114 protein-coding genes, 1 tRNA gene, 1 pseudogene and 1 riboswitch (2 of these 117 only partly in view) are annotated in these 114,377 nt (G+C 49.4%); of the genes and pseudogenes, 70 read left to right on the top strand and 46 right to left on the bottom strand.

Going from position 1 to position 114,377, the window contains the following annotated elements; translation table 11 throughout:
• From GL2_RS06345 to GL2_RS06255, 19 genes are all read left to right on the top strand, one after another.
• A protein-coding gene (locus GL2_RS06345) for a beta-ketoacyl synthase chain length factor (RefSeq protein ID WP_143729868.1) crosses the window boundary here: on the top strand, nucleotides 1-740 show its 3' portion. Its footprint begins 1 nt before the window's first position; only the last 740 of its 741 coding nucleotides appear in the window; the start codon is cut by the window's left edge — 2 of its three bases fall inside, at nucleotides 1-2; the stop codon is at nucleotides 738-740.
• A gap of 130 nt (nucleotides 741-870) precedes the next feature.
• The gene (locus tag GL2_RS06340; protein ID WP_172621075.1) at nucleotides 871-1,515 is read left to right on the top strand and encodes a 1-acyl-sn-glycerol-3-phosphate acyltransferase; all 645 of its coding nucleotides are present in this window, start codon (nucleotides 871-873) and stop codon (nucleotides 1,513-1,515) included.
• Nucleotides 1,512-1,769: a phosphopantetheine-binding protein gene (locus GL2_RS06335; RefSeq protein WP_143729866.1), complete on the top strand. Its 258-nt coding sequence runs from the start codon at nucleotides 1,512-1,514 to the stop codon at nucleotides 1,767-1,769. Before GL2_RS06340 ends, GL2_RS06335 begins: the two co-directional genes overlap by 4 nt.
• A gap of 11 nt (nucleotides 1,770-1,780) precedes the next feature.
• Entirely contained in the window at nucleotides 1,781-2,035 is a 255-nt protein-coding gene (locus tag GL2_RS06330; RefSeq protein ID WP_197736528.1) for an acyl carrier protein, read from the top strand.
• A 20-nt stretch (nucleotides 2,036-2,055) separates the two neighbouring features.
• Nucleotides 2,056-2,583, top strand: a complete 528-nt coding sequence (locus GL2_RS06325; protein WP_172621074.1) for a hypothetical protein — start codon at nucleotides 2,056-2,058, stop codon at nucleotides 2,581-2,583.
• Between the two features lie 9 nt (nucleotides 2,584-2,592).
• Nucleotides 2,593-4,299, top strand: a complete 1,707-nt coding sequence (locus GL2_RS06320; RefSeq protein ID WP_143729864.1) for an AMP-binding protein — start codon at nucleotides 2,593-2,595, stop codon at nucleotides 4,297-4,299.
• Nucleotides 4,292-5,032: a glycosyltransferase family 2 protein gene (locus GL2_RS06315; protein WP_143729863.1), complete on the top strand. Its 741-nt coding sequence runs from the start codon at nucleotides 4,292-4,294 to the stop codon at nucleotides 5,030-5,032. Before GL2_RS06320 ends, GL2_RS06315 begins: the two co-directional genes overlap by 8 nt.
• Complete coding sequence (locus GL2_RS06310; RefSeq protein ID WP_157953838.1) at nucleotides 5,029-5,952, top strand: hypothetical protein; 924 nt, start codon at nucleotides 5,029-5,031, stop codon at nucleotides 5,950-5,952. Before GL2_RS06315 ends, GL2_RS06310 begins: the two co-directional genes overlap by 4 nt.
• Nucleotides 5,949-7,508 (top strand): histidine ammonia-lyase, encoded by a 1,560-nt coding sequence (hutH, locus tag GL2_RS06305; RefSeq protein WP_143729862.1) that lies wholly within the window; start codon nucleotides 5,949-5,951, stop codon nucleotides 7,506-7,508. The genes GL2_RS06310 and hutH overlap by 4 nt, the downstream gene beginning before the upstream one ends.
• Nucleotides 7,498-7,932, top strand: a complete 435-nt coding sequence (locus GL2_RS06300) for a thioesterase family protein (protein WP_232053776.1) — start codon at nucleotides 7,498-7,500, stop codon at nucleotides 7,930-7,932. Before hutH ends, GL2_RS06300 begins: the two co-directional genes overlap by 11 nt.
• A 2-nt stretch (nucleotides 7,933-7,934) precedes the next feature.
• Nucleotides 7,935-8,549, top strand: a complete 615-nt coding sequence (locus GL2_RS06295) for an outer membrane lipoprotein carrier protein LolA (RefSeq protein ID WP_143729861.1) — start codon at nucleotides 7,935-7,937, stop codon at nucleotides 8,547-8,549.
• A gap of 4 nt (nucleotides 8,550-8,553) precedes the next feature.
• Complete coding sequence (locus GL2_RS06290) at nucleotides 8,554-10,818, top strand: MMPL family transporter (protein WP_143729860.1); 2,265 nt, start codon at nucleotides 8,554-8,556, stop codon at nucleotides 10,816-10,818.
• A 3-nt stretch (nucleotides 10,819-10,821) separates the two neighbouring features.
• Nucleotides 10,822-12,051 (top strand): NAD(P)/FAD-dependent oxidoreductase, encoded by a 1,230-nt coding sequence (locus tag GL2_RS06285; RefSeq protein ID WP_143729859.1) that lies wholly within the window; start codon nucleotides 10,822-10,824, stop codon nucleotides 12,049-12,051.
• Between the two features lie 35 nt (nucleotides 12,052-12,086).
• Nucleotides 12,087-12,587: a DUF3261 domain-containing protein gene (locus GL2_RS06280; protein WP_172621073.1), complete on the top strand. Its 501-nt coding sequence runs from the start codon at nucleotides 12,087-12,089 to the stop codon at nucleotides 12,585-12,587.
• A gap of 2 nt (nucleotides 12,588-12,589) precedes the next feature.
• Nucleotides 12,590-13,750, top strand: coding sequence for a beta-ketoacyl-ACP synthase (locus tag GL2_RS06275; protein ID WP_143729857.1), 1,161 nt, complete (start codon nucleotides 12,590-12,592; stop codon nucleotides 13,748-13,750).
• 5 nt (nucleotides 13,751-13,755) lie between these two features.
• Nucleotides 13,756-14,202, top strand: coding sequence for a hotdog family protein (locus GL2_RS06270; RefSeq protein ID WP_143729856.1), 447 nt, complete (start codon nucleotides 13,756-13,758; stop codon nucleotides 14,200-14,202).
• Complete coding sequence (gene fabG / locus GL2_RS06265; RefSeq protein WP_143729855.1) at nucleotides 14,203-14,931, top strand: 3-oxoacyl-ACP reductase FabG; 729 nt, start codon at nucleotides 14,203-14,205, stop codon at nucleotides 14,929-14,931.
• On the top strand, nucleotides 14,931-16,157 hold the full coding sequence (locus GL2_RS06260) for a beta-ketoacyl-ACP synthase (RefSeq protein WP_143729853.1): 1,227 nt from the start codon (nucleotides 14,931-14,933) through the stop codon (nucleotides 16,155-16,157). The genes fabG and GL2_RS06260 overlap by 1 nt, the downstream gene beginning before the upstream one ends.
• A gap of 36 nt (nucleotides 16,158-16,193) precedes the next feature.
• Nucleotides 16,194-16,727, top strand: a complete 534-nt coding sequence (locus tag GL2_RS06255) for an acyloxyacyl hydrolase (protein WP_143729851.1) — start codon at nucleotides 16,194-16,196, stop codon at nucleotides 16,725-16,727.
• Between the two features lie 54 nt (nucleotides 16,728-16,781).
• Here GL2_RS06255 and GL2_RS06250 read toward each other — a convergent pair whose 3' ends face one another.
• The 3 genes from GL2_RS06250 to GL2_RS06240 all read right to left on the bottom strand — a co-directional run bounded on the left by GL2_RS06250 (nucleotide 16,782) and on the right by GL2_RS06240 (nucleotide 18,841).
• On the bottom strand, nucleotides 16,782-17,180 hold the full coding sequence (locus GL2_RS06250; protein WP_143729849.1) for a hypothetical protein: 399 nt from the start codon (nucleotides 17,178-17,180) through the stop codon (nucleotides 16,782-16,784).
• A gap of 23 nt (nucleotides 17,181-17,203) precedes the next feature.
• Nucleotides 17,204-17,695, bottom strand: coding sequence for a hypothetical protein (locus GL2_RS06245; protein WP_143729847.1), 492 nt, complete (start codon nucleotides 17,693-17,695; stop codon nucleotides 17,204-17,206).
• A gap of 264 nt (nucleotides 17,696-17,959) precedes the next feature.
• Nucleotides 17,960-18,841, bottom strand: a complete 882-nt coding sequence (locus tag GL2_RS06240) for a LysR family transcriptional regulator (RefSeq protein WP_143729846.1) — start codon at nucleotides 18,839-18,841, stop codon at nucleotides 17,960-17,962.
• Between the two features lie 124 nt (nucleotides 18,842-18,965).
• Here GL2_RS06240 and GL2_RS06235 point away from each other — a divergent pair, with 124 nt between their 5' ends.
• Entirely contained in the window at nucleotides 18,966-19,742 is a 777-nt protein-coding gene (locus tag GL2_RS06235; RefSeq protein WP_143729845.1) for a ferredoxin--NADP reductase, read from the top strand.
• Nucleotides 19,743-19,882: 140 nt separating this feature from the next.
• Nucleotides 19,883-20,443: a lipocalin family protein gene (locus tag GL2_RS06230; RefSeq protein WP_143729844.1), complete on the top strand. Its 561-nt coding sequence runs from the start codon at nucleotides 19,883-19,885 to the stop codon at nucleotides 20,441-20,443.
• On the opposite strand, the gene GL2_RS06225 is transcribed toward GL2_RS06230, so the two are convergent.
• The 10 genes from GL2_RS06225 to GL2_RS06180 all read right to left on the bottom strand — a co-directional run bounded on the left by GL2_RS06225 (nucleotide 20,435) and on the right by GL2_RS06180 (nucleotide 34,662).
• Nucleotides 20,435-22,126, bottom strand: coding sequence for a hypothetical protein (locus GL2_RS06225; RefSeq protein ID WP_143729843.1), 1,692 nt, complete (start codon nucleotides 22,124-22,126; stop codon nucleotides 20,435-20,437). The genes GL2_RS06230 and GL2_RS06225 overlap by 9 nt on opposite strands.
• Complete coding sequence (locus tag GL2_RS06220) at nucleotides 22,123-24,339, bottom strand: hypothetical protein (RefSeq protein WP_143729842.1); 2,217 nt, start codon at nucleotides 24,337-24,339, stop codon at nucleotides 22,123-22,125. Before GL2_RS06220 ends, GL2_RS06225 begins: the two co-directional genes overlap by 4 nt.
• Complete coding sequence (locus tag GL2_RS06215; RefSeq protein WP_143729840.1) at nucleotides 24,332-25,558, bottom strand: BatA domain-containing protein; 1,227 nt, start codon at nucleotides 25,556-25,558, stop codon at nucleotides 24,332-24,334. Before GL2_RS06215 ends, GL2_RS06220 begins: the two co-directional genes overlap by 8 nt.
• Nucleotide 25,559: 1 nt before the next feature.
• Nucleotides 25,560-26,462: a DUF58 domain-containing protein gene (locus GL2_RS06210; RefSeq protein ID WP_143729838.1), complete on the bottom strand. Its 903-nt coding sequence runs from the start codon at nucleotides 26,460-26,462 to the stop codon at nucleotides 25,560-25,562.
• A 5-nt stretch (nucleotides 26,463-26,467) separates the two neighbouring features.
• Entirely contained in the window at nucleotides 26,468-27,466 is a 999-nt protein-coding gene (locus tag GL2_RS06205) for a MoxR family ATPase (protein ID WP_143729837.1), read from the bottom strand.
• A 2-nt stretch (nucleotides 27,467-27,468) separates the two neighbouring features.
• A complete protein-coding gene (locus GL2_RS06200) occupies nucleotides 27,469-28,194 on the bottom strand; it encodes a DUF4159 domain-containing protein (protein WP_143729836.1) in 726 nt (241 codons plus the stop codon).
• A 215-nt stretch (nucleotides 28,195-28,409) separates the two neighbouring features.
• A complete protein-coding gene (locus GL2_RS06195) occupies nucleotides 28,410-30,041 on the bottom strand; it encodes a TldD/PmbA family protein (protein WP_143729834.1) in 1,632 nt (543 codons plus the stop codon).
• Between the two features lie 25 nt (nucleotides 30,042-30,066).
• Nucleotides 30,067-31,398 (bottom strand): TldD/PmbA family protein, encoded by a 1,332-nt coding sequence (locus GL2_RS06190; RefSeq protein WP_143729832.1) that lies wholly within the window; start codon nucleotides 31,396-31,398, stop codon nucleotides 30,067-30,069.
• A gap of 38 nt (nucleotides 31,399-31,436) precedes the next feature.
• Complete coding sequence (locus GL2_RS06185) at nucleotides 31,437-33,068, bottom strand: TldD/PmbA family protein (protein ID WP_143729831.1); 1,632 nt, start codon at nucleotides 33,066-33,068, stop codon at nucleotides 31,437-31,439.
• Between the two features lie 211 nt (nucleotides 33,069-33,279).
• Entirely contained in the window at nucleotides 33,280-34,662 is a 1,383-nt protein-coding gene (locus tag GL2_RS06180; RefSeq protein ID WP_143729829.1) for a nicotinate phosphoribosyltransferase, read from the bottom strand.
• Between the two features lie 302 nt (nucleotides 34,663-34,964).
• Between GL2_RS06180 and GL2_RS06175 the strand changes: the two genes are divergently transcribed.
• From GL2_RS06175 to GL2_RS06140, 8 genes are all read left to right on the top strand, one after another.
• The gene (locus GL2_RS06175; protein ID WP_143729827.1) at nucleotides 34,965-35,420 is read left to right on the top strand and encodes a hypothetical protein; all 456 of its coding nucleotides are present in this window, start codon (nucleotides 34,965-34,967) and stop codon (nucleotides 35,418-35,420) included.
• 175 nt (nucleotides 35,421-35,595) lie between these two features.
• Nucleotides 35,596-36,258 (top strand): PspA/IM30 family protein, encoded by a 663-nt coding sequence (locus tag GL2_RS06170; RefSeq protein WP_143729825.1) that lies wholly within the window; start codon nucleotides 35,596-35,598, stop codon nucleotides 36,256-36,258.
• Entirely contained in the window at nucleotides 36,258-36,899 is a 642-nt protein-coding gene (locus tag GL2_RS06165) for a YqiJ family protein (protein ID WP_143729823.1), read from the top strand. The genes GL2_RS06170 and GL2_RS06165 overlap by 1 nt, the downstream gene beginning before the upstream one ends.
• A complete protein-coding gene (locus tag GL2_RS06160; RefSeq protein ID WP_232053775.1) occupies nucleotides 36,900-38,609 on the top strand; it encodes a flotillin family protein in 1,710 nt (569 codons plus the stop codon).
• Nucleotides 38,610-38,743: 134 nt separating this feature from the next.
• Nucleotides 38,744-39,307 carry a zf-TFIIB domain-containing protein gene (locus GL2_RS06155; protein ID WP_143729821.1) on the top strand — a complete coding sequence of 188 codons (564 nt, stop codon included), beginning with the start codon at nucleotides 38,744-38,746 and terminating at the stop codon, nucleotides 39,305-39,307.
• 486 nt (nucleotides 39,308-39,793) lie between these two features.
• Nucleotides 39,794-40,162, top strand: a complete 369-nt coding sequence (locus GL2_RS06150; protein ID WP_197736527.1) for a hypothetical protein — start codon at nucleotides 39,794-39,796, stop codon at nucleotides 40,160-40,162.
• A gap of 147 nt (nucleotides 40,163-40,309) precedes the next feature.
• Nucleotides 40,310-41,263: a DnaJ C-terminal domain-containing protein gene (locus tag GL2_RS06145; RefSeq protein ID WP_143729819.1), complete on the top strand. Its 954-nt coding sequence runs from the start codon at nucleotides 40,310-40,312 to the stop codon at nucleotides 41,261-41,263.
• 2 nt (nucleotides 41,264-41,265) lie between these two features.
• Nucleotides 41,266-41,589, top strand: a complete 324-nt coding sequence (locus GL2_RS06140) for a chaperone modulator CbpM (protein ID WP_143729818.1) — start codon at nucleotides 41,266-41,268, stop codon at nucleotides 41,587-41,589.
• Between the two features lie 6 nt (nucleotides 41,590-41,595).
• On the opposite strand, the gene GL2_RS06135 is transcribed toward GL2_RS06140, so the two are convergent.
• Together GL2_RS06135 and GL2_RS06130 are read right to left on the bottom strand one after the other, a co-directional pair.
• Entirely contained in the window at nucleotides 41,596-42,582 is a 987-nt protein-coding gene (locus GL2_RS06135; RefSeq protein WP_143729816.1) for a glycerophosphodiester phosphodiesterase family protein, read from the bottom strand.
• Nucleotides 42,583-42,722: 140 nt separating this feature from the next.
• On the bottom strand, nucleotides 42,723-43,703 hold the full coding sequence (locus tag GL2_RS06130; RefSeq protein ID WP_143729814.1) for a calcium/sodium antiporter: 981 nt from the start codon (nucleotides 43,701-43,703) through the stop codon (nucleotides 42,723-42,725).
• A gap of 348 nt (nucleotides 43,704-44,051) precedes the next feature.
• Here GL2_RS06130 and GL2_RS06125 point away from each other — a divergent pair, with 348 nt between their 5' ends.
• The 6 genes from GL2_RS06125 to GL2_RS06100 all read left to right on the top strand — a co-directional run bounded on the left by GL2_RS06125 (nucleotide 44,052) and on the right by GL2_RS06100 (nucleotide 50,572).
• Entirely contained in the window at nucleotides 44,052-44,306 is a 255-nt protein-coding gene (locus GL2_RS06125; protein ID WP_143729812.1) for a hypothetical protein, read from the top strand.
• A 286-nt stretch (nucleotides 44,307-44,592) separates the two neighbouring features.
• Nucleotides 44,593-45,672: a 4-hydroxyphenylpyruvate dioxygenase gene (gene hppD / locus GL2_RS06120; protein ID WP_143729810.1), complete on the top strand. Its 1,080-nt coding sequence runs from the start codon at nucleotides 44,593-44,595 to the stop codon at nucleotides 45,670-45,672.
• A gap of 16 nt (nucleotides 45,673-45,688) precedes the next feature.
• Nucleotides 45,689-46,249, top strand: coding sequence for a VOC family protein (locus GL2_RS06115; RefSeq protein ID WP_143729809.1), 561 nt, complete (start codon nucleotides 45,689-45,691; stop codon nucleotides 46,247-46,249).
• Nucleotides 46,246-47,253, top strand: a complete 1,008-nt coding sequence (locus GL2_RS06110; RefSeq protein WP_143729807.1) for a fumarylacetoacetate hydrolase family protein — start codon at nucleotides 46,246-46,248, stop codon at nucleotides 47,251-47,253. Before GL2_RS06115 ends, GL2_RS06110 begins: the two co-directional genes overlap by 4 nt.
• Before the next feature lie 585 nt (nucleotides 47,254-47,838).
• On the top strand, nucleotides 47,839-48,576 hold the full coding sequence (locus tag GL2_RS06105; RefSeq protein WP_172621072.1) for a YopT-type cysteine protease domain-containing protein: 738 nt from the start codon (nucleotides 47,839-47,841) through the stop codon (nucleotides 48,574-48,576).
• A 211-nt stretch (nucleotides 48,577-48,787) separates the two neighbouring features.
• Complete coding sequence (locus GL2_RS06100; RefSeq protein WP_143729803.1) at nucleotides 48,788-50,572, top strand: DUF885 family protein; 1,785 nt, start codon at nucleotides 48,788-48,790, stop codon at nucleotides 50,570-50,572.
• 106 nt (nucleotides 50,573-50,678) lie between these two features.
• On the opposite strand, the gene GL2_RS06095 is transcribed toward GL2_RS06100, so the two are convergent.
• From GL2_RS06095 to rtcR, 3 genes are read right to left on the bottom strand one after another with little or no spacing between them, the layout of a single operon-like run.
• Nucleotides 50,679-51,527, bottom strand: coding sequence for a TSUP family transporter (locus GL2_RS06095; RefSeq protein WP_143729801.1), 849 nt, complete (start codon nucleotides 51,525-51,527; stop codon nucleotides 50,679-50,681).
• Entirely contained in the window at nucleotides 51,497-52,987 is a 1,491-nt protein-coding gene (locus tag GL2_RS06090) for a C13 family peptidase (RefSeq protein WP_232053774.1), read from the bottom strand. The genes GL2_RS06095 and GL2_RS06090 overlap by 31 nt, the downstream gene beginning before the upstream one ends.
• Before the next feature lie 58 nt (nucleotides 52,988-53,045).
• Nucleotides 53,046-54,644, bottom strand: a complete 1,599-nt coding sequence (rtcR, locus tag GL2_RS06085) for an RNA repair transcriptional activator RtcR (protein ID WP_143729797.1) — start codon at nucleotides 54,642-54,644, stop codon at nucleotides 53,046-53,048.
• Between the two features lie 227 nt (nucleotides 54,645-54,871).
• Between rtcR and GL2_RS06080 the strand changes: the two genes are divergently transcribed.
• The 3 genes from GL2_RS06080 to GL2_RS22110 all read left to right on the top strand — a co-directional run bounded on the left by GL2_RS06080 (nucleotide 54,872) and on the right by GL2_RS22110 (nucleotide 57,582).
• Nucleotides 54,872-56,104 carry an RtcB family protein gene (locus GL2_RS06080; RefSeq protein ID WP_143729795.1) on the top strand — a complete coding sequence of 411 codons (1,233 nt, stop codon included), beginning with the start codon at nucleotides 54,872-54,874 and terminating at the stop codon, nucleotides 56,102-56,104.
• A gap of 143 nt (nucleotides 56,105-56,247) precedes the next feature.
• Nucleotides 56,248-57,408, top strand: a complete 1,161-nt coding sequence (locus tag GL2_RS06075) for a slipin family protein (protein ID WP_143729794.1) — start codon at nucleotides 56,248-56,250, stop codon at nucleotides 57,406-57,408.
• A gap of 48 nt (nucleotides 57,409-57,456) precedes the next feature.
• Nucleotides 57,457-57,582, top strand: coding sequence for a hypothetical protein (locus tag GL2_RS22110; protein ID WP_255505849.1), 126 nt, complete (start codon nucleotides 57,457-57,459; stop codon nucleotides 57,580-57,582).
• Nucleotides 57,583-57,776: 194 nt separating this feature from the next.
• On the opposite strand, the gene GL2_RS06070 is transcribed toward GL2_RS22110, so the two are convergent.
• Nucleotides 57,777-58,082, bottom strand: coding sequence for a helix-turn-helix transcriptional regulator (locus GL2_RS06070; RefSeq protein ID WP_143729792.1), 306 nt, complete (start codon nucleotides 58,080-58,082; stop codon nucleotides 57,777-57,779).
• 109 nt (nucleotides 58,083-58,191) lie between these two features.
• Here GL2_RS06070 and GL2_RS06065 point away from each other — a divergent pair, with 109 nt between their 5' ends.
• Entirely contained in the window at nucleotides 58,192-59,229 is a 1,038-nt protein-coding gene (locus GL2_RS06065; protein ID WP_143729790.1) for a permease, read from the top strand.
• Nucleotides 59,230-59,256: 27 nt separating this feature from the next.
• Entirely contained in the window at nucleotides 59,257-60,462 is a 1,206-nt protein-coding gene (locus tag GL2_RS06060; RefSeq protein WP_143732804.1) for a MalY/PatB family protein, read from the top strand.
• Between the two features lie 56 nt (nucleotides 60,463-60,518).
• Here the strand turns inward: GL2_RS06060 and GL2_RS06055 are convergent, their stop codons facing one another.
• From GL2_RS06055 to GL2_RS06045, 3 genes are all read right to left on the bottom strand, one after another.
• A complete protein-coding gene (locus tag GL2_RS06055; RefSeq protein ID WP_143729788.1) occupies nucleotides 60,519-60,962 on the bottom strand; it encodes an SRPBCC domain-containing protein in 444 nt (147 codons plus the stop codon).
• Nucleotides 60,963-61,015: 53 nt separating this feature from the next.
• Entirely contained in the window at nucleotides 61,016-61,690 is a 675-nt protein-coding gene (locus GL2_RS06050; RefSeq protein WP_143729786.1) for a CHRD domain-containing protein, read from the bottom strand.
• A 392-nt stretch (nucleotides 61,691-62,082) separates the two neighbouring features.
• Nucleotides 62,083-64,110 (bottom strand): histidine kinase, encoded by a 2,028-nt coding sequence (locus GL2_RS06045; protein ID WP_143729784.1) that lies wholly within the window; start codon nucleotides 64,108-64,110, stop codon nucleotides 62,083-62,085.
• Between the two features lie 143 nt (nucleotides 64,111-64,253).
• Between GL2_RS06045 and GL2_RS06040 the strand changes: the two genes are divergently transcribed.
• The 6 genes from GL2_RS06040 to can are packed head-to-tail and all read left to right on the top strand — an operon-like array spanning nucleotide 64,254 to nucleotide 72,523.
• Nucleotides 64,254-68,006 carry a nitrate reductase subunit alpha gene (locus GL2_RS06040; protein ID WP_143729782.1) on the top strand — a complete coding sequence of 1,251 codons (3,753 nt, stop codon included), beginning with the start codon at nucleotides 64,254-64,256 and terminating at the stop codon, nucleotides 68,004-68,006.
• Between the two features lie 2 nt (nucleotides 68,007-68,008).
• Nucleotides 68,009-69,556: a nitrate reductase subunit beta gene (narH, locus tag GL2_RS06035; RefSeq protein ID WP_143729780.1), complete on the top strand. Its 1,548-nt coding sequence runs from the start codon at nucleotides 68,009-68,011 to the stop codon at nucleotides 69,554-69,556.
• Nucleotides 69,557-69,575: 19 nt separating this feature from the next.
• The gene (gene narJ / locus GL2_RS06030; RefSeq protein ID WP_143729779.1) at nucleotides 69,576-70,301 is read left to right on the top strand and encodes a nitrate reductase molybdenum cofactor assembly chaperone; all 726 of its coding nucleotides are present in this window, start codon (nucleotides 69,576-69,578) and stop codon (nucleotides 70,299-70,301) included.
• Nucleotides 70,302-70,305: 4 nt separating this feature from the next.
• Nucleotides 70,306-70,995, top strand: coding sequence for a respiratory nitrate reductase subunit gamma (gene narI, locus GL2_RS06025; RefSeq protein WP_143729777.1), 690 nt, complete (start codon nucleotides 70,306-70,308; stop codon nucleotides 70,993-70,995).
• Between the two features lie 54 nt (nucleotides 70,996-71,049).
• Complete coding sequence (locus GL2_RS06020) at nucleotides 71,050-71,874, top strand: peptidylprolyl isomerase (RefSeq protein WP_143729775.1); 825 nt, start codon at nucleotides 71,050-71,052, stop codon at nucleotides 71,872-71,874.
• 1 nt (nucleotide 71,875) lies between these two features.
• On the top strand, nucleotides 71,876-72,523 hold the full coding sequence (can, locus tag GL2_RS06015; RefSeq protein WP_143729773.1) for a carbonate dehydratase: 648 nt from the start codon (nucleotides 71,876-71,878) through the stop codon (nucleotides 72,521-72,523).
• 345 nt (nucleotides 72,524-72,868) lie between these two features.
• Here can and GL2_RS06010 read toward each other — a convergent pair whose 3' ends face one another.
• The 8 genes from GL2_RS06010 to GL2_RS05975 all read right to left on the bottom strand — a co-directional run bounded on the left by GL2_RS06010 (nucleotide 72,869) and on the right by GL2_RS05975 (nucleotide 79,831).
• Nucleotides 72,869-73,549 carry a porin gene (locus GL2_RS06010; RefSeq protein WP_143729771.1) on the bottom strand — a complete coding sequence of 227 codons (681 nt, stop codon included), beginning with the start codon at nucleotides 73,547-73,549 and terminating at the stop codon, nucleotides 72,869-72,871.
• 445 nt (nucleotides 73,550-73,994) lie between these two features.
• Nucleotides 73,995-74,255, bottom strand: coding sequence for an HD domain-containing protein (locus GL2_RS06005; RefSeq protein ID WP_143729769.1), 261 nt, complete (start codon nucleotides 74,253-74,255; stop codon nucleotides 73,995-73,997).
• Between the two features lie 293 nt (nucleotides 74,256-74,548).
• A complete protein-coding gene (locus GL2_RS06000) occupies nucleotides 74,549-75,727 on the bottom strand; it encodes an alpha/beta hydrolase (protein ID WP_143729767.1) in 1,179 nt (392 codons plus the stop codon).
• Between the two features lie 31 nt (nucleotides 75,728-75,758).
• Nucleotides 75,759-76,550: an MBL fold metallo-hydrolase gene (locus GL2_RS05995; protein ID WP_143729765.1), complete on the bottom strand. Its 792-nt coding sequence runs from the start codon at nucleotides 76,548-76,550 to the stop codon at nucleotides 75,759-75,761.
• A gap of 361 nt (nucleotides 76,551-76,911) precedes the next feature.
• The gene (locus GL2_RS05990; RefSeq protein ID WP_143729763.1) at nucleotides 76,912-77,301 is read right to left on the bottom strand and encodes a VOC family protein; all 390 of its coding nucleotides are present in this window, start codon (nucleotides 77,299-77,301) and stop codon (nucleotides 76,912-76,914) included.
• 153 nt (nucleotides 77,302-77,454) lie between these two features.
• Complete coding sequence (locus GL2_RS05985; RefSeq protein WP_143729761.1) at nucleotides 77,455-78,087, bottom strand: class I SAM-dependent methyltransferase; 633 nt, start codon at nucleotides 78,085-78,087, stop codon at nucleotides 77,455-77,457.
• Nucleotides 78,088-78,198: 111 nt separating this feature from the next.
• Nucleotides 78,199-78,462 carry a hypothetical protein gene (locus GL2_RS05980; RefSeq protein WP_143729759.1) on the bottom strand — a complete coding sequence of 88 codons (264 nt, stop codon included), beginning with the start codon at nucleotides 78,460-78,462 and terminating at the stop codon, nucleotides 78,199-78,201.
• A gap of 970 nt (nucleotides 78,463-79,432) precedes the next feature.
• Nucleotides 79,433-79,831 carry a GFA family protein gene (locus GL2_RS05975; RefSeq protein ID WP_143729757.1) on the bottom strand — a complete coding sequence of 133 codons (399 nt, stop codon included), beginning with the start codon at nucleotides 79,829-79,831 and terminating at the stop codon, nucleotides 79,433-79,435.
• A 135-nt stretch (nucleotides 79,832-79,966) separates the two neighbouring features.
• On the opposite strand from GL2_RS05975, the gene GL2_RS05970 reads away from it, so the two are divergent.
• Nucleotides 79,967-80,542: a TetR/AcrR family transcriptional regulator gene (locus GL2_RS05970; RefSeq protein ID WP_143729755.1), complete on the top strand. Its 576-nt coding sequence runs from the start codon at nucleotides 79,967-79,969 to the stop codon at nucleotides 80,540-80,542.
• Between the two features lie 95 nt (nucleotides 80,543-80,637).
• Here the strand turns inward: GL2_RS05970 and GL2_RS05965 are convergent, their stop codons facing one another.
• Both GL2_RS05965 and GL2_RS05955 read right to left on the bottom strand, forming a co-directional pair.
• Nucleotides 80,638-80,928 carry a DUF1330 domain-containing protein gene (locus GL2_RS05965; RefSeq protein WP_143732803.1) on the bottom strand — a complete coding sequence of 97 codons (291 nt, stop codon included), beginning with the start codon at nucleotides 80,926-80,928 and terminating at the stop codon, nucleotides 80,638-80,640.
• 594 nt (nucleotides 80,929-81,522) lie between these two features.
• On the bottom strand, nucleotides 81,523-81,915 hold the full coding sequence (locus tag GL2_RS05955) for an SMI1/KNR4 family protein (RefSeq protein WP_143729752.1): 393 nt from the start codon (nucleotides 81,913-81,915) through the stop codon (nucleotides 81,523-81,525).
• A 284-nt stretch (nucleotides 81,916-82,199) separates the two neighbouring features.
• Between GL2_RS05955 and GL2_RS05950 the strand changes: the two genes are divergently transcribed.
• Together GL2_RS05950 and GL2_RS21840 are read left to right on the top strand one after the other, a co-directional pair.
• Nucleotides 82,200-82,451, top strand: a complete 252-nt coding sequence (locus GL2_RS05950) for a hypothetical protein (protein WP_143729750.1) — start codon at nucleotides 82,200-82,202, stop codon at nucleotides 82,449-82,451.
• Nucleotides 82,452-82,465: 14 nt separating this feature from the next.
• Nucleotides 82,466-82,567, top strand: a pseudogene (locus GL2_RS21840) (IS110 family transposase); the annotation flags it as partial.
• Between the two features lie 267 nt (nucleotides 82,568-82,834).
• Here the strand turns inward: GL2_RS21840 and GL2_RS05945 are convergent.
• From GL2_RS05945 to GL2_RS05920, 6 genes are all read right to left on the bottom strand, one after another.
• Entirely contained in the window at nucleotides 82,835-83,233 is a 399-nt protein-coding gene (locus GL2_RS05945) for a nuclear transport factor 2 family protein (RefSeq protein ID WP_172621071.1), read from the bottom strand.
• 857 nt (nucleotides 83,234-84,090) lie between these two features.
• Nucleotides 84,091-84,654 (bottom strand): hypothetical protein, encoded by a 564-nt coding sequence (locus GL2_RS05940; protein WP_143729746.1) that lies wholly within the window; start codon nucleotides 84,652-84,654, stop codon nucleotides 84,091-84,093.
• 250 nt (nucleotides 84,655-84,904) lie between these two features.
• Complete coding sequence (locus GL2_RS05935) at nucleotides 84,905-85,279, bottom strand: hypothetical protein (protein ID WP_143729745.1); 375 nt, start codon at nucleotides 85,277-85,279, stop codon at nucleotides 84,905-84,907.
• A gap of 59 nt (nucleotides 85,280-85,338) precedes the next feature.
• Entirely contained in the window at nucleotides 85,339-85,755 is a 417-nt protein-coding gene (locus GL2_RS05930) for a hypothetical protein (RefSeq protein ID WP_143729743.1), read from the bottom strand.
• Between the two features lie 12 nt (nucleotides 85,756-85,767).
• A complete protein-coding gene (locus GL2_RS05925; RefSeq protein WP_143729741.1) occupies nucleotides 85,768-86,280 on the bottom strand; it encodes a hypothetical protein in 513 nt (170 codons plus the stop codon).
• A 420-nt stretch (nucleotides 86,281-86,700) separates the two neighbouring features.
• The gene (locus tag GL2_RS05920; RefSeq protein WP_143729739.1) at nucleotides 86,701-87,300 is read right to left on the bottom strand and encodes a hypothetical protein; all 600 of its coding nucleotides are present in this window, start codon (nucleotides 87,298-87,300) and stop codon (nucleotides 86,701-86,703) included.
• Between the two features lie 729 nt (nucleotides 87,301-88,029).
• Here GL2_RS05920 and csrA point away from each other — a divergent pair.
• Nucleotides 88,030-88,218, top strand: coding sequence for a carbon storage regulator CsrA (gene csrA, locus GL2_RS05915; RefSeq protein ID WP_143729737.1), 189 nt, complete (start codon nucleotides 88,030-88,032; stop codon nucleotides 88,216-88,218).
• A 99-nt stretch (nucleotides 88,219-88,317) separates the two neighbouring features.
• Here csrA and GL2_RS05910 read toward each other — a convergent pair whose 3' ends face one another.
• The 4 genes from GL2_RS05910 to GL2_RS05895 form a co-directional block, all read right to left on the bottom strand.
• Nucleotides 88,318-88,803: a hypothetical protein gene (locus GL2_RS05910; RefSeq protein ID WP_143729736.1), complete on the bottom strand. Its 486-nt coding sequence runs from the start codon at nucleotides 88,801-88,803 to the stop codon at nucleotides 88,318-88,320.
• A 500-nt stretch (nucleotides 88,804-89,303) separates the two neighbouring features.
• Entirely contained in the window at nucleotides 89,304-89,885 is a 582-nt protein-coding gene (locus GL2_RS05905; protein ID WP_143729734.1) for a hypothetical protein, read from the bottom strand.
• A 421-nt stretch (nucleotides 89,886-90,306) separates the two neighbouring features.
• Nucleotides 90,307-92,079, bottom strand: a complete 1,773-nt coding sequence (locus tag GL2_RS05900) for a bifunctional protein-serine/threonine kinase/phosphatase (protein ID WP_143729733.1) — start codon at nucleotides 92,077-92,079, stop codon at nucleotides 90,307-90,309.
• Nucleotides 92,080-92,175: 96 nt separating this feature from the next.
• Entirely contained in the window at nucleotides 92,176-93,651 is a 1,476-nt protein-coding gene (locus GL2_RS05895) for a NarK family nitrate/nitrite MFS transporter (protein WP_143729731.1), read from the bottom strand.
• Between the two features lie 420 nt (nucleotides 93,652-94,071).
• On the opposite strand from GL2_RS05895, the gene GL2_RS05890 reads away from it, so the two are divergent.
• From GL2_RS05890 to GL2_RS05840, 11 genes are all read left to right on the top strand, one after another.
• A complete protein-coding gene (locus GL2_RS05890) occupies nucleotides 94,072-95,373 on the top strand; it encodes a nitrate/nitrite transporter (RefSeq protein WP_143729729.1) in 1,302 nt (433 codons plus the stop codon).
• A 142-nt stretch (nucleotides 95,374-95,515) separates the two neighbouring features.
• Complete coding sequence (locus tag GL2_RS05885) at nucleotides 95,516-96,739, top strand: alginate export family protein (protein WP_143729727.1); 1,224 nt, start codon at nucleotides 95,516-95,518, stop codon at nucleotides 96,737-96,739.
• A gap of 217 nt (nucleotides 96,740-96,956) precedes the next feature.
• A riboswitch (molybdenum cofactor riboswitch) is annotated at nucleotides 96,957-97,107 on the top strand.
• Nucleotides 97,096-98,073, top strand: a complete 978-nt coding sequence (gene moaA, locus GL2_RS05880) for a GTP 3',8-cyclase MoaA (protein ID WP_143729726.1) — start codon at nucleotides 97,096-97,098, stop codon at nucleotides 98,071-98,073. (Overlaps the previous riboswitch by 12 nt.)
• 4 nt (nucleotides 98,074-98,077) lie before the next feature.
• A complete protein-coding gene (locus tag GL2_RS05875) occupies nucleotides 98,078-98,677 on the top strand; it encodes a molybdenum cofactor guanylyltransferase (RefSeq protein ID WP_143729725.1) in 600 nt (199 codons plus the stop codon).
• Between the two features lie 2 nt (nucleotides 98,678-98,679).
• Nucleotides 98,680-99,222 (top strand): molybdenum cofactor biosynthesis protein B, encoded by a 543-nt coding sequence (moaB, locus tag GL2_RS05870; RefSeq protein ID WP_143729724.1) that lies wholly within the window; start codon nucleotides 98,680-98,682, stop codon nucleotides 99,220-99,222.
• Nucleotides 99,223-99,225: 3 nt separating this feature from the next.
• Nucleotides 99,226-99,717 (top strand): cyclic pyranopterin monophosphate synthase MoaC, encoded by a 492-nt coding sequence (moaC, locus tag GL2_RS05865; RefSeq protein ID WP_143729723.1) that lies wholly within the window; start codon nucleotides 99,226-99,228, stop codon nucleotides 99,715-99,717.
• Nucleotides 99,718-99,738: 21 nt separating this feature from the next.
• Nucleotides 99,739-99,984, top strand: a complete 246-nt coding sequence (gene moaD / locus GL2_RS05860) for a molybdopterin converting factor subunit 1 (RefSeq protein WP_143729722.1) — start codon at nucleotides 99,739-99,741, stop codon at nucleotides 99,982-99,984.
• Nucleotides 99,985-99,994: 10 nt separating this feature from the next.
• Entirely contained in the window at nucleotides 99,995-100,474 is a 480-nt protein-coding gene (gene moaE / locus GL2_RS05855) for a molybdopterin synthase catalytic subunit MoaE (RefSeq protein ID WP_143729721.1), read from the top strand.
• Nucleotides 100,459-101,241 (top strand): molybdate ABC transporter substrate-binding protein, encoded by a 783-nt coding sequence (modA, locus tag GL2_RS05850; protein ID WP_143729720.1) that lies wholly within the window; start codon nucleotides 100,459-100,461, stop codon nucleotides 101,239-101,241. Before moaE ends, modA begins: the two co-directional genes overlap by 16 nt.
• A complete protein-coding gene (gene modB, locus GL2_RS05845) occupies nucleotides 101,238-101,960 on the top strand; it encodes a molybdate ABC transporter permease subunit (protein WP_143729719.1) in 723 nt (240 codons plus the stop codon). The genes modA and modB overlap by 4 nt, the downstream gene beginning before the upstream one ends.
• On the top strand, nucleotides 101,960-103,078 hold the full coding sequence (locus tag GL2_RS05840; RefSeq protein WP_143729718.1) for an ATP-binding cassette domain-containing protein: 1,119 nt from the start codon (nucleotides 101,960-101,962) through the stop codon (nucleotides 103,076-103,078). The genes modB and GL2_RS05840 overlap by 1 nt, the downstream gene beginning before the upstream one ends.
• Nucleotides 103,079-103,337: 259 nt before the next feature.
• Here the strand turns inward: GL2_RS05840 and GL2_RS05835 are convergent, their stop codons facing one another.
• Nucleotides 103,338-104,951, bottom strand: a complete 1,614-nt coding sequence (locus GL2_RS05835) for an MFS transporter (protein ID WP_143729717.1) — start codon at nucleotides 104,949-104,951, stop codon at nucleotides 103,338-103,340.
• 198 nt (nucleotides 104,952-105,149) lie between these two features.
• Here GL2_RS05835 and narL point away from each other — a divergent pair, with 198 nt between their 5' ends.
• Nucleotides 105,150-105,815: a two-component system response regulator NarL gene (gene narL / locus GL2_RS05830; RefSeq protein ID WP_143729716.1), complete on the top strand. Its 666-nt coding sequence runs from the start codon at nucleotides 105,150-105,152 to the stop codon at nucleotides 105,813-105,815.
• Between the two features lie 46 nt (nucleotides 105,816-105,861).
• Nucleotides 105,862-107,103, top strand: coding sequence for a gephyrin-like molybdotransferase Glp (gene glp, locus GL2_RS05825; RefSeq protein WP_143729715.1), 1,242 nt, complete (start codon nucleotides 105,862-105,864; stop codon nucleotides 107,101-107,103).
• A 216-nt stretch (nucleotides 107,104-107,319) separates the two neighbouring features.
• On the opposite strand, the gene GL2_RS05820 is transcribed toward glp, so the two are convergent.
• Nucleotides 107,320-107,396: transfer RNA gene (locus tag GL2_RS05820), tRNA-Arg, on the bottom strand.
• A gap of 189 nt (nucleotides 107,397-107,585) precedes the next feature.
• Between GL2_RS05820 and GL2_RS05815 the strand changes: the two genes are divergently transcribed.
• Nucleotides 107,586-108,005: a cytochrome c5 family protein gene (locus tag GL2_RS05815; RefSeq protein ID WP_143729714.1), complete on the top strand. Its 420-nt coding sequence runs from the start codon at nucleotides 107,586-107,588 to the stop codon at nucleotides 108,003-108,005.
• Between the two features lie 78 nt (nucleotides 108,006-108,083).
• On the opposite strand, the gene rep is transcribed toward GL2_RS05815, so the two are convergent.
• Nucleotides 108,084-110,117, bottom strand: a complete 2,034-nt coding sequence (gene rep / locus GL2_RS05810) for a DNA helicase Rep (RefSeq protein WP_143729713.1) — start codon at nucleotides 110,115-110,117, stop codon at nucleotides 108,084-108,086.
• Between the two features lie 153 nt (nucleotides 110,118-110,270).
• Here rep and GL2_RS05805 point away from each other — a divergent pair, with 153 nt between their 5' ends.
• From GL2_RS05805 to bla, 6 genes are all read left to right on the top strand, one after another.
• The gene (locus GL2_RS05805) at nucleotides 110,271-110,495 is read left to right on the top strand and encodes a DUF3565 domain-containing protein (protein ID WP_143729712.1); all 225 of its coding nucleotides are present in this window, start codon (nucleotides 110,271-110,273) and stop codon (nucleotides 110,493-110,495) included.
• Nucleotides 110,492-110,944, top strand: coding sequence for a YaiI/YqxD family protein (locus GL2_RS05800; RefSeq protein WP_143729711.1), 453 nt, complete (start codon nucleotides 110,492-110,494; stop codon nucleotides 110,942-110,944). Before GL2_RS05805 ends, GL2_RS05800 begins: the two co-directional genes overlap by 4 nt.
• A 15-nt stretch (nucleotides 110,945-110,959) precedes the next feature.
• A complete protein-coding gene (locus GL2_RS05795; protein ID WP_143729710.1) occupies nucleotides 110,960-111,466 on the top strand; it encodes a GNAT family N-acetyltransferase in 507 nt (168 codons plus the stop codon).
• A gap of 7 nt (nucleotides 111,467-111,473) precedes the next feature.
• Nucleotides 111,474-112,031: a GNAT family N-acetyltransferase gene (locus tag GL2_RS05790; RefSeq protein WP_143729709.1), complete on the top strand. Its 558-nt coding sequence runs from the start codon at nucleotides 111,474-111,476 to the stop codon at nucleotides 112,029-112,031.
• Between the two features lie 141 nt (nucleotides 112,032-112,172).
• Nucleotides 112,173-113,132: a S9 family peptidase gene (locus GL2_RS05785; protein WP_143729708.1), complete on the top strand. Its 960-nt coding sequence runs from the start codon at nucleotides 112,173-112,175 to the stop codon at nucleotides 113,130-113,132.
• A 9-nt stretch (nucleotides 113,133-113,141) separates the two neighbouring features.
• Nucleotides 113,142-114,014, top strand: a complete 873-nt coding sequence (gene bla, locus GL2_RS05780) for a subclass B3 metallo-beta-lactamase (protein WP_143729707.1) — start codon at nucleotides 113,142-113,144, stop codon at nucleotides 114,012-114,014.
• Between the two features lie 229 nt (nucleotides 114,015-114,243).
• On the opposite strand, the gene GL2_RS05775 is transcribed toward bla, so the two are convergent.
• Nucleotides 114,244-114,377, bottom strand: the end of a protein-coding gene (locus GL2_RS05775) for a MarR family winged helix-turn-helix transcriptional regulator (RefSeq protein ID WP_143729706.1). Its footprint extends 307 nt past the window's final position; 134 of the gene's 441 nt are visible here — the last part of the coding sequence; its start codon lies off the right edge, out of view; the stop codon is at nucleotides 114,244-114,246.

The raw sequence follows: 114,377 nt of genomic DNA, 5'->3' as shown, positions 1-114,377 counted from the left end.
TGAGTGGTTTGTCTATTGAATTCATAGTTTCCGAGTGGCAAGCGTGGTATTCGGGGATCTCGAAGCTGGCGGACTGGCAGAGTTGGCGCGATGGTGAGAAAAAACCGGATGGAGATGCCCTGGCCGATGTCTCCTTTCTTCCTGCGATGCAGCGCCGTCGCCTAGGTCCATTGTCTAAAGCTGTATTTAATACTGCGTATCCGCTTCTTTCAAAGCGAGATATTCCCATGCTGTGTTGTTCCGTACATGGAGAGGCGAAGAGGACATACTCTCTATTGCAAGGTGTTGCAACGGATGAGGATTTATCGCCGACCGCATTTGGACTTTCCGTTCATAACGCAGTTATTGGTCAGTTATCAATAGCTGCAAAAGTACGATCTCCTACCCTGGCTTTGGCTGGAGGTGACTATCCATTACAGGCAGGTTTTACTGAAGCAGCAGGTATATTGCATGAAGGTGTAAAAGAACTGCTTTTATTGTTTTGTGAAGAGCCATTACCTGAATTGTATAATTCTAGTGCAAAAAGCCCATCCGGTATTTGTGCTACTGCCTTGCTTCTTAAACAGCCGGATGAAGAAAGCAGTGGGACGAAAGTCGCACTGGTACCTTCAATAGGAGCTGAAGTTCAATCGGCATTTATGTCTCCTGACTATCAATTACCTATAGTTTCCGCGTTGTTAGATAAATCGGGAACAATCTCCGTGGCACCAGGTTGGGAATTACTTATCCATGCTAACTAAATTTATAACAACGGGTCGCAGAAACCACTATTGCCTAAGATTGTTGGCGACCGCAACAGCATTTAGTCTATTTGGTCTGGGAGGATTGATATTAAGATTTATCTTGTTTCCTCCTCTTAGAGTAATATATTTGGATGCGGAAATTCGTAAGTGTAAAGCAAGATTGATAATACATCATGCTTTTCGTTTATTTATTGGTTTTATGTATAAAACTGGGATTTACACATACAAATTTAGCGATGAAGCTAAACTGATGAAACCTGGCCAGCTTATTTTAGCCAATCACCCATCGCTAATTGATGTCGTATTCCTGATATCCAGGATTCCCAACGCAAATTGTATCGTAAAGGCTAGTTTATTTCGAAATCCATTTATGCGTGGAGCAGTCGTGACTGCGGGCTACATACCCAATGATGACCCTGAAAGGATTATAGAACTTGCCTCTGAGTCTTTAGAAAACGGTGAGTCGGTAGTTTTATTTCCTGAGGGAACTCGCTCCGTACCTGGTAAGCCTTTCAAGTTTCAGCGTGGAGCGGCTTATATGGCGCTTCGCTCTGGTGTAAGCCCAACACTTGTAACCATACGCTGTAATCCACCCATGTTAATGAAGAATATACCATGGTATCGCATCCCTCATTCGAGGCCCCACTTTGAATTTGATATTTCCGAATCCAAGGACTTTCTCGAGGTAAAAGAAAAAGTTGAGAGCCCATTAGTTGCAAGGCAAGTAACACAAAAATTAAAAACATTTTTTATTGAGGAGTGCGCTGCGTGAAAGAGTTAGTTGAAGAACTTAAAATTCTGATTATTGATGTATTAAATCTGGAAGATATTACTCCTGAAGAAATCGTAGCAGATGAGCCCCTTTTTGGAGAGGGCCTGGGGCTGGATTCTATTGATGCACTTGAGTTAGGTCTTGCTCTGCAAAAAAAATACAACATATCAATAGATGCAGAAAGTGAAGATACAAAATCGCATTTTGCTAATGTGAATAGCCTGGCAAATTTTGTCAGCAGCAGCCGTGCATAATAGAGGTATTTATGTTGAATAGCAGAGAAGAAATTTTACTAAAACTGACCGAAATTTTGGTTGAAATGTTTGAGGTCGATGAGGCGGATATAACAGAAGAAGCCCACCTCTCTGATGATCTTGATATAGATAGTATTGATGCTGTGGACCTAATTGTTCGCTTGAAAGAAGTAACAGGAAAGAAAATTGCACCTGAAGAGTTCAAAAGTGTAAGAACTGTTGGAGATGTAGTTGGTGCAATTGAAAAGGTAATGGCAGAGAAGTGAGTCGATTCGCGCAGCTAATATTGGTCATTATTCTGACACTGTACCCTATGGCAATTTACTTTGGCATAGAATACTTGTCTTTAAGTAGTATTCTGTTACTGCTGTTGATAGTTGCGGTTTTAAGGGTATTGTTTGGCGGCGCGAATAAGTCGATTGGCACCAAGTTAATGGCCGTGGCCTTGGCTTTTGTTGTTGGGGTTTCCTGGTTAAGGGGCGATTCAAACGGACTTCTTTGGTATCCAGTACTTTGTAACCTGATTCTATTTTCACTGTTTTTATACAGTTTGAGTCAACCGCAAACATTAGTAGAACGGCTTGCTCGCCTTACGACTCCAGATTTACCACCTGAAGGTATTCTATATACACGAAAGGTTACCAAGGCATGGTGTCTATTCTTTTTAATTAATGGAAGCCTCGCACTGGCAACTATTTTAAACGGCGATATGAAAGTCTGGACTCTTTACAATGGCCTTGTTTCATATGTGTTAATGGGAATTATGATGGGTGGTGAATGGCTACTGCGTCGTCGCGTCCAAAATAAGGTGTGAGTTAAGGCCGTGGACAAAGTACAGTTTGAACAGGTGTTTGGTTACTCGAATGACCAAGCAGTAGTTAGCTATTCAAGTCGTGGGGAAATTTCATTCGCACAATTTAAGCGTGAATTGGCATTTGTTGAGCGAAAGCTTAAAAAATCCCTAAACGAAGCTGGGGTCAAAAGAGCTGCCATTTTCTGTGAAGATAGTTACGAGTTTAGTTTACTCTTTTTTGCCGCTATGTCCTGTTGTGAAATCGTTGTTATTCCGGCAAATAACAAACGATTTACTCAGCAAAAACTTGGTGAGCAAACCCTATTACTGGGCAGCTGGGAAGATAGCTCGACATTTAGTATAAATATTCTGGATCGATATAGCGAAGAGCTTTCTGTTCCCAGTTATTTTGATGCTGGTATTCAATTATTCACATCAGGAACCAGTGGTGAACCACAAACCGTTGATAAAACCTTATATCAATTGCTCAATGAGATTAAGGCCCATAATCTGAAGTGGTCATCCCGGATGGTTAATACAACTACTTTGGCAACAGTAAGCCACCAGCATATATATGGCTTACTGTTTAAATTACTGTGGCCACTAGTCAGCGGGCGTCGATTTGTTAGTAAGACTTATGTAGATATAGTGGGATTACTCCAAGACGCCCGGAAATGGGGGCCTGCCGTGTGGGTTGCAAGCCCTGCACAGTTAAGCCGCCGTATTTCTTCCTGGCCATGGGAGTTAGGAAAGTCCTTAGTGGATATCTTTTCTTCTGGGGGGCCTTTACTGGAAGGAGATGCAAAGGCGATTGATCAGTTGTGTGGAATCCAGCCCATAGAGGTCTATGGAAGCACTGAAACCGGGGGGATTGCCTGGCGTAATCAATTGCGTCAGAAAAGTTGGAGTCCACTAAAAGGAGTGAACATTGCAAAAAACAGCGATGGGTTACTCAAAGTCTCTTCTCCGTGGTTGCCCAAGGAGTTTATTTGTCAGGACAAAGTACAAATAAGTACAAACGGTATGTTCGAACTTAAGGGGCGGGCTGATCGCATTGTTAAGATTGAAGAAAAAAGAATTTCTCTTACACAAGTTGAGTCCCTACTAGTTGGTAGCTCATATATTGTAAAAGCCAATGCACTTGTCCTGGAGCGTAAAAGAAAAATAGTTGCCGCTGTTGCCACACTAACGGAATCCGGGAAAGAACTATTGCAAAAGAAAGGAAAGGCTTCTCTTGTTCGTAAACTTAGAGAAACCCTGGCCAAGGATCTAGATGGCGTGGCTGTACCACGTTCTTGGCGTTTTGTTGATGAAATCCCCACTAACTTACAGGGAAAAATAACGAGAGACCTGCTAATGCAACTTTTTGATGAAATTCCGGAAGCAATGGTGCCACAGATTATTAGCAGCGAAATATTAAATAATACTCGTGAAATTAATTTTACGGTTAATGGCGATCTGTCTTGCTTGGATGGTCATTTTGAAGGCTCACCGGTAGTGCCAGGGGTTGTACAGCTGGATTGGGCTATGCATTTTGGCCGCCCACTTGTAAAAGCCGGCAGTACGTTTACCCAAATGGAAGTGATTAAATTTAAGCAATTAATGATGCCTGGTGATGCTGTCACTTTATCTTTGGAGTTCAGCCAGGAAAAGAACAAATTAAATTATTCTTTTCGGAACACTCAAGATGGCAATATAGAATATAGCAGTGGTAGGTTGTGCTTCAGCCATGTCTAACTTTTGTTTTGTAATACCCGTTTATAATCATGAGGGGGCGATCGCAGAGACGCTGGCATCTCTGGATGACTTTAACCTGCCATACATTCTGGTAGATGATGGCTGTGATGAACCCTGTAGAATTGAACTACAACGCTTAGAACAGAGCTATGGTCCCCGGGTTCACTTGGTTGTTCGCCAGGCTAATGGAGGAAAAGGTGCCGCGGTAAAAAGTGGTCTGCGAGCTGCGAAAGAGATTGGATATAGTCATGGAATTCAAGTCGATGCCGATGGTCAACACAGCCCCGCTGATATACCTCAATTCTTTGAGAAAAGCAGAAAGTGCCCTAACTCACTGATTTGTGGCTATCCGCAATACGATAAATCAGTGCCTAAAGTTCGTTTGTGGGGACGTTATCTAACTCATGTATGGATCTGGATTAATACTCTTTCTCTGGAGATTAAGGATTCCATGTGTGGGTTGCGTTGTTATCCCTTATCTCGGACTGTAGATTTGTTAGATAACGAGTATACCGGTGATCGAATGGATTTTGATCCAGAGATCTTGGTACGGTGGTATTGGAGCAAAGGTGGTCTCTGCCAGGTACCTGTTAATGTGAGCTACCCGATAGATGGCGTTTCCCATTTCCGGGGATTTGAGGATAACTTCCTTATATCGGCAATGCACACCCGTCTATTTTTTGGCATGTTGGCCAGAACTCTGCGTATTTCGACAGCAGGGCGAAGAGCGTGAGTAATTTACACTGGTCAAAATACCGGGAACAAGGCTTTTTCCTGGGTATCAAGTTCTTATTCTGGTTGCATCACTGGTTGGGTCCGATTGCCTTTAAAGTTGCGGTATACCCGGTAGTTTTATGCTATTACCTAAAAAATCAGAGTGGCCGCAATTCGATCCGTGAGTACTTGGAATTATTCGCCAAACGCTACCCATCTAGTGGTATAGAACCGAATTGGAAAACCGGATTTAGAATTTTTCTTAATTTTGCTAACAGCGCTAGAGAAAAGCTTGAAGCCTGGTTTGTGGGTATCCCGGATAGTCAGGTAAATTTCCCAAAAAGAGCGGGTCTTCACCAGTTGGCGGCTAGTGGCCAGGGTGGATTAATAATTGGCTCTCATCTCGGGAATCTGGAGGTTTGCAGAGCGCTTGGCAGCCTGACAAAGGTACGGGTAAATGTGTTGGTGCATACAAAGCATGCGGTGAAATTTAATCGCATGATGAAGATGCTCAATCCCCTGAGTCAAGTACGGCTTATCCAGGTAACAGAAGTAACTCCCGCTTTAGCGATGCGACTCTCCGAGGCTGTTGAGGCTGGGGAGCTGGTTGTTATTGTCGGTGATAGAACACCTATTAACTCTATGGGGCGCACCTGCGAGGCAGAATTCCTAGGGCGAAAAGCGCCTTTTCCCCAGGGGCCTTATATTCTTGCTGCGCTGCTCAAATGCCCGGTGTACACACTTTTCTGTCTGCGCAGTACTTCCGGATACGATATTTATATGGAAAAACTCTGCGATCGCGTTGTGATGAAACGCGGTGACAGAGAGGGACATATTCGCTCTCTTGTCGAGGAGTTTGCGCGACGGTTGGAACGCTATTGTCATATAGCACCTTTGCAATGGTATAACTTTTACCCGTTCTGGGATCAGCAAAAATGAATTCAGCAGTACTACAACGAACCCAAATAGTCTTTGATGGCACAGATCTATCTATTGATCAGGTAAACACCATTGCAGCTGGCCGTGGGGATATTTCTCTATCTGATGAAGAGGACTTTGTCGCAAGGATAAATCGCGGTGCCGAGTTCCTAGATAGCCTTTGGCAGAAGGAAGGTGTGATCTACGGAGTAACCACTGGATATGGTGATTCCTGTACCGAAAGTATTCCTGCAGACCTGGTGGAAGAGTTACCTCATCGATTATTTACCTTCCATGGTTGTGGAATGGGGGAAGTCTTTACTCTTGAGCAGAGTAGAGCGATTGTTGCTGCCCGGATTGCCAGCCTCGCAAAGGGCAGTTCAGGGGTCCGATATCGGCTGTTGCAGCAATTGGTTCTGTTACTTCAGAAAGACATTATTCCGGTAATTCCCCAAGAGGGTTCTGTGGGAGCCAGTGGCGACTTGACCCCACTGTCTTATGTTGCTGCGGTTTTGTGCGGGGAGCGCAAAGTTTGGTACCGAGGCCACCAGAGAGATACTGCTGAGGTATTCGATGAATTACAGATTGAGCCATTGAAGCTATACCCAAAAGAGGGTTTGGCGATAATGAATGGCACCGCCGCAATGACTGGCTTGGCGTGCTTAGCCTACAAACGGGCAGAGTATCTAGCACAGCTGAGTGCTCGTATTACCTCCATGATGAGCGTTGCGTTGGATGGCAATGCCTATCATTTCGATAGCGCGCTTTTTGCAGTGAAGCCTCACCCCGGTCAAAACCAGATTGCAAAGTGGATTCATGACGATCTCAATGTTGGTGCCGCTCCAAGACAAAATAGCCGATTGCAGGATCGCTATTCACTTCGGTGCGCTCCCCATGTAGTGGGTGTATTACAGGACTCTCTGCCCTGGCTCCAGCAGTTTATTCATAACGAACTAAACAGTGCCAATGATAACCCGATCATTGATGGTGAAAACGAGAGGGTGCTTCATGGTGGGCACTTCTATGGTGGGCATATAGCCTTCGCTATGGATAGCCTGAAGAATGCGGTAGCAAACCTCTCTGATTTACTGGATCGACAAATAGCCCAACTGGTAGACGTTAAGTTCAATAATGGGCTCCCGGCAAACCTATCAGGTGTAACCGGGCCTCGAAGATCGATTAACCATGGCTTTAAGGCTGTTCAAATTGGTGCGAGTGCCTGGACTGCTGAAGCACTAAAGCAGACCATGCCAGCAAGTGTTTTTTCCAGATCAACGGAGTGTCATAACCAGGATAAGGTTAGTATGGGCACCATTGCTGCCAGGGACTGTATCAGGGTATTACAGTTAACGGAGCAAACAACCGCAGCGGCACTGATGGTTGCTTGGCAGGGCATTCAGCTTCGAGTTCGTAGTGGGGGAGTGGATTTGGAAAAATTGTCTACCGCTCTTAATACCACAATCAGGCAGATAGGAGATGAATTTTCTTTTCTGGAGGAAGATAGAGAGCTTGAGCAGCCATTGAGAAAATTCGTTTCATTAATTCAGCAAAGACATTGGCGCTTATATGAAAACTAATAAACCTATGCGCCCTGAAAAATGGATGGCGCAAGTTGAATTACAAATTCCTTTCCACGATGTGGATATGATGGAAATAGCCTGGCATGGGCATTATGTAAAGTACTTTGAAATCGCCCGCTGTACATTGTTTGACCAGCTGGAATATAACTACCAACAGATGAAGGAATCAGGTTTTGCCTGGCCGGTCATAGATTTGCGCGTACGATATGCAAAGCCTTTGCGATTTCAGCAGTGGATCGTTGTTCGAGCTGAGGTTTCTGAATATGAAAATCGGTTTAAGATCAATTATACGATAACAGATAGAGATACCGGTGTACGCTTAACAAAAGGACATACCGTACAGGTAGCTGTCGAAATAAGCAGTGCCGAAATGCTGTTTGCATCGCCTCCAATTTTGCTGGAAAAATTGGGGGTAAATTAGTGATGACTGCCAAGCGTTTGGTTTTATTTTTTATTTGTTTTCTATTTTCCACAGTAACTTCTGCTTTGACTTCGGAGCAGCAGGCGGTTTTACGGGAGATAGAGAAAAATATTGTGTCATCTCCACAGATGCTTGGCACTTTTTCCCAGACAAAGAGGCTGCCCCAGTTGCCCAGGCCTCTGGTTTCTTCAGGCGTCCTGGCTATTTCTGAAGAGTTAGGATTAAGCTGGCGAATAGAGAATCCAATAGAATCCCATCGAATATTTAAACTAGATGATGCTGATTCCGGAAAACGGGTCAATAGCAATATTGTAGGAAGTCATGTGGCTGATCCTCTATTAAAGATTATCAGTGGTGATTTTAGTGAGCTGGATCAGACTTTTACGGTGGGACCACAGATCGCAGAAGAGCAATGGCGACTTAACTTAATTCCCAAGCAAGAGGCTTTTAGAAAGGTTATTGAATCGATAGAAGTCGTGGGAGACAAAAAGATTCGGAAAATAGTACTAGCTGAAGCCAACATGGCAATTACTGAAATAGATATTATGAATTTACATTCAGTTGAAGCTAATAACAGTCAACTGCTGAGTGAATTCTCAGAAGATAACCAGAAATAATCTCATGTCACGTCGAGTTGTTATTTGGATTTCCTTTGTTAGTGTAATTCTTGGGATAACTGTATTACGCTATCAATCTAGCTGGCTGCAAACAGATATTTTGTTATTAGCTGATAATAACTCCGACTCGCTAAGTAGTGCTGGCATCCAGAAAAAAGTCAGTCAGCAATTACAGGGAAGTTTAATTTGGGTTTTAGTTTCTGAGGGAAAAGAAGAACAACGTCTGGCCAGGCATACCCAAGAATTGGCGCAGAAACTAAATGCCAGTAAATCTTTAGAGTCTGTTGAATATCGTTGGGCTGATTCTGAAAGCTATAAAGAGGAGTGGGAGCTGCTCTTTCCTATGCGCCAACAGCTACTCAGCTCTGAAGATAGGACGTTATTAGATGCTAAGCCAGAGGAACTTATACAGCGTCAATTGAGTAAGTTATACGGGCCTGACGGTGCTGGAATTGATTTGGAGAAAGATACTTTCTCAACTTTTCGCAATTACTTTACCGCTGATATTGGAGTTACTCCACAAGTCTTTGATGGAATCCCGGTACATACAGAGGGACATAAAGTTTTTACCCTACTTTATACGCTGGCCGCACCAGTTGATTTGACTGGAGAGAGCGATATATCACTTCTTTCTTTACAGTCAGAATTAAAGCAATGGGCTCAAAAAAATGGTTATTCGCTGCTGGTAGCTGGAGCCCCCCTGCATACAGAGTATGCTGCTGCTATGGCACAGGATGAAATACGCCTGATTGGCTCCCTTTCGATCCTTGCTATTTGCTGTCTATGTATTGTTGTCTTTCGCTCATTAAAACCTCTACTAGCCTGTACATTCGCAATTCTATGTGGCGTGGCCAGTGGTATATCTGGTGTTATTATCATTTTAGGCCAAATTCATATACTGGCTTTTGTATTTGGTACAACGGTTTCTGGATTGGCAATCGATTACGCATTTCACTTTATTTGTAATAGATTGAGGCTGGGCAAGCCAAAAGATAAGGATATATTGCCTGGGCTATTGCTGGGCTTAATATCAAGCTGCTTGGCATTTTTCTCTCTTGCATTAACACCTTTTCCGCTTTTACAACAAATAGGGGTTTTTGTCGGCTGTGGATTAATAGGGGCTTGGTTAACTGTAATCTTGCTATTCCCAGGCTGGATTAATATTAAGCATAGGTCTTTATCATTTTCCAGCCAGTTTCCTAAACTCAATATTAGGTACTACCTGTTTCCGTTGGTTGGGCTATTGATTTTTGGAGCTGCGACACTTCAGAAAATACAATTCAATGATGAGCTGAAATTGTTTTACCAGCCTCCAGAATTTCTTACACAAGATGAAATAGATCTAAATTTTCTGATTAAATCCCGGCCAGACTCCCGTTACTTTTTGGTTTTTGGTGAAGATGAACAACAAGTATTAACTCGAGAATGGGAACTTAGAAATCAACTGGGCTATTTAGTAGAAAAGGAAATTATTAGTGGTTTTCAGGGGGTAACTAACCGGATACCTCCAAAAGAAGTTCAAGAAGCTGATTGGAAGTTATTGTCGAAGTTCTACAGTGGGGATGCTGTCAGATCTTTCTATCAGCAGTTAGGTTATTCTGCACAAGATATTAACCAGCAATTAAGTTCTAAAGTACAGCCATTCAATACCTTTAACTTCTCTGAATGGTTGCCAGTTGTAGGTCGGCAATATAAAGGACTATGGTTGGGTTGTGAAAATAATCACTGTTATTCTGTGGTTCGTATTTATGGCTTAAAAGAAGATTTGTCATCTTTAGAGTTACTGCCTGGAGTAACCTATGTCGATACTACCAGAAGTATCTCTAATGTTATGTCACAACAGCGTGATCTGTTGCTGCAATTACTGCCATTAATATTCATTGTTGTATTTCTGGTAACTGCAACTAAAACAGGAATAAAGCAAGCCTTAAGTATAGTTGCACTTCCATCCAGCGCAGTACTAGGTACCCTGGCGATAGTGATTTTACAGGGATCACCAATTAATTTATTTCATGTTGCGGCTTTATTACTTGTCTTTGGTATTGGGATAGATTACGCAATATTTAGCCATACAAGCAGAAAGGCAGAGCAGCATTATACCCTGATGGCGATAGCCATGGCTGGGTTAACAACTTTTTTAGGGTTTGGTTTGTTAGCATTGTCTGGCACACCGGCGATAGCAAATTTTGGGTTAGTCCTGGCTGTGGGCACAGTATTAACTTTGTTGTTGGCATTTTTATTTTTTTGTACACGGGGTAAGGGATATTAGCCAATGAAAGAAATTAAGTCTGACGTTGTTATTATTGGTGCCGGTCCTGCCGGAGCTATCGCAGGTGCGTTATTGGCTAAAAAAGGTTGGCAAGTTTCGATAATTGAGCGGGAAGAATTTCCTCGCTTTTCTATTGGCGAAAGCCTACTGGCTCAATGTATTGAGTATCTAGAAAAAGCAGATATGTTAGAAGCTGTGAAATCAGCGGGCTTTCAATATAAAAATGGTGCTGCTTTTGAGTGGGATGGTGCTCGTACATCATTTGATTTCCGGGAGAAGTTCTCCCCTGGGCATGGCACCACCTTCCAGGTACAGCGAGCTAAGTTTGATAAAATCCTGGCTGATGAAGCGCAGCGCCAAGGTGTTAAGGTCTATTATCGCCATTCTGTAGTGTCAGTTGATATTGCCGAGAATAACGCAAAGTTAATCGCCGAGAATGATGGAGAAAACCTGGCTTTCCAGGCGCGCTTTGTATTGGACGCCAGTGGCTTTGGCAGAGTTTTACCGCGATTACTTGATCTCGATCGTCCGTCAGAATTTCCTGTTCGAGAATCCGTGTTTACACATGTTGAAGATAATATTGATGATAGCCATTTTGACCGGGATAAAATCTTAATCACTGTGCATCCCAGTGAGCGGGATATTTGGTATTGGTTGATTCCCTTTGCAGATGGAAGAGCTTCTATTGGAGTTGTAGGTGAGAAAGAAAAGATTTCGACCTGGGGGCAGGATCCGGAACAGATATTGAAAGGGGCTATTGCCTCCGCCCCCGAGTTGGCAAAAACTCTGCGCAATGCCAAATTCGATACGGAAATACAACGTATTCGCGGATATTCCAGTGATGTGACCAAACTGGCCGGTCCTGGTTTTGCGCTTTTGGGGAATGCCGGAGAGTTTCTAGACCCGGTATTTTCATCCGGTGTTACCATTGCAATGAAATCCTCAGAGTTAGCAGTTGAGTGCCTGCATCGCCAGCTCTCAGGGGAAGCGGTTGATTGGGATGAAGAGTTTGTTGAACCCCTGAAGCATGGTGTGGAAGTTTTTAAAACCTATGTCAAAGCATGGTATGACGGTCGTTTTCAGGATGTAATTTTTTATCAAACCGATCAAAAAGAAATAAAAGGCATGATTTCCTCAATCTTGGCTGGTTATGCATGGGATAAAAAAAATCCGTTTGTTGCCGCTGCTGAGCGTCGATTGAATACACTGGTAGAAATATGTTCCGCCAAGTAATACTGTTTTTGAGTTTTCTTACTCTGGTGGGATGTATGTCCACAGGGGGGAGGAAAGAAGAGCTGCAAAGTTGGTCTTTGGCCCCGCTATTGAGCGAGGGACCGCGCCAGCTCAACCAACATTTACGCATTGCTTTTCAAGGCGATGAGTATGAATTGATGGCAGCTACTTTCCACTCTGCGGAGAGTTTAAAGATATCTCTTCTTAGCCCCGAAGGAATAAGCCTGCTGGATGTTACATACGATGGTAATGAGGTCAGTACCCATTACCACATGAGTAGAGCAGAGAGAGTGCCACCAGAGAAATTGCTGGCAGATATCCAGTTTGTATACTGGCCAATTGCCCAGCTTCGTGAAGTATTGCCCGTAGGCTGGAATTTGGACGAGGCTATTGTCGAGGGAATTTACACGCGAAAACTCTCACGCAATGGTGAAGTGAATTCAGTGGCTCACTATAGCAGTAAAGATATTTGGATGGCCCAAATTGAGCTGGAGCACAAACTACTGGGTTATAGGTTAAGCATTAGGAATTTCTAAGTATGAAAAATTTCTATCTTAATCATATGGGGATCATCTGCACCCTGGGAAATACTGCTGAGGCAGTAGCTAATTCCTTGTTCGGTGATGAGAGTTCTCATATGCAGGTCGATGAAACCTATTTGCCACAATACAGAGGGAATCTGGGTATTGTGCAGGGGAAGCTGCCTGATTTACCGAGTTCGTTGCAAGATTACAACTGCCGCAATAACCAGCTGGCTATGGCTGTGCTGACTCAAATTGAAAGTGCAGTCGCTGTACTAATAGAAAAACATGGTGCGGGCCGAGTTGGCGTTGTGATGGGAACCTCAACCTCGGGAATAGACTCAGGTGAGGCCTACTTAAGTGGTGAGAAAGAGACCGGATATAATTATCGGCTTCAACAGCAAATGGCTGGTTTGAGTACCTTTGTTGCGAAGTACCTGGGAATCCAAGGCGTTCAGCTCACCGTCTCCACAGCTTGCTCGTCCAGTGCCAATGCTTTTGCCAGTGCCCGACGCCTTATCTCAACTGATACTTGTGATGCCGTTGTTGTTGGCGGTGTGGACTCCCTCTGTGGCATGACAGTTCGGGGGTTTCATAGCCTGGGGGCACTTAGTGCCGGCCAGACCAATCCTTTCAGCGTTAATCGGGATGGTATTAACCTCGGGGAAGCTGGAGCAATGTTTGTGATGAGCAAAGAGCCAGGTCCTGTGGTTCTATCTGGTGTTGCTGCCACGTCTGATGCCCACCATATGTCGGCCCCAGATCCAGAAGGACGTGGTGCGGAAGCCTGTATGCGCGGGGCTCTGGAGAATGCTGGCTTGGATACTGCCGACATTGATTACCTGAATCTTCATGGTACGGGAACGCCACATAACGACTCTATGGAGGCTCTAGCCGTTGAAAGAGTGTTTGGAAGCCAGCTACCGTGTTCTTCCACAAAACCTTACACCGGGCACACACTAGGTGCTGCAGGCGCTCTTGAAGCGGCTTTTTGTTGGCTTGCCTTACAATATGATCAACTTCCCCGCCATCAGTATGATGGCCACTATGATCCGGAGATAGTGCGACTGAACCTGTATCAAGGCCACGAGGCTCCTGGAAAATTGCGCTATGTAATGAGTAACTCTTTTGCCTTTGGTGGGAGTAATTGCTCGGTAATCTTGGGCAGTCAGAGGTAAAATAGATGCACAAATATACTGCTGAAGAACTGGTTCCACACAGTGGAAATATGTCACTTCTCGATGAAGTGATCTCTGTAGGCGAGGAGCAGCTACAGGCAAAGTTGCGAGTTCGTGATGATGGAATATTTTCCCGCAACGGTCGTGTTCCCGCTTACGTGGGCATTGAATATATGGCCCAATCCATCGCAGCTTTCTCCGGATATCATGCAAAAGAGCAGGGTAAAGACGTTCGCCTGGGTTTTTTACTGGGTACTCGCAAGTTCCTGTCAAATATCGAGAGTTATTGCTGCGGTGAAGAATTAACAATTGATGTCCAGCGCATTCTCCAGGCTGAAAATGGCATGGCGACATTTGAGTGTGTGATAACCGGCTCATCTATCGAGCAGAGCGCGCGGCTTAATGTTTATCAGCCGGATAACGTAGAACAGTATTTGAAGGAAAGAAACTAAATGTCAGAGTGGGTTTTAGTTACCGGTTCCAGTCGTGGTATTGGTCGGGCGATTGCACTTCAGTTAGCTGAAGATGGCTACGATATTGTTTTACATTGCCGCAGCCGCCATGATCAAGCAGAGGAAACTGCAGAAGAGATCGCTAAGTTAGGTCAAAAAAGCAGAATTTTGCAGTTTGATATTGCCGACCGGGAGCAAGCACGAGATGTCTTATTGGAAGATGTCGAGAGTAATGGCTGTTACTACGGCATTGTGTGTAATGCTGGTGTTACTGCCGACAATGCTTTTCCTGCGATGCCTGCTGAAGATTGGGATTCTGTTGTGCACACCAATCTGGATGGTTTCTACAATGTTTTACACCCCTTAACCATGCCAATGGTCAGGCGCCGAGCGCCCGGCCGTATTATTGTGATGACTTCTGTATCCGGCATTGCTGGAAATCGCGGTCAGGTAAATTACTCCGCATCCAAAGCGGGTTTGATCGGTGCGAGTAAGGCATTGGCGTTGGAGTTAGCCAAGCGAAAAATTACTGTGAATTGTGTTGCTCCGGGCCTCATTGACACCGATATGTTGGATGAGGACTTGCCCGTTGAAGAAATTTTAAAAATGGTGCCTGCTCGCAGAATGGGTAAACCAGAAGAAGTGGCGGCAACTGTAGCGTTCCTGATGCATGAACGTGCTGCTTACATCACCCGTCAAGTTATTTCAGTAAATGGTGGTCTCTGCTAATGAAGCGCGTGGTTGTTACAGGAATGGCCGGAATATCTCCTATCGGCCAGGGTTGGGACTCGGTTAGTCAGGCTTTACAGAGCGGTCTTTCAGGCATTTCCTACATGGAAGATTGGGATAAGTATGAGGGGCTTGAAACCCGACTGGGCGCGCCGGTAAAGGGCTTCGAAAAACCGGCACACTACAACCGTAAACGTGTGCGCAGTATGGGGCGCGTCTCATTAATGGCGGTTCGTGCCAGTGAGATTGCGCTTGAGGATGCGGGATTGTTGGATGACCCCATTCTCAAAAGTGGTGCTGTTGGTGTCGCTTATGGATCATCTGCGGGAACTCCAGCTGCAATAGCCGATTTTGGCAATATGCTTCTAAATCACCGCACCGACGGCCTAAATGCGACCAGTTATATAAAAATGATGTCGCATACGGCGGCGGTTAATATCGGGGTATTTTTCGGTTTGTGTGGACGGGTTTATACCACCAGTTCTGCTTGTACCTCTGGAAGCCAGGGGATTGGGTATGCCTATGAGGCGATTCGCAATGGTAGCCAAACCATTATGGTGGCCGGTGGTGCAGAGGAGTTGTGTGCAACCGAGGCTGCGGTGTTTGACACCTTATATGCGACTTCAACAAAGAACGATACCCCTGAATTGTCTCCACGTCCCTTCGACCGCAACCGGGATGGATTAGTTATCGGCGAAGGCGCCGGCACACTTATCTTGGAAGAGTATGAGCACGCGATTGCCCGTGGAGCCAGGATTTATGCAGAGGTCGTAGGGTTTGGAACCAACTCTGATGGCAGCCACGTCACCCAACCTCAATCGGCAACTATGCAGGTGGCATTGCAACAGGCACTAGCACAGGCTGGGGTAGAGACTAGCGAAATAGGTTATGTCAGTGCGCATGGCACAGCTACGGAACGAGGCGATATTGCGGAAAGCCACGCAACCCGTAATGCATTTGGGCGTGCAGTACCCATAAGCTCTCTTAAGAGCTATACCGGTCATACGCTGGGTGCTTGTGGCGCACTGGAGGCTTGGGCAAGCATTCAGATGATGCGTAACGGTTGGTTCCATCCCACGATTAATTTGGCTGAGATTGATTCTGACTGTGCGGAATTGGATTATATCCAGGGCAGTGGAAAGGACATCGATACTGAGTATGTGATGAGTAATAATTTTGCCTTTGGCGGAATCAATACTTCTTTAATATTTAAAAGACGTATTTAATTTTCGTCTCAGAGAGCTTTAACCTAGGGATAGCATATGAAGTGGGTACTGGCTGTAGTTTCGACAATTCTTTTGGCTCAGCCAGTTATTGCTGATGAACTCTTAGTGAGTTTTGGCGGTGGCCCGCAGCCTGATTCAAGTCAGAATAATAAAACCTACGGGATAGATTACTCCTTTAAAACATTTGAAAAGAGTTACCGTCAGCATATTGATATAGGTGTTAGCTATACTGAGCTAACTACTGATGCCGATGAAAATAAACGTATAAGAGCGTTTTCCATCTACCCTCAATTAAATCTATATCCCAGGCAAAGAAGTTGGGGGCAACCTTATTTCTTTGTTAGAGCGTTGGGTCCTAGCTATATTTCCAGAAACCAATTGGGAAACCGTCGTCAGGATAATAACTTTTCTTTCCAGGCACAGGTTGGATATGCTGCGCGAATTAACTGGAGAGGGAAAGAAGATCTGGTGTTAATGGTTTCCTGGAAACACTTCTCCAACGCCAACTTGTTTAGTGATAATGATGGAATAGATGTTCCATTTGTTATTAATTTGGGTATGAAAATCTGATTTCAAGTTAAGATAGTTCCCCAGTAGTCACAGCTACCGGGGATATAAAAGCTATCAAATGGATAGTTCTTTTATAATCGCGTCATTTAAGTTTCTAACCCAGCGATTGTAGTTTCTGTGAATGGTGTAATATTTTTCACTGTAATCAAGCATACCGCTGTCTTTATAGGTGATACTATAATTATTAAGGTTATATATAATATCTGCTTCAGCATGATGCTTGCGAACGTTAATAGTGGCTAATATTTTCCCTGGAGCAACTTGTTGGCAAGTCCAGTTTCTCGCGATACACCCTGCAATAATTGATGTTTTAATTGAATCTTGAGTTTGAGCTGACCCGTCAAGACGATCGGGAATTAGTCTACTTTCGATATTCATGATCGGATTGCTTGTACAGCCAGATACTATTAATGCAAAGGCTGCAATAGATATAGATTTAATAATATAATTCATGAAGTTTCCTTATTGGAGTGAAGCTAAATTTTATGGTTTCTAGAGATCCACTTGGCTACGTCATTGCCAAGGGTGTGAACACAACGTTCAAGAACGCTGCAGGAGCTTTTGAATTTATAAAATAAGCCTCCACTTGAATTTCTGGTGGTCTTGAGGCTATCTATCAAGTCGCCGTTTTTGTAGAGTTCAGCCTCAATAGAGACTGATTTTTTATGTGCACCTGAAATATATCTTGCACTATGCGCATTGAGAATTGTCAATTTAAGACTGTATCCCTCTGGTTGAATATCCAGCTCTGGGTCTAGTGAACTGGCAAATCCATGCTTTCCAAGAAATTTTTTGGTTGACCTAGAAAATTGATAACCAAGGTTATTACACTCTTTAACTATATTGGATGCAATTAATTCTTCATCATGATATTCGGCTTTTTTATTGATGGAAATCAGGCCATTTCCGTAAGCGGATAGTGAGAGGCTGAAAACAGCACCAAACAATAAAATTCCTTTAATCTTCATATAACCTCTTTGTAAGTAAGGAGCAGACCACTTAAATAACCATAGATAAAACTATAAGTTGGGAAGGTTGCCTAATTTACCAAAATAAGTAGGTGGGTAGTAGATCTCGGATTGATGATAGAGGTGGATGAGAATTCATCATATGCAAAACTCAGGGTTAGCCCATACGGCTTATAGGCTGGATTGGTGTAATTTTACTGATTTTAAGCAAACTAGATAACTCTATGATTTAAATACAAATTTTCTCAAATAATTAATCTTTTTTTATCCTGCTGAGTCACATAATTCCATCCATCGCTTAATTCCGGCGCTTCTGTATTTTTGTCGATGCAGGACAAAATAGAACTCTCGATGAAAGTCTCTATGTGGTACGGGTAGTTCAATAAGTGAGCCGCGCTTTAAAGCATCAGTTAATGAAACACGGGAAAGGCAGCTGATTCCCAGCCCCGCTTCTACGGCTCGCTTGATCGCTTCTGTATGTTGCAATTCCAATAGGATATGTAGTTGTGGCAATAGCCCTGCCATGGCTCTCTCAAAAGTCTGTCGCGTTCCAGAGCCCGATTCCCGGGTGATCCAGGTCGCACCGATCAGGTCTTTATCGGCGAGGCGCTTGCGGCTTGCCAGAGGGTGGTTGGGTGCACAGAAAACAACCAGCTCATCATGGCGCCAGGGAATGATTTCCAAATCCGGGTGATTGATCTCTCCTTCAATTAATCCCAGGTCCAATTCAAAATTGCGTACCCTCTCGGCAATTGCTGCGGTATTGGCAACTTCCAGCTGAACCTGAGTACCGGGCTGCTCTTCCATATAACGAGCCATCACGCTGGCTGCCAGGTAGTTGCCAATGGTAAGGGTGGCTCCAATCTTCAGGCTTCCTAACTCCCGGTGAGTGGCCAGTGTCTGCTCAAGTTCCTGGGCCCGTTCAAGGAGTTCTTCCGCCCTTGGCCACAACTGCCGTCCCAGCTCATTGAGGCGCAGCCGCTTACCGGTGCGCTCGAACAGGCGCAACTCAAACTGCTGTTCAAACTCTTTCAGCGCTGTGGAGGCGGCGGACTGGGACATACTCAGGCTCTCCGCAGCACGACTGACATTCTCGTGATGGGCACAGGCAAGGAACACCTCTAACTGGCGGAGCGTGTAGCGCAAAGGGATATCTCCAGTTGATCGTTAAAATAGATAAGGAATATCGAAATATCCCACTTTGCCAATAGATCTTCTAGGGCTAAAATTCAATTATCAAGAGACTCGTGGAATAACCGGTTTTAAGTTTATGTCCAAATTGAATATAGAGAAGGTGTTGGAAGTCCATCACTGGAACGACACACTGTTTAGCTTCAAGACCACCCGGGATTCGGGTTTTCGCTTTGAGAACGGACATTTCACGATGATCGGTTTGCAGCAGGACAATGGCCGTCCGCTGCTGCGCGCCTACTCTATTGCCAGTGCCAACTACGAAGATGAGCTGGAGTTCTTCAGTATCAAGGTGCCGGATGGTCCTCTGACTTCCCGTTTGCAAAAGATCAAGCCGGGGGATGAAATCTATGTGAGCCAAAAGCCCACGGGGACTTTAGTGGCGGATCATTTGCTGCCGGGCAAGCGCCTGTGGCTGCTCTCCACCGGTACCGGCTTGGCGCCGTTCATGAGCATTATCAAAGATCCCACCGTATATGAACGCTTTGACCAGGTAATCCTCACCCACGGTGTTCGCTATGTTTCTGAGCTGGCTTACCAGGAGCAGATCGAGAACGAATTGCCAGAGCACGAGTACTTTGGCGAGATGGTGCGCGAGCAACTACTTTACTACCCAACCGTGACCCGTGAGCCCTATCGCAATACCGGCCGCCTGACTGATCTCATGTTGTCCGGAAAGCTTTTTACCGATCTGGATGTGCCCAAGCCGAGTGTTGAGGAAGATCGCTTTATGCTGTGCGGCAGCCCGGCAATGCTGAAGGATCTCACCAATATCCTCGATGACTGGGGATTCAAGGAGACCCGCGCAGGTGTGCCTCACGAGTATGTGATAGAGCGGGCTTTCGTCGAAAAATAAGTTGGCCAGTCCACCCATAAAAAAACCACCCTCGCGGTGGTTTTTTTATGGGTGAAATACAGATTCCCGAAACTATCCTGATCTTGTGAAACCCCTGCCTTCTATTCTGACTTGAGGGGGAGCTTGCTGGGAGTGGCGAGATGAAGCTGTTTTCACTGGGTGTATTACTGCTTTCCTTTTTCTGGTTGGGTGCCTGTACACGGGTGCCGGAGGGGGTTGAGCCTGTCCAGAACTTCCAACTACAGCGATATTTAGGTCACTGGTATGAGATAGCTCGATTGGATCACTCTTTTGAGAGGGGGCTGACACTCGTAACTGCAGATTACACGCTCAATCCGGATGGGTCTGTTGCGGTGGTTAATACCGGCTATTCGAAATCGCGGGATGCCTGGCAGCTGGCAGAGGGACGGGCTGAGTTTGTCGGCCCCAGAGATGTAGGCCACCTGAAAGTTTCTTTCCTTGGTCCCTTTTACTCTTCCTATATCGTGATTGCCCTGGCAGATGATTATAAATATGCGATGGTGTCTGGATATGACAAATCCTATTTGTGGATATTGTCCCGCACCCCAACTATGCCAAAGGATGTACTGGAGCAGTTTATACAGAAAGCCAAGGTGATGGGTTATCCCGTCGATCAGCTGATATTCCCCAAGCAGGAAGCGCAGCCGGGCGATAAGCCCTCGGCACAGTTTTCAAGATAATAGTCTGTTCAAGGTTCTGCGCTCCCTCCACCAGCTTGTGCATACCAATATCAGCAAAATCAGAGCCGGCCATTGGCGCCCCAGCAGTACTCTGTTTGCGTGATTATTTGCTTCTGGCCCCAAACGTGCGGCAGCCATTAGTTGGGTTTCCCTGGCATTCAGGGACTGCTGCCATAGGGGCCAGTCCTCTTTGGCAAAGATATAGAAGTCTAGTACCGACTCCCCTTCCAATTCAGTCCAAAGCTGGTGCCAACCTGAATTTTGGGGCCAGAAGCTGTAGCACTGACCCTGGGAACTATTGCTTGTGGCGATTCCTCTGGTAGAGCGGGAGTTATCGTGAAATTCTGATAAGAATGGACTCTGATCAGAAAAAAGTGGGCTGCATAGGGTGATGCGTTCCTGAGTACGCGGTAACTGATCGGAGAGGGTTACTGGCTGCTGACTTCCCAAGTGTTTGAGTTGGTAATCAATAATCGACTTCCACAGGCTAGCGAATTCAGTAGCAAACCCACTGGTCAGCCAGCGGTGGCTGTCGCTAAATAGGATCAAACCCAGGTGTTGTCTCTGGGATGAACGCCCCCAAAAAAGCGGGGTTTCTTCATTACCCAGTAAGTAGTCTCTGGAGCCGGGCTGCAAGGCTATAAGGCCAGGATTGCGAAGTGGGGGAATTTCCGCATTGTCCGCTTTTTGGTAGCCAAAGCCAGAGTGTAAATGGGGTGCTTCTCCCCTTTGCAGAGGCATGGAATGGCTAGCAGCGTATTGGAGAAACTCTTCAGAGCTATCGTCACTGACTAACCATAATAGTGACTTTGTAGTGGCCAGCTCGTTGAGCTGACGCTTTTGCAGAACGGAAAATTGTGGCCACAAACTGCTGTCGAGTATCACTAAATCGAAGGGACTTTCATTCGTGAATAAATCCGCAGACTCGGTAAGTGGAAGGCCGTTGAAAGTTTCTTTTCTTATGATTTCAGGTGCCAACTGGGTCATCACTTGTGCTGTTACACCGGATTGGCGCAGCCAGCGAGAGAGGGCGGCTGTCTCAAAAGAGGGGCGTGCCAGCCACATTAATAACTTGGGTTGGAGCGGTTCTCGCACCAGTATGGGTAAGGGATCTGTATGGGTTTCGCCGGCTTCGCTTTCCGTCCGTACTCGGTATAGCTGGGGGCCTGCGAGTTTTGGAGTGGCAGTGAGTTGTGCCTGAATTACTTCTCCCACTTTCAGCTCAAGACTGTCTTCAATATGGCCATAGGGATTGAGCAGACTAATTCGTAGGTTTTCAGTCAGTGGCTGGTTGTTGTGAACCTTTAACTTTAAAGAATCACCCAGGGTAATTTGCCGCTGCCAGTCGAATTCCCAGCGGCTATCAGATTCCTGGATCTTCGATAACTCCAGACGCACTGGTGCCAGGTCCCGCAGTTTGTCGCGGCCGAGTGGCTCCCCATTGAGGGAGATATTTTCCACACCATTGAGATTTATTGGATTTGAGCTCGCCAGCTGTTTGCTGTCGATAGAGATATTGCGCTCGGCGGGAATGATTGCTGGCGGCTGCCAGAGCATCCAGGCACTTAACCAAATCGCCAGTTGCAGGCCATAGTCGAACGGCTTGGCGCCTCGGCGGCGCAACAGTACCAATGATGCTAAGCAAGCCAACAGGCACAGGCCGGGTATCAAGAAATCAATCACAATGATTTCTCCCCTTGCTGGTGTAGCCAACGGCTGAAATGGCTGTCGGCCTCAGCTTGCAAAGGCAGTGAAGGCGCAGACTTCGGTGCTGGCAGTAGCTGATAGAGCAGCTGGTTCAGGGAGTTTGTGCAATCAACACAGTTCGGTTGTTGGTGGCGCTGCTGGTATAAACGCAGCTGTTTGGACAGCTCCAGGCCGAGATCTAGTGATTGCTCTGCGGCTAGCTTATTTATCTGCACCAGTAGATCGGTATCGAGTTCGGCACCTGCGTCTACCTGGGCCATTAGGGTGAGTACCTGTGCTCTTTGTTTTTGTTCAAAGGCACTGTCGACAGTTTCGGGCGCTACATCTTCCCGTTCACCGCTAAGCCGGCGGCTTTCGTCTATGGGGGGCGCCTCGAAGCCGACTCTTTGTAAGTAAATACGCGAAGCCTGCTGTACTTCCTTGATAAAGCGCAGAGCCCGGTGCTGGTGGGGCAGGGAGGCTTGGGGCTCTATAACCGACAGGTCGCGCCAGGAACTCCACATGGCATTCAGCGCGTTGCGCAGTAGCTCCTTGGTTTGGAGGTCGAACAGGGTGGCATGCTCTGAGCTGTCATGCCGGTGTCCGGCAGAGGCAGCTATGCGCTCTGCCTGTTGGAAATGGGAGTCTCGCTGTGAAAAGGGAGTGGCATTTTCTTCGCCATGTGCCTGGTGCTCACCTTGTTCTGTATGATCGTGGCTATGGCCGTGTTCGGACTCCTCTTTATCATCGTGCTCCTCGCTCTCTGCGCTAGAATGCTCCACTTCCGAATCCTCTTCGCCGAGAAAGCGGCCGTAGCGCATGCGCAGCAAATTCTGTTCATAGGCTAAACCCTCGGCGCGTTTGCGAAACGCCTGCGGATGCAGCTGCTCTTGCTCGGCTAATAGGGCCTCGGTGTCAATAATCAGCTGGCGTTGACTGCGGAAGTACTCCGGTAATATCTTAATCGCCATCCCCTCGCTGTCACTCAGCCCGAAAATCTCTTCTTGCGGCCAGCGCAAGATAAAGTGTTGGCTCTTGGCAACGTTGGCGCTGGGCTCGCGGTTATCCCTGGCCTCCAGATACCAGTAGAGTTCATCTCCCGCTTCCATGGAAAACTGGTGGATGGGCAGGGTGAAATCGTAGCGAGCTGCTTTCTTATCTTCCGAGGGGCTTGTTGATAAAGCAGTGGATTGCAAACTGGTGAGTGGAATACGCTCTTCGCGAAAGCGTAAATTTTCTCCGGTGCCGCTGGCGAGGGTGACCAATAAATCCGCAGAACTCACCTGGTAATCATCATTAATCGTCACTTTCACGGGAATACCCTCGGTGCTCCCTTGAATGGTATCGACGCGCAAGCTGGGTGCCTCAAAGGTAAACTCCGGGGCACTGTCTTTTTGCACCCGAATATTATGAATTTCAGGCAATAGCATTTCGCTCTCCGCGAGTTGCACTGAGAGCTGGTAAAAGTCTGCCTTAGCGATAGTCCGTTGTAATTGCCATTTTTTACTGGGTAGATTACCTAGCGGAGAAAAGGCGAAGCGCTCAGCTTCGGCCAACATTTCCAGCCCTTGCACCGGCTGATTCAATTCAAGATGCCACTCGACTGCAGACTGCTCCGGCACATCGACTTGTAGGGATTGGCTGTCAGCTGCGATCCCAGTGTAGGCGGGCGGCTGGATATGGGTTGCCGCGCGCGTTATGGCGAGTTTTTTGGCAACGGGAATAGCTGTATTTTGTTGCGTGGTCTCAGTTTTATCCCCGGTGAAGTGAGAATCGCTAAGTACAAATAACAATAGCCCCAGGCAGGCACCAAAAGCATTTGTCAGGGCACTGCGGAGTTTTTTTGGACCGAAAGACGACTTCAGCAGTTGCTGCAGTTTTGTTTCGATACGCGCGCGCTGTAATTGCTGCAATGGACTTAGGTTGGTTTTCTGTTGGCTAAGCAACTGGCTGCTGTCTTGCAGCTGTGGATATTGTCCATCCAACTGTCGACATAGGCTCTCGGGGCTGGGGCGCCAGCTGCGATCCAATAGAATTGCTACAACAATAATTCCAAGCCAGGCGAGCAATAGCCACTGTGGCCAGCCGAATACAAAAATACCCAAGCCAGCCAGAAGGCTGAGGCCAGTGGCAAGCCAGAGATAGGGCCGCAGGGCTGTCAGCTGCCAGCGCCTGCGCACAGCGTTAAGGGTTAACTGGTGCTTATCCATAGTCGGCCTCCCCATCCCGATTACTATCGGTCGCCATGATGGCTGGAGGTTGCGATAGGGCAATTAGGCGTTCAAAGATCAGAAGTAACAGTAGGGCGATAATTAACCAGGGTTGCAGTTGTTCAATACGACGGTTTTCCACCTCGCTGTCTTCTACAGGAAGGCCTGCCCCAGCTATGTCTGCCACTACTTTATTGGCAGACCAGTAGCCACGATTTTGGTGTTGCAGATCCCAGTCTTGCCCAGACCACTGCTGCCATAAGCGTTCAGGTAAATCCGCACGGCGATAAAAGGCCTCGCTATACCAGTCAGTTTCGTAGCGCAGCCAACTTCCCCGTCCCACTGAGGTCGCCTGAGCTGACTGGCTGTTATCCACAGCAACGAAGTTGAGATTATCGGCAGGGGGGATACTGTTGTCGGTGATTAACAGGCCCCCATCTGTAACAAACTCCAGCACGGCTTGTGGCAGGGGTGCGAGGCCTGTGTAGATAAGCCAATCTGTCTTTTCGGCGCTAGGCGTCTCTTCTCGCTTCAGAGTTTGCACCGATAGTCCCGGCATATTGCTGTGCCAGTCTTCTAGCACTGGCGCCCACCAGCTGGGCGCCTTGCCCATTAAAGCGATACTCGGTAATGCCTGGCTCGGAGCTGTGGATGTTTTGTCGAGGCCGTGCCACTGCCAATGGGGACTGACTCTTAGTGCCTGGTGGGATGCTGGAGCCCCGTTGTTTATCAACAGGATATGAGCCCTGCGCAAATCCGCCCGGCGTGATAGTACTGATAGAGTTTTCCACAGGTCCACATTTTGTGGTGGGGGTGAGATTGCGGAAGGTGTTTCTGGGGATAACCACAGCACTTCATAACCTTCCCCTGCAAGCTGCGGCAGCGAATTGTGGATAAATGCATTCGCTTCGCTCGCCCCAATTCTGGGATCCACCAATATCACGCCCTCTTGGGGATAAATTTCCCGTTTAATCAGCGGCTGTGTCAATAAACTTGCCAGCAGGGCAACGATTAGCAGGCGCAATAGCAGCAACCACTTGTTATCCACAATAGGGCGGCGCGCGCGACTCTGTGAATATCTTTGTACCCATTGCAGCGCAGCAAAGGAAATCTGCTGTGGATTACTTCGGCGCAGCAAATGAATGGCGATAGGGATAATCAGCGCTGTGAATAGCCATAGCCACTGTGGGGATTGAAATAAGTTATTTATCCACAACATCTCAGCACAACCTGCCGTGCAGCTGAATAAATTGCCGCAGTGACTTTTCCACAGGCTGCTCGATAAGGTCGGTCTGTAGTGAACACTCCTGTGCGGCAAAGCGTGCTTTTAACTCGCTCTGTGCTTGAGCAAAAGCATCCAAGTAAGACTGGCGTTGCCGCTCGGCGTCCACTTCTAAAGTTGCGGGAGTACTGGCGCTTACTTCTGGATTGAGCAGCTTTAACTCTCCGCCAAAAGGGAAAGTCTGCTCGGCTTCAACTAACAACTGCAGTGGCAGGCAGGGGCGGCCGGCGGCATGCAGGCGTGCGGCAAAATCACCGATCTCATTGCCCTGTTGAAAAAAATCACTCAGCAACACCACCTGACAAGGGCGTTCAAAGTATTTCCACAGCGGCGCCAGTTGAGCGCGATCTGGCCAGTGGTCGCTGGCGTCGAGTTGTTGTAGCTGAAGGGCGATTTGGCGCTGGTGGCTCTCACCCTGGCCTTCGGGCATATAAATCGTCCGGTTGCTGTTAAACGCCAATAGGGAAAAGCTGTCTCCCTGGGCGTTGAGCAGCCAGCAGAGGCTGGCAATCCAACACTTGGCGTAATGCAGTTTATTCAGGCTGGGCTCGACAAAGCTTGCCTGGCCCAGGGAGGCGCTGGTATCGAGCACAAAGCACACGTGCATACGGCTCTCCTGCTCTGTCTCGCGCACATAGTAGCGATCGCTGCGGGCAAACAGTTTCCAGTTGATATGGCGGATGGAATCACCCGCTTGATAGCCTCGGTATTGATGAAATTCCAGACCGGTGCCACGGCGCTGGCTGTGTTGCACACCGAGCATTACGCCCTCGGCGATATGCCGCGACAGCCACACCAGATTGCGACAACTGGCCAGGGTTTTAGGGGGCTGGTATTTCACGCTGATCAGTCCCGGCCCGGTTCCGGCACCGCCGTCAGTAATTCATCAATCAGCTGTGGCATCTGCACGCCATCGGCCTGGGCCTGGAAGCTGAGCAGCACCCGGTGGCGCAGCACTGGCAGTAACAGGCTGCGGATGTCCTCGCGAGTGACGGCGAGGCGTCGTTGCAACAGGGCCCGCGCCTTGGCGGCGAGAATCAGAGCCTGCCCCGCGCGGGGGCCGGCTCCCCACTTGATCCACTGTTGCAGGGTATCGCTGCCGCTGGTTTCCATACGGGTAGCGCGCACTAGTGCCGCCACGTAGCGATACAGATCGTCGCTGACATGAATTTCCCGCACCAGTTGCTGCATTTCGCGCAATTGCTCCGCATCCAGGCTGGGGCTGGGTTTGACCTTGCTGGCACCAGTAGTGGAGCGCAGGATTTCAACTTCATCCCGCTCATCGGGATAGTCGATATGAATATTTAACAGGAAGCGGTCCAGCTGAGCTTCCGGCAGTGGATAGGTGCCAGCCTGCTCGATGGGGTTTTGTGTGGCCAGTACGAAATAAGGATCGGGCAACTTCAATGTTTTACCGCCCACGGTTACCGAGCCTTCCTGCATAGACTCCAATAGGGCTGCCTGGGTTTTCGGCGGTGTGCGGTTAATTTCATCGGCGAGCAGGATATTGGTGAAAACCGGGCCCTGCTGGAATTTAAAAAAGCGCTTGCCGGTGCTGTGATCCTCTTCGAGGATCTCACTGCCGAGAATATCTCCGGGCATTAAATCCGGGGTGAACTGTACCCGCTTAAAATCCAGCGCACTGGCATCGGCGAGGGTTTTTACCAGCAGAGTCTTGCCCAGCCCAGGTACCCCTTCGAGTAGGGCGTGGCCGCCGGCCAACAGGCAGATCAGCATCTGCTCCACCACGGGTTTCTGGCCGACAATCACCCGTGCAATCTCCTGCTGAAGATTGTCGAGGCTGTGCAGTTGTTGTTCGATACTATTTTCCAGGGTGGTCAGCATAATCAGCTCGTCAGTGCGTAAATAACAATGTTCACCGCAAATTTTGTGTTATCGATGGCGAGCCAGCGCTTGTTGCGGTAGTCGTAGTCCCATTCGCAGCCGAAATCCTTGTTGCTGTAGAGCACGGCGATACGGCCGTTTATAACAATGGCTTTCAGGTAGTCGTGTACCAGATCATCACCCCAGCCATTTAATTCAAAGCTGGTTACCGGCAGTTCATCGAATTGAAAGAAACAGCGGTAGAGGTCGTGATCGTCCGGGAGCTTTTGCAGGCAGTCTTCGCCAAACAGCTCGGCCATTTGCGCTTCGAAGGATTTGGCAAAGAGGCCGTCGATATCGTGGTTGCAGTCGTCGACAAATACAAAGCCGCCGCGATTGACGTAGTCGCGAAAATTCTTTGCCTCTTCCGTGGTGAACTGCACCAGCTTGTGTCCGGCCAGGTAGCAGAAAGGCGCCAGCAGCATTTTTTTATCGGCCAGCGGCACTATGTGCTCTTTGGGATCAACCCTCAGATTGGTGTACTCCACCAGTGAATTGAGCAGGTTGGAGGGCATGCGCTGATCCACATCCCAGTCACCGGACTCGTACATCAAGCGGGTGAAATAAAAATCGTAGTGCTCCTGCGCACTACCCGATGCGGTATTTTGTGCGCGTGTGCTCAGCGGCAGCGCTGCGGCGCAGCTACCCAGGATCAGGCGCTGAAGAAAAGCCTTGCGGGTGAGGGACACGGGATAACTCTGTTACTGCGTTGGTTTTTATTGTTGAGAGCAAAGGAAAGAAGGTGCTCCATTCGAGACACGCTGTAAATACATCCCTGTACGCTCGTAATCGGCATCCATGCCTCATACGGTCTCGAACGGAACACCTTCTTTCCTTCTACTTATTTTATTTCCAATGCTGGGAGCTGACTGGTGTGCTAGCCAGCTCCCGTGTGGATCAATGGCTAGCCCAGTTTGCGCTTGGTATTGATCACATTGATACCGTCGAAGCGTGCAGTGGAACTACCGTGGGACACCGCACTGGTTTGCATAGGCTGGCCCTTACCGTCAAAGAAGGAGCCACCCAGGCGGTAATCATCTTTGTCGCAGACCTGCGAACAGGCATTCCAGAATTCCTGGGTGTTGGACTGGTAAGCGACGTCCTCCACCATGCCGGTAATCTTGCCGTCTTCAATCTCGTAGAACAGCTGTCCACCGAACTGGAAGTTGTAGCGCTGCTGGTCGATGGAGAAGGAACCGGCACCCACAATATAAATGCCTTTTTCCACATCTTTGATCATATCGTCAACACTCAGCTCCTCCTTGCCGGGTAACAGCGAAACGTTGGACATGCGCTGGAATTGCACGCTGGACCAACTGTCGGCGTAGCAGCAGCCGTGGGATTTCTTTTGCCCCAGCATATGTACCTGGTCGCGGGTGGCCTGGTAGTTCACCAGCACACCGTCTTTTACCAGATCCCAGTTACGGGTCTTCACGCCTTCATCGTCGTAGCCGACGGCACCGAGTGAACCGGGCTGTACCTTATCGGCAAACAGATTGACCTTGTCGCTGCCGTATTGGAATTTACCACTGCGCCATTTATCGATAGTGGCGAAAGAGGTACCGGCAAAATTGGCCTCGTAGCCGAGCACGCGATCCAGTTCCAGCGGGTGGCCGACGGATTCATGGATAGTGAGCCAAAGGTGGCTGGGGTCCAGGACCAGGTCGTACTTGCCCGGTTTGACCGATTTAGCAGTAAGCTTTTCCTTAGCTTGTTCCGCCGCCAGGCGTGCGTCTTCGGCCATATCGTAGGAATCGCGGTAGAGCACCGTCTGCGCTTGGATCTTGTCTTCGGGGCGGCCATCCAGGTATTCAAAGCCGCGTCCTACCGGCTGGCTGAGGCCCTGACGGGTGCGGAAGCCGCCGGTTTTCTTGTCCACTGCGGTTACCGAGAAGGGCGCCCACAAACGGTGAACATCCTGGTCGATATAGGAGCCGTCGGTAGAGGCAAAATACTTTTGCTCATTCACCAGGTACAACATGGAGTTGATATAGCTGGCGCCGGCATCCAGGGCGGACTTGTTCACATCCATCAACAGATCCACCTTGTCGGCCAGAGCGATCTGCATAGCGTTTTTCTGGATCGGTGTCTGCCAGCTGACTTCGCCGTGGCCTTTTACCGGGGCCAGCTGCACCGGTTCCTGCTGGTATTTGGAGTTGGCCTTGGCGGTGGCGACTGCCTGGCGGGTAGCGCGGGCGACGCCATCGGGTGTCAGGTCGTTGGTGGCAGCAAAACCCCAGGTACCATTAGCGATTACACGAATCCCCATACCGATGGATTCGGTATTCACCACATCCTGAACCTTCATTTCGCGGGTGACCACGTATTGATTCAGGTAGCGGCCAATGCGTACATCGGCATAACTGGCGCCAAGCTTGCTGGCAGTATTCAGGGCTACATCGGCAAACTCTTTTTTAACAGCGAGATCGATGCCACTTTGAGTGAGTTTGCTTTCGGCCACCAGGTTGCCGGATAGCGGCAACATGGACACACCTAAGCCGGCACCGCTGAGCTGGAGAAATTTTCTTCTGTCCATTTCATCATCCTCAATAGGGCGGCTGTTATACGGCGTCGGAAAGACTGCTGAAGGTAAAGTCGCGCACTTTCAGCGCAGGCACCATGGCAGACATGCCCCACATACCAACGCGCTGGGGAATGCCCATATCCTCGATATTGTTGAGCATGATTACCGGGCTCTCGTTGAAGCGGAAGTTCTTCACCGGGTATTTGATCTTGCCGTTTTCGATATAGAAGGTGCCGTCGCGGGTGAGGCCGGTGAGCAGCATGGACTGTGGATCGACCATGCGGATATACCAGGTTCGGCTTACCAGAATGCCGCGGCGGGTGTTCTTAATCAGTTCCTCGGTAGATTTATCGCCGCCGACCATAATTAGATTTTTGGGTTCAGCGACTACCTCACCTTTGCTTTGCTCGGCCCAGTAGCGGCTGCGAACCAGGTTTTTCACTACACCGTCTTTAACCCAGTCGGTGCGTTCCAGCTGCATAAAATCGTTGTCGGCCCAAGGCTGTGCGGGAACATTGAGGTCGGCGGGGTCGGAGTAGAAGTGCACGCGCTTGTCGAACATCTTCTCGTTGATTCGGTTACCGCCGCCCTTTTTACTCATAAAGCTACGACCCTCGTCGGCATTGCGCGCGTCGAAGCCACTCATCATATAACCTACAAGGCCGGAGACCGCATTGGGTTCCAGGATGACGGTGTACTTGCCCGGCTCCAGGGCGCGGGCCTCCTGGGACAGTACCGCCTTGTCGATGGCCACTGAGGATGTACTACCGGTATTCATAGCGCCAAAGTCAGTAACATCGCTTTCGGCCCAACCGGAACCCAGGCCGTTCTCAGTGCGCATGGTAACGGTGAAGTTGGCGGAGGTGGAAGCGTGATAGCCGAACAGTCCTTTGCTGGTGGCGACTGCGGCAAAGGCGCGCTCGTCTTCCAGGTAACCGGCGGCAACCACTTTTTTTTCCTTGGCTGCAATGATGGAATCGGCAGCCGCCTTGGCGCGTTGGTCCGGAGTGATATCGGCAGTAGACTTGGCAAAGCCGTCCACACTCACATACTTTTGTGCGCCCAGCATGGGCATGGCTTCCGGGTTTTCGGGGGACAGTTTGGCCAGCTCTTCCGCACGGCGCATCACCTTTTCCAGGGACGCATCACTGAATTCGTTGATGGTAGCTACACCGGATTTCTTGCCGAAACGGGCCTCCACAGCCAACTCGATATCGTTGACGATGCCGCTGGTGGAAACACTGTTGCGCGCGTAGCGAATGTTGCCGGTTTCACTGCCGGCCAGCTGTGCGCTAGCTTCATCGGCGCGGCTGTATTTTAAAACCTTATCGAGAATACGCTTCGCTTCACTTCTACTCAGAATTGCCATTGCCTTTTCTCCAATTACTTATTCTTTTGCGCTGCCGGTCAGGAAATCTTGCGCTTGGTATTGATTACGTTGATTTTGTCGAAACGGGTGGTGGAACAACCATGGGATACCGCACTGACCTGGCTGGGTTGGCCCTTGCCGTCAAAGAAGGTACCGCCCAGGCGGTAGTCGCTGCTGTCACAAATAGCGGAGCAGGAGTTCCAGAATTCCTGGGTGTTGGACTGGTAGGCGACGTCCTCAACCTGGCCGACGATTTCGCCGTTTTTGATCTCGTAAAACAGCTGCCCACCGAACTGGAAGTTGTAGCGCTGTTGGTCGATGGAGTAGGAGCCACGCCCGACGATATAAATCCCTTTTTCCACATTGCGGATCATATCTTTGGCGGAGTACTTCTCCTCGCCCGGTGCCAGGGAGACATTGGGCATACGCTGGAATTGCACACTGGACCAGCTATCTCCATAGCTGCAACCGTGGGATTCTTTTTGGTCGATCATATGTACCTGGTCGCGGGTGGCTTGGTAGTTCACCAGTACGCCGTCTTTTACAAGATCCCAGCGCTTGGTTTTTACTCCTTCATCGTCATAGGCGACGGCACCGAGGGAGCCTGGCTGTACCTTGTCGGCAAACAGAGTGACTTTGTCGCTGCCGTACTGGAACTTGCCGCTGCGCCATTTATCCAGGGTGGCAAAGGAAGTTCCGGCGTAGTTCGCCTCGTAGCCGAGGACACGGTCCAGTTCCAACGGGTGACCAACGGACTCATGAATAGTCAGGCACAGGTGGGAGGGCTCCAGAACCAGGTCGTACTTGCCCGGATCAATAGATTTGGCGGATAGCTTGGCCTGAGCCTGATCTGCTGCTAAAGCTGCGTCTTCGGCCATGTCGTAGGAAGCTTTGTAGAGCGTGGTCTGACCGCGGATTTTGTCTTTGTCGTAGCCGGCCAGATACTCATAACCTCTGCCTACCGGATCGCTGAGACCGTTGCGGGTTTTAAATACACCGCTTTTCTTATCCACTGCAGTGACTTGCATTGGTGCCCACAGGCGGTGGATATCCTGGTCGATATAGGAGCCGTCGCTGGAGGCGAAGTATTTTTGTTCATTGACCAAATATAAGGAAGAGCGGATATAGCTGGCTCCAGCCTTAAGTGCGCCGTTATTGACCTCCATGAGGAAGTCAACCTTTTCACTAATCGGCACTTCGAGGGCATTTTTTTGAATGGGTGTCTGCCAGGAGACCTCGCCAACCCCTTTTACTGGCGCCAAGCGCACGGGTTCGGTCTGGTACTTGGCATTAGCCTTGGCAACAGCGACGGCCTGGCGTGCGGCGCGGGCAACACCATCGGCAGTCAAGTCATTGGTGGCGGAAAAGCCCCATGTGCCGTTGGCTATGACACGGATACCGGCGCCGAGGGACTCTGTATTGACGATATCCTCAACATTAGTTTCGCGGGTCATTACGTACTGGTTTAGATAGCGACCGATACGTACATCGGTGTAGCTGGCACCGGCTTTACGTGCCGTATTCAGGACTACGTCAGCCAGCTTTCGCTTATGTGAACTGTGCATGCCCTCGTTGAGCAGCTGCTCGGCGCTGACTTGAATGCCCTGCAGAGGTAACAAAATACCACTGGAGCCGACGCCGGCGATTTTGAGGAATTTTCTTCTTTCCATTGGCTACCTTTTCCCACCAGGCGACAGCACGCTTTGAGGTGAGTTTATTGTTATTGTGCCCGGTACAAATAAGGCCAGGTCGGGCCCTTGCTCCAGACTTTGGGTATGCACAACTAACAGGAGCAGCCCACTGTTGTAAAGTATTCGTTCGGTGAAGTGAGGTTTGTTAAAGGCAAATGGTTGGGCAGCGGACGAGGCCAGGGGATATTGTCTAAATAGCCGCGTTTTTGCGTACTTCGTCAAAGTTTGTGTCTATAAGCAGTTTACCGTTTCGGAACACTGGTCTCAGCAGATTTTTGTGTTGACCAAGTTCTTCCAGGCGAATGGTTATAAGTTCACCATTGTCTAGTTGAACCAGGGCCAGGTGTCCGCGCTTAGACTTTTTCTCCGGGCCTGTAATTGGGTCCTTATAGATATCCCGCCAGGTGCCATTGATGCGAATAGCACTGGCTTTCATTGCGAAGCTCATGAGGTCCCGGTCAACCTTTTGCAAAAGCTCTCCCCCCATACCAAAGGCAACATTTTCAGCACTTTGTCGCTGTTCCTTCATGGCTTGCAGTATTTGAGGGATGGTAATTCGCGATACACTGTCCCCCTGGATAACCCGGATATAGTTGGGTAATACGCGATAGCCTTTAGCATTGGTGTGAGCGCCAAAAATCCGTATCAATCGCTCTATACATTCGACAACAATCTGCACTGGATTGCCTGAATCCGGGCGAATAACCAGGGTGCCGCCGCTATTTTTGACGGTGTTTTTTAATGGGCCGCCCCAGATTTTTTCCACTGCATGCCACAGGTCATAGCTGTCACTGACCACGGCAACGGTTTTGTTTTCACCGGAAAAATGCTTCAAGATATTCTGGTAGGCTGCTGCCTCTCCATCGCGTCCCCAAGCGGTGATGGTGCTATGTTCCGCCGCAGGAATCGAAAATCCAGGCATATCCGCATTGTAGAATTTTCTTGCACCTAATATTCCTGAGAGGGTATCTGTTCCTTGGAAATTCACCAAGTGGGCCATGCCGCCCAGCATGGCGCTCTCAAGGCTGCTGGCACCGCGCGCACCAAAGTCGTGTAGTTGAAAAGGTAAGCTCTTTTTAGATACTGCTGTTTCTTGCAAGAATCGGGCAATAGTTTTCTTTATTTCCCGGCTTTGTGTGGCAACAGTAGACGGATACCAGATAGCGCGTACTAATGCTGTTTCCAGGTAACTGGTTAACCAAAAACAGGCGGGACAGGTATTAGTGACTTGCACTGTTACATTGTGCAGTGGAATCACCGCACCCTCGTCCACTGCGCTGATTTCCAAAGGAAGCAAACCCTGATGTCTCTGTACTATATGTTCCCAGCCAGCGCGAAAAAATGGCAAGCCGTGGGCATGCAGTAGCTGCTCGGCCTCGTCAATATTGGCAGCGGTAATGGCATTCTGCAGATATTGTTTTATAAAGGCCTGCAGGCCAAAAAATACAGTCTGTTCAAATTCCCCTCCCCGGCACTCGATATAGCTACTGACATACTCTGCACCTGATGGATACTGCAAGTAATGGCTCGCCTTATAACTGTCGGCATTGAGAATCAGATTTTGTATCGACATTTAATACGTCTACTGGTATTGGAAGTGACCGGGTGGTTTGTCACCAAAAGCCCGCCACATGCTTGGTCCGGATGACTTTTTTATGGCGGGATTAATTGCTGTAAGGGTGTGTAATTAAAAAATGAATGCTGGATGTTAAACCACCGTTCACAGAAAACTCCCTGAATTATAGATAGCACAGCAGCCGAGTGAATATTTTCCAATGCCGTCTGGTTCTACCATGCTAGTCAGCCATATGGATTTTTATTGACCCTGCGAATACAGGTGTGTACTTTTGTATACATGGCAAGTAAGGGATCAACATGCTCAATAAATCTCAATCCATATCGGCGCGCCTGTCGGCGGAAGACTATGCGTACCTGATGTCGATCGATCGCAATGGTGCGATTACTCAAAGTGAAAAAGTGCGTGAAGTTATTGCAATGGCGAGGGAGTCTACTGGCGGACACAGCCTAGCCCGTAGCTATCTCTCCTCAGCCGAAGCCATGCTGTCCCTGAAAGCCCGTTATTTGGAGGAAAACCAACGAAGCCTGCTCATAGAGGCTGTTATGGAGTTGCTCTCAGAGAGTGCCGCGATATTCCAAAATGGTTCTAACACTGAGCCAATGGCACCATCGCTGGAGAAAGACTTGTTGCCAACTGTGGAAGCTTTCCTGGAAAAAATGCTGTTGTTGTCCCAGCAAAGTAGCCCTCGCAGTATTCACAAGGAGTCGGCTATGAAAATTCGAGAGCGGCTTGAAAGTGAAAATATAGAATAATCATCCAAATACATAAAATAAAATTTTAATTGTGATACAGGAAAGTATTACAGCTGACGTAAAAATCAAAAAACGCACAACTCTTTTTAGCAAATTGCCTCGTGAAGAGTTATCGGACTGTGAAGGATCTTGTCTGGCGTTGGTGGGAATTGAAACAGTAAAAGGAAGGAAAATTATGAGAGAAGGATTAATTAAACGTATCTCACGGCTGATCTCAGCATCTGCCAATGCTGTAGTGGATTCGGTGGAAAGTGCTACACCTCAGTTGGTAATGGAACAGGCTATTCGTGAAATTGACGATGCCGTTGCCGATGTGCGCGAGCAGTTGGGTAAGGTGGAAGCGGCCAAGTACCTTAACAGTAAGGCATTGAATGAGGAAAATAATCGACATAGTGCTCTGGCCGGGCAAATTGAGGTCGCGGTAAAAGAGAGCCGTGATGACCTGGCGGAGGCTGCGATTGCCAAGCAGATGGATATTGAAGCTCAGCTACCGGTTCTGGAAAAGGCTATAGCTGAGAATGATAGCGAAATGCAGGAGCTGAATGCTTATATCAGTGCATTGCAGGGCAAAAAAAGGGAAATGCGTGAGCAACTCAAGGAATTCGTTAAGGCCAACGAGCATATTACCAATGGTGTAACTGACAATGGGCATGGCTCCAGCCGTAAAACGGAAACTCAGGTGGAGCAGGCTACAGATGCCTTTGATCGAGTACTGGAACGAGCGGGAGTGCATACTTCCAAGTCCAGTGCGGATGCAAGCAAGTTGGCAGAACTTGAGGAACTTGCACGCAACAATCGTATTAAAGAGCGATTGGCCAAACTTAAGTCGGAGGCCTGATGGCATTCCTGCTACAAGACCAGAACCTGATATTTACCGGTGCGCTGGTATTGATGCTAATGATCGCGGTTCTTGAGGGCGTGATGACATTAATCGGCATCGGTATTTCGGATTTACTCGATAATATGTTGCCGGAATTTGATGTAGATGCGCCGGATGGGGGCTTAACAAAGGTCCTGGGCTGGTTGCGTTTTGGTGAGGTGCCAGCATTAATCTTACTGGTGGTTTTTCTGGTAGCTTTCGGTGTTACCGGTCTGCTGATCCAGATGTTTGTCGAGTCCAATTTTGGTCTCTTATTACCCGAAGGCCTGTTGGCATTGGGCGTATTTTTCCTGACTTTGCCGCAAGTGCGTTTTGTCGGCAACTTATTACGCCGTTTCGCTATTGGTGATGAAACTGAGGCGGTAGGACGAGACTCCTTTATTGGCTGCGTGGCAGTGATTACTATCGGTAAGGCCGAAGCCGGATCACCCGCCGAAGCCCGCTTTAGTGATGAATATGGTACTAGCCACTATGTGATGGTGGAGCCTGATGAGAGTGAAACTTTTAAACAGGGGGAGAAGGTGTTACTGGTGGAGGAATTGGGAGCGCATTTTCGTGTAACCCGTCCTACCAGCCAGCACCTGATGGAAAATAATTAAATGGAGAATCTAGCAGTGATAGGAAACTTTTCCGAAATTATATTTATAGCCGGTACCATTCTGGTCGCCCTAATTGTAATCGGTACCATTTTCGCAAGACTGTATACACGCGCTTCAAAGGAGCGATCTTTTGTTCGAACTGGTATGGGCGGGCAGAAAGTAATTATGAATGGCGGTGCTTTGGTGTTGCCGGTTTTGCATGAAATTATTCCGGTAAACATGAATACCCTGCGTCTTGCCGTATCGCGCAAGGAACACCAGGCTCTGATCACCAAAGATCGTATGCGTGTTGATGTACTCGCTGAATTTTATTTACGTGTAAAACCGGATGTGGATGCCATCGGTAATGCTGCGCAGACCCTGGGGTTACGCACCCTCGATCCGGAAGCACTGAAGGAGATGATTGAGGGTAAATTTGTCGATGCATTACGCTCTGTAGCTGCAGAAATGGAAATGGCTGAATTACATGAGCAGCGCAGCCAGTTTGTGCAAAAAGTGCAGCAGGTAGTATCTGAAGATCTCCTGAAAAATGGGTTGGAGCTGGAAGCAGTATCGCTAACAGGTTTGGATCAGACTCATAAAGAGTTCTTTAACCAAGACAATGTGTTTGATGCTGAGGGCCTAGCCAGTATGACCCGCTCTATTGAGGCGCGTCGCAAGGAGGTCAATGACGTTGAACAGGAAACTATGGTGCAGATCGAGAAGAAAAATCTCGAAGCTGAGCGGCAGAAGCTGGAGATCGATAAAGAAAAACGCTATGCGTATCTAGAACAACAGCGTGAGCTGGAGAATCGTGAAGCTGCACAGAAGGCTGATATTGCTCGAGAGCTGGCAGAACAGGAGCGTGCAGCGCGTAAGGCTGAAATTGAAGCCCAGCGTGAGGTTAGTCAATCCCAGATCGCTGCCGAGCAGGCCACCAAGCTACTTGAGATTGAAAAGGAACGCCGACTTCAGGAACAGGAAATCGAACGTGCGCGAATTCTAGACGAGCAGCGTATTTCCAAAGAGAAGTCAGTGGAAATTGCCGAGCAGGAGCGTGCTATTGCTGTTGCGGAAAAATCCAAGGAACAATCCTTGGCAGACCAGCAGGCCAATGTTGCACTTGCAGACGCAGTAAAAGCAGAGGAGCAGGTACGCACAGCCAAGGATGTGGAAGTGGCTGAGCGTGATAAGCGCATTGAAATTATTGAAGCGCAGAAAGTTGCTGAGCGCCAGGCTACCGGTATCAAGGTCATGGCCGAAGCGGAAAAAGCGGCTGCAGAAGACAAGGCCGAGGCTTTACGTTTGCAAGCTTCTGCTGAGGCTGAAGCGATTCGTATCAAAGTTGAAGCAGACCGCGAGAAATATGCGGTAGATGCCGAAGGTCAGCGTTTGATGAATGAGGCCTACAACAGTCTTAATGAAGCTCAGATTGCACTTAAGAAAGTTCTCAGTCTGCATGAGAGTCTACCTAATATTATCCGTGAGAGCGTTAAGCCGATGGAGAGTATCGATGGTATGAAGATTATTTCTGTTGAGGGATTGAACGGTATCGATGGTCGTGCATCCACAGGTATTCTTGATAGTGATGCTGAAGGTAAAGGTCAGAGCCTGCCGGAAGCCCTGGTGGGCAGTGCCTTAAAGCACCGTGCGATGGCCCCCTTGGTAGATTCCCTACTGAAAGAGGCTGGAGTTGGAAGCCTGAATAAGGTAGAAGAAATAGAGGTTTAATTTTTCGGTCAATTATGCTGGCATGGACTTGCCAGGGCTTGATCAATACTAAATTACCAGATTAATAAAACGAAAATATTTAACCCGGGCCTGTTTTAACAGCCCCGGGTTGTTTTTTTTGAGAGTAGGAACATATGAAACGCTGTACCAGCTGTAAAGAGGGGCTACTTGAGCTAGGTTTTATTGAAGAGTTATTTCGTGCGCATATCTGCTCATCATGTGGGGGTAGTTGGATCCTGGTCGAGGACTATTTGAGCTGGAAAAGACAGAACCCTGAGTATCAATTTCCTGATGAGCTAAAGGCTACTAGCAACGTGGTTGGCGAGGATTCCAAACGAGCCATTTTGTGCCCGGCATCAGGTGCCATTATGCAAAAACTCAGTATTATGGCTGGTAGTGAGCACCGTCTTGACTATAGTCCTGCCGTTGGAGGAATTTGGTTGGATAAAGGCGAATGGGAACTACTGAAGTCTGAGGGACTTGCCGGCTCCTTAAATTTCCTGGTGACCCATGAATGGCAGAAGAAAATTAGGGAAAATAGAGCTCAGGAGACTTTTTCTGAAGTATATCGAGGCAAATTTGGCGATGAACTGTATAGCAAGGTCAAAGAAATCCGTGAGTGGTTGTATTCACAGGAAAAGAAAGTGGAAATACTCGCTTATTTGACTGCGGAAGATCCTTATTCTGCTGAGCGCTAACTGACCATTATTTACCTTGATTTGTTTGAGAATAACTGTACATGTACAAATTTTCTCAAACAAAAACTCCTGTTGAAATAATATGGTTCATCTCTGAAAGTATATTCAATAAAATTTATATAATATATTTCATCATCTAGCACTAAAGATGGAGGTATAAAATTTCATTCATAGCTTTTCTGCCGGATTAACATATCTATACTTTTGGATATTAAATGAGCATGTGATTTCAAAGAAGTATATGCATTGCTCGCGAAATTTATTCGACCTTTATGTTCTTGAGTTTAATTAACTATTATTGTGTGCTTTTTGTGCTGCACGTTCTTAATGATGAAATTGTTACTTTTGAGATGGAAACTTATACATAGCCGTATTTCTAAAGATTCTTTACGTGTCTAGGAAGCACTGTTATTTGATGGTAACCTCGATTGGTTTGTTGTTTTAGTTGCGATAATAATGAAATTAAAAAGACTAAAAGGTTAAAAAATGATTTCCAAAAAAATTTTATTAGCGGCTTCTTTGTTAATTAGCTCATCGATAGCACTGCCTGCTTTTTCTGCAGATCTTGTATGTAATCTTAATGTAAAAAATGGGGGCAGCGTATTTGGTAATGGTACGAACCGGTGTGGTGGCCTGGATTTCAGTTTTGGGAATTCAACTTCGGGAAGTTGGGAAATAACCAATATTACAAAATCTATTGATCGGATTAATTGGATAAAAGGTTGTAGTTCAGGATTATACTGCTCTGTAACGGTAAGGGCTTATTCTGCTAATCAGGCTGAAGCCTATATACATTATGTTGATGGAAGCATTGAGTACTTGGAGGGCTCAATGTTTTACGAAACAGGTCATTAAACTCGCCAAATGGCGCCGATTTTTCTGTCGGCGCCTCAATTTAAATACAAACCCTAACATTTGAAATTTTAACTGGATAATCTCTGTCTCAGTTTTCTGACCTTAAATATATGGCGGATGCCAGCATCATCGGCTTTTATTAAAGCCATGGAATACAAGGACTACTACAAGATTCTCGGTCTGGAGCGGAATGCTGATCAGGCGGAGGTAAAGCGCGCCTATCGTAAATTGGCGCGTAAATACCACCCCGACGTTAGTAGTGAAGAGGGCGCGGAAGAGAGTTTTAAGGAGGTCAATGAGGCCTATGAGGTGCTCAAGGACCCCGAAAAGCGCGCGGCCTATGACCAATTGGGGGCCAGCTATCAGTCTGGACAGGACTTCCATCCGCCGCCTAATTGGGATCAGGGTTTCGAGTTTCATGGCGGCGGCTATACCAACGCGGACCCAGAGGCTTTCAGTGATTTTTTTGAAAGTCTTTTTGGCCGGGGCGGGTTTAGCCAGGGGTTTGGGACTAGGCAGCGGCGCCAGTATAGTGCTCAAGGTGAAAATTCCTACGCTCGCATCACTATAGACCTGGAAGATAGTTATCGCGGCGGTACCCGCCAGATTACTCTCAAACATTCGGTATTGGGGGCGGACGGGCGCCCACACCTGCAAGAGCGTACCCTCAATGTAAAAATTCCCAAGGGAATTACCGAAGGCCAGCAAATTCGCCTGGCGGGGCAGGGGGAGCCGGGTATAGGTGAGGGCAAGCCCGGCGATCTCTATTTGGAAATCACTTTCAACCCCCACACGTTGTACCGTACTGAAACGAAAACAGTCTACTTGGAATTGCCCCTGGCGCCCTGGGAGATGGCATTAGGTGCCAAGGTTCAGGTACCCACACCTGATGGCCCGGTAATGTTGACGATTCCAGCCAACAGTGAAAATGGCAAGAGGCTACGTCTCAAGGGGCGGGGTATTCCCGCCAAGCAGCCGGGAGATATGTATGTTGTATTGCAGACAGTAACGCCACCAGCTAACACCGATACCCAGCGCGATGCCTACCGGCAATTCAGCGAGGAGTTTGAATTCAACCCGCGCAAGTCGATGGGGGGCTGAAAATGAAAATTAAACAACACGAACGGGTCACCGGTATTCTCCTGGATGAAGAGAGCGAACTGAGCCTCAGCGAATTATGTCGCGCCTGCGGGGTCCCGGCGGAGCGGATTATTGCTCTGGTTGAAGAGGGAGTTATTGAGCCCCGCCATCGGCAACCACAATGGCGGTTTAGTGGTATTTGTGTGCGCCGGGTTCGCCGGGCCTATACCCTGGAGAGGGATCTTGGCATCAATCTGGCCGGTGCAGCCTTGGCCATTGAGCTGCTCGAAGAGATTGAGCGACTGCAGGCGCACCTGGCTCGAGTGGAGCAGCGGCGCAAACGATAGCCATATTTATCGGCCGGCTTGTAAATGCGGGCCAATGACCTCGATTTTCTCAACCCAGATAACACCGTTGTAATTTTCGGGTAGGTAATTTAAATCTTCTGGTTGGTAGATGGCGGTAAGGCCATTCTTGTCGCCACGATAATCCAGCACTATGACAAAACTGCCGCTGCGGGATATCCGGTCGATAAAGCGGTTTGGCCAGCCCCAGAATGCCCAATGCCAGGTATTGGGAGCCATAACAATACTGTTGCGACAGGCCTGGGGGGTATAGCCGCTCCATCCAACCAGCAGATACCCCAATGCACATCTTTTGGCGCTTTCTCTGCTGAATGCCAGTGCATCGGGTCGCAGTTCCCGTAACCTGTCGATAGGTCGGTCACCACCGTAAACCATCAGGCGGGAATCGATAGGTAACTGATGCTGACGCAGGTAGGAATCCAGTTTTTCTGCTTCAGTGGGGTCATTGCTTTTAATGTTGATTAAAAATTGTTTGCCAGGAAAGCGCTTCAGGACTTCTTGCAAGCTGGGTAACAGGCCGATGCCCTGGCCGCGGAACGGGAAAGTGATGCCACCGTCAAAGGTGTAGCCGTAGCCAATATCTAACTTTTTCAAGTCTGCCAAAGAGTGCTCGCGGGTGACGCCTGCGCCCTCTGTGCGACAGTCCAGGGTCCAATCGTGGAATACTGCGAACTCACCATCGGTAGTGGGGTGGATGTCGATCTCGACGATATCCGCCCCATGGGCAAAAGCCGCTTCCATTGAGATGATGGTATTTTCCAGATAGGTGTGTTGCGGACGGTAGATACGTGTTGCAGTACATTCTTCCGGCGACAGATTGTCTCTGTTGTATGTCTGGTACACGCCCCGGTGAGAAATCAAAGTGGGCTTTCCCTCGGGTTTCGGGGCCAGCCAGGAAGCGTTGAACAGGTAGATTACCCCAACGCCAAACAGTAGCGCCAGGGTACTGATTTTTAAAATTGAATTCCGCTTCATATAAGGTGTTTCGCCACTGATGAGTTGTAACATGCGGCCAATAATAGCTGGCTTTGCCCTGTGAAAATGGGCTAGGGGATGGCGAATCAGGGCGAATTCTGGCGAGAGGCTGGGGTGGCCAGGAGCGACCCCAAATTAAATCAAAGCGCAGCCTTGGTAATTGTTACAATCAGGTAGCCTGTATAGACAAGGTAGGCTGTCAATAGCGCAGCGCCCTCCCAGCGGTTGATACGCCCCTGGCCGCGGAAGCCGTAGGCAAAAATGAACAGGGCGATTGTCAGGCCGATGACCATGGGCCAGTCCCTGGACAGGACTTCTGGCGGTACGCTCGGCATGGGGGCGATTGTGCCGGCTATGCCCACTACCGCGAGCAGGTTAAACATATTGGAGCCGACCACATTACCGATAGCGATATCGTGCTCACCCTTGCGGGCGGCGACAATGGTGGCAGCCAGCTCCGGTAGCGAGGTACCCAGGGCGACGATGGTAAGGCCAATAATCAGGTCGCTGACGCCCAGTGATTCGGCAATCGTCACAGCGCCCCAAACCAGTAAACGTGAGCTGATAACCAACAGTATCAAGCCGGTCACTACCCAGAAGATCGCCCCGCGCAGAGGCATCGAGTGCTCCTCCAGCTCACCAGCCATTTCTCCTTCCAACTGATCGCCCTTGCCCCGCAGGGCAGAGAAAATGCTCCAGCCTATAAGGGCGAAGAAGCCCAGCAGCAGGATGATGCCCTCCCAGCGTTCCAGCTTGTCATTCCACAGGAAAGCGCCGCTCAACAGGGTGATTGCCAACAACAGTGGCAGTTCCTTGCGCACAATCTTTGAGTGCACCGTGAGGGGGATAAGGAGCGCACTAAGACCGAGGATCAGGCCGGTGTTGGCAATATTGGAACCGTAGGCATTACCCAAGGCCAGGCCGGGGCTGCCGTCCAGTGCGGCGATAGCGGACACTACCATCTCCGGAGCGGATGTGCCGAAGCCAACAATCACCATGCCGATCAGCAGAGTGGGCATACCGGCGTGTTTGGCGGTGGCTGCGGCGCCCTCAACGAAGCGGTCAGCACTCCAGACCAGCACAATAAAGCCAGCGATAATGGCGAGAGCGGCAAGAAGCATAGGCGATCCTCAATAGATACATTCGGATTGGGGCATTGCCCGACAAACGGGAGGCGATTGTACCGGCTCTCCGCGATACAAACAGGGTATTGCAGCGGTGAACGGCGCGATAAGTGAAAATAAACGAAAGTGTCCCGCCAGTCAGACGGTTCTGCTGCCAGTGTGAACTACAGTCAATGCATGGCCCGGTAAATCTGCGGGATGACCTATGGGCAGCGCACTTTGGCGCAGCACCTCGTTCAGCTGGTGGAAATGTCGGGTAAATCTACGCGGGTCGCACACAGCAATGCGCGGCAGATTCCGCGATTTCCATGTTACCGGCCACTGCCGGGTATCTAGGAGGCCTATATGCAACTCAAAGCTTCAATTGGAATACTGGCCGCGGCGCTGGTGCTGACCCTGTCCGCCTGTGAGGGTCGAAAAAAGGAAGAGTCGATGGACAAAAAAGGGATGGCAACGATGGAAACCGGCTGTTGCCAGCACGCAGAGAGTGCCTGCGCCGGTGATGTCACAAAGTCCCAATGCGAGCAGATGAGCGGCAAGTTTCACAAAGATCATATGTGCCGTACTGATAACGGTAAATGTGCCCGTAAAGAGCGCTAATCATATCGGGTGTGGCCGGAAATCTGCGTCACACCCGATTTTCCCCGGCCTTCTTAGCCTTTTCGCCCTACCCCTTTTGCACTCGACTGACAACTGTGTCGCGCTCTTTGCATTGCCTCAGTAGCGCAGATATTTGTGACTGAAAATAGCCTTCTGGTAACTGTGGGTTGACTAATGGCGAGCCCTCTTGACATTAGTTACATCTGCAACTAACTTCGTCTGCGCTTTAAATCCACAATCCGCAGCCCCGGCTAACGGCCTGCGATGATAAAAAACGGAGGACTGCATGGCCGACTTATTTGAAAACCCGATGGGTCTAAACGGCTTCGAATTCGTAGAATTTACCGCGCCAGAAAAAGGCATTCTCGAGACCGTTTTTACGGCTATGGGCTTTGAGAGAGTCGCCCGTCACCGCTCCAAAGAGGTAGAGTTGTGGCGCCAGGGTGATATTAACTTTATCACCAACTACGAGCCCAACAGCCACGCCTATTACTATGCCCAGGAGCACGGCCCCTCCGCCTGTGGCCTGGCCTTCCGTGTGAAGGATGCCAAGTTCGCTTATGAAGAGGCCCTGCGTAAAGGAGCTCAGCCGGTAGATGTTCAGACCGGCCCAATGGAGCTGCACCTGCCGGCGATTAAAGGTATTGGTGGCGCCACCCTGTATATGATCGACCGCTATAAAGATGGCGAGTCCATTTACGATATCGACTTTATCTGGGAGGAGGGGGTAGAGCGCCGTCCTGAAGGCTGTGGTTTCCATACCCTGGATCACCTTACCCACAACGTATACCGCGGTCGTATGGATTACTGGGCCAAATACTACGAAGATCTGTTCAACTTCCGCGAGATACGCTATTTCGATATCAAGGGCGAGTACACAGGGCTGCTGTCAAAGGCCATGACTGCACCGGATGGCAAGATCCGCATTCCGCTGAACGAAGAAGCGGCTGGTGGCGGCGGTCAGATCGAAGAGTTCCTGATGAAATATAATGGCGAGGGCATCCAGCATATCGCCTTTGCTTGTGATGACCTGATTTCCTGTTGGGATCGTCTGAAAGAGCGTGGTATGGAGTTTATGACCCCGCCACCGGAGACCTACTACGAAATGCTGGAAGAGCGTCTGCCGGGCCACGGTGAGCCAACCGAGGAATTCCAGAGCCGCGGAATCCTGCTTGATGGCACCACTGAGGGCGGTCAACCGCGCCTGCTGCTGCAGATTTTCTCTGCAAATATGCTCGGCCCGGTTTTCTTTGAGTTTATCCAGCGCAAGGAAGATGAAGGATTTGGTGAGGGTAACTTCAAGGCCCTGTTCGAATCGATTGAGCGCGACCAGCTTAAGCGTGGCGTAATTAAAGAAAAGGAATAAAAAACCGGAGGCTTCAATGGGCATTAAGCGCATTCACCACGTGGCGTATCGCTGCAGGGACGCCAAGGAGACCGTAGAATTCTATCGCGATCTTCTCGGCATGGACTTTCAGTTGGCCATTGCCGAAAACGAGGTACCCTCAACCGGTGAGCCGGATCCTTACATGCATGTATTTATGGATGCAGGTATGGGGAATGTGCTTGCCTTCTTCGAAATCCCCAACTCGCCGGAGATGGGGCGCGATGAAAATACGCCCAAGTGGGTGCAGCATATCGCTTTCGAAGTGGAGTCTATGGAGGAAATGCTCGCGACCAAAGAGCGACTGGAAGCGGCTGGGGTCGATGTACTGGGCCCCACTAATCACACTATTTTCCAGTCGATCTATTTCTTCGACCCCAATGGCCACCGCATTGAGTTGGCCGCCAACACCGCTAAGCCCGGTATGCACAAGGAGCTGAAGCGGGTGGCAGAAGATATGCTGGATGAGTGGTCGCGTACGAAAAAAGCCCCAAGGCATGCTGCCTGGATGCACGGGGAAGAAGAATTTGTGGAAAAAACTGAAGGGGAGGCACAGTGAAGTTAGCCAGCCTTAAATCCGGCCGCGATGGCCAACTGGTTGTTGTCAGCGATGATCTAACCCGCATGGTAGCAGCCGGCGATATCGCGCCCACCATGCAGAGTGCACTGGACAACTGGGCAGTAGTGAGCGGCGAGCTGGAGAAACTGCACGAACGCCTGCAAAACCGCGAAATCCAGGGCGAAGCCTTCGACCAGACCCAGTGTGCATCGCCTCTGCCGCGCGCATATCATTGGGCCGATGGCAGCGCTTACGTGAATCATGTAGAGCTGGTACGTAAAGCCCGAGGTGCCGAGGTGCCGGAGAGCTTCTACAGTGACCCGCTGATGTATCAGGGCGGCTCCGATACCTTCCTGGCTCCGCGCGAACCTGTGAAGATGCCGCAGAGCAATGGTTTTGGCATCGACTTCGAAGCGGAAATTGCCGTGATTACCGACGATGTGCCTATGGGGGTGTCCGCCGAGGATGCGCTGTCCCACATCAAACTGGTAATGCTGGTAAACGACGTTTCCCTGCGTGGTTTGATTCCTGCGGAGTTGGCTAAGGGTTTTGGCTTTTACCAGTCCAAACCATCCAGCGCCTTCTCGCCGGTATGCGTGACTCCCGAGCAACTGGGTGAAAAGTGGCGCGAGGGTAAATTGCACCTGCCGCTTGTTTCCCATTTGAATGGAGAGAAGTTTGGTGAGCCCAATGCCGGTGTGGATATGACTTTCCATTTCGGCCAACTGGTTGCCCACGCGGCCAGAACCCGCCCACTTTGTGCGGGCACCATTATTGGTTCTGGTACCGTATCCAATAAACTGGATGGGGGAGCCGGCAAGCCCGTTGCAGAGGGTGGTGTTGGTTACAGCTGCATCGCCGAGATCCGCATGATTGAGACTATCCAGAACGGCTCACCGAGCACACCGTTTATGGATTTTGGTAATACCATCGCTATTGAAATGCTTGATCCCCAAGGCCAGTCAATTTTCGGTCGTATTGAGCAGACTGTAGAGCAGGCTTAATCCCGTAAATTGTAAAAAGTCCGACTGAATTGAACCCATAGCAATTATGTGACTATGGGGTTTAATTTGGTCGGGCTTTTTTAATTACGGGCGAGCAGTTTGTTGACGCTCAAAAATATAAAGTTTCTCACGCTTATTTATAGAGTCCGTTTATCGACTTATTATTTTCGATAAGCTGTTTTTTTGAGCAATTAAAAACTGATTGGTTTTGTATGTTTCTTTAACGCCTATGGTAGTTTTTATAGCTGAAACTCATGACTAGAATGCCCCATATTGGTCAAGTCAAATAAGATTTAAATATCAATAATGTGAATTATTTTTGAAAATAAGGTTAAAAATCATTTGTTGGTCGATTTTAGTTGGTCAAATACCTTCCAGTCTTCCTGAGTTTGCCAGTATCGATGCCGCATTTAAAAATAGTGCCAGAGTCGATTAAAAAAGCATTCTATTTGCCTGTCTACCATGAAATTTTTCTGCTTCAATGCCGCCCATAAACCAATCAGTGGCGTCCAAAAAATTCTGTGATAGTTGTTTAAAAGGATTTTCGAAACGCCTTTCTTGCCTTGAAAAAGTGAGGGAATAGAAGTGCCAGTGTGGGTTGATAAAACAATTCTAAACCTGACCGGAACGCGTGTGGGGCCGGTTCAGCAGTCTGTGCTCAATAGTAACGGAGTTATCGTCAAGCGGTTCAGCCAGTGCTTTGACCCAGTAAAAGCGCAGATCACCATTCACGAGGATACTGCCGGAGGTGTTTGTGAATCCCTGTCGGCATTTTGGATGAAATACCACTCCGAGGACGGCACTTTGTGGAGTTGGTTATGCCCCAATGACAACCTGAGTGAACAGCACCTCTTTCATGTGATGACATTACAGCAGGCGGGTGTACAGGGTAATCAGGATATGATTACTGAAGCCTGGTTGGGAGAGCAAAATTTGTATCCAGTCAGTCAGAATGTATCCGGCGGTGCCTTCCCTGATGGCCGCGGAGGAAGGATGATTCACGCAGTTCACAATCCACGCAGGGTGAATGGCCAGAGCGGTATGTTCTCGCCCAGTGCTTTGGCTCGAGAGATTATTCGCGACCTGACCGGCGGAGCCGGTTGTTATAAAAAGATAGGCCTGAGCGGTACTTTTGCCGGCCATACCATGTCCGCATGGGTAGCCCAGGATATCTCCTTCTTCGATCCAAATTTTGGTGAATTCTGGTTCGAGTCCCGTGCCGCATTCTTTAATTGGTTTACCCAGTCATTCTGGTATAAATCCATGTATGCCGCGGGACTGAGCGGTGGATACTCCATCCGCTCCTATGCTCGCAGAGGCTAGCCTGCCCTAAGATTCCGGGGGCACCTATCCATGGGGCTCCCGGATTATCCTGAATGTTTCCCTTCCCAGCGGCGCTGTTCTTTTTCTCTATTACGCAATCGTAAATCATGGCCGGGCCCACGGTCACAGAAAACGGCTTTGTGCCCAGCCACTCGTGTTAAGGTGGCTCGATAAATTAAGCAATAATTCGAGTATATCGACGGAGAGCACTGTGAAACCCGGTAAGGCCCTGGCTAAACACTTTAAACACGCATCTGGTTTTGTTTTGGTCACTTTGATTTTAGCCCCAGCATCCTGGGCTGCGACGACAACAGAACAGCTGAAGGGGGTGATTGAAGATCACTGGCAATACAGCCTGCGTGAGGACCCGATTACAGCTGGTCGTATGGGGGTGTCGGATTACAATAGCAAGTTGCCGGGAGTGACGGCTAAAGATAGAGCGCGTCGCCTGAAGACTGAGGAGGAGCTGCTTCAGCGTCTTGATGCTCTGGATCTCAGCGAACTGGACGATTCAGACCGGGTCAACCGGGAATTACTCGCTTGGGTTCTGGAGAGCTCTATCGAAGCCAATGAGCTGTTCCTGGAGCGTGTGCCTCTTAATACCTTCTATAGTTTTTACAGCTCGGCACTGGATGCCAATAGTGGCCTGGCTATGACCCGTGCTGGCGATTATGAGGACTATATCGCCCGTATCCGGGACTTCGGCCGATACTTTGATGAGAATATTGCCAATATGCGCGATGGCATTCGCACTGGCTTTGTGCTGCCGAAAATAGTGGTGCAGGGCATAGCACCCACGGTGCGCGCCCAAGTGTATAAAGACCCAACCAAGAGCAGTTTGTACAAACCCTTTGCCGAGATGCCTGCATCGATCCCCGTCGCGGAACAGCAGCGCCTGCGTGATAATGGTAAAGAGGCAATTGCACAGGTTGCCATTCCAGCCTTTGCCCGCGTGGCGGACTTCCTTGAAGGCGATTACCTCAAAGCCGCCAGTGAAACCATTGGTGCCGAGGAGATGCGTGGTGGTAGTGACTACTATCGCCACAACATCCGCAACTATGTGACCTTGGATATGGATCCGGCAGAGATCCACCGTACCGGTCTCGCCGAAGTGAAGCGTATCCGGGCGGAGATGGATGAGCTTATAAAGGAGTCTGGCTTTAAAGGCACTTTTGAAGAGTTTACCCATTTCCTGCGCACAGACCCGCAGTTCTATGCCAAGACACCTGAAGAGTTACTTAAAGAGACAGCCTATATCTCCAAGCGCATTGATTATCTGTTGCCTGAATTCTTTAACCTGCTGCCACGTACTCCTTACGGTGTAGTTCCAGTACCCAGCGAAATTGCTCCCAATTATACTACCGCTTCCTATAATCCTGCCGCCATCGGCGGTACCCGTGGCGGTGCTTATTGGCTGAATACTTATGGCTTGGATCAGCGCCCCCTTTATGAATTACCTGCTTTGACTCTGCACGAGTCAGTGCCTGGTCATCACCTGCAAAATGCTCTGTCCCAAGAGCTGGAAAATGTACCGGACTTCCGCCGAAACCTTTACTTGAGCGCTTTTGGTGAGGGTTGGGCGCTTTATTCTGAGCGTCTCGGTAAGGAGATGGGTCTGTACACTACGCCTTACGAGCATTTTGGTCGTCTCAGCTATGAAATGTGGCGCGCCGCACGCCTGGTGATTGATACCGGCATTCATTCCCAAGGGTGGACTCGCCAACAGGCTCTCGACTTTCTCTCCAGCAATACTTCGCTATCTCCTGCGAATGTGCGTGCCGAAGTGGATCGCTATATCTCCTGGCCGGGCCAAGCCCTCTCTTACAAAATGGGAGAAATTAAGATTCGCCAGCTGCGTGCGCGGGCGGAAAAGGAGCTGGATGATAAGTTTGATTTACGTGCCTTTCACGATGCACTGTTAAAGAATGGAGCCTTACCGCTTTCAATGTTGGAAGAGCAGATGCAAGGCTTTATTGCGGAACAGAAATCTTCATAAAGTATCGTTTTGCAATCTCGTTCTCAATTGTTAGAGCGGGATTGCACATGAGAAAGCAGACACGCTTCTGGCCATTTTTCTGTACAATCTAATAGACTGCTTGTTTTCAGATAAAGTCTATCCATCCCATGGAGTGGACGTACTTTATTAGCATCGTGCTACATATAAGAACGACTACTCCTCTCAGGTAGGTAGGATTAATTTTAAATAGACAGTGCGACCCTATCCACGCACCTATGACTTGTCCAACCATCATTAGGATGCCTACGACCCACACAACTTGTCCTGCAAGCAAAAATACAATTAAAGAAGCTATATTGGTAGAGAAGTTAAGAGGCTTTGCCATCGCAGTGGATGTCAATAAATCCTGTCCTCTGCAAGCAATGCCTGACAAGGTAAAAAATGATCCAGTACCAGGCCCGAACATACCGTCATAGTATCCAATAAATGGAATTACCCCATATTTATATTTTCTGCTCGATAATTTTGGCTCATCATTATTCTGAATCATAGACGGGGAAATCAGAAAATAAACAGCAATAAGCAGCAGCACTATAGGAATAATAAAAGACAAGAAAGCAGTATCGACAAATTGTACGGCTATTGTTCCAATGGCTGCGCCAATAAAGGCGGATAGCATTAAGTTCTTAATTCCATCCCAGCTTATTTTGTTACTCCTAATCATCATATAAGAGGATGTAGCCGTACCGATACTGCCTTGTAATTTGTTGGTACCTAAGGCAGACAGTGGTGGTACCCCACTAAGGATTAAGGCCGGTACTGTTATCAGGCCGCCACCGCCCGCCAATGTATCGAGTAGGCCGGCAATTACGGCAACCAAAAATAAAATAGATAACAATTCCAGAGAACAGCCTGTGAACTCCAAGTGATTACCTCCTTTCGCTTGTTGCCAAGACTTAACTTTCAATAGACTTCTTTGTTTTTCTTCCACCATGTCAGGAAATTTTTCCCGATGGAATACTGGGGGAGGGAGTGAGCATCTTCTTCAATCCCTTGTTCCTTTTCCATTTCAGTGACCTTTTTGTTCGCCGTACTAAACCAAACCTTGGGGTCTTTTATTCCCTGCTGTAGAGCATCGCCATAGAGCGCAGAACTGAACCAGGTGCGCTGGGAGTCATCGCTGCAACCAAAGGAGGTTCTATCATCGGCGGCGGAAGTAAATACGATACGATTTGGGGTACTTAAGGGCTCAATCCACTGGCCGGAATAACAGGCAGAAATCACTATCCATTGATACTGTGCATTAAGGTTATCCAGCCACTTTTTTCCGTCTGCTACAGAGAGATCAATTAGTGGCATTTTGCCTTCGGCAATTGTTAAATCGCCGTTGCGGGCACCGTGGCTGACAAGGTGTACCAGCAACAGGTCTTCCTGTGGGTCCAGCAACTGATCCAGGGCATCGAGACTTTCCTGGATACTGGTTCGAGTGGCGAGAGGGAAACTGTAGCTACCGCCATTACTCAGACGCAACATGCGTCCGTCAATATCAAAGGCTTCACCAAGGCGCTCTGCCACCCAATCCAATTCCCTGGCAAAAACCGGAGAGGTGCCATCACCGCCTACCAGCAGTGTGTATACATCACGTACACCGGGCCTCTGCGGTACCAGTGCATCAATAGCGCTTTGTAAGCGATCACTCTCGCTATAAAGGCGGGTTTCCGCCTGAGCCGCAGGAATTTCTTGTTGTGCGCGCCAGGCCGCCTCACTTGGAAAGTAGACCCCCTCGGCAAAGTAACCGGGCTCCTCAACAGTATTGCCTTCGGCATCAGTACGCACACGCTGGCCTTTTCCATCCGCTTCACCGTAGCGGAAGTTGGCTCGGATAATCGTGCCGTCAGGTTGGGTTAATTCCCCTTTGCCTGAATAAAAATTGTACTTGAAGTTTCCATTGTAACTATAGCCTTCGTTATCCGTGTAGCTTCCGTGCTGTAACATCCCCTGTTCAAAAGTGCCCTTATATTGACTGCCATCTTCGATGGTCAGCTCTCCTTCTCCGTGGGGATCAAAACCCAGGAACTCACCACTGTAAATTTCACCGTTAGCCCACTTCACTGAGCCTTTCTGCAGTTCCCCTTCCCTGAACTGGCCGGACCACTGATTTTCGCCGCAGGCATAGCGACCTTTTCCATGGAGTTCTCCATTCAGGAATCCGCCTTCATAGATACAGCCTTCTGTGTCGGTGAGCACGCCCAGACCACTCATACGTCCACTGCGAAACTCTCCATGGTATTGATTGCCATCGGGCCATTGCAGTTGCCCCTGGCCGTGGAACAGGCCATTTTGAAGGTCGCCTTTGTACACGGAGCCATCTGGCAGGGCGGTGCCGCCTGCAAACTGTGTCGGCTCACAGGCACTGAGAATTAGAAAAAGCGGAGTTATGCAAGCGTATCTCATTCCATGATCCATCATTGAGGTTCTGGGTTGAGATTAACAAAATGGCTTCAACAGGGCCCTAGGCTTTATTAATCTGCTCGAATTTTAGTCCGTATTTTTCCAGTAGTTGGCGTACCCTGTGGGAGTCATTGCTAGATTTTTTTGTAGCGCGACTCACCTGGAAAAGCTTGCGTCCGGCTTCGGCCATGGAGCTGGACTCTTCACACACTTGGATCAACCCTGCCAATTTGACCTGTTCGTAGTAATCCATCTGCTCGGTGCTACCGGGGCCAAGCAGAGTATCAATACGTGCGAATGGGAGTGATGAATTGTCTTGAGGGGCTTGCCACTTGAGCCGCAATCGCTGGATTTCCTCCTCCACCACTTGCGTAGTGATGCGCCCGCCGTCAGCGAGGGTACCCATACGTAAGATACTGGCGTTGAGATCGCGGAAGTTGGCAGACCAGCTGGCTTGGGCTGAACCTCCAAAGTTGAGGTATTTTTCACGTGAGGCTTTATTAAAGCTGACAAGGTGGCCGGACCTTCTCGAGAAAGCTTCCAATTCAAAATCGATATTGGGTTCCAGGTCTTCAATACGCTCACGCAGGGAGGGCAGGCGGTAAGTCCACAGGTCAATACGGGCCAGTAGGTCTGCACGAAATTTACCATCGCGGCTGAGCTGAATAAGGTCTCGATTAGTGCCAGCGATCAGTTGAAAGTGACTGCTCACTTCTTTGTCAGAGCCAAAAGGCATAAAGTGTTTGTGCTCTATGGCTCGCAACAGCATTGCTTGCTCGTCCAGTCCCAGCTCGCCGATCTCGTCAAGAAAAAGCAGGCCCTTATCAGCTTCCATTAACAGCCCTGGGCGATGTGTGGTGGCGCCGGTAAAGGCTCCCTTGCGGTGGCCGAACAGGGCGGACATGGCATTTTCGCCGCGCAGGGTGGCGCAGTTCACTGCCACCAAACCTCCCTCCAGTTTTCCACGCTGCTTGCGCAACTCATAGACACGCTGGGCCAGTTGCGATTTGCCAGCTCCTGTTGGCCCTGTAATCAGAATGGGCGCATCGGAGCGGATAGAGACCTGCTCCAACTGCTCGATCATCTGATTGAAGGCCAGATTGTTGGTCTCGATACCGCCTTTCAGGTAGGTGGTGCCCTCCTGGTGTTCCCGTTGGAAGCGCGAAGCAATCTGATCGTATTTGGACAGGTCGAGATCGATAATCTGGTACTGACCCGGCAGGTTGCTGTTCTTATGCGAGGGGGAGGTCTGCAGCAAGCGTCCGGGGAAATAGCCGGCTTCGGTAAGCAGGTAAAGGCAGATTTGCGCCACGTGGGTCCCGGTAGTGATATGTATCAGGTACTGCTCTTCATCGGGCTTGAATGTATAGGCTCGGGCGAAATCCAACAGGTGGCTGTAAACGTTCTCGAAGTCCCAAGGATCGCCGAAGTTAACCCGATGGTGGACCACTTCCGATTCTGGAGAAACTTGCGCTATGTCCTCGGTAACTTGGTCGGCCAGGCCCTTTGAGTGGTTGTCGAACAGGAGTTCCAGCCGATCGATAAGTAGGTCATCGTGCTGACACATGGAAATATTGGGCCGCCACTTGTCCCAGCGTTTGTCGGTCCTGCCACGCCGGTCTTTAGTGGTACCGAGAATACTGATAGCTACTGTTTTCATGTTATCTAAAATATTAAATTACTATCTAAAAAGATAGATTTATAAATATTTTGTAACTTGTCAAAGCTGCCTGGAAGCTTTGAATAAAAATAAATTTCTATTAAAAACAATAATTTAATGTGCAATCAGGAATTTTTACAAAGTTGGCACTCTATTCGCTATATCAATGGCAAACGAAGCGTATGAAATGAAAACGCGGTTTCACAAGATTTCAAAAGGAGCGAGAGATGAATCCATTGCCCTATGAAGTGATGCAGGAAGGCGGCGTCCCCATCAAGTCTTGGACCCTGGGTGTGCCATTTGAGGAGGAGGCAAGGGCTCAGCTCAGAAATGTTTCGCAGATGCCATTTATCCATAAATGGGTGGCGGCAATGCCCGATGTACATCTTGGTAAAGGCGCCACTATTGGCAGTGTGGTACCTACCCTGGGTGCGGTAATCCCCGCTGCAGTGGGTGTGGATATCGGCTGCGGCATGATGGCGGTGCGTACCAGCCTTACAGCAGCACAGTTGCCGGATAACCTGGCAGGGGTTCGCAATGCCATTGAACGCGCAGTACCCCACGGCCGTACCGGCGGTTTCCGTGGCAGGAAAGGGCGGGATAAGGGCGCTTGGGCCAATGTACCAGATGATGTACTGGGCGGTTGGACACCTCTGGCAGCTCAGTTTGAGCTACTCAAAGAAAGACATCCGATATTAAAAAATACCAACAATATCAATCATTTAGGAACCCTCGGCACCGGTAACCACTTTATTGAGATGTGCCTGGACGAGCATGGTAGCGTATGGCTGATGTTACACAGCGGTTCCCGTGGTGTGGGGAATCGTATTGGTACCTACTTTATCGAGAAGGCCAAGCGGGATATGGAGCGCTGGCATATCCACCTGCCAGACAGTGACTTAGCGTATTTTCCTGAGGGCACGGAACACTTTGATGATTATGTGCAGGCGGTGGAATGGGCGCAGGAGTTTGCCCGCATTAATCGTGAGGTAATGATGGCGCGCACTATTAACGCGGTACAGCAGGTACTGGGAATGGATTTTGATGCGCGCATGGAGGCGGTCAACTGCCATCACAATTACGTCTCCCGTGAGCATCACTACGGCAAGGATGTACTGGTGACGCGCAAGGGGGCTGTAAGAGCGCGTGTTGATGAAATGGGCATTATTCCCGGGAGTATGGGGGCCAAATCTTTTATTGTTCGGGGGCTGGGTAATGAGGAAAGCTTCTGCAGTTGTAGCCATGGTGCCGGGCGGGTGATGTCTCGAACCAAGGCAAAGAAACTGGTCTCCCTGGAGGAACACCGCGCGGCTACCGCCGATGTTGAATGCCGTAAAGACGAAGGTGTGATCGACGAAACCCCATCGGCCTACAAATCTATTGAAAAGGTTATGGCAGCACAAAAAGACCTGGTGGAAATCGTTTACACCCTCAAGCAGGTAGTCTGTGTCAAAGGATAGTCAGCGTGGGCCAGAGATAGTGGCTGTGTTGTCCTTGATGGGCGGAGGGGAAGTTCTGCATAACTGCTGTGTACAAACATTAGACCAACCTGTGGTTGGGTGGGCCCCGCCCAAAAGGAATAAAAAGACAAGAGATCGGAGAAATGAAATCTCTCTTTAAAATATGGAAGATTGTGGATGTGGCTGATCACGAGCGTGCATTGCTGTTTCGCCGCAGTCGATTTGAAAGGGTATTGCCCCCTGGACGTCACCGTATCTGGCTGCTTTCCGGTGATGTGCGGGTGGAGACCTATGATATTACCGAAGTAGTTTTTGATGCGATTAAAGCAAAATTCTTGCTGAATATTTATGGAAAAATATTAGGTGAATATTTGCAGTCCTATGAGTTGTCTGATCAGCAAGTAGGCCTTTTTTATCAGGACGGTCATCTGGTGGATATTCTTCCTCCTGGTACTTATCGTGCTGTGTGGAGGGGTAGTGAAACCGTGCGTGTGGGTATTGTGGATATTTCAAAGGAATACTCCATTGATGACCATGTATTGGGTCTGCTTAGTCGCGGAGTTAAGGTTGGGCAAATGCGTATTGCCGCCCAGGCGGTTAGCTACAATGAAATTCCCGGTGAGCACGTAGGTCTTTTGGTTGTAAACGGCAAATTGGAAAAAACCCTGCATCCGGGTCGTTATGGGTTCTGGAAATACAATCGATCTATCGTGGTGAAATTGATGGACATGCGCCTGCAAACTGTTGAGGTGAGTGGCCAGGAAATTCTTACCAAGGATCGGGTCAGCTTGCGTATTAATCTGAGCGGAATTTTTAAAATTACCGAACCACAAAAGGTGGCGCTAAAACTCAGTGACTACAAGAGCTTTATTTATCGGGAATTACAGTTACATCTTCGTGAGGCAGTAGGCACACAGACTCTGGATAGTCTGTTGGCCGATAAAGATCGCCTGAATATTGTTATTTCTGCGGGTATTCGTAAAAAATTAGTCGAATACGGCATTGAAATTGCCAGCGTTGGAGTGAAAGATATTATTTTACCTGGCGATATGAAGATGATTCTTAATCAAGTAGTGGAAGCGCAAAAGGAATCCGAGGAAAATTTGATCAAACGTCGTGAAGAAACTCAGGCTATAGACTCCCTGCATAACGCAGTCAAGATGATGGATAATAACCCTGAGTTGTTGCGGCTGAAAGAAATGGAATCTCTGGAAAAGGTCAGTACACGGACTGATAAAATTTCAGTGTATGGTGGCCTCGACGGCGTACTTAATGACCGGGTAAAACTGCGCTCTACTGCGTAATTCAAAAAAAATATTCAAATTTATTTTGTGGTATTTTAGGAATTCAGTGTGATTGAAATAGACGGCGCCCAGGGGGAGGGTGGTGGTCAGGTTATCCGGGACCTTACGGGTACAGATATTATCCTGTGCGAGCTGGGTGAAGAAGATTGGGGAGTGGCTGTGAATATCTGCTAATTTTATTTTTGGCCATCTTCCATGACTATTGTATTTTTTTATTTATTGAATGCCAGCTAAATAGGCGGAAAGTGATTCTGCTTTCTATTTTACGCTGGTTGTTCCTATTCAGTCCTTAACCTGGTTAACTTGCGGTTTTACCACCAGAGCTGGCCGATAAATGTAGTGGCCTCTCAGTCAGTTTATCTCTGTCTCTAAAGGTTGTTCCGTAGCCCTCCATCAATACAGCACTCCTCTTGCAGGAATTCCACCAGCCTGAATAGTTCTTCATACTGAGGTACACAATAGAGGGTGCGGCCCTCTCGTCGTTGAACTACCAACCCCACAGATACCAAACGGGTAATGTGGTGGGAGAGAGTGGAGCCGGGGACATCCAGCGCTGCCTGTATTTCTCCAACAGGCATGCCCTCTGGGCCACCCCTGACCAATAGGCGGAATATCTCCAGACGGGTTAAATGGCCTAACTCAGCGAAGCACTTGGCGGCTATCTCTGTCTGCATTGTTGCGTTCCTGGGGTTTAGATATTTCTATATTACTAGAAGTAACTTGTAGCCACAAAAAAGCTGTACTAATATATTTCCATGAAACTAGAAATATGGAATGAATGCAATGTCCCAAGAAGTTCTTGTAATGTTTGAAGAGGCGCTGGGCATGTTTGTATTGCTGGGCATCGAGCTGACAGCGTTATTTTTGGTAATTAGTTTTATTATTGGCGTAATTCAGGAATACCTGCCGTCAGGAAAAATCCAGGCTATTCTCAGCTCAAAGAATGGCCGTGGCTATTTTTCTGCGGCGATACTCGGTGGTCTGACACCATTCTGTAGTTGCTCAACCATTCCTATGCTGAGCGGCCTGTTGAAAGCCCGAGCCGGTTTTGGACCAACAGTCACCTTCTTGTTCACTTCGCCACTTTTGAATCCCATCATTATTGGCCTATTCCTTGTGACCTTCGGCCTTAATGTCACTCTGGTTTATGCCGCAACGGCACTGGTGGTTTCAGTGACTGCTGGGTATGTATTGGAGCGGCTCAACTTTGCTCGCTTCATTCGCCCGGAGGTATTGGAGGGGAACACTGGAAGCAGCTGCTCTGGTGCGAGTAAACCCAAAAAATCAGAGACTGGCGGCTGTGGTGTCATTGAATCTGCAACTACTTGTACAGAAGAGAAAGCTTGCAATGAACCCCTTCCCCAAGTCGCCGCTTGCGATGGTACCGTTGCGTTCAGTGCCGTGCAGGACAATCGCTGGGTGCGGATCTGGCGGGAAACCTGGAGCCAGTTTAAGAAAGTACTGCCCTATCTGTTGATTGGGATCGCAATCGGAGCTTTCACCTACGGCTTTATACCTGCAGATTTTATTGCAAAGTATGCTGGAACCGATAACCCTCTCGCCATCCCTTTCGCGGCAGTAATTGGGGTCCCGCTATATATCCGTGCTGAGGCCGTAATCCCCTTATCTGCGGCGCTGCTCGCAAAGGGCATGAGTATGGGGGCAGTAATGGCATTGATTATTGGCAGTGCCGGTGCCAGCCTAACTGAGGTGATCCTACTGAAGTCGATGTTCCGCAAACCAATGGTAGCGGCTTTCCTGCTAGTGATCTTCGGTATGGCAATTTTTGCAGGTCTGCTGTTCCACCTGTTTTTCTCATAAACCCCTGAACCACATGTAGGAGCAATGATGGACTTTGATAAAAATAATTTCAGTGCTGAAAATCACTTTGTGCGTAACAGCCCATCGGTACTAAAAAACATTTTTGGCACAGAGAAAGTAATCTCCTTCTGGGTAGCGGATATGGATTTTACCGTAGCCGATCCTATTAGAGCTGAATTGCAGAGGTTGGTAGATAGAGGGCAATTCGCCTACGAATTTTATCCCGAGGGGGTATTTCGAGCAATTAGCGGCTGGTATCAGCGGCGGCATAACCTATATCTGCAAACGGACAAATTTATACAGGTTACCAGCGTATTAACCGGGATTGCACTGTTAATCCGTGAGCTTACTAAAAAAGGTGATGCCGTTCTGATTCAACCGCCGGTCTATCACCAATTCAGCAAAGTGATCCAAAGTGCAGGCTGTAAAATTGTCAAAAGTCCATTACGTGTGAGTGATGCATACTACCGGATGGACTTTGCTGATCTGGAGAAGAAGCTTGAGGCTCCTGAGCTTAAGGTTATGGTCTTATGCAACCCGCACAATCCGGTTGGAAGGGTTTGGCAAAAGGAGGAACTGGAAAAGCTCCTGCAACTAGCTAATAAATATGATGTAACAATTATCAGCGATGAAATCCACGGGGATATTATTTATTCTGGATATCGATTTACCAGCTTGATGACTCTGGATTCTGATAAGCATGTAGCCTTGATCGGTTCTCCAGCCAAGACTTTTGGTATGCAGAGTATTTCCAACGGATACATCTATACCAAAAACAGCAAGCTATGGAAGATGGTAAATGATACGGCTGAATCCATGTACCTGAGTAATGGAAATGCCTTTACTACTTTTGCAACTATCGCCGCTTTTGAAAAAGGGGATGCCTGGCTGGATCAGTTGCTGGATTATCTTCAGGATAGTTTGAGGTGGATGAAACAGTTTCTGCTGGAGGAATTACCGGCAGTAAAAATGACTCCGGTACAAGGTACCTACCAGGTCTGGCTGGACTTTTCAAAAACAGGCTTTGAGGATAGTACGCTTATTGGGAAGTTGGCTGAGGCCGGTTTTGGTGCTGCACCTGGTACTTGGTTCGACAATGACGCAATCCAGTTTGCTCGGGTGAATTTTGCAGCACCTAGAGACGATATAAAGAAAGCATTCCTACGATTAAAAGAGGCTCTTACACAACCCAATACAAGCTTTGGTAGTAAATGTTGTGGCTGCTGTGATTAGGCCACTAGTCAAGCAGTCTCCTACCAGAAGGCTGTTTCTAAAGCTCATTTTTTTTGCTAGTAAGTATTTGGGCGGCCTCCATTGCCGCTCAAGAAATCCTTAAGGCTACCTGGTAGATAATGGTCCCAGCCACTTTTACACATATCCCAGCATTTCATCTCAGGAGATAGGCCAATATGGATAAAAGTAACCAGAGTTCCCTTATTCTCGTCAGAAAATTCGAAGCGCAGGGTGCTGCCCTTCCACTCCTCGGGATCATCCACGTTATCGGACACCATATTTGACTCGATGCATTCAAGTTCAATCAGTTTTTCTGGCTTCAAGGTTTTGGCGCGGAAAACCCAGTAAGACTCTCCCTTAAAACCGGTTTTGGCAGTGTCGCCCACCTTAAGAAAGGGTGCGCTTACCGGTGTCCACCAATGGGACATTTTTTCGGCTACCGCTTTGTAAGCATCTCCCCGGGAACTTGGGCTGAAAAAAGATGTGGTGTAGTTGGACATCACCGCTCTCCATAGGGTTGTCGAAATTGGCCAAGCAGAACATGCACTGAATACTATTTATCTTTTATCAATAGTCCAGAGACTTCGCCTTTGGGGTCCAGTTTTGTATGCAAGTTAATGAAAACTTTGTTATCCATTAAACCTTTCCGATAAGGCTCCTCGACAAGCCATTTCCCCATAATAAAACCGCTGTTACCCTCAGAGCATTTCTTTTCGAGTCCATGTTTATCCTTATCTGTTTTGGTAGCGGGCCAGTCGGGGACCATACCGGGTTGAGTTGGCATACCACAGATAGTTTGAATAATCGGGCCACTCGCTTTGCCAGGTTTGCAAATAGGTGGTTCCTTGCCACCGCCCGAACACTGGAGGTGGAAATGCGACATGGCGACTCCGTCCTGTGATAGATCGCTGTAACCAACCATAAAGCTCAGCATATGCGTCTGGTTGTTGTAGGCGCCGATTAAGAAACCATTGGCATCTTTGGGTGTTTGTGGATTGACTTTTTTACCGAGCATATTTTCATTAGCGGTAGTTAGCTCAGCTTTAAAGATCGTAAACCGCTTGTTATCTCCCGCATCAGACCAGGCTTTCTCGCTAGCACCATGTTTGGCAGTTGATGGATCTTTTTCCTTTTTATTGTGGCTATCGGCGGTTGTGAAAGTGGAATAGGCCAGTACAAGCATCGCCATTATTGAAAAAACGGCGATGGACAATGAATTCAGTTTCATTAACCTCTCCTCTTTATTAGATCAATATTGTCATTGCACGGTAGAAAATGGGATGCCAGCCCCTAAACAAGACTTATTCACCATGATGAATCGGTATAAATCCATGGAGTGGCTGGCGATAATTACTTTTAGCATATATGGGAGGTATTGGCCTTTTGGGGCCAATTTAGGAGACAGTATTTTTTACCCTAGGCATGTTTGGGACTGGGTGAACCCCGTAATGAGCAGACACCTAGCCTCATAGCGACCTACCGTCACAAGGGGGAATTAATCGGAAAATAAAGGGATATATCGCTGAAATTTATTAATAGAAGTATTCGCCAATTTTAAAAACTGGGTGCGGCGATTATTTATCCGTACCCAGTGGCTCTTCTATCTAGGGCAGGGTGCTATCACCCTGCGTCCTTCCAAACTAATTCCCGCTCCCGGGCATATAGAGGAATAAAGTTAAACCGAACTTCGGTACCACCCTCATCGCGTCGGCGGATATTCAGCTTTCCGTTCAGGTTGCTGGCGCGTTCCTGCATGATCGACATACCGAAATGATTGCGTTTTTCTGGGGCGCTGCTGATACCGATACCGTTATCGCGAATGCGCACGTTGAGGGATTGGTTATCGGCCTGGGTCAGGCTGATCTGCACCATGTCTCCCTGGGAGTGATAGACCGCATTTTGCGAGGCCTCGCGAACCAGCTGCAGCAGGTGAATTTCCTCATGCGGGGTGAGGGGAACCTCGTCCAGATGGTAGTCGAGCAGGACAGTGATCTGTGGATGCTGCTCGCGGTAAGCGAGAATAGATTGTTCCAGGATACTGCGCAGACCGCCGGGACCTATTTGCAGGCGGAATGTGGTGAGCAGTTCGCGTAGCTGGCGGTAAGAGGAATCCAGGCCTTCTTTTAACTCGGTGATAATTTCTTCCACCTTGGCCTTGTCTACCTGCTCACTGCGGTTGGCACGATTGAGCCGTGTCACCTGGATTTTCAGGTAGGAAAGGGATTGGGCCAGGGAGTCATGCAGTTCCCGCGCGATAATCGCGCGTTCATCCAGCAGGGCCACGCGGCGCTCCTGAGCCTCACGTTCATTGATGGCGATGGCAGCGGTGACGCTGTCGGCAAAGGTGGCCAGGCGCTGCTGCTGCTCATCGTCGAGATCGTTGCCCCGTGGCAGGGTGCACATAAGCACGCCGTAATTGCGCTTGTCCACCTCCAGCGGAAAACGGTATACGCGCAAATCGCCTTCATCGGAAGGGCCGCAGGTACTCACACACATACGGCACTCGCTACCACTGCAATGGCTGTTGCCGAAACCCTGGACCAGGTGTTCATAGGGGGCTTCGCCCTCAGGGGTCATCAGGCATAGGTCCAGGTTATTCAGGTCGGCAACATTGGCGAACTCCCCCAGCCACTGCCCCAGTTCTGCGCCAGCCAGGGGGCCCTCGCTGATGCGCCGCGCCAAACGGTACTGGAAATCCAGTGCTTCATGGCTCTTCTGCAGCTGTGCAGTCTTCAACTCTACGCGGTGGGCCAGGTCCCGGTGGGTCGCATGGATCTCATCGCTCATGTAGTTGATGGTGCGTGCCAGCACCCCCAGCTCATCCTCGCTGTCGATCTCCAGGCGATGCTGGTTAAAGTCCCCTTGTGCAATGCTCAAGGAGCGGTTGGTGAGCTGCTTCAGGGGCTGTTCTACGGAGCGGTGCAAGATATATAGGGACAGGTATACCAGTGCCACAATGGCAAACAGGGAGCCTACCTGAACCAGGCGCAGCAGGGTGATCTTCTCCTCGGCGATAGTCTGGTAATCGAATACCAGGGTATCCACATCGTCGATAAACGGCTCCAGGCGATCGGCAAGCTGTAGGGAATCCATTGCAGAGCGGCCCGCGGCAATGGATTCCAACAGTGGGCGGATCTCGCCTTCCCAGCTGTCGATAACTTTGCGGTAGTTACGTGCCGCGCGGAGATTGTCGCTGGCGCTGAAGTCAGAAATGCTCAATACACGCTCAAGGCGCCGCGCCACCCCATCCGCCAGTTCGGCGGTGGCCTCGATATCACCGGAAGGCGCCGTAGCCGCGAGCCTGTAGCTCATGGCACGCAGGGAGCCGGCCAGATTGACCGCGGCAGCATCATTTTCGGCGGCATCAGAGATGATGTAGGAAGCCATCATTGAACTCAGGGATACCAGCACGGTGAGCAGCATCAGGGTACCGATGCGGTAGACGATGGACTGTCGGATTCGGTTCAGCATATCTGGTTCACTTCGCTCTCGGGCGGCAATGGATGGCTCACTCATATTGTGCCGCGCGCTGGCAGCAAAAGTTGTGAGTACCACCAAAGAACGCCAGTTTTGCACAAATTTTGATCTATTGCTCGTTATTTGAGCGGAGCCCCAGCCACACCGGGGCTCGCGTACAACCTTATCCATCAGTTGGCGCCGTTTCCCTACCTATTCAGGGGTAGTTCGTCGCTTTTCTACCCCTTTTTGGTCAGGTGATCCCAGGAGTGGGGCCTTTTATATTCCCGTTAAACCGATGCTTTAACCGCATTCCGATGCCCTGGGAGTACCGCATGAGCCATTTCCTGGACCGACTGAAATACCTGAAGAAACAAAAAGAGCCTTTTTCCGGAGGACACGGGGAAAAGACCGACGACGATCGCAGCTGGGAAGATGGCTACCGTCGCCGCTGGCAGTTCGACAAGATCGTGCGCTCCACTCACGGGGTGAACTGTACCGGCTCCTGTAGCTGGAAGATTTACGTCAAAGACGGCCTGGTTACCTGGGAAACCCAGCAGACCGACTATCCGCGCACCCGCCCGGACCTGCCCAACCACGAGCCGCGGGGCTGCCCGCGCGGTGCCAGTTACTCCTGGTACATGTACTCTGCCAACCGTCTCAAGTACCCGAAGATCCGCAAGCGCCTGGTAAAGCTGTGGCGCGAGGCCAAGTTGAGGTACAGCGACCCGGTGGAAGCCTGGGCCAGCATCGTCGAAGACCCGGCCAAGGCGCAGTCCTACAAAGAGCGCCGGGGTATGGGCGGATTTGTGCGTATCAAGTGGGATGAGGTCAACGAGCTGATCGCCGCTTCCAACGTCTACACCACCAAGAAATACGGCCCTGACCGGGTGACCGGCTTCTCGCCGATTCCCGCCATGTCCATGGTGTCCTACGCTGCAGGCGCCCGCTATCTGTCATTGATTGGCGGCAACTGCCTGAGTTTCTACGACTGGTACTGTGACTTGCCGCCGGCTTCACCGCAGATCTGGGGTGAGCAGACCGATGTGCCCGAGTCTGCCGACTGGTACAACTCCAATTACCTGATCGTGTGGGGCTCCAATGTACCGCAGACCCGGACCCCCGACGCCCACTTCCTCAGCGAAGTGCGCTACAAGGGCGCCAAGACCTGTGTAATCACCTCCGATTACTCCGAGTGCTCCAAGTTTGGCGATACCTGGCTGGCACCGCGCCAGGGTACCGATGCGGCCCTGGCGATGGCCTTCGGCCACGTGATCCTGAAAGAATTCCACGTCGACAAGCCCAGCGCTTACTTCACTGAGTATGTGCGCACCACCACTGATATGCCGATGTTGGTGACCCTGGAAGAGCGCGACGGCAAGCTGGTGCAGGGCCGATTCCTGCGCGCATCCGACCTGGCGGAAGATCTCGGCCAGGAGAATAACCCAGAGTGGAAAACCATCGCCGTTAATCACGATGGCCAACTGGTTTCCCCGCAGGGTTCTGTGGGCTACCGCTGGGGTGAGCAGGGCAAGTGGAACATCGAACAGCGCGATGGACTCAACGGTGAAGAGGTGGAGCTGAAACTCAGCCTCAAAGATTGCGCCGATGAAATCGCCCAGGTGGCCTTCCCCTATTTCGGTGGCCAGACCCACGAACACGACTACTTCCAGCATACCGACCACAGCGATGTGATCGATTACAAAGTGCCGGTGAAATTCGTACAAAACAAAAACGGCGAAATTCTGAAAGTAGCCAGTGTCTACGACCTGACCCTGGCCAACTATGGTGTTGAGCACGGCCTCGACGATCCCAACTGCGCCCACAGCTACGACGAAGACAAGCCCTACACCCCCGCTTGGCAGGAAAAGGTGACCGGCTGTCGCCGCGAGAATGTCATCCAGGTAGCGCGTGAGTTTGCCAACACCGCTGACAAGACCCGTGGACGCTCCATGGTGATTGTGGGTGCCGCGCTCAACCACTGGTACCACATGGATATGAACTACCGCGGCCTCATCAATATGTTGATGATGTGCGGTTGTATCGGCCAGAGTGGCGGTGGCTGGGCCCACTATGTAGGGCAGGAAAAACTGCGCCCGCAAACCGGCTGGACCCCACTCGCTTTCGGCCTCGACTGGCAGCGTCCACCGCGCCATATGAACGGCACCTCCTTCTTCTACAACCATGCCAGCCAGTGGCGCTATGAGAAGCTGGAAATGGACGAAGTGGTCTCGCCCCTGGCCGATAAGAGCAAGTGGCAGGCTTCCATCATCGACTACAACAGCCGCGCCGAACGCATGGGCTGGTTGCCGTCTGCACCGCAGCTGGGAATCAACCCACTGCAACTGACCAAAGATGCCGCCGCAGCGGGGATGTCTGCCAAAGACTACACCGTGCAGCAGCTCAAGCGTGGTGCGCTCAAGTTCGCCAACCAGGATCCGGATAACCCGCAGAACTTCCCACGCAATATGTTTATCTGGCGCTCCAACCTGCTCGGCTCCTCTGGTAAAGGCCATGAGTACATGCTGCGTCACCTGCTCGGCACCAAGCACGGCCTGATGGGTAAGGACCTGGGCGAAGCTGGCGGTAAGAAGCCGGAAGATGTGGCCTGGCATGACACGCCCAGTGAGGGCAAGGTAGACCTGCTGGTGACACTGGACTTCCGTATGTCCACCACCTGTCTCTACTCCGACATCGTGCTGCCAACGGCAACCTGGTATGAGAAGGACGATCTCAATACCTCCGACATGCACCCCTTTATCCACCCCCTCACCAAAGCGGTGGACCCGGCCTGGGAAGCACGCAGTGACTGGGACATCTTCAAGGGCATCGCGAAGAAATTCTCCGAACTGACCGACGGCCACCTGGGGGTGGAGAAGGATCTGGTGACCCTGCCGATCCACCACGATACCCCCACCGAAATCGCCCAGCCATTCGGGGTCAAGGCCTGGTGGAAGGGCGAGTGCGACCTGATTCCCGGCGTTACCGCGCCGAGCATGATCGAGGTGGAACGCGACTACCCCAATACTTACAACCGCTTTACCTCTATCGGCCCATTGCTGGAAAAACTCGGCAACGGCGGCAAGGGCATCAGCTGGAACACCGATGACGAGGTGGACTTCCTCAAGAAGCTCAACCGCACCTGGAAGGATGAGACTGCCCGCGATGGCCGCGCGCGTATCGACAGCGCGGTAGATGCTGCCGAGATGATTCTCTCACTGGCCCCGGAAACAAACGGCCAGGTAGCGGTGAAGGCCTGGGAAGCCCTGGGCAAGATCACCGGTCGCGATCACACCCATCTGGCCAAGCCTAAGGAAGACGAGAAGATCCGCTTCGCCGATATCGTGGCGCAGCCGCGCAAGATTATCTCCTCGCCCACCTGGTCCGGCCTGGAAGATGAGCATGTGAGCTACAACGCCGGCTACACCAACGTGCACGAGATGATTCCCTGGCGCACCATCACCGGCCGCCAGCAGTTCTACCAGGATCACGAGTGGATGCGCGACTTTGGTGAGAATCTTTGTGTGTACAAGCCACCGATCAATTTGAAAACCGTGCAGCCGGTGCTGAACCAAAAGCCCAACGGCAACAAAGAGATCCTGCTGAACTGGATCACCCCACACCAGAAATGGGGCATTCACAGCACCTACTCCGACAACCTGCTGATGCTCACCCTGTCCCGCGGTGGTCCCATCGTATGGATGAGTGAGAACGACGCCAAGCTGGCAGAGGTTGAGGACAACGACTGGATCGAGATCTTCAACGTCAACGGTGCCATCGCCGCCCGCGCGGTGGTGTCCCAGCGGGTGCCCGACGGCATGGCCATGATGTACCACGCCCAGGAGCGCATCGTGAATACACCGGGGGCGGAAACCACCGGCACCCGTGGCGGCATCCACAACTCCGTAACCCGCGCCGTGATGAAACCCACCCATATGATCGGTGGCTACGCACAGCAGTCCTATGGCTTCAATTACTACGGCACTGTGGGCTGCAACAGGGATGAGTTTGTGGTGGTCAGGAAAATGAACAAGGTCGACTGGCTGGATGGCGAAGACGTCAAAGAGCCGACGCGAGAGGAGGTATAGCAATGAAAGTTAGAGCCCAGATCGGCATGGTGCTGAACCTCGATAAATGTATCGGCTGCCACACCTGCTCAGTGACCTGTAAAAATGTGTGGACCTCCCGCGAAGGGGTCGAGTACGCCTGGTTCAATAACGTCGAGACCAAGCCCGGTGTCGGCTACCCCAAAGAATGGGAGAACCAGGACAAATGGAATGGCGGCTGGGTACGCAAGCAAAATGGTAAGTTGCAGCCCAAGATCGGCGGTAAGCATCGGGTACTGGCCAACCTGTTTGGCAACCCGGATATGCCGGAAATCGATGACTACTACGAGCCATTTGATTTCGACTACCAGACCCTGCACAAGGCGCCGGAGCAGAAGCACCAACCGGTGGCCCGCCCGCGCTCGCTGATCAGTGGCGAGCGCATGGAAAAAATTGAATGGGGCCCCAACTGGGAAGAAATTCTCGGCACCGAATTCGAGAAACGCAGAAAGGACAAAAACTTCGAGCAGGTGCAGGCCGACATTTACGGTGAATTTGAAAACACCTTTATGATGTACCTGCCGCGCCTGTGCGAACACTGCCTCAACCCGGCCTGTGTCTCTGCCTGTCCCAGCGGCGCCATCTACAAGCGTGAAGAAGACGGTATCGTCCTGATCGACCAGGACAAGTGTCGCGGCTGGCGCATGTGTGTGTCCGCCTGCCCCTACAAAAAGATTTACTACAACTGGAAAACCGGTAAATCCGAGAAGTGTATCTTCTGCTACCCGCGTATCGAAGCGGGCCAGCCCACCATCTGTTCCGAGACCTGTGTAGGTCGTATCCGCTACCTGGGGGTGCTGCTCTATGACGCCGACCGCATCGAAGAAGCTGCTGCGGTAGAAGACGAAAAAGCACTCTACCAAGCCCAGTGCGATATCTTCCTCGACCCCAGCGATCCTAAGGTTCAGGAAGCCGCCCGCGCCGAAGGTATTCCCGAGGCCTGGCTCGAAGCTGCGCAAAATTCTCCTGTCTACAAAATGGCGATCGACTGGCAGATCGCACTGCCGTTGCACCCCGAGTACCGCACCCTGCCCATGGTTTGGTATGTGCCACCCCTGTCCCCGATCCAGAATGCGGTTCAGGCAGGCCAAGTGGAAACCGTCACTGTGGGTCGTGGCGCCGAGATCCCCGATCTTTCCACCCTGCGTATCCCGCTGCAATACCTCGCCAACCTGCTCACCGCCGGCGACGAGAAGCCAGTGGCCCGCGCCCTGGAACGCATGATTGTGATGCGCGCCTATATGCGCGGTATTCATGTGGATGGCATACAGGAGCGCGAACTGCTGGAAGAAGCGGGCCTGACCGTACAGCAGGTGGAAGAGATGTATCGCTATATGGCCCTGGCCAACTACGAGGACCGTTTCGTAGTGCCTTCAAGCCACAAGGCCTACGCCGAGAATGCCTACGACATGAAATCCTCCTGTGGTTTCAGTTTCGGCAACGGCTGTAGCACCGGCAATGACAGCACCAATATTTTCGGTGGCAAGCAACAGGCGGTGCGCGAAGTAATACCCGCCAAAGTGGTCGACTAAGGTCGAGCGGAGAAAACCGATGAAAGTATTAAACCTGATCGCCCGCCTACTGGATTACCCATCCGATGAGCTGGTGGCGCACTTGGATGAGTTAACCAACTGGGTGGCGGAATCCGAGGATCTGGATGCCCCCCTGCGCGACATGCTGTTGGCATTTATCTCCCACTACGAGCGTATGGATGCGCTCGACTGGCAGAGTGAATACGACGGCCTGTTCGAGCGCGGCCGCGCCGTATCCCTGCATATCTTCGAGCATATTCACGGCGAATCCCGCGATCGCGGCCAGGCCATGGTAGATCTGACCGCGCGCTATCGTAGTGCCGGTCTTGAACTGAATGAACGCGAGTTACCGGACTACCTGCCCACCTATCTGGAGTTCTGCGCAACCCAGGGTGAAGAGGCTTACGGCTGGGTACATGACATCACCCATGTCATCGCCTTGTTGAGCGCGCGCCTGTCCAAGCGCGACAGCCCCTATCACTTGTTGATGGACTCACTGCTGCTGATGGCAGGCGTTTTTGTCGATCTGACTGCACTTAAGGAAGAAGTGGCCAACGAGGAACGCGACGACACCCCGGAAGCCCTGGACAAAATCTGGGAGGAAGAGGTGGTCAGTTTCACCGGCGCCAACCAGTGCGACCAGTCGATAACGAGGCCGAGTGCCACCCAGCTCCGCGATGGCCAGCCCCTCACCTGGGCTGCCGATGCGGCGCAGAATTCTGCCCAGCCCGCACCACAGGAGTAACAAGATGAACTATCTAAATACGCTGCTCTTTGCCATCTATCCCTTTGTCGCCCTGACGGTGTTCCTGGTGGGGAGTCTGATCCGTTATGACCGCGACCAGTACACCTGGCGCACCGGCTCCAGTCAGTTATTGGAGCGCAAACAATTGCGCATCGGCAGTTACCTGTTCCATATCGGCGTGATCGCCATTCTCGCGGGCCATTTTGTCGGCCTTCTCACGCCCAAGGCGGTATGGCACTTCCTGGGCATTGAAGCTTCCACCAAGCAGATGATGGCCATGGGCATTGGTGGTTTCTTCGGGGTGATCTGCTTTATCGGCCTTACGATCCTCATTAAGCGCCGTCTCACCAACCCGCGCGTGCGCGCCACCACGTCCAAGATGGACCTGACCATACTGCTGATGCTCTACGCCCAATTGATCCTCGGTTTGATCAGCATCGCAGTGTCTGCCGGTCATATGGACGGTGCCGAAATGCTCAAACTGATGGCCTGGGCCCAGTCCATTGTCACGCTGGATGGTGCTGGTGCAGCTGCCGCAATCAGCGGAGTGAACATCATCTACAAACTGCATATTTTCCTCGGCATGACCCTGTTCCTGCTGTTCCCCTTCAGTCGCCTGGTGCACGTATGGAGTGTTCCAGTGCAGTACTTCCGCCGCAATTACCAGGTAGTCCGCGCCAGAACAGCGCGCTAACCCCTGCAATCATTAAATGGCCCGCCACTGGCGGGCCCAGTGTGGAGTTGAGTCATGAATACATTACTGGCCACTGATGCTGCCGGCGGCGAATTTGAAATGGCCGAGGTAGTGGCCGTCAATGGAACTGAAATCCCTGCAGACCTGATTTACCAGGAGATGCAATACCAGCCCGCCGACTCACCGCGCCAAGCAATTTACTGCGCCGCGCGCGCACTGGTAATCGGCTGGCTTTTGCGTGAGCGAGCCGCCGGGCAGGGCCTGTGTGAAGCGGATGAAGACCTGCACAGCGAGGCATTCGATCGCGCAGTGGCGGACCTTCTCAAAGGCGAGTTACAGGTGAGCCCGGCCAGTGAAGCCGAGTGCCGTGCCTACTTCGAAGCCCACCCGCATAAGTTCCGCTCCGACCCCCTCGCCGAAGTGCGCCATATCCTGATACCGGCGGCACCGGATGACTCCGAAGCCTGCGCCAAGGCGCGCACCGCTGCAGAGGAAATGCTGGAGCAGATCCGCGCAGATGCCAATCCGCTGCAAGCCTTCGCCCAGCTGGCCCAGTCCCACTCTGCCTGTTCCTCCGCCGAAGCCGGCGGCAGCCTCGGCCAGGTAGGACGCGGCGATACCGTCGCCTCTTTCGAGCGCGCAGTGTTTGAGCAGGGCACTGGTTTGGTTGCAGAGCCAGTGGAGACACCCTACGGCGTGCACTTGATTTATGTAGAGCAGTGCGAGCCGGGCCGCCCATTGGAATACGAATATGTCGCAGAGCGAATCGAAGAATACCTGACCGAAAAACGTCGCCGCCAAATGACCAGCGACTACCTGCAACAGATGGTGCAAACCGCGCAAATATCCGGCCTGGATTTATCGGGGGAGGCCCACTGAGGTGGCAGAGATTCGCCAACTCTTCGCGCGCAATCGCGCCTGGGCAGAGGAGAGGACGGCAAAGGACCCGGAATTTTTCCAACGTCTGAGCCGTCTGCAGGTTCCCAAGTATTTATGGATCGGCTGCTCCGACTCCCGCGTGCCCGCCAATGAGATTGTGGGCATGGCACCGGGGGAGCTGTTCGTTCACCGCAATATCGCCAACGTGGTGGTACACACAGACTTTAATTGCCTCTCGGTGCTGCAATACGCCGTAGAAGTACTCAAGGTGGAACACGTGGTGGTGTGTGGCCATTACGGTTGTGGCGGTGTACAGGCCGCCATGGGTCACAGTGAATGTGGCTTGGTGGATAACTGGCTGCGCCATATCAAGGATGTCTACGCTCACCACCAGCAAGAGCTGGAGTCCCTCGATGAAGAATCGCGCGCAGCGCGCTTGTGTGAATTAAATGTGATGGCACAGGTACAAAACCTGGCCATGACCAAGATAGTGCAGCACGCCTGGGACCGAGGCCAACGCCTCAGCCTGCACGGCTGGATCTACGATATTCGCGATGGCCTGATTCGAGACCTGGGTATGCGGATGGATGACCGTGGCCGGGTGCCGGAGATTTATCATGTTTATGGTGAGGTGAAAGAGGAGGGGTGAGAATTAACTGCGTCTCATAATTAGATAATTTCCAGTCCATTGGAGATTTCTGAGAGCTATTCGCAGCTATTAGTTAAATTTCATCTATTTTATTTGATAAATTAACGTGATACTTGTTGGCCATTGATGATACAGATATCGCCAATATTCCCATCCACACATTAAAGCTTTGATAAATCACGAACGATTCTGCTAATGTCGCAATCCGATAGGGCTACATATTGAATGATATTTTTCAGCAGCTGGTTCTTAATCGCATCATCAAACACGTACTGAATTAACTTAATTGTGCTGATTTAGACTTTTACTGCTTAATAAATTGAGCTTGCCTTAATGTAGATAGAACTAGAAATGGTACTGTGCTCCAAGAGAGGCTGAGTGGGATGAATCGGCGGGATCATTTAGAAGCCCTTTTATCATAAATCGTGTAGACGTATTTTTGCTAAGATTGTATTGAAGACCCACTCCATATTGAGGCCGTGTACTCCTAGCGCTATCACTATCCTTAGTTATTAAGTTGGGGTTGCAGCTGACCTCATTTATACAGCCACCACCTGTTTCATACTGTACATGAGCCTCAACTTCCCTTGAGATTACTCCTAAACTGCCAATTAAGCTCAAGTTGTTGTAGTTTTTAAATGTATATCTTCCTAGAAAATCAATTCGTAGGTATTTGAGTTGAGCCTCACTAACGCCGTCTAACAAGCCGATAGCTGAATCAGAAAAGTGTTCTTTCTCATCTTCACTTTGGGAGTATCCTGCCTCAATTGAAAAATTGGGATGGAACTCATACCCTAAATAAGCCCCCCACGAACTGTATGACGTAGCTAGTATTTCCGATGATTGATATTGCTGGGAAAACTTCATATCGCCGGATAAAGTCACTGCATTAATGCTGGGTGTTAGGTTGCCATCAATGGAATCGTACCGATGTTCCAGTCCTACATAAAAGTTACTATTTGCATAACTTTCTGAAGCAGTACCAACTAATAGTATAGATGCGGTCATTAATTTTAATAAGTTCATATTTTATCCATTTATATGATGCTTTTGAATCAAATATAATGTAGAGAATCACTGGGCTTACTTTATGTGACAGGATAGCCGACACTTGCTAAGTGCCACAATTAACTAAGTAACAGAATATCGATTTATAAACTATAAGTAAATTAACAATATTTTTACTCTGAAGATATTATACATCTTCCTGTGATTTTCAAAACCATCGTCCCTACTTACTGTGTTATAAATTTTGTATTACTTCTATTTCTGGCCAATTGCTTTCACAGAGGTTTGGCCGAGAGGCTGACTTACGAAAAAGCTCATGCTCTGCTCTATACATGTTAAGGAACTCTTCATCACCAGAGCGAAGGCAGGCTCTCATATTAGCTAGGCGGTCAGCGGCTTTAACTAGCGAAGCAATCTCTTCTGACATGGAAACCCTTGACATTTTTTGATATGTTGCAGACTTTCATATTTTTCTGGTTTCTCCAGGCTTATCGCTGAGTATGCACACATATCTGGATACAAACTCACCAAAGAAAGCTTCGATCACCTCAGCTGTTACATCGATATCCTCAATCACGCCGTGAAGAAACGCTATTACTTCAGCTTCTACGCTATACCCGCTAGCGATCTTTGATACTTCATTAAGATGAACCGAATATGGGAAACTACCATACTTCTGATCTCCGTGTGCTTGGATAGAGAAACTCCGTGCTTTATTTCTCATATTTGCCCTTTAGTGTGATAGTGTCTAATTCTTTGCATAATTGGCTTGTCTGGGAAGTTGTATAGTAACTACACTTGGATGATTTTATTTTCAAGGAGCGCTTCCTTATTTATGAGTGCCAAAAATTAATGAACATGGCTCAACCTATTCACGGAAGTGGTCGGTTTCGGATGGGGCTAAAAATCCGGCGTGATACGAGCGCACTGGCCCATTCACAGCCCAGTTCGGATATTAATTTAAGCCTTCGAGTAATTAAATGGAGGAGCGTTCTGGTTTTTTCAGGACAAGCAATACTACGGTGTATTGAGTTTAGCCACAGACGCCTCAACAGAAGAGAGGACATTTTCCACACGTAAGCGCAACCTCTCGACCTGTGTAACTGTTTCACGAGCTCCGACTTCACCGTACCAAAAAAAGTGATTGCCAGGGACGCGAGCGTTTAGCGCACCAGAGGTTGCGTAACTAAATTGATCCATTAAGTTTTGCCAATTCTCGGGATCAATTTTTTCAGATTTTGACAAAGCAGGAAGAGCGATATTTCGATATAAATGCTGAACCTGATAGAGCCCCCAATTACCTCGATCAGTCAGTGCGTGGTCATTGTCTAGCACTTTATTACCAGAGATTGTGACGACCATGGGGAAGTCAGTAAATTTAAGGGCTCCTGTATCGGCAATTGCCCAATCCAGATCCTGCACAAAGTTACCCTTTTCATAGCGAGACGCAATCATAATCGCATTTAGGGCTACTGGAATTTCTCCGAGTACATCACTTTCGAACGTCTCCCAAGGAATAATAACGTGCCCGTTCATCTTGTTCTGAGCAGTCACGTACCTCTTAAACAACTCGTAGAATTGTGGCGCTTTCGAAAGCCCATTTGTTGATTTTGAGATTGCACCCGGTGCGGCCAGTAGCAAAGGGATAGGTGGGGTTGATGCAATTGAAACGTAAAGGCTCATATCCAGCCCGGCCGCCTGTGAAGCCTCGTAAACTGATTGAGTAATCTGCCCGCCTGCGCTCCAGCCAAGAACAATGATCTCATTCGAAAGACCATGCTTGTCCACATAGTATTTGGCGACCGCAGCCACTTGCTTGCCCCAATCACGAATCGAGAATGCGGGGTAGACCTTGGAATATACCTTGTTTCCTGTCGGATAAGACGCGCCAAGAAAAGAAAAACCTTTCTGTCCAAACCAATAGGCCAGAAAATCCTTCTCGTCGCCGTCGGGGTAGCCATAGCTGACACGAGCTAAATGAAACCCACCCGGAACGAAGATCACCAGAGGTTTTTGCGGATCGCCGGCCTTGAAATAATTCAGTGTTTCTATGCCGTTGGCTAGTAGCATCTCCTCACCTGGGTAAAGGCGAGCATTTACCTTGGTTTTTTCGACCGTCCAACTCTGCACAGCCTGGGCTCCCAAAGAGATTAAAGAAAAAAAGAACGCATGTAACAACTGGATATATAGCCTCATTTTTAGGCTCCTATATGGGCTTAATACCTATTTATAGGCTTTTCTCGTTATTAATCACTGAAATAGTTCTTTCTATAAATCTTCTATAAGCTTTTTTGGGGAGGAATGGAGATTTGTTATTTACATTGAATTTTTCCACAATGTCCTTAACTTGTGTATCAATCATTATTTCTTCCATGCTCATCCCTTTTTGATGAAGCTCTTGAATTTTGTTTGTCCACTCGAAAGTATTTTTCCTAAATTCAAGTAATGAGGATTTACTTGATGGAACACCATGCCCCGGTATTATCAAGCTTTGATCATCACCTAGATTTAAAATAGCATCAATCGCTTCATTAAAGCCTTTAATTCCGCCAGAATAAAATGTTGGGTGCCAGCTAGTATCGAATACATCACCGACAAATATAGAATTACTTTCCTTATGGTAATAGATATTGTCGATTTCTGAATGAGACTTGACTTTAATGTGAGTAAAGCCATCTAAGTTAAAGGTATTCTCTATAAGTTTTCCACCTTGCTTTTTGAAGTACTCGTTTCCACCGGTGTGGTCAGAATGTGCGTGTGTGTTTAAAATGAAAGAGATTGGCTCGTTGTGAATTGACTGAATCGCTTCATTTAATCCACTTAACTGATTATTTCCTGGCATAGGGTCAATTAATACCAAGCCATCTTCCGTTGCTATTAAGCCAATATTCGTCTCATACTCTTTTCCACTCAAGATGTGCAACTGTTCAGATATTTTTTGTATACTAACGCCGCTTGATAAAGCCGTAGAGCTAATGAATAGAAATAAAATGGAGATCAGAATTCTAAATCCTTTCAAAACTAATCCTCTTGCACTGTGGTAAATGGTTCTTTAGTGTGTAACGACTTTGTCAGTTGCACTTTGGATAGGGAATGGTATTGGACTGCATTGGTAAAACGTTAACTGCACAAAGTTGCTAGCCGTAGCTATTCAGAAATCAACTCATTAGATAGTGAATATCTATCTCTTTTTATAAAATTATACCCTGAATCATACCTGTAATTATATTTAGCTATTCAACAATTATTCTACGCTAATTCCTATTTCATCAATAGGGTAAGCCGGCATACTTTTGAGCACAATCTAGTTCCTTGATGAAGGCAATGTAGGATATTTAAATAACCTGTTACGTAAATTAATGTTGGCTGATGAGAGCTAGCTATTTCATTGAATGAAAACCTATATTATTTCCTTCGGTATCTTGGGCTATCGCGATAAAACCATAATCTCCGATAGACATTTTAGGTACTACTAGCTTGCCACCTGCGGTCTCGACTCTGGCCAGTTCAACAGAACAATCTTCGCTATCAAAATACACAAGAGTGCTATTGCCTCCAGCTTCAACACCATCCATTTTACAAATTGCTCCGCTTGCACCCGGCTCTTGTTTCATTGGAAATGCCCACATCTCGGGCTGGGGAAAATCTTTTACTTCGTCGGGATTGTCTAGTCGAGTTAACTCCTGCTTGAGAACAGCCTCATAAAAGGACTTTGCGCGTACCATATCATTTACATAAATTTCAAACCAACAAACTGCATTTGTATTCATTTGAGTATCCTCACTGTTAAGTACCTAAGTATGGTTTGTATTTCTAGAGATATAACGAAGTTTTAGAAAGATTATTCATATTTTACGTTGGCGCGGAGCTAGACTCTAATTGGCTAGTAAGGCCAATAAACCCGTCGCCTTCAGCCAACACTATTATGAGTCAATTTTACGCGCAATAATGAAAACTACCATATTATGCATTCCATGCTGCCATTGAATTTCAATGGTAAAACCAGCGTCTTGAATTTCTTTCGCTAATTTTACTTTTGTTAGGATGAAGACATCGGGCATTATGCCCATGAATTTTCCCAGAGGCGCTAAGAGCTTAATAAACCGTATATAGGAATTGCCCATACAAACGGTACTACTCACGAAAACACCGCCAGGCTTGAGGATTCTAGCAGCTTCTGCCAAAACATCTTTTCTATCTGGTAGTAAATGAATAACATTTAAACCCAATACTGCATCAAAACTCTCAGACTCAGCATTGAATTCGGTTAACGTACCTCTGGTAAATCTAATATTATCGATGCAGGCTTCCCTGGCCTTAGTTCGACCAATCTCAAGCATGTTTTCAGATATATCTACCGCTTCAATATGTTGCACATACGGAGCATGGTAAATCGCCGTAGTCCCTGTTCCGCAGCCAAACTCCAAAATATTCATATCGGGCGTAAAGAATTTTTGGGTATCTGAGAGCTTCTTCTGATAACTTGCCTCGTCAGAAATAGGGCTCCGAGCATATTCCTCTGCTTTTCTATCCCAGAACTTATCAGACCTAGTCATATCAGTTCCTATATAAACGCCAAGGCGTTATCGACGCTGTTTTTTACTCCCTGATTCATAAAGCCTCAAGCTGCGGACCGAAGCGTCCGAAAGCCCAAATATTTTAGGTTTTTAAAACCCATTAAGGACACCCCACAACTTATCCCAGCGTTCAAGCTTTTCATCGGCACTCAAGAGTCTTGGCTGAATTTGAATAGGATTGCCAAGTTGATTCACGTCTTCCAATAAATTGGAATTTACTGCCCCGCGAAGCTGACCATTTATATTGCAGCCTACGGCTAGTAGTTCATTACAAGATTTGCAATGGTAGAAATTAGCAAGCTGATCACCATTTCTTTTGGTTGAAATCCCATCACCAATGAAAGCCACTGACATATTCGGATCACTTATAATAAGTGACGGGTTGGCTTGGCAATAATTACAATCGCAAATGCGCGGATTCAAACCTTCGATCGGTCCAGCTAACTGAACTTCAATCCGCCAACGGTTACATTTACACGACCCCTTAAAGAGCATAATAATTAGTGCCAATTACGATGAAAGATACGCTTGCCTCAATTGCCGGAGGCTACTGACGCATTTTTTGCCGGTATTGTGGCAAAAAAAGGTGACAGCAACCGGGGATCAGATTGCAGGCATTTGGTACGCCCTGCATAGGCGTGAACTAATAGGGTGAAACTTCCCTGTAGGAAGATCACCATTTAATGGCATTCCATTAAATGCTAACTACTAGCGAATGGCAACTGCAACATAGAGAGAAAGAGGCCATTAGCAAAACTACCAGCTGATGAACAGAAATGTCATATAAAGCTTAACCTAAAGGCGAGTTGGCCAAGGACGCCGGAGCCATGTGATCCAATGGGTAGAGTAAATGATGCAGTTGTGTAGTGGAAGTTCACATTCTTATCTGGGGAGATCTGTTTAACCTACTATTGCTGAAGCTGCCAGCGTGGTCGCAGACCCATAAGTAGGCCCACCCGCCACCATCGCGGGGGTAGAACAAAGTGGTGGAACACACCAGCACCTCGGTCAGCATTACCAAAGTGATTTGGCAGAACTTAGCCGACAGCATAGTAGCCTAATGCCAAGATTAATACCTTGATCATGGTGAAGGCTTGAACCTAAATCCATGGGTTAGAAGACAGGGCTAGCCTACCGATATGTTTCCAATCGGATATAAAGTTGAGGTAGCGCACTGACATGGCACTCGACTCAAATGAAGACCTGCTCGACACTATCGTTGAGTAGAAATGCATTACGGATTGGGAAACGCCCATTGCGAAACCGCACGATGGGTGGTGTAGGGGCCGGTAGTTAGAAGCTACCGGCTACCCGATTTATATCCTTAGCTAAATAGTGGCACATCATCATGGATGTTCGACCAAAGTGGTTTTTCTGAGGTATACACTTGGATCTGTGGTGCTAGCTCATCAGTATAATTTTTAATTATACCTAGTGGTAAAACAAAATCTTCCGGGAAATGCTTTCCGTTAAAAAGGTGAGTTGGTGTTCCACATGTGGAGCAGAAATTTTTGTATGATTTTTCGGTAGCTTGGTAACTGATAACCGAGTCTTCACCTTTAGATAATGAGAATTGTTCTTTTGGAACAACAACATATGTACTGTGATCAGAGCCTTGTAACTTTCTACACATGGAGCAATGACATTTCACTACTGTCTTAATAGGAAGATCAAATTCCCAAGCTACAGAACCACAATGACAGCCGCCTTTTATTTTATTCAATTTCGCATCTCCGTGAAATATAACCGTTGATTATGTTCATTTATTTTATTTTTTTCGGTTTAAGATAAGGCTACATGTTAAACGACATATAATATATGATACAGATCATATTAAATTGTGGGCACATAAGAACTCATGCCTTATACAAAAGAGCATAAGGAAATTACTCGCAGACGAATTCTTGAAAGCGCATTCAGGCTTTTTACGGTCAAGGGTTTTGATGGCGTTACAGTGGATGGAGTGATGAAAGATTGCGGGCTCACCAGAGGAGCGTTTTATGCTCATTTTGACAGCAAGGCGGTGTTGTATCGTGAGTCCTTAAAATTTGCAGTCAATGGCACTAAGCTTGCTGAACTTAAACCAGATGGCACTACCGATAAGGAATGGCTATGCCTACTACTTGACGGATACCTTAGCTTAGAGCATGTGCGGGGTGAATACCCATGTCCACTTGCATTTCTAGCTACGGATATAACCATGCAGGATGAAGAAACAAAAGCAACTTATGCAAGCATCTACGATGGCATGAACAAAGCAATTTTGGAATACGCTAAAAGCTATGTTGATTGCGACGAAGATGATATTTTGTCAGTAACTGCAATGCTCATTGGTGCAGTAGCCATAGCAAGAATCATAGGTAACGAGAGTTCCGTTACAAAATTATTGCAAGCGTGTCGCCAACAGGCGGGGTTGAAATTGGGTGGAATATAACGCTGCATACATGGGCGGTCGAAACAAAGTGAAGCGGCGTATAGGCCGCGCCAAACCGCGCTATTTGCAGAAGAGTACTGCGCTTGTATGGTTGATTAAATACAACCCTCCGCCAATATTAATTGACTATTAGTTGTCTTGTGACGTATCTCAAATAGATCCTGTGCTTCTGGATCAGCTAAAAATTCTTTTGCTTTTTCAGTTGATGGAAATTCCAATATCACTAACCTCTCCGGAATCCAATTGCCTTCCATTTTTTCTGGAATCACTCCTTTTACAATGTATCTGCCGCCATGCTTTTCAATAAATGCCGGTATTTTTTCAGCGTATTCTAAGAAGCTCTCTAATACTTTAATTGAGAAATCTAAAACCAAATACCCTTTCATTTGCATTTACTCTATAATTTCTTTTGATGCATAATGCTGCGCTCAGCCGCGGATAACCTTGTGTGCTTTATTCAAGGTAATGGGAACGCAGCGACCACACATAAAGTGCACAAAGTTAGCCGTTGGCCTGCAACGCATTGTTATGATTCTTGCCGGTTATTTTGTTTCTCAATTTCCTCGACCTTCCTATGCAACTCAATTAGAGAAGTAGAAATCTCAGTTAGAACAGGATTTGATTTAGAGTGGTTCCTTATTTCTTCTTCTCTCAATCCTAACTTAGAATCAATATAACCCAGTACCAAAGAGCAGAATACGAAGACAACAAGAATTATTGGGATAGATACATAGGGAAATTGAAAAACTAGATCTGTGAAGGTGTTTTCTCCAAAAGACTTGATGAAAACGAAAATTATTAGCAAAAACTGAATATAACCGATATACATCTTTGAACGATCTATATAGACCTTCCATCGAATTAAGGTTCTTTTATTTAACTTATTTCTCAATTGACCTCCCAGGTCATAACGCCGCCAACAGCGGCCGAGTGTAGCGCGGTCCAGCACCAGCTTATTGGTGCGATGCTGCTCGGCCTAGTTATAGCTTTTCGATTTCATTAAATGTTGCCGCTAACTCTTGCAGCTCTCCTGTTTCGTGAAGCCACAAAAACACGCCTTTTAGGAAGTGCTCCGATTCTTTGATGAAGATCATTTGATCGCCTAGGCCGTTGCTTGCAATTGCCACTGCTTCTTCTGGAAAATTACCGAAACCTTTACATGACTCAGTTTCGTTGATTATGTGATTGCAAGTACTCGAGAGCCTCTCTCTATCTGATGTATCCTTAATCGGATAGAACTCCCAGTCATCTTCTTCCGTTGACGCTTCGCCACCATTATCCAATTTCATTGCTTCACGATATTCGTGTGGCAACTTAGCTCCGAGCTCTTCTTCAGTTTGGGCTAATTGTTCTTCTGATAAGTTAAAAGGCACTTATCTCTCCTTAAGTATAACGCCGCCAGCAGAGGGTAGAGCACGCAGTACTGGCCTTGTATGGTTGTTCCTGCTCAATTCTGATGTTGAAAACCCATTTCGCTAACGGGTAAATTGAGACCCACCTTCGGCGGCCACCGAAGGCTTTGTTTGCCACAGTTCGTTGTATTGCCGGCTCTTAAAAGACCGATAACAAGTAGGAACGTGACAGACACTCACTAGGCATAACTCGAATAGTCATGTGGGCCTCGAGCCCGAATAACAAGGTAGAGATAGCTTATCTTATGGAACCTCAAGAGATCAATGTCGGTATCGATACTGGCAGCAAGCAACTCGATATTTTTGTGAGACCAACTGGCCAATTCTTTAGTGTTACCAATGATAAAAATGGTATTAAGCACGACATTAAACGACTGCAACCCCTTAAACCCAAAAGAGTACTTATCGAGTCCACCGAAAGGCTAGAACTGGAGTTTGTCTGTGCTGCCCACAAAGCGGAATTGCCGATTATTGTTTGCAATATCATCCCAAATTAAAGCAGATGTTTAAGCGATTAGTCGACGCTGGCAAACCCAAAAAATTGGCTCTCATTTCCTGTATGAGAAAGCAACTTACCATCCTGAATACCATGGTGGAAAATAAAACCTACTAGGATGAAAATATGGCTTAAAGGCTTGACGAGCAACCATAGTCACTTGTTATGTGATATGTCCTCGTAGCAGTTGGCATGTGAGTACCGGACTGGGGGATGCTTCGGTTAGCACTTGGGTGTTGCCTTCGATGATCATGAATCTCTGGGCGACTCGTAAGCTGATCAAGCAATTCCAAGGGAAGTTGAAGGACTTAGCCAAAACCGATACCCGGAGGCGGTTCGCGTTATTGCCTCCAGTAAAACCGAGGTCCACGCCGGCCGTCCGCCTCATTCACCACTCACGAGTAATTGCAGGTCCTCCGGATTCCCTTCGATAAGGCGGCTAAGGGATTCGGCGCGCGCGATCCGGCCGTTTCTTAGCGTGTACAGACTGATTACCTTGATCGTGAGCTGTTGGCCATCTTTCGCCGTCGCATGCACCAGATGCATGTCAGCTATCCGATCGCCCTCGCCAATCACGGAAAGGTAGTCGAACCTGACGGCCGAGTACTCCATTCGGAACAAATTGATACGCGAATCGAGTTGGGATCGGCCAATCGTTGTGTCGTCGATAACCTGCACGAAGTCTTCGGTAAAGTAGCGGTCGGTGACCTTAGAATCAGCGTTTGGATCACATACCGCTTTGGCCATCTCATCCAGAAACGCTTCGGCCTGTTCACTATTCATTTTTCGATTCTTCTCCGTTCGCGTCCGATTGTGGTCGAACGCATGGACAGACATCTACCACTGTCTAACGTTAAGGTTGACCGAGCCGTCATGCAGCTCGCAAGAATTTAACAAACTAGGCGAAGCCTATCCCGCGAATTTGATTATAGCGGCTTCGGGCCAGTGCTCAGTTATGCGCAAGTTGGTCCGCCCAAACCTTCGGTAGCTGGTTGGCAGTAAAGACAACCGCTGCCCTGAAAGTCGAAAGTGAGTAATGCACGAGTATTGCACCGGTTCATGATACTCGGGTCAGAATTTCCATGGAATGCGTGTACAACTCTGTTTCTATCAATTCAGAAAGCTCCCCATGCGTCACATGTCTCAAGGTGGAGCGTAGGCTGTACAGCCCAGCCACCGGCTGGGCGATCTTACCTGGCCTGGTTATAGCTGTCGCACATTGAACGACCTGCTTAGAGCGATTTCATTTATGTGACGTTTTGTCTTCGCGCCGGCGCATGCTAAGTATTGATGTATGAACTTAATCCCCTCCTATACCTCCATTGGAGGTAGGGTAGGCATCTTGGCTTGGCGCAACGTCAGGCGATTTATAATTTGGACTTGTATCCATTGGTTCCGAAAAATGAATAATCACCAAACCGCCAACCAATGGAAATAGCCAAACCAGGATGCATTGGATGATCTTTTGAGCCCTATGGGAGTAATCAGAACGTATACATCTGTATGAAGCGTAAAGATTAAAAGCTGCTAGCAAAAATAAAGAAAATATCAAACCATATTCTTGGTTCATAGACTATTAACCTTCGTACTTTTAGCAGATTTGGAGCAAAGCGGAAAATTAGATCGACATCAAGTGCATGTTAGCTTTGTTTGCACTTAACTGTTTTATCAATAGCTTCAGACCAGGCTGATTGACTATCAAAGTTCTCAACTAGGCCATTGTTAGCTTGGTTGTCGGTGAAAGCACCTATACCATGCTGAATCATGTATTTTGGATGATAGGTCGGTAGCCCTCGTTCACTTAAAGCCTTGCATACCTGCTCATTACTTTCCAAGATCGCATTGATCTCTGATTGTAGAAGAGAAAACTGTTGCTCCGAAAGGCCGCTTAATGTATTCATGCGAAGAACTATGATGCCTTGATGTGATGTTTTATCGCTAACCCTTTTGGTGTCATAAATTCCATAAGTCATAGCAGCGTAATACATTTTTGCTGCATCTGAATAATTTTCAGAGTTTAGGCATGTCTTCATGCCTGCAAATATATCAGCAGGATTTTGATTAGCCTGGAGCTCATTAATATCCACACACGATGCTGGCTTGGATGCTTCTAGGTTTCCATTGCTTTGAAAGTTTGTAACATTAGTGTTGTTTGCGCATGACGTAATAGCTATGGATGCCAGTATTGTAAATATTTTATTCATATATTTGATACCTCTTGTGAAGCCACCAGTATTTTAAAAATAATACTGCATTATATCACCTTTAAATATATCCCAAAAATAAAGGATCACTCTAAATAAAAAACATACCAATCAGTGTGTTGGCTAATGGTGACAAAGCTATTTTAGTGGCTATATTAGTTTTCCCCGATCCTTACTGCGATGAAATCGTCTTGTGCTAGCGTGGCGGAAGCACGGAATGTAGGTTATCGAATATGGATCTAATATCATGTTACTCCGCGATCCACTGCTCCAAGTCCTCTACGGGCCTTGGTAAGCGCCCCAAAAGCCACTCCGCGCAAGTTCCGGGTCTGAATTCAGGATCATGGCACTCAATGACCCATGATAAAAACTCTTCCGGTCCGCCATTCATGTAAGGAGGTGGAGATACTGGATGAAACGAAGTCGGCAACCTTTCATCCACAGAAAGGTAATTTAGAACATGGCCAAATTCTTGAACAGTGTGCCATGCGAACTGGTGAGTTATATCGATCTCAAACTTTACCCACCAGCGACCTGTTTCATCTGATCCTTTTACAACAGTACCATGAATCGCAGGAACTTTTTCCAGAAAATCGATCAGCTTTGTAAATGCGCGGTCATTCATAGTGCCCCTTGACAAGGAATTTTAAATAAGCTGAATCATATCACTTGTCATACATAGGATTACAACCAAATCGTATAAACGACATACTTGCCTGATTCGCAGTATAAAGTTATGAAAGTACTGTCTCTAGTTTCTGGTTCAATAGAAAATGAAAACCAGCCTTCGACTGGCATCAGTATCTTATCTGGAAATTTATCACTTTTTGTTTTCAAGATAGCCTTTTCGAATATACAATCCCTAAATTCAGACAGATTAATATTATACTTTAATTGCTTATCTGACTTTATTTTTACTTTCGCCCCACCTTCGATTATATGTTCGATAGATACTCCAATAGAATAATTTATTGAAGATTCTGTATGGGCATCATAACTGAAAAATAGAACAGTAAGTATTAATACATTTCTCATAATAGATATAAAATACTCAAATCTGTCGGATAAAAAATAAGACAATTGGATTGCTGGGCGTTGCATTGAGGTTGTTTGTTATGTGTTGGTCGGGGCTCTAATGCCTTCAGCTTCTAATCTAAAGCTCAATAATTTCTTTGCTAGTGGGTGTAAATTCGAAGTATTGATTTCTTTAAGTCTACGTTTGCCTAAACGCTTATCCAGTGTAGCTAGGGATTGAATCAATGGATTCTCGGAGTTTATAGCTTCATCAATTTTGAGGGTATGAACGAATTCCCAGCAGGCTTGATAGGCATCTTGCCGAGATAACTCTCCATATTCCATCTCACCATAGGATAGTTTCTGCTTTTCACTTACATGCTTAGGCACTTCGGAATCAGTAACCCAGCGATTATCCTTTCGATAGTAATCACCACTCGCTCTATTCCAAAAAGCCCTTGTACAGAAATTTGCTATGACTTCCTTATTAAGTGTCAACCAGGCATGTCCACATGAACAGTTTCCATAACTGGTACTGTTGATAGAGATACGGCCATCCAGGGATGGAGAAAATTTTTCTTCAACTAGAGATTTCAACTTGCTCCATTTCATTGGGAGACATTCCTAATTACTAATAACATCTAATTAATAAATCGATTCGATTGCTGTGGCCAATCAAAGATTAGGGTTCTGATAACTGCATCCTTCTACACGAGAACACCAGAACTCTACGCTTTTGTTATAAGTTACTTTTATAGGGTTGTCCATTTCTAAATGTTTGATCCATGGAGCATATAGATACTTGTTAAGATTAATACCCAGTTGAGAATAAGCTAAGGCTTGAGTAAAGAATCCTAACGTATACAAACTTAACATCATTAAAGATAAGATCACTATCTTCTTCATGGGATTAGCAAATATATTAGTAGAGTTTTGATTGGTCTTAAGTTCATCAATAGTTATACATCCTATTGGCTTAGATATCTACGGGCATTCAATATCTGTACAGGTCGAGGTGTATGTGATCTCCCCTTAAAGGTCATGCTGAAAACTTATACTTGCTGTACTATCTTGGATTAGGCTTTCTATAGCTTCCCATTTAATTTCATCTTCTTTTGTCTCAAACAAGTTAAGAATCAATTTCAATATACTGTTTGATTCTTGCGAGTCGGTGTAATAGTAATCATGAAATGATACTGTGTATAATTTATTACCTAGATGTATTCCTTTGCTATAAAGCCTCATTTCATTCTTTACATCTATGCCATCAAGCTCGTAGAAAGCATTGCCGTTTTTTTCATAACTCTGCTCTTTTTGAAAGTCAAAAAGATATCCCGGCCTTGAATATTTTCCAGACTTAAGATGCTTAATCTCCTCGTTGCCCCAGGCTATGCTGGATGCAGATTCTGAGGCGGTATAAACCGTGATATAGAGCGCATATTGACCTTCTGGAGATGTTGCGATGATCATACCCTCACTATCCTCATGGCTCCACTTGCCTGGCAGTGAGACGCTCCAGTATTCATGATCAAGGTGTGTTCTTGCTTCTAAACCACTTAATTTTTCTACCGGTATATTTGTAGCGCAGGCAGATACAAATATTAACGCTAATAACCCGAAGTACTTATACACTTTTACACCCTACCGAAGGTAAATCAGAATACTCAAAATAAATCGCATCATATCATTTGGTCCACTGATTCCAAAAATGAGAAGCTTTTCTATCCAGAAAAAACTATCTACCAATAGGATCGTCCGGGTTAGAAAAATTACTTATGAGTAGAAAGGGACTTACGTACCGGATATTAAGGCCTGAAGCACTTAATAGAGTGGGCATCGCCATCAAAAATATAGGCACAAAAATGATCTTATTGGATTTTATTCAGTTTGTTTTAGTGTCAAAGCTGCGTAGAATCGATAGATAGTTATTGGTATTTTGGCCGGAATTGGGTGGCTTTTTGAATGCCGATGACCAAAGACCAAAGGGATTCGAGAGAATCAAGATATCTAAGAGTTTTCTAAAGAACCATCTTCTCACAGGAGAACGATAGCGTGACGTAAGAGTAAGTAAAAGGCGCTGACCCAAGGTGCAGCAACACCAGGGGCCAGCTGACCAAATTGATAATCAGAGTATCAAGATGGCTATATGGATCATACGCTAGAAACCCGCTCGTCTTCAATAAAGTGGAGTACATCCAGCGGCTTGGAGCGATTCCCCAAGCTTTGGAAGCGTTGTGCCTGCCTTTTCTTCTTCTATGCCTACCGTTCCCGCGCACCACCCGTATTTACTCACAACGTTACTTTCTTAGCCTTCCGCCAAGGAAGGTTTACCTATGGTTTCAGTATCAGTAGGAAATCAATATGTTGATCTTAAAGCGCCGGACTGGTGAAAACTTAAGGATTGGGGCCGATGTCTCAATCACAGTTTTGGAAGTTAAGGGTAATCAGGTGAAGATAGGGATACGTGCTCCTAAATCCCTATCCGTTCATCGTGAGGAAATATATATTCGTTTACAAAAAGGGTCTATTCTGGGAAATGAAGATCGGTGAAAAAATGTTTCGCGATTACGAGAGGTTTGAAAGAGCGGCAAATTACGAAGCCGAAAACGGAGTGATTTGTCCGCTTGCCCATTTTTTTATGATTATAGTTTAACCATTGTGCGTTAAAACTAAGATTTTGTGATCAGGTATTATCATAAGAACTTTCTCTTGCCCGTGGGAGTAGAAAGAGCCTGGTGCTGTTGCACTATCAATAATGATCCCTTGTAGCTTTGTAGGCATCTTTGCGCACATTAGTTCATAGACCCAGTTTTCAGGTCTTGTCCAATCCTTTCTTGGACTATGCATCCATTCCCCATAGCTATAATAAAATCTGCTATGCCCTCGTGCCTGTTTGGCTGTATTGAGAAATTCAAGACCCTCCGCTTTGATTTTATCTAAAGTTGTTTCTTCAAGCTCATATATATGAACACCACAAGCTTCTCTTATACCTTGTAAATCACTGTTACTGTGGAGCGTGCTACCTAGATCGAATTCTATAGGTATTATGTCTCTCCAATTTTGATCATCTAGCCAAACGAGGTAGCAACTCCCTAAAAATAATATAATTAATATAGAAGCCGCTATTTTCATCATATTTTCTCATTCACATATTGTCTTATAACGGGCAGTATACTGGCAAGACCACCCCATAGGCTATCCAACCATGCAGTGACGTTCGTTGATAAAATTGTTAATTATTTTCATTGCTAAACAACTTTGTTTGCTCAATACAAATATCTAGATATTCGGCCGCCTTTGTTCCCTTTAAAATTTTTGGAATCTTTCTAGATAAAACAGTAGCTGGAATATCAATACTACTATTCACACCAATTTTATTTAACTCGGATTTAACTTGCAGGAAATTAATTCAAATTTTACGTGCAAAATCCTGCTCTGATTTTGCAATAATTTCTCCATCGTCGTCAATAATTTTGATATTTAAGTCAATCTAGAAGTTATTGTGGACTGCGATACCCCATAACATCTTTATTAGATCAGGTTTCGAAATCATATTAATACTCTAGACACTTAATGTCCGGAACACCGAGCAAGTTTAAGCGCAGCGTAAATTGGGTCCGAGTACTTGTTATAAATCATCTTGTACCTCTGTACATAACTTCGCCTTCATTTATTTCAAGGTCAACACGCATAGCATTTAGCATTGAGTCAGCCTTTTCTCTTAATTCAGCCCATGTTGCATGCTCACCTTCGTAAAGCAATGGTATAAAGAAGTCAATCATTTCATTGTATCTGTCCAAAACATCTTGGCATGAAACTAGCGATATGTAACCGTAAGCTTTATTTCGATTTAATGCGAACGAATGCTCAATTTCTGAACTGATAGATTCTTGCTTTGATGTAGCAATAGCTTCTAACTCTCGTAGAATTTCTGAAATAATATGAATTACATCTTTATAGATTGCTAGTTTATCAAAGTGGCGATTCAACTCTTTTTGTTTCAGAGTGTCTATTTGAGCTTTCAAGTCTTCTAGGATAGCCTCATTCTTAGCTTTTAATTTTTGAAGGCTTTCTTCATGCTTTGCTCTTTCATCTTGCAGCATTCGCTTAGCCCATAAGCTTCCTAACCAGTGAGAGAAAGCGCCAAGTAATAATGCACTGCCGCCGAATGAAGCGATAATTGCTGCAGCTATTTTAAATATTTCTTCGGTACTCATAATGATCTATAACAGCGTATTCAAAAGAAGCTGCATCATATCACTTGTCAATATATTTCAAGAATGGAAAGCCAGCTTAACCAGAAAAAGACATATCATTCATCAGGTTGGCCAGCATCGGCTAAAATTATCTTAGTGGATATATTGCGACTGTACTATATCTTGTTATTTTTTTTAAAGACTTAAACTATTAAGAATTAATAAGTAAGCGCATCCGTTATCGTAAATTTACGAAGCTACTCTTGATCTGCACCAATGACAAAATATGTAATCGTTAAGTGCAGCGGTGTATATCAAAGCGAAACAGAGAAAGTGTGATGGATGATATACGCCCAAAACTATCTGCTAAACCAGAGCCCTTTATAGATATTCTGAGTCTGCATATTCTTAAGTGGGTCTATCGTACCTGGTATCTCAGGTCTCAACCACTAGACGAAAACAACGCCGCCACCGCCAACAAAGTAGCAACCCAAATCCCACAAAGAATCTTCCAAAAAAGGGAAGCATCCCCTTTCTCAGTAGGATCTTCCCTCAAGTAGTCCGGGTTCGGATTGGCCAGGTCGCGCATAAACTCTGTAAGCGTGGAATAGCGCTGTTCCAGGTCGATACTGCATCCGCGCTCCAGGGCGCGGTCGAACCAGATGGGGACTACGGGATTAAACTGGCTGGCGGTGCGGTAGCGCAGGCGTTCGAAGTCGGCGTGGGAGCGGCAGTTCTCGATTTCTTCGCCGTAGGGCAGTTCGCCGGTAAACATCTCATAGGCAATGGTGGCGAGGGCGTAGACATCGCCGCGAATACCGCTGTTATGCCCGAGGATATAGTGGGGGTCGGAGTAGCTGGCGGTGCCCAGCGCTTCCGGGTGCTCCAGGGGGCGAAAAATCTCGGCACTGCCGGCGACATAAACTGAGCCGAAATCGATAATTTTTACCCGCCCGTCGCCGTCGATCATGATATTGGCTGGGCGCAAATCCTGGTGAATGGTTTCCTGATCGTGGAAGGCCTGTAGTCCGGTGGCAATCTCCTTAAGGATACGAAACGCTTCCGCCGGTTTGGGAAAGCGGTTGTTGGTGATCCACTGCTCCAGGGTGCTGCCTTGCACATATTCCATCAGGTAATAGAGCGCGGTGCGTGGGCGGGTCTGCCGGTGCAGGCGCACTACTTGGGGGCTGCGAATACGCAGGCCTATCCACTCTTCCTGAATAAAGCGGTCGATATAGTGGATATCGTCCTCGTAATTTACCGAGGGGGTTTTCATTACCAGGATTTCCCCGGTGGCACTGTCGCGCACCAGGTACAGTTGGCTGCGCTGGGAGGAGAACAGCTCCCGCTCTACCTGGTAACCATCCAATACCATGCCCGGTTCCAACTCTGGCGGGAAGGGCAGGCGGGTAAGCTGGCGGCTGTAGTCGTCCAGGGTGGTTTGTGGCAATGCTTTTACCTTTACCACTAATGCGGAGAGGTTATCGTCACTGCCGCTTTCCTCGGCGAGGCGCACCAGGGTTTCCGCTGTTTCCTGTTCGCTTATTTGAGTATTTGCCAACAGCTCCCGCAGTAAATCCTGTTCAATAAAGTCGTGCACGCCGTCGCTGGTAATTAGCAGTACATCGTCCTTAGCCAGGCTGAGCTGGCCGTAATCCACTTGCAGGCCGGTATCCATTCCCAGCGCGCGGGACAGCATCTGCTGGTGGTGTGCCAGGGTAATACTGTGATCACGGGTGAGGCATTTGAGGGTATCGCCGCGCAGGTGATAGATGCGGCTATCACCGATATGAAAGTAGTGAGCGGTGCGGGATTTAAATACCAGGGCAGAGAAGGTACACAGGAAGCCCTTTTCCTGTTGCGGGAAGTCGTGGCTCTTGCGGTATAGCTTGCTGTTAATGGAGGCGAGGATTTTTTGTCCGGCGTGGGCCACAGACCAGGTATCCGGCACTTTGTAGTAGTCCCGCACAAATTGTTCGGTGGCGGTGTGGCTGGCCTGGGCACCGGCTTCGGCGGAGCTGACGCCGTCTGCCAGCGCGGCGACTGCACCCAGGTATTCCTGCAAATGTGGGCTGTCTGGCCAGTGATAGAGTGCGGCGTCTTCGTTCTGCGGTTTGATACCGGCACGGGTGCAGAGGCCGTGGCTCAATTGTGGTGCTTGGGCTTCAAGGTTGGCAGTATCTTCTGCTTGGAGCCCGGAATGGGTTTCGCTCACAGCGCTCTCCTCTCTTCTATCGTCCCCTCTGGCAAACAGCGAAAAAGAGGGCCAGTGGCCCTCTATTACGGGTGTTACTTGGTCAGTGCTATCCGATCACTCCACGCTGATTAACTGCACGGTACCATCTGGCAGCACTTCGGCAATATTGCCTTTGGGCTCTTCCAGGAACAAGCAGGCGAAGAAGATCACCGCTGCGGCGCCGCAGATAATCAGGAAGAACTGGCTGTAGCTGACATAAGACAGGGCGGTGAGGAAGGTTACTGCACCTACGTTGCCGTAGGCTCCGGCCATACCGGCAATCTGCCCGGTCATGCGGCGTTTTACCAGGGGCACGATGGCGAACACAGCACCTTCACCGGCCTGCACAAAGAAAGAGCAGCACATGGTGGCAACTACCGCTGCGGGAATCCACCAGCCGCCATTGATCTGGCTCAGAACAAAGTAACCCACGGCCAGGCCGCCGATCAGGAACATCAGGCTGCGGCGGCGTCCCAGTTTGTCAGAGAAGTATCCACCAGTTGGGCGGGCCACCAGGTTCATAAAGGCGAAGCCAGAGGCGAGCAGGCCGGCCTTCACCGGGCTCAGTCCTTCAAAGGTTTCCAGGAAGAACAGGGGCAGCATAGAAACCACGGCCAGCTCTGAGCCGAAGGTGACGAAGTAGGCTAGGTCGAGGATGGCTACCTGCTTGAAGTTGTATTTCTCCAGTTCCGGTACACCCTCGCGCAGGTGGTCTTTGTTTACATTCCAGATCATACGGGTCTGGAAGGCGAACAGTGCTACCAGCAGTCCCCACATCACGTAGGTGGCATTCTGGCTCAGCAGGGCTACGCCGCTGGGAGACAGTTTGTAAGCCAGCGCTGCCAGTGCCAGGTACATGGGCACATTCATCAGCAGGTAGAAATAGAAATCCCGCTTGCTGGTCACTTCCAGGCCGCCGCTCTTCTTCGGTTTGAAGTAAGTGGAGCCTTTAGGGGTGTTGCGGGCTACGCGGTAGTAGATGATGCCGTACAGGCCGGCGATGATGCCGGTGAGGCCCAAGGCATAGCGCCAGCCGTCTTCACCGCCGAACAGCAGGGCGAGGGTGGGCAGGGTCATGGCACCGGCAGCAGAACCGAAATTCCCCCAGCCGCCGTAAATACCTTCCGCCAGGCCTACCTGCTTGGCTGGGAACCATTCACCCACCATGCGGATACCAATTACAAAGCCGGCACCCACAAATCCCAGCAGGAAGCGGAACAGGGCCAGGGATTCATAACTGTCTGCGGTGGCAAAGCCCAAACAGATTAAAGATGAGGTCATCAGCAGCCCGCTGTACACCAGGCGCGGCCCCAATTTATCCACCAGCATACCGATAATGATACGGGCGGGGATGGTGAGTGCCACGTTGAGGATTAACAGGGCTTTTACTTGCTGGCTGGTGAGGTCGAACGCTTCCTTGATAAAGACCATCAGCGGAGCGTGGGAGAACCACACCACGAAAGTCAGGAAAAACGCAAACCAAGTAACGTGCAGCGTCTTTATTTTGGGATCGCCCCAATTAAATAAATTGAGGCCGCTGGATTGACTCATGACTATTTTCTCCGGCTTCTCAGAAATTTTTACAGGTGGATAGGGATATGGTCGATAGTATTTGAGCAGCGTCACAGGAAAAGCGCGCAAAGGGGGTAGCCAGGGGAGGTAGTGATATCCGAATGGTGTGGAGTAATCCCTTTGGGTTAGCGCTGTAGGCGGGCCAGTACTGTGAGTATCGCGGCAACTACCCCTTGGTGAGTAGGGGTGAAAAATTGTCTTGTCACCAAAAGGTTTTTGGGAGTAATTGTCGGCACTGGGAATTTTGTGCATCTTGCAAGCAAGAGGCTTCCACCGTTCAAGCAAAAGCTACTGTGCTTTCTTAGTCCCTGTTATCCAAGTGGGTAGCTAGTGTTCGGACTATCGGTGTGATGACCAAATTTATTTGCCGAAAAGATGAAAAAACTGGGAGAATCTGCCGTGCAATATACACAGCAACTCGCCGGGCGCGCGCTGATATTTGCCTCGGCTATGTTCGCAGCCAACTTTTCCGTATGGACGCTCTACGCGGTGCTTGGCGTAGAGATTCGAGGGCAGCTTGACTTGTCAGCCACTGAATACGGCATATTGCTGGCGGCGCCGATCCTGAGCGGAGCACTGCTGCGCTTTCCCGCCGGATTACTGGTGGAATATTTTTCTGCGAAAAAACTCATCCTCTTGCAAATGCTATTGCTGCTGCCGGTCCTTTTACTGCTGCCCTATATCGAAAGTTTTGGAGCGCATCTTCTTGCAGGTTTGTGGTTGGGTGTTTCCGGTGTGTCCTTTGTATTGGGGATTCGCTATATCAATCCGTGGTTCGAAAGGAGGCAGCAGGGCACTGCTATGGGCATTTTTGGTGCAGGTAATGCCGGAGCAGCTATCACTTTGGCCCTGGCCCCAGCGATCCAGAACTGGCTCGGACGCGAGTGGATTGGGCCAGTTTATGGACTGGGCATTCTGCTGATGATGCTGTTATTCGAATTTTTTGCTCCGGAAGAGACCCGCTATATGCGCAGTCGTGACAAAGCAAATATTCATAGCCATCTACGACCACTGATGCAGATCAAGGTATGGCGTTACGGGCTCTATTATTATTTTGTTTTCGGCAGCTTTCTCGCGCTTTTACTGTGGTTGCCCAATTACTATCTGTCGGTCTACGAAGTCAGTACACCGGCGGCGATGGCACTGACTCTGCTGTTTGTAGCCCTGTCCAGTTCGATGCGTGCGCTGGGTGGTTGGTTTGCAGATCGCTACGGTGCGCGCACGGTGAATTGGAGTGTTTTCTGGACTTGCCTGGTATGCCTTTTTTTCCTTAGTTACCCCCCGACCAGTATGACGATTCACGGGGTGGAACGGGATGTGCATTTAAATATCGAGGTGGGCATTGAACTGTTTACCCTGCTGCTGTTGGTAATTGGTATAGCGCAAGGATTTGGGCGCGCTTCGGTATACAAGGCACTACACGATAATTTTCCGGCGCACATGGGCAGTGTCGGTGGCACAGTGGCCACGATTGGTGCACTGGGCGGATTTACCTTGCCGGTCCTGTTTGGTATCGCGCAGGATTTGGTGGGTATTCACAGCGCTGCGTTTATGTTGCTCTACGGCGTACTCGCGATTTGTATGTTGGTAATGTATTTGGCTATCCAGAGAGAGGGTTATCAGCAGCGTTTGGCTTTTGCCCAGCAAAATAATTTTTTGCATGATGAAGCCGGCAGTTCCGCGGCCTTGCCGGATAGGTAGTACCCACTACCAACTTGTAATTACGTGTGCGTAAAGGATAGGGGGTAAGTATTATTTCTGCCGAAAAAAACTGTGGTTTCAACCACACATGAAAAGTTGTAATTTGTCACTGTTCACTCCGTTGTTGCAAAGGAAAAGCGTAATGACCATTTCCAGATTTCCCAAAATTTTCGGTGCTTTACTGTTGGGTGCCTGCAGCACTGTCGCATTGCAGGCCGCTGCACAGGATGGTGAAAATGCCACTCTTGTCGACGCGCTTAAATCCGGTGAGGTCGGATTGAATCTGCGTTATCGCGTGGAGATCGTCGACCAGGAAGATTATGACCAGGACGGCATAAATGGAGACGCGACCGCGTCCACTTTGAGAACCCGCCTTAACTGGCGCAGTGGGAGCTACAATGGCTTTACCGGTTTTCTTGAAATGGATGATGTCACTTCCGTAGGTAACGATAATTACAACTCTACCGTCAATGGAAAAGGCAATTACCCGGTAGTTGCCGACCCGGATGGTACCGAAATTAACCAAGCCTATATCCGCTATAACGGAGTGAATTCCGTAGTTACCGCTGGGCGTCAGCGTATCAATCTGGATGGCCAGCGCTTTGTCGGTGGCGTTGGCTGGAGACAGAACGAGCAAACTTATGACGGTATACGCTACCAGTACGGCAGTGCCGATAGCCTGCAGCTGGACTACAGCTACGTGTACAACGTAAACCGGATTTTTGGTGAAGATAGCTCCAATGCCGAATTCGAAGGCAATATCCAGCTGCTACACGCAAGCTATCCGGTTGCCGAGGGACATAAAGTCAGCGGTTTTGCTTATAACCTCGACTTGGAAAACTTAGTGGCTAATGCCAGCCGCACCTATGGGGTGGATTACAAAGGGAATTTCGGCCCTGTAAAAGCCAATCTGAGTTACGCACGTCAGAACGATATTGGGGATAACCCCTTCGACTACAGTGCGGACTACTACCTGGCAGAAGTGGGTACCGACTTGGGCCCGGTGGCCGCGAAGCTTGGTTATGAAGTGCTGGGTTCAGATAACGGTGTCGGCTTTAAAACGCCTCTGGCTACCCTGCATAAATTCCAGGGTTACACCGACCAATTCCTGGCAACCCCCGGTGATGGCGTTGAGGATATGTATATCAGCGGTGCTATGAAAATTGCTGGTGGTAACTTGAATATGGCCTATCACAATTTTGATGCGAATGAAGGTTCCGCAAATTATGGCCATGAGTGGAATATCAGCTACGGGCGTAAGCTTACAGAGGATATTTCTGCACTGGTTAAATATGCCTCTTATCAGGCTGATGACTATAAGCTGGATACTGATAAGTTCTGGCTGATGGTGACTGCTAATTTCTAGCAGATAGCAATGACTCCATAGCGAGGCCCCGGCTACGGCCGGGGTTTTCCCTGTAAAAACCGATCAATTTCTGTAGAGGAATTTTTCGGTTTTTAGTAATTCTGCCCACTGAATTTCCATTTTGTGATGTTATTTCCCTTAACGGTTGGCATCACTATGAGTACCTAAGGAGTACCACCTTTGCCCCAAGCATAAATTAACCAGCTTGATACACTGACATCAGTTTAAACACCGAGTCCCGCTACCTAAACCGCGTCGTTTTTTATTGACGTTGCAAGGTGCCGGGACCGTGGCCGTACCGGCCACCAGGGTCTAGCGGGAAACTGCGCGGCCTCCCGAAATTGGAAAGGCGTTTAATGTTACAAGACAATTTTGGCCGTAGGTTTTACTACCTGCGCCTGTCCGTGACGGACATCTGCAACTACCGCTGCAACTATTGCCTGCCCGAGGGCATCGGTTGCGGACGTTCCCTGGAAGGGGAAAATCCTCTCTCAGTCGCTGAAGTGGGCACATTAGTGCGCGCTTTCGCTTCACTGGGGACGGAAAAGGTGCGCCTTACTGGCGGAGAGCCCTCCCTGCGCAAAGACCTGGTGCCGTTGCTCGAAGCCGTGAGCGCTAGCGATAAGATTCGCCGCTTAGCCATCACCACCAACGGTTACCGCCTGCCCAGTCAGATTGACGACTGGCACCGCGCCGGGCTGGATCAGGTGAATGTCAGTATCGACAGCCTCGACCCGGATCAATTTCACCATATCACCGGGCACAATCGCCTGGATAAAGCCTTAGCAGGCCTGGATCGCGCCCTGGCCTTGGGTATCGATACCAAGGTCAACGCAGTGCTGATGCGCCAATACAACCTGGCCGAGCTGGATAATTTCCTCGCCTGGGTTCGCGAGACTCCGGTGACTCTGCGTTTTATCGAATTGATGCGCACCGGCGATAACCGCGAGTTCTTCGCCAGCAACCATGTCTCCGGTGGCGATATAGAAACCCTGCTGCTGCGGGAAGGCTGGGAGCAGGTTATCCGCACCCGCGATGCCGGCCCGGCGCGGGAGTATTTCCACCCCGATTACGCCGGCCGTATTGGCCTGATTACCCCTTACGGGAAAGACTTCTGTGCAAGCTGCAACCGCCTGCGGGTATCGGCCCAGGGCAAGCTGCACCTGTGCCTGTTTGCCGACCAGGGCTTTGATATGCGCGAAATCATCGCCGCTGGCGATAGTGAGGCGCTGGCGGCCCATATCCGCGAGTTGATAGTCGATAAGACCGCAGGCCACCAGCTGCACGAAGGTTTCACCGGCGCTACCCACAACCTGGCGATGCTGGGGGGCTAGGGTTATGGACAGGGCTCTTGTTAGTAAATCGATAATCGGCGTGGTGCTGGCCGGCGGCCGCTCCAGCCGGATGGGCCGCGACAAGGCACTGCTGGCACACCCCCAACAGGGCAATTTTTTGCAGCATGCTAAGGCATTGCTGAGTGAGCTTCCGCTGGCAAAAGTCGTCACCAGCGGCGCCCGCCCCGGAGCGATTGAAGACCTGGTGCCAGAACGGGGCCCTCTGGGAGGCCTTTATTCGGTAGCCCTGACAACCGGTGCCGATGCAGCCCTGGTAATTCCGGTAGATATGCCCCTGCTCGGCCGGCAGCACCTCGCAGAGTTATTGGCAGAGGGGCAGGCAAGTGGCCGGCCCTGTTATTTTGAAAACTTCTTTTTTCCCCTGTGGCTGCCTTTAAATGGTGACTGCCTGGATTATTTGCGCCGTGCCGTCGAAGGCAGTGCGCGCAATTCTGTCGGCGCACTGCTGCGCCGCCTGGGGGCCAAATCCATACCCATAAAAAGTGCCGGCGATTGGCATCGCAATATCAATACGCCGGCAGATTATCTCGGCTTGAGTACGCCGGATAAAACTCCAGAAAACAGTTTTTTGAGAGACCACTGATTATGTCCGCACACGCTAGCAAAGAATTTGTACCGCTCAATATCGCGGTACTTACCGTATCCGATACCCGCAACGAGCAGACTGATACCTCTGGCCAGTACCTGGTGGAAGCCCTCAAAGCTGCCGGCCATCAGCTCGCAGATAAGCACATTACCCCGGACGATGTTTACCAGATGCGCGCGGTGGTCTCCGCCTGGATTGCCGATCCGAAAGTGCAGGTGGTATTGGTGACCGGCGGTACCGGTTTTACCGATCGCGACTCCACGCCAGAGGCCCTAAGTCCGCTGTTCGATAAAACCGTCGACGGCTTCGGCGAGCTGTTCCGCCATATTTCCCTTGGGGATATCGGCAGCTCCACCGTGCAATCCCGCGCGCTCGCCGGCCTCGCTAACCGCACACTGATATGTTGTATGCCCGGTTCCACCGGAGCCTGCCGCACGGCTTGGGAAGGCATATTGCTGGAGCAGCTGGATGCCCGCCACAAGCCCTGTAACTTTATCCCCCATGTGCGCTTTGCCAGCGCGCCCTGCGAGAGCCGGGGGTAATTTGTGAGCCAGTTAACCCACTTAAACCAGCGCGGCGAAGCCAGCATGGTGGATGTTACCGAGAAGGACGTCACCGACCGCAGCGCCCTGGCCGAGAGCAGCATCTGTATGAGTGCAGAGGCTTTTGCACTGCTGAGTCAAGGGGCGCACAAAAAAGGTGACGTGCTCTCTGTAGCTCGCATCGCCGGTATCCAGGCTGCGAAGAAAACCTCGGATTTAATTCCCCTGTGCCATCCACTGGCGTTGACCAAAGTAGCGGTGGATTTCGAATTACAGCCGGAAAAACACAGTGTGCATATCACTGCTTTCTGCCGCCTGGCTGGGCGGACTGGGGTAGAGATGGAAGCGTTAACCGCAGCTTCGGTAGCGGCGCTGACCATTTACGATATGTGCAAAGCCGTGGACCCGGCGATGGAAATCGGCCCGACCCGCCTGCTGCAAAAAACCGGCGGTAAGCGCGACCACTGGCGCGGCGATGCCGCAGATAAGGCGTAAAAATTTCAGAGGTGTAAAGCGATGGTAAAGGTTCTGTTTTTCGCGCGTCTGCGCCAGCAATTGGGCATGGGCGAGATTACCCTGGAGGACTTTTCCGGCAGTCTCAGTGAGTTGCGCAAAACCCTATGTGAACGGCACCCGGATTGGAGCCCGCACCTGCAAAGGGATGATATCCGTATGGCCCTGAATCAGGAGCTGGCAGAAACCGGAGCCCTGGTAAAGACGGGGGATGAAGTTGCATTTTTCCCGCCGGTTACCGGCGGCTAGTGGTGTTCGTATGAAAGCCGTTGATCGTATCGAAGTCTGTGAAACGCCCCTCGACGTAGCGGCTGAATATACTGCGCTGCAAGGCAACAGTGGTGATGGTGCCTGCGCCCTGTTTGTGGGCTCCGTACGCGATTTCAATGCCGGTAGTGATGTCTGCGGCCTGGACCTGGAACACTATCCGGGCATGACTGAAAAAAGCCTGCAACGGATTATCAATGATGCTCGCGATCGCTGGTCCCTGGGGCGTGTGACTATCGTCCACCGGGTTGGCCCCATGCAGATCAACGATGAGATTGTTTTTGTCGGCGTTACCAGCCCCCACCGCCAGGCCGCCTTTGCTGCCTGCCAATACATCATGGATCGCCTCAAAACTGAGGCGCCTTTCTGGAAGCGCGAAGCGGTTGCGGATGAGTCCGGTAAGCCTTCAGAGCGCTGGGTCGAAGCTCGGGCCAGTGATGCTGCGGAGATGGAAAAGTGGTCCGCCGGCTGAGCCTGCTGCTATCCGCTTTACTGGTGGCCATCGCGCTGCCGGTTAATGCGGATAACTGCACCTTGCGGGTGGCGGTAGCAGCCAGCTTCCGCCCGGCACTGGAAGAGGTACTGCCGGAATTTGAGCGTCGCCATGCCTGTGTGGTGCAAATCAGTAGCGGCAGCTCAGGGGTGCTCTACCAGCAAATAGCGCACCGCGCGCCCTTCGATTTATTCCTGTCTGCCGATCGCGAGCGCCCCGAACTGTTGGAAAAGCAGGGTGGGGCACTGGGCAACAGTCGACAGACTTACGCCCTGGGTTTACTCGCGCTTTGGCATCCAAAATCGGAATCGCATATCGAGCAGTTACTGCAAACCTGGCCCGATAAAATCGTCTTAGCCGATCCGAAAGTAGCACCCTTCGGCAGTGCCGCTCGGCAGGCGTTGCAGAGCCTGGATTTGTGGAAGAAAAAACAAACTCAATTAGCCCGGGCTCACAATGCCGGCCAAGCCTATTTAATGCTGGATTCTGGCAATGTGCAGTTGGGCTTTGTCGCCGCCAGCCAGATGCAAGCAGCCGGCCGCGACAACTACTGGTTGCTGCCGCAGCATTTGTACAAACCCATTGAACAACAGCTGCTGATTCCCACCCAGAGCCGTCGGCCGAAAGAGGCGCAGTCCCTCGCTGACTATTTGCGTTCAGCGGAAGTGCAGGCGCAGCTGCACCACTTGGGTTACGGTGTTTTGCCGATTCAAGATCGAAGTAGAGATGGAGGGAGTGGCTTATGAATATCGCCGCTGCCGACTGGCAGGCCCTGTGGCTAACTTTAAAATTGGCCGGCTTAACTACCTTACTCCTGTTTATTATCGGCGTGCCCTTGGCCTGGAAATTGAGCCAATGGCAGAGCCGCTGGCGCCACGGTATAGAGGTATTAATTACCCTACCGTTGGTACTGCCACCCACGGTGTTGGGTTTTTATTTACTGCTTTTATTTTCCCCCAACTATGCCCCCGGGCAGTGGCTGTCACACATTTTTGATGGCCCTTTGGTGTTTTCCTTTACCGGCCTGGTGTTTGCGTCAGTGATTTATTCCCTGCCGTTTATGGTCCAGCCGCTGTTGGCCGCGTTTAATGCCAATGGCCAGCGCCTGACCCAGGCTGCCGCAGCACTGGGTATTCCGCCCTGGGCGGCACTATTAAAAGTTCTTTTACCGGCGAGTCGCGCCGCTATTGTGAGTGCCTGCGCTTTAACCTTTGCCCATACCCTGGGTGAGTTCGGGGTAGTGCTGATGATTGGTGGCGCTATACCCGGTGAGACCCAGGTAGTTTCTATCGCTCTTTATCAACATGTGGAAGCAATGGAGTACGGTGCGGCGCACCGACTGGCTTTGATGTTAATGGGGATTACCACAGTACTCTTACTACTGGCTCGTTGGCTGGGATATATGTTGGCTCCACGCGGCTCAAATAAAGAGGGCGTTAAGCCGGTGATGGGGGTATTGGGCTAATGGAAATTACCTTACCCTTGTTTGGTACAGCTGCCACTGCTTCAGATTCTGCCGGGCTCACAGTCAATGGGCTGGTGACCTCTTTGAATCCAGCCACTCCGTGGAAATTGAGCCTGCCTGCCAGCGGGGTTTTTGGTCTTACCGGTCCCTCCGGCGGTGGCAAGAGTACGCTGCTGGCGGCCTTGGCTGGACAGCTGCGTTGCAATGGCAATATCTCTTTTGCCAATACGGTCTGGCAGCGCGGACGCCGCGCCTTGGCTACCCACAAAAGAACTCTCTCTTTGGGCTTTCAGGACAGCCGCCTGTTTGCCGGCCAGTCAGTGGCAGATAACCTGGCACTGGCCCGCCGATACAGTCACAGACCACTGCCTAGGGAGGAGTGTGATCGGCTGTTAGAGGCTTTTGGTATTGAACCGCTACTCCATCAGCCGGTGGAGCTATTGTCTGGCGGAGAGGCCCAGCGAGTGGCTGTATTACGCCAGCTTTTTAACAACGCGCCGCTGCAATTATTTGATGAGCCACTATCAGCGGTTGACCGCGCCCAGGTACTGCGGCGCCTATTGCCTACCCTACGGGATTTCTGGGCCCGATATCCGGCGCTGGTAATCTGGACCAGTCACGACTTTGATGAAATCCAGCTGCTGGCCCAGCGCTGTTTGTGGATGGATTCTGCCAATTTGTCCGCACCACTTTCTTTAGCTGAAGTTGCCCAGCGCCTGGATAGCCACGGTGTAGGGGATAGCTGTCGCAGCCGGATTGAAGCGCGAGTGGAATCCCTAAACGATGGTCTGCTCACTTTGGATTTAGGGGGGATTTCCATCTTTGCAGATAGGGTGGCAGGCCATTATCGCAAAGGTGATACCGCAGCTTTTCTGTTGGAAGCTGGAGATATCAGCCTCAGTGTAGAGAAGCCGGGCCTGTCCAGTATCCTCAACTGCTTGCCGGTAACTTTAGCAGCTAAGCAGAACCTTACCGATGGCCGCATTCGTTTACAGTTAGCCGCTGCTGATCAGGTGTTCTACGCAGATATTTCCCGCCTCTCCTGCGAGCGCCTAAAACTATGCGAAGGCACTACCTACTTTGCCCAGTTTAAGGCCGGTAGTCTTGCCGGTTTGTAAGTCTCCTATTTTTTTGAACTTGCCCAACTAGCCTAGTGCTGGAAACGTCTGCGGAATGTAGGGGTTTAATTGTGGTTGAGGGGAGGGGATACCTTTTCTCAAGGCCGTATGAGGCATGGATGCCGATTACGAACGTACAGGGGTGTATTTACAGCGGGTTTTGGGAAAAGGTATTCCCTCCCTAACGGTGCATAGCAAATAACAAAAAAGGGGAGGTTAAACCTCCCCGAATCAACGGTATCCCGTGAGTGAAACCGAATTAAGGATTGTAGAATTCGCCGTTCTTGCGCAGGTAGAACCAGTAGTTAATCACCAGGCATACCGCGTAGAAGATGGCGAAACCTGCCAGTGCATATTCCGGGGTAGTGGCTTTGATTTGCTCACCGAAAACCTTGGGAATGTAGAAGGCACCGTAGGCGGCAACGGCGGAGGTCCATCCCAATACCGGGCCTGCCTGTTCTTTCGGGAACACCATGGCGATGGTGCGGAAAGTAGAGCCATTGCCGATACCGGTAGCGGCGAACAGCAGCAGGAACAGCAGGAAGAAGGGCAGGAAGAACTCTTCCGGAGTGGCTGAGCCGTAGGCCGCCTTCATGTAGTAGGCTACACCCAGGGCACTTCCTACCATTACTGCTGCACAGATCTGGGTAACCAGGGCACCGCCGATGCGGTCGGAAATCCACCCACCTACCGGGCGTATCAGGGCGCCGATGAATGGACCCATCCAGGCATACATCAGAGCGCTCGGGCCATTATTGTTGATGGTGTCGTGGGTCATTACCCCATCCACCATCACATGGCTGTAACCGAAGATGACCTTGATTGCCAGCGGGAAAGCTGCAGCGAAGCCGATAAAGCTGCCGAAGGTCATGGTGTAGATCACACTCATTACCCAGGTGTGCTTGTTGTTGAAGATGCGGTACTGGCGCTGCAGGCTGGTTCTGATCTCACCGGGTAGCAGTTTCAGGCCGAACACGGTGGCAGTAATTACCAGAACCAGTACGATCTCCTTGGGCACACCGAAGCCGGAGCCGTTGGCTGCTTCAGGCAGCAACAGCCACAGGCCCACCACGGCGGTGATCAAACCGATGCCCAGCATCATGGTCATCTTGATGACAGCACCCAGGGTGCTACCCACGTCCGGGGTAACTTCCTCGGTGCGCAGGTTGTTCATACCGAACCAACCGATAAAGGCCAGCGGCACCAAAAACAGCAACCATACAAAGCCGGCATTCTGAATCCATGCCTCTGAACCGGCGGGGATCTTGCCAATCAGAGTGCCTGAACTGCTCACCAGGGTCATGGGGTCGCCACCGGCAGCGCCAAAAGCGCCAAAGGTCATAAACAGTGGTACCAGAATCTGCATGGTGGTAACACCGAAGTTACCCAGGCCCGCATTCAAACCCAGTGCCAGCCCCTGTTTTTCCTTGGGGAAAAAGAAACTGATATTGGACATGGAAGAGGCAAAGTTACCGCCGCCGATACCAGATAGCAGCGCTAGCAGCTGGAATACCCACAATGGGGTCTCCGGGTTTTGCAGGGCGATACCCGTGCCGAGGGCAGGGATCATTAGCAGCGCGGTGGTGAATACGATGGTGTTGCGACCACCGAACAATCGGATAAAGAAGCTACTGGGAATACGCAGGGTAGCCCCGGTAAGACCGGCAATCGCCATTAGGGTAAACAGGTCGGCTTTGGCAATGGGAAAGCCAAGATTGAGCATTTGAACGGTGATGATGCCCCAGTAGAGCCACACGGCAAAGCCGCACAGTAGACTGGGAATGGATATCCACAAATTGCGGTTTGCGATTTTCTTGCCCTTGGACTGCCAGAATTTGCTGTCCTCCGGGGCCCACTCGTAGATGTCTGACACGGCGGCCACTCCTCCTCGAAATGATTCGTGAAGCCACTATGGGCCGGGGCTTGAGCCTGCTCAATTACCAACAGTAAGTAACCCTTTTGCCCCCGCGCGTAATAGCTACCTCTTTGGGGGTAAGCGCAGCCGATAGACGCTATGGTAAAGTCACTGTTCAGATTTAAACCAATTTCCACTACTGAAGTAGGATCTCTCATGACTTCTTCTGCCACGGTAATGATGGTCGATGACCATCCCCTGTTCCGCAAAGGTCTCAAGCAGCTGTTTGCCATGGAGCCCAGCCTGGAGCTGGTGGCTGAGGCCAGTAGCGGGGAGGAAGCGCTGGAGTTGGCCAAGCAGCATGAGCCAGATCTAATCCTGCTCGACCTGAATATGCGTGGCATGGATGGGCTCGACACACTGCGTGCGATGCGCGCTGCCGATGTATCTTCACGCATCGTGATACTGACGGTTTCCGACAATAATGCCGATGTTGTGTCCTGTATCCGCGCCGGTGCCGATGGTTATCTTCTTAAGGATATGGAACCGGAAGATATTCTCGATCAGGTAATACAGGCCACCCACGGCAAGCTCGCTATCAGCCAGCGCCTTACGGAGATTCTCGCCTCGGCCCTGCGCAAGCCAGACAACTCCGGTGCGGATACTCTCTCCACCCTTACCAGCCGCGAATATCAGATATTGCAGCTGATCGCCGATGGCCTCAGCAACAAACTCATTGCCCGTGAGTTGGATATTAGTGATGCAACTGTGAAGGTGCACGTCAAACATCTGTTGAAGAAATTGGGGATGCGTTCCCGCGTGGAAGCCGCTGTGTGGATGGTCAATCAAAAACGCTCGGAGTCCCAGGATCGCTCCCACTGACTCAACCTGTGCCCAAACTCAAGGAATGAAGTAAGAGAACTTTTCCATGCCCACCACCGATTGTTGCAGCCAGCCTGGCTTAATGCCCATAGAAAACGCCCGTGAAAAACTTTTGCAGGCGCTTGATCCCGTAAGTGGAACCCAGACCCTGCCGTTGGCACAGGGGAATGGCCGGGTGCTGGCCAAGGATGTCACATCTGGTGTGAACTTGCCGCCCTGCGACAATTCCGCCATGGATGGTTACGCTCTACGCTTTGAAGACCTTGCCAGTGGCTTACCGCTGGAGTTGATCGGTAAATCCTTTGCCGGCGCACCCTTCGATGGTGTGGTGAACCCAGGCACCTGCGTGCGCATTATGACTGGCGCCGCAGTACCTGCCGGGGCTGATACCGTGGTGATGCAGGAAAATGTCGATGCTCAGGGCGAGTCGATTCGTATTAATTGCGAAGTTCGCCCCGGCGACCATATTCGCCGTTGTGGTGAAGATGTAACTGAAGGCGCTCCTCTACTTAACGCAGGCGAACGTATCAGTGTTCCCCACATCGCCCTTCTTGCCGCCGCAGGTGTAGGCACTGTCACAGTAGCGCGTAAGCCGGTAATTGCACTTTTCTCCACTGGTGATGAACTGCGTCAGCCCGGTGAAGCCCTGGGCAAGGGCGATATCTACGATAGCAACCGCATCGCTCTTTTGGCCGCCTTAGCTCAGATGGATCTGGAGGTCTTGGATCTGGGCATATTGCCAGATAATAAACAGGCCATTACTGATGCCTTGCAGGGTGCGGCCCAAGAGGCCGATGCCATTATTACCTCCGGCGGTGTCTCTGTAGGTGAGGCAGATTACACTCGTGAAGTGTTGGAAGAACTGGGAGAGATCGGCTTTTGGAAAGTGGCGATGAAGCCCGGAAAGCCATTTGCTTTTGGCTTCCTGCAAGGAACGCCTTTCTTTGGCTTACCCGGTAACCCGGTTTCCGCCCTGGTTACATTCTACCAGTTGGCCGTGCCCGCCCTGAGTGTAATGAAAGGCGACCAATGGAATGGCCCACAAACCTTGCAGGCCAAACTTCTAAAACCCCTGAAGAAAAAGCCCGGCCGTACCGATTTCCAGCGAGGTGTATATCGCACCGATGATAGTGGAACCTTGGTGGTAGAGCCGGTTGGTACCCAGGGAAGCCATATCCTTACCGGCCTGGCTGCAGCTAACTGTTTTATTGTTTTGGCGCGGGAGAGTGGTAGTGCGGAGGCAGGGCAGCAAGTAGTGATTGAGCCTTTGGGGGTGCCGTTGGGGTAGGGGCTTTTTTTTAAGCTACTTTTGCGTCGGACTTAAGCTCGCATGAGTCTATACACAATATAAATTGTTTAAAGCGGGACTAGAGAGGATTAGCTTCGCCCTTTGGGCTCGCTGCTCTCCGGCAGCTTTGCTGCCTCCGAGTCGAACCTGAGTTCGAACAAAACCTGGGAGTTAGCCATATACAAAGAAGCCCGCATAAGCGGGCTTCTTTGTATATGGCCCGCCCGAGAGGATTCGAACCTCTGACCTTCGCCTCCGGAGGGCGACGCTCTATCCAGCTGAGCTACGGGCGGCTGACTGGCTTACCGTGCCAGTGGGAGGCGGATTATACAGAAGGGTAGTGGTGTGCGAAAGGACTTATAGTGGAGCCAAGTAGGCTTTGGCAGGGGGCGGCACAGTGCTTATAATGCGCGGCGTAGAAGTTTGCGGCAGTAAATCGATAGTCTACGGGCCATCTCACTTCGGTCCTTTGGGGGAATAGTATGAAGAGTATTTTGGGTATTGTGGCGGTACTGGCCGTCAGTGCGGCTGCGGCAGTGGCCCAGCAGTCTGTTGATGAAAAGATTGCAGAGCGCATTGCTCCAGCAGGTGAGACCTGCATGAAAGGCGAGGAGTGTGCGGCAGCAGTAGCGGCTGCTCCTGAGGGTGCAAGTGGCGGCGCCCGTAGCGGTGAGGCTGTTTACAATGCCAGCTGTACAACCTGTCATGCTATGGGTATTGCAGGTGCGCCCAAGTTTGGTGATGCCGCTGCCTGGGCACCGCGTATTGCCAAGGGCATGGACACTCTTTATACCAATGCTATTAATGGCATCAATGCCATGCCGCCTAAGGGCCTGTGTATGGATTGTAGCGATGGTGAGATTAAAGCCGCTGTGGACTACATGGTGGATAACAGTAAGTAAGCTTCTACTTACTATCGAAAAGGCCGCTCATTGAGTGGCCTTTTTTGTTTGCAGAGTTGATCGACAGGATCATACTCCTCAATCAAACATACTCAATAAAGACCCCAAAGTTTCCTCCCCCTTGGCCTGATTCTGTTCCGGCGTAGTCTTGCCAAAGCCTTCCAATAACACATCCTCCTCCGGCAGTTCGTCGATAAAACGGCTGGGCGTGGTGTCCTGGGTTTCGCCGAACTGCTTGCGCTTGCCCGCCAGTGTCATGGTTAGGGTGCGCTGGGCGCGGGTGATGCCGACGTAGGTGAGGCGGCGCTCTTCTTCGATATTGTCATCTTCGATGCTGTTGCGATGCGGCAATAGGTTTTCTTCCATGCCGATCATAAAAACATGGGGGAATTCGAGGCCCTTGGCGGCATGCAGGGTCATCAGGCTGACCTTATCGGTGGCTTCCTCTTCCTCCTGGCGCTCCAGCATATCTCGCAGGATCAGTTTGGAGATGGCCTGCTCCAGGCGAATGTCCTGCTCCAGCTCATCGTCGGTGCCTTCCATAATCTTGTTGAGGCTTTCCAGCAGCCAGTACACATTCTCCATGCGCTTCTCGGCCACCTTTTCGCTGCTGGCGTTTTGCGAGAGCCAGCCGGCGTAGTCGATATCCTCCAGCATCTCACGCAAGGCGCCATTGGCGGTGGTATCACGACAGTTGCGCTGCACATTTTCGAGCCACAGGGCGAAGCGATTGAGGCGCTCGTAGCCCTGCTCGTTGATATGTTCCTTAAAGCCAAGCTCTGAGCAGGCTTTAAACATGGAGATCTCGCGGCCTTTGGCATAGTTGCCCAATGCTTCCAGACTGCTGGTACCTATCTGGCGGCGCGGAGTGTTAATAATCCGCAGGAAGGCGTTGTCGTCGTCCGGGTTTACCAGCAGGCGCAGATAAGCCATCACGTCCTTGATCTCAGCGCGGGCGAAGAAGGAGGTGCCGCCAGACATCTGGTAGGGAACCTGATGCTCTTGCAGCTTCATCTCAAGAAGGCGCGCCTGGTGATTGCCGCGATAGAGCACGGCAAAATCCATAAACTTGCAACCGCGGCGGCTCTTTTGCAGGAATATCTCGTTGGCGACCCGCTCCGCTTCCTCGTTTTCATTGGCGACTTTGAGCACGCGAATTTCTTCCCCCAGGCCGCGGTCAGACCACAGTGCCTTATCGAAGTCGTGAGGGTTGTGAGCAATCAGGTGGTTGGCGACTTTGAGGATACGGCTGGTGGAACGGTAGTTCTGCTCCAGCTTGATCAGGCGCAGGTTGGGGAAATCGGATTTGAGCGAGCTCATGTTTTCCGGGCGTGCGCCGCGCCAGGCGTAGATAGACTGATCATCATCTCCCACCACCGTGAGGCCACCGCGCCCACCGACCAGCAGTTTCACCAGCAAGTACTGGGAATTGTTGGTGTCCTGGTATTCGTCTACCAGCAGGTAGCGGATCTTCCTGCGCCAGCGTTGCAGCAGTTCAGGATCTTTGTCGAACAGTTGTACCGGCAGCAGGATCAGGTCGTCGAAGTCGACGGCATTGTAGGCCTTTAGAGCTTCGCAGTAGCGATCGTAGGCGATGGCAATGGCCTGCTCTCCGGGGCTCTGCGCCTGCTCCAGGGCACGGCGCGGGGTGAGCATATCGTTCTTCCAGTTGGAGATCTGGTTCTGTACGCGGTCGAGCAGGTCTGTATCCAGGTCGCCATCGCGCAACATCAGTTCTTTGATCAGGGCGCGGGCATCCTCGGCATCAAAGATGGAGAAGCCGGGCTTAAATCCGGCGGCGCGATGCTCCTTGCGCAGGATGTTCAGCCCCAGGTTGTGGAAGGTGGATACGGTGAGACCGTGGCTGGCTTTGGAGCGCTTGCCATCAGGGCCCGCCAGCAGCTTGCTCACCCGCTCTTTCATCTCCCGCGCCGCCTTATTGGTAAAGGTGAGGGCGGCGATATTGCGTGCGGCGTAGCCACACTGCTCGATCAGGTAGGCGATCTTGCGGGTGATAACACTGGTCTTGCCGGAGCCGGCGCCGGCCAGCACCAGGCAGGGGCCGTCGACATACTTCACTGCTTCTGACTGGCGGGGGTTGAGTTGGGTCATAGATGGAGCTGCATTTTCGCTTGGCGAGAGAGCGGGGGATTCTATCAGCCTTGGCTCTTATCCTCCCAGCACATGAGTGAACGTCCGGACATGCGTGTACTTTGTCAGTGGGATTGGCTATAACTGCGCCTTATTCTCCGGACCAGAAATCCCATGCAGCAACCCATTGCTGGCTATCACCTGGATGATGAAGATCATTGGGTGGCCGAACTCGCTTGTGGTCACTTCCAGCATGTGCGCCACAATCCGCCCTGGACTAACAGGCCCTGGGTGATTACTGAGGCGGGGCGAGATTCGATGCTGGGTTTCCAGCTCAACTGTAAGAAATGCGATGAGGGCGCGCCGCCCGACACACTCGAAAAGGCTGTACAACCATGACAAAAATCTGGGTCGATGCCGATGCCTGCCCTGTAGTCATCAAGGAAATCCTGTTCCGCGCTGCAGAGCGCACAGCCACAGAAATGACTTTGGTGGCAAATCAAGCGGTAAAGGTGCCTCCATCCCGCTATATACGCTCCTTGCAGGTTACCGCCGGCTTCGATGTGGCCGATAACGAAATCGTACAGCGTTGCGAAGCGGGTGATCTGGTGATTACCAGCGATATTCCCCTGGCAGCTGAAGTAATCGATAAGAATGCCGAGGCCCTGAACCCCCGTGGTGAGCGCTATACCAAAGCCAATATTCGTGCGCGCCTGAATATGCGGGATTTTATGGATACCCTGCGTTCCAGTGGTGTACATACCGGCGGGCCACCGGCATTAAACCAGGCAGACCGCAAAGCTTTTGCCGACCAGTTGGACCAGTGGTTGGCAAAAAGTCGCAAGTAGGTGGGGGGAGTAACAATGGAAAGCGTAAGGCTGGGGCCATTGCAGCAAAGGCACCTGCCGACTCTGATGTCCTGGTTGCCGGATCGGCAGCAGTGCCAACAGTGGGGTGGCCCAAATTTTCGTTTCCCTTTCGATCAGGCGTCTTTTCTTAAAGATTGCCGCTGGCCAGAGTTGCCAAGCTATGTTCTTCAGGACTGTGAGGGGGGGATGCTGGCCTTCGGTCAATATTACCTCCACCTGGGCCGCTGTCATTTGGGGCGTTTAATCGTTTCCCCCAATCATCGTGGGGCTGGTCTGGGGGGAACTCTGGTTACTCAGCTCGCAAAAATCGGTATCCGGGACTTGGGTGTAACTGAATGTTCCCTGTTTGTTCTGCGTACTAATTTGGCGGCACGGGGGCTCTATGAAAAACTGGGTTTTGTAGAAGTGGCTTACCCAGAGCATCGCGAATGGCTTGATCTGTGTGATTTTATGGTCGCACCGGCTGAAGACTTTCAGCGAGAACAGATAACAAAACAGTGATTTTCCGATGCCTGAATTAATACAACCAAGTACCGAGCGCTTGCAGCTACGCCAGTGGTGCGAGGAAGACAAACCTGCATTTGCCGCAATGAATGCCGACCCCAGCGTTATGGAGTTTTTCCCCGCGCTACTTACACGGGAAGAAAGTGATGCCGGTGTCGAGCGTAGTCGCACGCATATAGATAATTATGGGTGGGGATTCTGGGCGCTGGAGCTTAGAGAAACCGGCGAGTTTCTCGGCTTTGTCGGTATAAAAAATGTTACCGATGACCTGCCCTTTGCCCCGGCGGTAGAGATTGGCTGGCGACTGGCTCACCCATTCTGGGGTAAAGGCTATGCTAGCGAAGCTGCGCGTGCGTCCCTGCAGGTAGCCTTTGGTACCTTACAGCTTACGGAAGTAGTTTCCTACACGCCGTTACAAAATATTCGCTCCCAACGAGTAATGGAGCGGCTGGGTATGCAGCGGGATGCGCTGGTGTTTGAACATCCGTCGATTCCCAACGAAAACCCTTTGCAGCGTCACTGCCTGTATCGTTTAAGTGCAGATAATTGGAAAAAAGTTTGATGTGATTAGCTTCTGTTAGCTTGGGAACCATTGCTTTTGCCTGGGTTCGGATAAGTGAGTGGGCATTAGCCCTTTTACTAACAATAACCAAGCCAATATACCCTCGCCTTCGTTTCCAGGTGAGGGCAGGGAGTTTTCGCTATGGGACAGAGGCTTTCTTTTAAATCAATCTTTATAACGGCCACGGGCTTTCTGCTAGCGGCTATTCATCTCGGCGTGTCTGCCGAACCTCTTCTCAATATCAGTAAGCGCCCGGATGGATCATCGTTGTATTGGTCCTTGGAGAAACCGTCCGATCAGGGTAAATATGATTTGTTCCTGCTGGCCCAGGGTTCCGGCTGCCTGCCAGCTATTAAAAATACCACTCTGCAGCAGGCGAAGGGGATGGCCGCGGGCTATGCGATTTTAATGGTAGAAAAATACGGCGTAACTCATGCCGACCGCCCCGAAGAGCAATTTAAAGATTGCTCCCAGGAATATGTGGCTAATCACACGGTTGAGCAGCGCACAGTAGATGTGGTGCAAATTGTTAACGAATTGCGTGGCGCTGATTGGTGGAATGGCAAATTGGTCCTGCTTGGTGGTTCCGAGGGTGGTGACCTTGTTGCACGACTGGCGCCCCGGTTGAATCCCGATGCCTCAGTGGTCTTTTCCAGTGGGCTGGGGGAGTCATTCTCTCAAGTGTTAAAGAGTTTGGTTCCTCCCCATGTAGCTAAAGAGGTAGATGCCAAACTCGCCTATGCCCAAGCTAATCCTAAAAGTGCGGAAGTCTGGGGTGGAAACTCTATGCGTTGGTGGGCCGATGTCGCCGATCGGGTACCGGTCAATGATTTATTGAACAGCCATGCCCCCGTATTATTGATCCAGGGTGCAGAAGATAAATCTGCCCCGGTCAGTTCCGGCCGAGCAGCACGAGATGCCTACGCATCAGCCGGACGTTGTGAGCTGACTTATTGGGAGTACCCCGGTTACGATCACTATATGACAGATAAAGAAGGTGTAAATCATCGGGGAAAAGTCTTTGATAGAATTGCTGGATGGATTAACAAGACTGCACGAAATGGGGCTCCCGGGTGTATCTCTGGTGCCGGTAAAAGTTGAGACTGATAGATGAATATAAGAATCAAGTTAGCCGCAATAGTAATAGCAGCTTATTCCAGTTTTTCAGCAGCGGAAAACTTTGCTGTCTTACCACAACTGGAAACTTACAAAGTACCAGAATCCTGGCGCCAGCCAGTAGCGCCTCTAAGGATTGCAGATAACACATGGCAAGTAGGTACCGAGGGAATTACCTCACTGTTATTAAAAGGCAAAGAAGGCTCGATTCTAATTGATGGTGGCATGGAGCAGACGGCCGAGCATTTATTGGAGAATATGCGCCGATTGGGAGTCGCCCCCACGGATCTCAAATTAATCTTGCACAGTCAGGCCCATGCAGACCACATAGGTTCCTTAGCTGAGCTAAAACGCGTGACTGGTGCACAGGTAGTAACCAATGCCGAGTCAGCTGTGTTAATGGCTCGCGGTGGAGCCAATGATATTCACTTTGCCGATAAAATCTTATATCCGCCGATAAAGGCGGATCGTATCCTGCATGATGGCGAGCAGGTTGTTCTAGGAAATTTGCGTCTACGCGTACATTTTATCCCAGGCCATACACCAGGTAGCATGGCCTGGACCTGGGAAGACAAAGTTGAAGGTAAAACTACAGACATCGCTTATGTGGATAGCCTTACAGCACCTGGTTATCAACTGATTGATAATCGCCGCTACCCCAATATCGTAGAGGACTTCCGCACAAGCTTTGCCCATGTGCGCGATTTACCTTGTGATTTACTACTCACCCCTCATGCACCTGCCAGCGGCTGGGAGTTTAAAAATATGGCTACGCAGAAAAAATCAGTGAGCTGTCTTCAATATGCAGAGAAAGCGGAAGCAAAATTAAATAAAAAGCTAGAGACTGAGAAAGGTTCAGCTGATTAGATATTGGCGATATAAAACATGGCCTGGCAGAACTAATGCCGGGCCAAAAATTGATTTACCTTAGGGACAAGATAGAAATACATCAGTGGGACGAGAACAGCTGTCATTATCAAGGCCTTGAATCCGATAGCGATTTGAAGCTCCAGCGCCTGTAGCGCTAATAGAAGAAGAGTGACAATAGGGTAAACCAGCGCCCATATACATAGGGCGTGTAGTAAAGATTTTTTCATTATTTCAGTCCCTCCATAAAGCTGGATATTACCTGATAGTATCCTGGTAATATTTTCTTCAAAAATAGTTTTCCACTCTTGCTAAGTGCTATACTTTTGGCCCTGCCATCGCTGGAGTCGGCTTCCATGGTGA

It is taken from the genome of Microbulbifer sp. GL-2, assembly GCF_007183175.1.
GTDB lineage: Bacteria > Pseudomonadota > Gammaproteobacteria > Pseudomonadales > Cellvibrionaceae > Microbulbifer.
Note: the sequence above shows the minus strand (reverse complement) of the source record. Positions and strands in the feature narration are given on the sequence as shown.

What these genes read in the sequence shown, in the direction of transcription:
- GL2_RS06330 (WP_197736528.1), top strand. Translation starts at nt 1,781, where the DNA reads ATGTTGAATAGCAGAGAAGAAATTTTACTAAAACTGACCGAAATTTTG.
- GL2_RS06315 (WP_143729863.1), top strand. Translation starts at nt 4,292, where the DNA reads ATGTCTAACTTTTGTTTTGTAATACCCGTTTATAATCATGAGGGGGCG.
- hutH (WP_143729862.1), top strand. Translation starts at nt 5,949, where the DNA reads ATGAATTCAGCAGTACTACAACGAACCCAAATAGTCTTTGATGGCACA.
- GL2_RS06300 (WP_232053776.1), top strand. Translation starts at nt 7,498, where the DNA reads ATGAAAACTAATAAACCTATGCGCCCTGAAAAATGGATGGCGCAAGTT.
- GL2_RS06295 (WP_143729861.1), top strand. Translation starts at nt 7,935, where the DNA reads ATGACTGCCAAGCGTTTGGTTTTATTTTTTATTTGTTTTCTATTTTCC.
- GL2_RS06290 (WP_143729860.1), top strand. Translation starts at nt 8,554, where the DNA reads ATGTCACGTCGAGTTGTTATTTGGATTTCCTTTGTTAGTGTAATTCTT.
- GL2_RS06285 (WP_143729859.1), top strand. Translation starts at nt 10,822, where the DNA reads ATGAAAGAAATTAAGTCTGACGTTGTTATTATTGGTGCCGGTCCTGCC.
- GL2_RS06280 (WP_172621073.1), top strand. Translation starts at nt 12,087, where the DNA reads ATGTCCACAGGGGGGAGGAAAGAAGAGCTGCAAAGTTGGTCTTTGGCC.
- GL2_RS06275 (WP_143729857.1), top strand. Translation starts at nt 12,590, where the DNA reads ATGAAAAATTTCTATCTTAATCATATGGGGATCATCTGCACCCTGGGA.
- GL2_RS06270 (WP_143729856.1), top strand. Translation starts at nt 13,756, where the DNA reads ATGCACAAATATACTGCTGAAGAACTGGTTCCACACAGTGGAAATATG.
- fabG (WP_143729855.1), top strand. Translation starts at nt 14,203, where the DNA reads ATGTCAGAGTGGGTTTTAGTTACCGGTTCCAGTCGTGGTATTGGTCGG.
- GL2_RS06260 (WP_143729853.1), top strand. Translation starts at nt 14,931, where the DNA reads ATGAAGCGCGTGGTTGTTACAGGAATGGCCGGAATATCTCCTATCGGC.
- GL2_RS06255 (WP_143729851.1), top strand. Translation starts at nt 16,194, where the DNA reads ATGAAGTGGGTACTGGCTGTAGTTTCGACAATTCTTTTGGCTCAGCCA.
- GL2_RS06250 (WP_143729849.1), bottom strand. Translation starts at nt 17,180, where the DNA reads ATGAATTATATTATTAAATCTATATCTATTGCAGCCTTTGCATTAATA.
- GL2_RS06245 (WP_143729847.1), bottom strand. Translation starts at nt 17,695, where the DNA reads ATGAAGATTAAAGGAATTTTATTGTTTGGTGCTGTTTTCAGCCTCTCA.
- GL2_RS06235 (WP_143729845.1), top strand. Translation starts at nt 18,966, where the DNA reads ATGTCCAAATTGAATATAGAGAAGGTGTTGGAAGTCCATCACTGGAAC.
- GL2_RS06230 (WP_143729844.1), top strand. Translation starts at nt 19,883, where the DNA reads ATGAAGCTGTTTTCACTGGGTGTATTACTGCTTTCCTTTTTCTGGTTG.
- GL2_RS06220 (WP_143729842.1), bottom strand. Translation starts at nt 24,339, where the DNA reads ATGGATAAGCACCAGTTAACCCTTAACGCTGTGCGCAGGCGCTGGCAG.
- GL2_RS06215 (WP_143729840.1), bottom strand. Translation starts at nt 25,558, where the DNA reads ATGTTGTGGATAAATAACTTATTTCAATCCCCACAGTGGCTATGGCTA.
- GL2_RS06205 (WP_143729837.1), bottom strand. Translation starts at nt 27,466, where the DNA reads ATGCTGACCACCCTGGAAAATAGTATCGAACAACAACTGCACAGCCTC.
- GL2_RS06195 (WP_143729834.1), bottom strand. Translation starts at nt 30,041, where the DNA reads ATGGACAGAAGAAAATTTCTCCAGCTCAGCGGTGCCGGCTTAGGTGTG.
- GL2_RS06190 (WP_143729832.1), bottom strand. Translation starts at nt 31,398, where the DNA reads ATGGCAATTCTGAGTAGAAGTGAAGCGAAGCGTATTCTCGATAAGGTT.
- GL2_RS06185 (WP_143729831.1), bottom strand. Translation starts at nt 33,068, where the DNA reads ATGGAAAGAAGAAAATTCCTCAAAATCGCCGGCGTCGGCTCCAGTGGT.
- GL2_RS06180 (WP_143729829.1), bottom strand. Translation starts at nt 34,662, where the DNA reads ATGTCGATACAAAATCTGATTCTCAATGCCGACAGTTATAAGGCGAGC.
- GL2_RS06175 (WP_143729827.1), top strand. Translation starts at nt 34,965, where the DNA reads ATGCTCAATAAATCTCAATCCATATCGGCGCGCCTGTCGGCGGAAGAC.
- GL2_RS06170 (WP_143729825.1), top strand. Translation starts at nt 35,596, where the DNA reads ATGAGAGAAGGATTAATTAAACGTATCTCACGGCTGATCTCAGCATCT.
- GL2_RS06165 (WP_143729823.1), top strand. Translation starts at nt 36,258, where the DNA reads ATGGCATTCCTGCTACAAGACCAGAACCTGATATTTACCGGTGCGCTG.
- GL2_RS06160 (WP_232053775.1), top strand. Translation starts at nt 36,900, where the DNA reads ATGGAGAATCTAGCAGTGATAGGAAACTTTTCCGAAATTATATTTATA.
- GL2_RS06155 (WP_143729821.1), top strand. Translation starts at nt 38,744, where the DNA reads ATGAAACGCTGTACCAGCTGTAAAGAGGGGCTACTTGAGCTAGGTTTT.
- GL2_RS06150 (WP_197736527.1), top strand. Translation starts at nt 39,794, where the DNA reads ATGATTTCCAAAAAAATTTTATTAGCGGCTTCTTTGTTAATTAGCTCA.
- GL2_RS06145 (WP_143729819.1), top strand. Translation starts at nt 40,310, where the DNA reads ATGGAATACAAGGACTACTACAAGATTCTCGGTCTGGAGCGGAATGCT.
- GL2_RS06140 (WP_143729818.1), top strand. Translation starts at nt 41,266, where the DNA reads ATGAAAATTAAACAACACGAACGGGTCACCGGTATTCTCCTGGATGAA.
- GL2_RS06135 (WP_143729816.1), bottom strand. Translation starts at nt 42,582, where the DNA reads ATGAAGCGGAATTCAATTTTAAAAATCAGTACCCTGGCGCTACTGTTT.
- GL2_RS06130 (WP_143729814.1), bottom strand. Translation starts at nt 43,703, where the DNA reads ATGCTTCTTGCCGCTCTCGCCATTATCGCTGGCTTTATTGTGCTGGTC.
- GL2_RS06125 (WP_143729812.1), top strand. Translation starts at nt 44,052, where the DNA reads ATGCAACTCAAAGCTTCAATTGGAATACTGGCCGCGGCGCTGGTGCTG.
- hppD (WP_143729810.1), top strand. Translation starts at nt 44,593, where the DNA reads ATGGCCGACTTATTTGAAAACCCGATGGGTCTAAACGGCTTCGAATTC.
- GL2_RS06115 (WP_143729809.1), top strand. Translation starts at nt 45,689, where the DNA reads ATGGGCATTAAGCGCATTCACCACGTGGCGTATCGCTGCAGGGACGCC.
- GL2_RS06095 (WP_143729801.1), bottom strand. Translation starts at nt 51,527, where the DNA reads ATGGTGGAAGAAAAACAAAGAAGTCTATTGAAAGTTAAGTCTTGGCAA.
- GL2_RS06090 (WP_232053774.1), bottom strand. Translation starts at nt 52,987, where the DNA reads ATGAGATACGCTTGCATAACTCCGCTTTTTCTAATTCTCAGTGCCTGT.
- rtcR (WP_143729797.1), bottom strand. Translation starts at nt 54,644, where the DNA reads ATGAAAACAGTAGCTATCAGTATTCTCGGTACCACTAAAGACCGGCGT.
- GL2_RS06080 (WP_143729795.1), top strand. Translation starts at nt 54,872, where the DNA reads ATGAATCCATTGCCCTATGAAGTGATGCAGGAAGGCGGCGTCCCCATC.
- GL2_RS06075 (WP_143729794.1), top strand. Translation starts at nt 56,248, where the DNA reads ATGAAATCTCTCTTTAAAATATGGAAGATTGTGGATGTGGCTGATCAC.
- GL2_RS06070 (WP_143729792.1), bottom strand. Translation starts at nt 58,082, where the DNA reads ATGCAGACAGAGATAGCCGCCAAGTGCTTCGCTGAGTTAGGCCATTTA.
- GL2_RS06065 (WP_143729790.1), top strand. Translation starts at nt 58,192, where the DNA reads ATGTCCCAAGAAGTTCTTGTAATGTTTGAAGAGGCGCTGGGCATGTTT.
- GL2_RS06060 (WP_143732804.1), top strand. Translation starts at nt 59,257, where the DNA reads ATGGACTTTGATAAAAATAATTTCAGTGCTGAAAATCACTTTGTGCGT.
- GL2_RS06055 (WP_143729788.1), bottom strand. Translation starts at nt 60,962, where the DNA reads ATGTCCAACTACACCACATCTTTTTTCAGCCCAAGTTCCCGGGGAGAT.
- GL2_RS06050 (WP_143729786.1), bottom strand. Translation starts at nt 61,690, where the DNA reads ATGAAACTGAATTCATTGTCCATCGCCGTTTTTTCAATAATGGCGATG.
- GL2_RS06045 (WP_143729784.1), bottom strand. Translation starts at nt 64,110, where the DNA reads ATGGATAAGGTTGTACGCGAGCCCCGGTGTGGCTGGGGCTCCGCTCAA.
- GL2_RS06040 (WP_143729782.1), top strand. Translation starts at nt 64,254, where the DNA reads ATGAGCCATTTCCTGGACCGACTGAAATACCTGAAGAAACAAAAAGAG.
- narH (WP_143729780.1), top strand. Translation starts at nt 68,009, where the DNA reads ATGAAAGTTAGAGCCCAGATCGGCATGGTGCTGAACCTCGATAAATGT.
- narJ (WP_143729779.1), top strand. Translation starts at nt 69,576, where the DNA reads ATGAAAGTATTAAACCTGATCGCCCGCCTACTGGATTACCCATCCGAT.
- narI (WP_143729777.1), top strand. Translation starts at nt 70,306, where the DNA reads ATGAACTATCTAAATACGCTGCTCTTTGCCATCTATCCCTTTGTCGCC.
- GL2_RS06020 (WP_143729775.1), top strand. Translation starts at nt 71,050, where the DNA reads ATGAATACATTACTGGCCACTGATGCTGCCGGCGGCGAATTTGAAATG.
- GL2_RS06010 (WP_143729771.1), bottom strand. Translation starts at nt 73,549, where the DNA reads ATGAACTTATTAAAATTAATGACCGCATCTATACTATTAGTTGGTACT.
- GL2_RS06005 (WP_143729769.1), bottom strand. Translation starts at nt 74,255, where the DNA reads ATGAGAAATAAAGCACGGAGTTTCTCTATCCAAGCACACGGAGATCAG.
- GL2_RS06000 (WP_143729767.1), bottom strand. Translation starts at nt 75,727, where the DNA reads ATGAGGCTATATATCCAGTTGTTACATGCGTTCTTTTTTTCTTTAATC.
- GL2_RS05990 (WP_143729763.1), bottom strand. Translation starts at nt 77,301, where the DNA reads ATGAATACAAATGCAGTTTGTTGGTTTGAAATTTATGTAAATGATATG.
- GL2_RS05985 (WP_143729761.1), bottom strand. Translation starts at nt 78,087, where the DNA reads ATGACTAGGTCTGATAAGTTCTGGGATAGAAAAGCAGAGGAATATGCT.
- GL2_RS05980 (WP_143729759.1), bottom strand. Translation starts at nt 78,462, where the DNA reads ATGTCAGTGGCTTTCATTGGTGATGGGATTTCAACCAAAAGAAATGGT.
- GL2_RS05970 (WP_143729755.1), top strand. Translation starts at nt 79,967, where the DNA reads ATGCCTTATACAAAAGAGCATAAGGAAATTACTCGCAGACGAATTCTT.
- GL2_RS05965 (WP_143732803.1), bottom strand. Translation starts at nt 80,928, where the DNA reads ATGAAAGGGTATTTGGTTTTAGATTTCTCAATTAAAGTATTAGAGAGC.
- GL2_RS05950 (WP_143729750.1), top strand. Translation starts at nt 82,200, where the DNA reads ATGGAACCTCAAGAGATCAATGTCGGTATCGATACTGGCAGCAAGCAA.
- GL2_RS05945 (WP_172621071.1), bottom strand. Translation starts at nt 83,233, where the DNA reads ATGAATAGTGAACAGGCCGAAGCGTTTCTGGATGAGATGGCCAAAGCG.
- GL2_RS05940 (WP_143729746.1), bottom strand. Translation starts at nt 84,654, where the DNA reads ATGAATAAAATATTTACAATACTGGCATCCATAGCTATTACGTCATGC.
- GL2_RS05935 (WP_143729745.1), bottom strand. Translation starts at nt 85,279, where the DNA reads ATGAATGACCGCGCATTTACAAAGCTGATCGATTTTCTGGAAAAAGTT.
- GL2_RS05930 (WP_143729743.1), bottom strand. Translation starts at nt 85,755, where the DNA reads ATGCAACGCCCAGCAATCCAATTGTCTTATTTTTTATCCGACAGATTT.
- GL2_RS05925 (WP_143729741.1), bottom strand. Translation starts at nt 86,280, where the DNA reads ATGAAATGGAGCAAGTTGAAATCTCTAGTTGAAGAAAAATTTTCTCCA.
- csrA (WP_143729737.1), top strand. Translation starts at nt 88,030, where the DNA reads ATGTTGATCTTAAAGCGCCGGACTGGTGAAAACTTAAGGATTGGGGCC.
- GL2_RS05910 (WP_143729736.1), bottom strand. Translation starts at nt 88,803, where the DNA reads ATGATGAAAATAGCGGCTTCTATATTAATTATATTATTTTTAGGGAGT.
- GL2_RS05905 (WP_143729734.1), bottom strand. Translation starts at nt 89,885, where the DNA reads ATGAGTACCGAAGAAATATTTAAAATAGCTGCAGCAATTATCGCTTCA.
- GL2_RS05895 (WP_143729731.1), bottom strand. Translation starts at nt 93,651, where the DNA reads ATGAGTCAATCCAGCGGCCTCAATTTATTTAATTGGGGCGATCCCAAA.
- GL2_RS05885 (WP_143729727.1), top strand. Translation starts at nt 95,516, where the DNA reads ATGACCATTTCCAGATTTCCCAAAATTTTCGGTGCTTTACTGTTGGGT.
- moaA (WP_143729726.1), top strand. Translation starts at nt 97,096, where the DNA reads ATGTTACAAGACAATTTTGGCCGTAGGTTTTACTACCTGCGCCTGTCC.
- GL2_RS05875 (WP_143729725.1), top strand. Translation starts at nt 98,078, where the DNA reads ATGGACAGGGCTCTTGTTAGTAAATCGATAATCGGCGTGGTGCTGGCC.
- moaB (WP_143729724.1), top strand. Translation starts at nt 98,680, where the DNA reads ATGTCCGCACACGCTAGCAAAGAATTTGTACCGCTCAATATCGCGGTA.
- moaD (WP_143729722.1), top strand. Translation starts at nt 99,739, where the DNA reads ATGGTAAAGGTTCTGTTTTTCGCGCGTCTGCGCCAGCAATTGGGCATG.
- moaE (WP_143729721.1), top strand. Translation starts at nt 99,995, where the DNA reads ATGAAAGCCGTTGATCGTATCGAAGTCTGTGAAACGCCCCTCGACGTA.
- modB (WP_143729719.1), top strand. Translation starts at nt 101,238, where the DNA reads ATGAATATCGCCGCTGCCGACTGGCAGGCCCTGTGGCTAACTTTAAAA.
- GL2_RS05840 (WP_143729718.1), top strand. Translation starts at nt 101,960, where the DNA reads ATGGAAATTACCTTACCCTTGTTTGGTACAGCTGCCACTGCTTCAGAT.
- narL (WP_143729716.1), top strand. Translation starts at nt 105,150, where the DNA reads ATGACTTCTTCTGCCACGGTAATGATGGTCGATGACCATCCCCTGTTC.
- glp (WP_143729715.1), top strand. Translation starts at nt 105,862, where the DNA reads ATGCCCACCACCGATTGTTGCAGCCAGCCTGGCTTAATGCCCATAGAA.
- GL2_RS05815 (WP_143729714.1), top strand. Translation starts at nt 107,586, where the DNA reads ATGAAGAGTATTTTGGGTATTGTGGCGGTACTGGCCGTCAGTGCGGCT.
- rep (WP_143729713.1), bottom strand. Translation starts at nt 110,117, where the DNA reads ATGACCCAACTCAACCCCCGCCAGTCAGAAGCAGTGAAGTATGTCGAC.
- GL2_RS05805 (WP_143729712.1), top strand. Translation starts at nt 110,271, where the DNA reads ATGCAGCAACCCATTGCTGGCTATCACCTGGATGATGAAGATCATTGG.
- GL2_RS05800 (WP_143729711.1), top strand. Translation starts at nt 110,492, where the DNA reads ATGACAAAAATCTGGGTCGATGCCGATGCCTGCCCTGTAGTCATCAAG.
- GL2_RS05795 (WP_143729710.1), top strand. Translation starts at nt 110,960, where the DNA reads ATGGAAAGCGTAAGGCTGGGGCCATTGCAGCAAAGGCACCTGCCGACT.
- GL2_RS05790 (WP_143729709.1), top strand. Translation starts at nt 111,474, where the DNA reads ATGCCTGAATTAATACAACCAAGTACCGAGCGCTTGCAGCTACGCCAG.
- GL2_RS05785 (WP_143729708.1), top strand. Translation starts at nt 112,173, where the DNA reads ATGGGACAGAGGCTTTCTTTTAAATCAATCTTTATAACGGCCACGGGC.
- bla (WP_143729707.1), top strand. Translation starts at nt 113,142, where the DNA reads ATGAATATAAGAATCAAGTTAGCCGCAATAGTAATAGCAGCTTATTCC.